The following is a 110,387-nucleotide window of genomic DNA, read 5'->3' on the forward strand; positions in this document are numbered from 1 at the left end:
GACATGAAGGTGATTGCGGGCGCCAACCAGTCTCGCTTGAGCTATGCGCCGGAGGTCAAGACCTTCGTGGAATCCGGCATCAGCGCCTATGTCGATCCGGTGTTCTATCTGGCGACCACAAAAGGCACCGATCCTGCCGCGGTCGAGGCCATCGCGGCCGCGATCGACGAAGCGGTTGCCTCTCCCGAAATGGCTGAAATCGTGCAGAACGCGGTCAAGGGCGCGCCGATCAATATGGGACCCGAGGGCACCCATAAGATGATGACCGACGGTCTGGCAAACGCAGCCGTGTTGTTCGCGAAATAAAACCGCAAACCGCCCTGCGCGTGTTCGCGCGCAGGGCGGTTTCAGAATTTGGGAGGGTTCCATGGGTTTGTCTGCCGACCGTGCTTCGGGCGCGTTCTTTCTTCTGCTTGGTCTTGTGCTCTATTTCCTGGTCATCCCCTCCTATGTGGAGCGGGTCGAAGGGGGAAATCTGTCACCGGATACGATGCCCAATCTGATTTCCATTGTGATCGCCGTTAGTGGCGCGTTCCTGATGCTGAAACCGACCGGGCACCGCACCCAAAGACCGCATGTCTTTGCGATTACAGGCGCCTATGTGGCTGTTCTGGCAGGTGGGATCTATGCGATGTCCGTGTTCGGTTTTGAATATGTCGCCCCGCCGCTGGCGTTTGCGATCATGTGGATGATCGGGGAACGCCGCCCGGCCTGGCTGGCGGCGGGCGTCATCGTCATGCCTGCGCTGATCTGGTTCCTGGTGACCTACGCGCTTGGCCGCGCCTTGCCCTGAGGGAGTAAAATCATGGTGGATTTTTCGACGATCCTGGCAGGCTTTGGCGATGCCTTTTCCCTTATCAATCTTCTGTTCGTCATCTGCGGCGTGATCCTGGGGCAATTCGTCGGCGCGGTGCCCGGCATCGGCCCGATCATGGCCATGGCGATTGCTATTCCCTTTACCTTTGCGCTGGATCCGCTGGTGGCGATTTCCTTTCTGGTCGGGGTCAACAAGGGCGGACTGGTTGGCGGCGCGGTGCCTGCGGTTCTGATGAATACCCCTGGCACCCCCGATGCCGCCGCAACCGCGATGGACGGCTACCCGCTTGCCAAGAAGGGTAAGCCCCTCAAGGCCACCAAGATGGCCCTGTTTTCCTCGGTGACGGGCGATACCTTCAGCGACATCGTATTGATTACCGTGTCGGCGCCGCTGGCGGTTCTGGCCCTGCGCATGGGCCCGATTGAGATCGCCGCGCTGATGATCTTTGCCTTTTCCGTTCTGGCCGGGCTGATCGGCAATTCCCTCACCAAGGGTATCATCGCTGCGGCGCTGGGATTGCTGGTGGCTTCGGTCGGGACCGATCCGGAGCATTACACACCTAGGCTCATCTTTGGCTATTGGGATCTGTTCGACGGGTTGCCCCTGCCATCAGTTGCGATTGGCATGCTCGCCATTTCGGAAATCCTGCGCCGCATGTCCGATGCCCATGGCAGCGTCCGTTCCGCCATCATCATGGAGGATACCGGCAACCCGGACGACCGTCGGGTGACCTGGGCGGAATACTGGTCCTGTCGCTATACCATGCTGCGCGGTGCCACCATCGGAACCATTTTCGGCGCCTTACCGGGGATCGGTTCGACCGCTGCCGCCTTCATGTCCTATGCCTTCACCAAGGCCCGCTCAAAAGATCCGCAAAGCTTTGGCAAGGGCAACCTGCATGGCATCGCCGCAGCCGAATCCGCCAATTCTGCGGTTGTCGGCTCTAACCTGATCCCGCTGTTGACGCTGGGCATTCCGGGCAGTGTTAGCGCGGCGCTGATCATCAGTGCCTTCATGATCCACGGCATGCAGCCCGGCCCCTTGCTGTTCGAAAATCAGGGGCGGCTTGTCTACGGGCTGTTCGGGGCCATGATCATGGCGAATTTCATCAACCTGTGGATCGGGCAGGTCGGGCTGCGGCTTTGGGTCAAAGTGGTGTCGGCGCCGGAGTCCATCATCTTTTCCTCGGCGGTTCTGTTGTGTTTTGTCGGGGTGTCGATGGCAACCAACGGATTGTTCGGCGTTGCGATCATGCTGATCTTCGCGGTGATCGGGTACCTGATGTCCAGTTTCGGCTATCCGCTGGTGATCTTCATCATCGCGTTCTTTCTGGGACCAAGATTCGAGAAATCCATCGCACAATCGCTTGCGCTGACGAACGGGGATTTCACCCAGGTTCTGAAAAGCCCGGTTGCCGTCGCTTTGCTGCTTTTGTCGGTGGTGTCTTTCGTGTGGTTCCTGACCCGCAGCCGGGAGGCCGAGCTGTGACTATCTGAGCTCGGCCGAAGGTCAGAGCAGCATGAACAGAGGGAATTGCCCAAGAGGGCGGTTCCCTTTTGCTCTTCGAGAGGGAGGCCTACGGCGGTTTGAACGGATGAAGCCTGATCAGGGCAGCCGATAGGGTAAGGATTAAAGGGCTGGACCCGGGCGGCGCTGCGGCTGGATTTTACTAGCTCGAACCGCGCAACAGAACCGCAAGCCGCATGCCAGGCTATTATAGCAGTATGGGAGGAAGTGGCAGCCCGTAGGGGAATCGAACCCCTCTTTCCAGGTTGAAAACCTGGCGTCCTAACCGATAGACGAACGGGCCACTCTGTGCGTGAGGCGCTATGTACTCAGTCAGGTGAGTGGGCGCAAGAGTGATTTTTGCTCATTTGGGAAGAAATATTCGAGGCGGGTGTTCCGGGTGGTTTCATGGGCAGTTCGCGTCCCCCCAAAAGCGGCGTCAGAAGGCCTGCGCTGCAATTCGGTCAAAGGTTTTCTCCACATTGATATGTCGTGGGCCAGCCGCTTCTTGGCGTATCACTCCCTGATTTTCCACAACGCTTTATGGTTGTCTTGGTTCCGGCTGTGAAAACTGGCCTAAATATCGTTTGAAAGGGGGGCGGGCTAGGCGCTGAGCGTTTTCGGCGCATCGCGCGCGGCCTCTGGGCTTGTGAAGAGAGGCCGGAAGGGTAGGGCAAGCCGCAGTCAGGAGAAGCAAGTTTTCGGAAAATCAACATTCTGCTGCGCTGAACCTTCTGCGAAAAACGCAATTTCCGGGCGGGGTTACGTCTGGGTGTGGTGCTTTCCCTCGCGAAAACAGGGGCTGTCGGCAAAAAATCGCCTGTCGCCATCGGTCTTGAAAACGATTGGCGACTCACTATGAGATTTCATACTTTATGTTCGTTTTTGTAAAACAAATTCAATTATTTGCATTCATCCTTTGCGGTACGCGTCAGGCGGCGTGCAGCGGGCTTAATATGGGGCGGGGAGCCTCGTCCTCAGTCTTTTTTGCGTCTTTTGATCAAGATCAAAAGACTTTTGATCCGCGGTTTGTAAACATCAAGACATCCGCATGTGAAGGCGCGCGAACACATGATGCCGAGCCGGTCTTTTGCGGGCGGAAGATTTTGAAACTTTGAAGCGTATTGCCGGGGGACCCATCATGGCAGATCAAGTGCTCAACCAAACACCCACGTATACAGTGACACACACCTTCAGCACAAATGATGTGACTGGTACCTTCGGTGGGCTGACACAGGGCGATGTCCAAGACGGTGATCCTGCCGTTGTGGATTTTTCCGCCGAACCGGTGATTACCAAAGAGGGCGTCGCGCTGTATCCGGTAAACAGCGAATTTGGCTATAACGTCATTGATTTTGACCAAGCGATTGAAAAAGACTTTTTCGACGATCCGGAATACGAAGAAGGCTTCGTTGGCGATCTGTCCGGTGAGGGCGGAGAGCATCTGGGGCTGGTGGTTTCGAACGCCCCCACCGATGTTTTCCAGACCCCGGCAGTTCACGGCACCTGGCTGGCTGGCCTTGGTGGCAACACGGTCAAAGCCTCGACCGAACACTATGTGGTGATGCAGCAGGTGCTGTCGGATCAGCGTTTCCCCGGTGATCCGGATGCAGAATACCAGCTGGACGATAATCTGTGGATTGTTGGCGGCGAATACGACGGTCAATATGTGGCGGACGTGCTGCCTCAGGTCGGCGATGTAAACGGCGACGGTGTTCTGGATCTGAAGGATGTGCTGGAGCCCAATGAAGCCACCATTCAGGAAAACATCGCGGTCGGTAACGACTATTCGGTGACGCTGAAGGATGACGGCAAGCTGCTCTATCGTTGGGGCAATACCATCAAGAAGCCGAACGATGTGCGCATCGAGGCCGAGTTGCCTTTGCCGGACGAATGGTCGACCCCGGATGCCGACAATGATGATCTGATCCCGCTGTTCCAGATCACCCAGGCCGAGCTGGTCACCCGTCACACGATCACCAACAACCCGAATGACCAGATCCGCCCCGAGGATTTCGAGAACGAATCCGCCATTGGCCAGCTGCCCACCTATGAAATCCTTGAGGATGGCAAATGGGTTACCACCGATGACTACTATGGCGGTGATGGCACGCTTTATCCGGCGGGCACCGTTCTGAAAGACCCGGCGCTGGCTGCAGCGGCGCAAGGCTCGACCCTGGATCAGATCGGCGCCATGTCGGAAGATCTGGAAGAGGGCTATACCAACGCCTGGTACACCACCATGGATCGCGAGCCTTTTGAGGCGGTGCTGAATGAAGATGGCACCGAGTACATCGTCGGGCCGCGCTGGCGCCTGCAGCCGGATAAATACGGTCAGGATCTGCCCAGCGTCGTCATTCCGACCGACCCGAGCTTGGAGCCGCCGACCACCAACGATCAGGTGAAATACGAAGTCGGCGAAGACACCCAGACCGTGATCAACCTTCTGGACTGGGAATTCCCCGTATCGCCGCTGGCGATCAGTGCTGGCTGGCAGAACAACGCGGGTTCGGTGTCGATCAACGGTCTCAACATGACCAACAATTTCGACGTGGCCTTCTACGTCAAAGGCGATATCAAGCCTGCGACGCTGTATGACACCCAGCTGGTCATGAGCTATGAAGAAGTCACCATCAACGGCAAGGGTGTAGGTGTTTCCGGTTCCGCCGGGGACGACACTCTGGTCGGCCAGGGCGGCAACACCATGACCGGCGATGACGGCGATGACCTGTTCGTTCTGTCCTATGGTGTCACCAACGACTATTCGAAGATCGTCAGCAGCACTGTCACCGACTTCCAGCAGGGAGAGGATGTTCTGGGACTGATCGATCTCAGCATCACCGACGTCAACTTCAAGGATGTGGTATCGCAAAGCGTCGAAGGTGACGGTTTGCACGTCAGCCTCGGCGATTATGAGATCGCAACGCTGAGCGGCGTCACCTCCGAGCTGGAATTGGAAGATTTCCTGCTGATCAACCGCAGCAGCGATACAGCCGTGACCGGAACGAACGATGATGATTACATTGTTGGCGATGATTTCGATAACGTTCTGGTCGGTTTGGCTGGTGACGACACAATCTTGGGTCTTGGTGGTGATGATGAACTCATCGGCAACCGTGGCGCGGATTCGCTTGACGGCGGTGCAGGTGACGATCTGTTTGACAGTGGCACTGGTGCGGATGTTCTGATCGGTGGCACTGGCACGGATACGGCAACCTATGCGACTTCAATCAGAGGTGTGACCGTCAATCTTGAGAACGGAACTGGTGTGGGCGGTAAGGCGGATGGTGACACCCTGACCGGAATCGAAAACGTTATCGGGTCCAATGCTGCAGATACGCTGATCGGTTCAGACGACGAGGGCAATACTCTGAACGGCCGCAGCGGAGACGACCTGCTTGAAGGCGGCGGCGGCTGGGACCTGCTGATCGGCGGTGACGGCGCAGATACGCTGGACGGCGGTAACGGCACTGACCGCGCTTACTATGTGGACTCTGCCGAAGCTGTAACTGTGGATCTCGAGGCGGGAACCGGTATCGGTGGTGAAGCGGAAGGTGATGTTCTGATGAACGTCGAAGCCGTGACCGGCTCGCTGTTCGATGACCGGCTGATCGGGGACGCGGAGGATAACAATCTGATTGGCCGACTGGGTTCGGATGTGCTGATCGGCAACGATGGTGCCGATGATCTGGTAGGTCGTCTGGGTGAGGATACTCTGCGGGGCGGTGCTGGAAGCGACACCCTCGACGGTGGCCGGGCGAACGATCGTCTTGGCGGTGGCGCAGGGGACGATTTGCTGAAAGGCGGCGGCGGAGACGACGTTCTGCACGGTGGTCTGGGTGCCGATACCATCTACGGTGAGGCCGGTGATGACACCTTCCTGTTCAACCGGGGCAGCGATGTGCTTGACGGTGGTTTGGGCGATGACCGGGCTGAGTTCGATGGGGTCGAAGCTGACTTTACCGTTGTGGACAACGGCTCTGGCTCCTGGGAAGTTACCGATAACGCCACTGGCCATGTCGATACGCTGACCAGCGTCGAGACCCTGGTCTTTGACGATACGCTGATCCTGGCGTGAGCCTGAACAGATAGAGATTGGAAGCGGCCGTGGACCTTTGGGTCTGCGGCCGCTTCTCTTTTCGGAGTGCCTGAATTGGCCACCGGGGCCGACATCCTCACGGCGCGGAGATCGTCAGGGGATGAAGGGGCTCTGGAGCGGCTTTGTGATAGGTGACTACGCACCCTCCAACACGAATGGTGTTGGACGCAGATCAGTGAATGCCACGACAAACCAGGCGGTAAATTTTGCTATTCAGGAAGGTAAAAGTGGCAGCCCGTAGGGGAATCGAACCCCTCTTTCCAGGTTGAAAACCTGGCGTCCTAACCGATAGACGAACGGGCCACTCTGTGTGTGAGCGGTGTTTAGATATTCCCGTCAGTTGCCGCAAGCGAAAAAACGGGGTTTCAGCGAAAATATTTCCCTGCCGGAACAAGCGCCCCTCAGGACGCTGGCGCGGCGTCCTCCAGGCGCAATTGCGGGCTTTGACGACCGCCCCAGGTGTTGATCTCCAGCCGTCCGGCAAAGTGGAATCGGGCGCCGCCATGATCCAGCAGCCGGGGGCCAAGGTCGGTGTCGAAGGCGCCGAAACAGATGGCGTCAATGCCGCTGCTCAGTCCGTCGCTCAGAGACAGTTTCAGATGCGATTCTCCGACCCGTTTGGCAAAGCGGACCTCAAGATCGGGAAAGGCATAGCGCGGGGCAGGGGCCCCGGCGCCAAAGGGACCGGCCTGTTCGATCTGCTCGATCAGGTTGATCGAAGCGGCGCCGGGCATCAGCATCCCGTCGAGCTTCACATCTGCAGGGCCAAGGTCCCCGGCGCCTTGTTTCGCCAGCAGATCGCCCAGCCGCGCCATGGCCTCTTCGAGTTTATCCCGCGCGACGGTCAGACCGGCGGCCATCTTGTGCCCACCGCCCTTGATCAATTGGCCCTCGTTGGCTAGCCGCTGGATCGCTGCGCCCAGATCTATGCCGCTGACCGAGCGACCCGATCCCTTGCCCTCGTCTCCGTCCAGACCGATGACCACCGCCGGACGGCCTGCGGCCTCTTTCAGGCGCGAGGCAACGATGCCGACCACGCCCGGGTGCCAGCCTTCGCCTGCGGCCCAGACCAGCGGTGCATCAAGCCCGCGCGCTTCGGCTTGCTCCAGCGCGGCGGCGCGCACGGCGTTCTCGATGTCGCGGCGTTCGGTATTGAGTTGGTCAAGGCGTTCGGCCAGCGCTGCGGCCTCATGCGGGTTGTCGCTGGCCAGAAGACGCGCGCCCAGATCCGCCTTGCCGATGCGCCCGCCGGCATTGACCCGCGGTCCCAGCAGAAAGCCAAGATGATAGGTGGAGGGCGCCGAATCCATGCGGCTGACATCGGCCAGAGCCACCAGACCCACGCGTTTGCGCGCCGCCATGACCTTGAGCCCCTGACGCACCAGCGCCCGGTTGGCGCCGATCAGCGGCGCCACATCCGCCACCGTGGCAAGGGCGACAAGATCCAGAAGAGCCATCAGGTCCGGTCCGGTGCCAAGACCCTTTTCCCGGGCCTGCCGTCGCACCTCGACCAACATCAGAAACACCACGCCTGCAGCGCAGAAATATCCCAGATCCCCGTCTTCATCCTGCCGGTTCGGGTTCACCACCGCCACGCAGTCGGGCAGGGTTTCTCCGCCCAGGTGGTGGTCCAGCACGATCACATCGGCGCCTTTGGCCGCTGCGATCGGTCCATGGGACAGCGTGCCGCAATCGACACAGACGATCAGATCGTGATCGCGCGCCAGCGCTGACATGGCGGCGTCGTTTGGGCCGTAACCCTCGTCGATACGGTCAGGGATATAGAGTGTTGCATCCTGCCCCATTGCCCGCAGCCAGACCAAGAGAAGCGCTGCAGAGCTGCCGCCGTCGACGTCGTAATCGGCAAAGATGGCGATGCGCTGGCGTTGCTCGACCGCCTCCAGGAACCGGGCGGCGGCTGTTTCCATGTCCTTCATGCGCCGGGGATCGGGCAGCAGGTCCTTCAGCGCGGGGGTCAGGAAGCCTGTTGCCTCATGGGCGGGAACGCCGCGCCGGGCGAGGACCTGACAGACGGCGGCGGGCAGGCCTGTTTGCTGAGCCATGGCCTCGGCTGCGCGTTCCAGATCGATGCCCGGCCCCAGCCAGCGCCGTCCGGTGAGTGACTGTTCAACCCCTAGAAAGCTCACGCATCTCTCCCATGCAGGAAGGCCGGGCCCTGCGGACCCGGCCCTTTGAAAGTTTAATCCGACCGAGCCGTCGCGCCGCTGCGCTCGGGCCTGACAGTTGGCTGGATCAGCCCTGTGCCTAAACCGGGGTGCGGTAGGACATGCGGCGGACCGAACCGGTTTTCGACCGCATCAGCAGGGTGGTGGTTTCCAGCCAGCCCGGCTCGCGCTTGATGCGCGGCAGCAGTGAACCACCGGTGACGCCGGTGGCGGCAAAGATCACGTCCTGGGTGACCATCTCGTCGCGGGTGTAGACGCGGTCCAGGTCGGTGATGCCAGCTTTGGCGGCGCGGCCCTTTTCGTCATCGTTGCGGAACAGCAGACGACCAAAGATCTGACCACCCATGCATTTCAGCGCCGCAGCGGCCAGAACACCCTCGGGGGCGCCGCCTTGGCCCATGTACATATCGATGCCGGTCACTTCGGATTCGGCGCAATGCATGACGCCGGCCACGTCACCATCGGTAATCAGGCGGATCGAAGCGCCGGTTTCACGCACTTCGGCGATCATCGCTTCGTGGCGGGGGCGTTCCAGAATGCAAACGGTGATGTCCGACGGCGCGCATCCCTTGGCCTTAGCCAGCGCCTCGACCCGTTCACGCGGGGACATATCCAGCGAAACGACGCCTTCGGGGTAGCCCGGGCCGATGGCCAGCTTGTCCATATAGGTGTCGGGCGCGTGCAGCATCGAGCCGCGCGGACCCATGGCGATCACAGTCAGCGCGTTGGGCATGTCCTTGGCGGTCAGGGTGGTGCCTTCAAGCGGGTCCAACGCGATGTCCACGCCAGGACCATTGCCGGTGCCGACCTCTTCGCCGATGAACAGCATCGGAGCCTCGTCCCGTTCCCCTTCGCCGATAACGACGACGCCTGCGATGTCCAAGAGGTTCAGCTGTTCACGCATGGCGTTCACGGCGGCCTGGTCGGCAGCTTTTTCGTCGCCGCGCCCGATCAGCGAGGCAGAGGCCAGTGCGGCCTGTTCGGCGACCCGGGCCAGGCCCAGAGACAGCATGCGGTCGTGAAAGGGGGCGTCAGAGCTGGTCGAGGTCATACTCAATAATCCTGTGTCAATCCGTATGGGTTGCTTGTCGATACCCCGCGCAGGGCGCTGCGGGCAAGGGATGATCGCGCGGATTGGACCAGTTCCGTGGCCATTCCGCGCGGTATTTCATGGTTCTGCCTTCTGGATGAGGGCAGGGCGTCGCCTCAGAGTTCTTCGATACGCAGGGCCACAGGCGCGCCATCGACGACGCCGGTGGCTGCCAGACCGGCAAGGGCATCGTCCAACATGGCGCTGGTGCATTTGTGGGTCACGATCAGAACCGGGGCGATTGTTTCGGAATGGCCGTACTGGCGCATCCGGTCGATAGATACGCCAGCATCGCCAAGCGCGGCGGCAACCTTGGCCAGGGCACCGGGTTTGTCCTGAAGCGCCATGCGCAGATAATAGGGCGCGGGCAGGCCGGACATGGCCGAGGGCGCCTCCTGCAGGGTGGCGGCGGGCTGACCAAAGGTAGCAATGCGCAGACCCCGCGCGATATCGCAGATATCACCGAGCACGGCGCTGGCGGTCGGACCCTCGCCGGCACCGGGGCCGCGCAGTACGATCTGATCGACGGCATCGCCTTCGATCACCACCATGTTGGTGCCACCTTCCAGCTGCCCCAGCGGCGAATTCGCGGGCACCAGGCAGGGGGCCATGCGCTGTTCCAGCCCGCGGGCCGAGGTCTGCGCGACGCCCAGAAGCTTGATCCTAAAGCCCATGTCGGCGGCGTGGCGGATGTCTTCGATGGCGATCCGCTGGATGCCTTCCAGTTGCACGTCGTCAAAGGCCGGTTTGGTGCCAAAGGCGATCGCGGCAAGCAGCGCCAGTTTATGCCCGGCGTCGATGCCGCCCACGTCCAGCGTCGGGTCGGCTTCGAGGTAACCCAGATCGTCGGCCTCTTTGAAGACCGTTTCATAGGGCAAGCCGGAATGCTCCATCCGGGTCAGGATGTAGTTGCAGGTGCCGTTCATCACGCCCATGACGCGGGTGATTTCGTTGCCGGCAAGGCCCTCGGTAAGGGATTTGATAACCGGGATACCGCCTGCGACGGCGGCTTCGAAACGGATCACGCGGCCTGCGGCCTCGGCCTGTTCGGCCAGAGCCTGACCGTGGATCGCCAACAGCGCCTTGTTTGCGGTGACAACGTCCTTGCCAGCGGCCAGCGCCGCCTCGGTCGCGTCCTTGGCTACGCCTTCGTGCCCGCCCATCAGTTCGACAAAAACGTCGACATCGTCGCGTTTCGCCAGCGCCACGGGATCGGTTTCCCAGGCATAGGAGGACAGCGAAACGCCACGGTCCTTGGCCGCGTCACGAGCCGATACGGCGGTGATCACAACCGGGCGGCCTGTGCGCGCCTCCAGCAGTTCGGCCTGGCGGCGGATAATTCTTACCACGCCGACGCCGACCGTGCCCAAACCTGCAATCCCAAGGCGAAGCGGCTCTGTCATAGCTGGAGATCCTTTGTCACATAATCTTTGCCCCGCCTTAGCGGGTTCGGCGCAGCGGTGCAACGGCGCCGGACCGAGTGGCGCCGGAAAGCGGTATCAGAAAATGGAAAGGGTGGCGCCAGGGGCGCAAATGGTTCAGTTCTGGGCTTTCCTGAGCTCTTCTGCCCGGGCCTGCAGGCGCGCGGTGCGGGCCGCCATCTCCTGCTCCAGATCGCTGCTTTGCTCTTCGGGGACCGGCAGAGGGGTAACCAACTGGTCAACGGGCAGGAGCGGCGGATAACTGGCTGAGCGCATATCCGGCGACAGTCTGTCCTCGATTTCCGGCACCCGGGTACAGGCCGCTACCGCGATGGCTGCAGACAGCAGGCCAAGAAGGGAGATATGGGTAAGGCGCAGAGGCATCATCGGTTCACGGAGAGTTGAAGCATCAGGCGGGTCCTTCTCGCTTACGCGCGCCTCCTTGATGCACAATTGCAGACAAGGGCACAAGCGGGGCTTTTATCTGAACAAATGTTCAGTTAGCTTTGAGCGCATGGCACGTACTCAAGGCTCACACTCCGATATTACCGGCCCGCGCATTCAGGCGGCGGCGCTGCGGCTGTTTGCGCAGCATGGCTACGCCGCCGTGTCGATGCGCCAGATCGCGGCGGAGGTCGGGGTGCAGGCCGGGGCGCTATATAACTATACGCCGGACAAGCAAAGCCTGCTGTTCAGCCTGATGCAACGCCACATGAGCGAGCTGATGGAGGCTTGGCAGGCGGATCCAGCGGTGGAGGACGCGCTGGGGGAGTTGGAACGTTTCGTGCGCTTTCACATTCGCTTCCATATGGAGCGGCCAGATGCTGTCTTCATCGCCTACATGGAGCTGCGCAACCTGTCAGATGAGAACTTCGCCGTCATCGAAACCATGCGCCGCAACTATGAGGACGCGCTGGAAGCGGTGCTGAAGCAAGGCGTGGAGGAGGGTGTGTTCCGGATCCCTGACACCAAAATCGCAACGTTGGCGGTGATCGCGATGCTGAATGGTGTCATGACCTGGTACCGGACGGGCGGGCGCCTTTCGTTGCAGGAGGTCGAGACGATCTACTGGGACATGGTGCGCAAGGCCGTCGCGGCCTGATCCGCCGGTTTGGCCTGCCCCCGGATGGATCGGAGGCAGGGTAGGGGCCGGGCTTAGTGCGCCGGTTTGATGAAGGTGCCGTTGTTCAGATCGCGGAAGGCCTGACGCAGCTCGGCCTGGGTATTCATCACGATCGGGCCATGCCAGGCCACCGGCTCTTCGATCGGCGCGCCGGAAATCAGCAGGAAGCGCAGACCTTCGGGACCGGCCTGAACGGTGATCTCTTCGCCGGTGCCAAAACGCACCAGCGTACGGTCGCCAGACATGTCGCGAATGTGCAGTTCTTCCCCTGCGACTTCTTTTTCCAGCAGAACACCCTGTGGGCGGGATGCATCCACAAAGGCGCCTTGACCTTCGAAGATATAGGCAAAGGCGCGGCGGTAGGTGTCGATCTTGAAGGTCTTCTTGACCCCGGCAGGCACAAAGATATCGAGATACTGCGGGTCTGCGGCGATGCCATCCACCGGGCCGGTCTTGCCCCAGAATTCGCCGACGATGACTTTGACGCGGGTGCCGTCATCGTCGATGATCTCGGGGATCTCCTTGCCTTCGACATCCTGGTAGCGCGGATCGGTCATCTTCTGGCTGGAGGGCAGGTTGCCCCACAATTGGAAGCCGTGCATCTGGCCGTTGATGTTTCCCTTGGGCATCTCCTGGTGCAGGATGCCGGATCCCGCGGTCATCCATTGCACGTCCCCGGCGCCCAGCGTGCCGGTGTTGCCCAGCGAGTCGCCGTGCTCCACGGTGCCGGAGAGCACATAGGTGATGGTCTCGATACCGCGGTGGGGGTGCCAGGGAAAGCCGCGCATATAGTCCTGCGGGTGCTCATTGCGGAAGTCATCGAACAGCAGGAACGGATCCAGTTCGCTGGGGTCATGAAATCCAAAGGCCCTGTGCAGCTTTACACCGGCGCCTTCCATGGTCGGCATGGCGTTGCGGGTCTCGACAATCGGTCTGATGGACATTTGGAGTCTCCTGGCCTTTTCGCTTTGATGTACAGATAGAGGGGTTTGGGCTGCCCGCAAATCACGATGGTGGGAGAGGCACTGTGCGCAAATGCGCAATACCGGCCCACTGAGGGTCGCATTGCATCGCAGGGCTGTTCGCCTGCGCCATTTCAGGCTATGCCGCGCTACAGCACAGTGCAGGAGACAGGCGCATGAATGACGAGGTGGTGGCAAAGATCGAGGCATCCGGCCCGCGGCGTGTCATGGGGGTAGGGATGCTGGCTTCGGTGGGGATTATCCTGATCTACGTGGCCTTTTCTACGCCGCCCTCGGCAGCCTGGCTGGTGTTTCTTCTGGTGGTTGGCTGCGCCGCCCTGTGGCTGTCGGTGCGCATGTGGCAGGCGACGGCCTATCGGATCGAGCTCACTGAAGAGGTGTTGCGCTGCACGGACGGGACCGAGATTGCACGGGTTGCGGATATCGAAACCATCGATCGCGGTTTCTTTGCCTTCAAGCCTTCGAACGGGTTTCTGATGCGCCGGAAAACCCCGGGTTCCCGCGCCTGGATGCCAGGCCTCTGGTGGCGCATGGGGCGCCGGATCGGGGTTGGTGGGGTGACGCCTGGCTCGCAAAGCAAGGCTATGTCGGAAATCCTGGCGGCCATGATCGCCCGGCGCGATATGGGGGGCTGACCTGGAGGGTTGAGCGCGCTGACACAGAGCGACGCGTTCTCTCCTGTTGTTATCTGACTAACCCGTTCCAGCCAGAGGTGGGTTCAGAGGGCCATTGAACCGTCGTTGTGGCTGTTGCCGTTTTCCTTGGTATCTACAAAGACGACCTGCGGCGCAAAACGCGGGCGGGTGAAGACGAAGTTGTTGATATCCATCGTCGGAATGCCGATGCGGAAGGCCGGTTCGACCGTGTTGGTGGTCTCCACCAGGATCACGCGTTCCTGATCAGGCATGGACGGCAGATCATCCTTAACCAGATGGATGGTGGCATCGGTCCATTCCTCGTAGCCACCACCGCGCACTTTGGACCAGTCCACATAATAGCTTTGGTCTGCTTCATCCCAGCGCACGACAGATACCCGCATTCCAAGCGAGCTGTCACCGCGGATCAGCAGCCCGGCCATGGCGTACATACTGTCCAGATAGGTGTCGTTGATGTAATTGGTCTCGCGCGAGATCAGGTCTGAGATCGTGTAGGCTGCCTTCAGGTTCATGCTTTCCTGCCGGAAGGCATCAAAGAAGGTGTAAAAGGCCGCAAAGGTTCCCAGAAGAAGCGGCGCATAAAGCGCGAATTCAACCGAGACCGAGCCTTCGCTGTCGCGACAGAAGGATTTCAGGCGGTGACGCAGGGCTTTGAACATGGCTTACCTCGGTTCCTGAACGAAGGCTGACGCGGCAAAAAGGCTGACACGGCCGTCCGCATCCTTGCCCAGATCTCCGCCCAACCCCCAATCGGAGAAAATCGGACGGAATTTCATGCAGGCGCGGATCAGCATCAGCTCGTTGGACTGCCCGTTTGTGAATGTGCGCACTGGCTGCACGTCTTCGATGCGGCTGACGCAGTCGGGTTCGGGGTTGATGCCGGTCCAGTTAAAGGGGTCCTGGCTGACCATCTCCAGACGCAGGGAGGTGGCACAATTCTCGATGAAGCCCGACAGGGCGCATACACGGTCGCGGATTGCGTCATGTTGCGCTGGCTCACCCGTTGAAAGGCGCAGCTCGCGTACCGTCTGATCCAGTGCCCGCTCCAGCTGCGACTGGCGGATATTGACCAGACCCAGCTCAACGGTGGACATCAGGATCATCAGGAAGGCCGGGATGATGATGGCGAATTCCAGCGTGGCGCTGCCGTCGTCCTGACGGCGGAAACGCGTAAGGGCGGTATGCATGTGGCGGATCATTGGGTCAGCCTCAGCTGGCGGATGGAGGTGGCGATCGAGGCAAAGGCCTCGGAGATTTCCAGTCCGTCCACATCAAAGAAATGTGCGGGCGAGCTGGCGCAGTCTTTCAGCACGCGGGTCCCGTTGCGGGGCGCTTCGAAGCCAACGGTGTAGATCATCACGCCCTTGTCCCGGGTGCGGTCGCAGATATTCTTGGTGTGCTGGTCTTTGGCTACGCGATTGTGGAAATACGTTCCGGCATTGTACCAGTCTGCCCAGGCGCTGGAACTGAACTCGTAGTTGTAGCGCGCGTTCCATGCGAGCGAGGCCCGTGCGAAAAGCTCATGGTACTTCAACTGCACGGCGGTGCCGGGCTCTGCCTCATCTCTGCAGTTGTAGGGATTGCCGTAGTAGTAATCGCATACAGTGTGAGTGCCATTGCCGTAGGGATGGTCGTACCATTCGTTCTTGTGCGGCCAGTAGTAATTTTTCGTGCCATTGGAGTGGTAGACGGAGTAGCGCCCAGTTTCAGCGTTGTACCAGACATCCGACATGGTGCTGCGGCGCGAAGGGTTGATCATGTATTGATTGGTGTTCTCGCCGTCGGACATCAGAATGATGATTTTCAGGGTGTCGCCGTTGTTGTACTCGGTCGGGCGGTTCAGAAACTGCGCTTCGATCTCGCCATCGTCAATCAGTGCGTTGACAACCGGCCGCGCGGTCGGGTCCAGCAGGGCGGAGCCCCATTTCATGCCGATGTCGATCGAGGTGTTGCCGCCTGCCTCGAGGCCGTCGATGTAGTTGTGTAGGGTTGTCGGATCGTTGGTGAACGGCAGGATGGCCGATCCGTCACGTGTCGGGCAGACCGGGCTGGCGATCATGTTCTCAGAATAGGTGAACGGGTCGAAATGCGCTGTGCGCTCCAGGCGCTCGGCCGGGTCCAGCGTTGTCTTGGCGTATTGATCGTAGACGAAGTTCACGCAGTGCGAATAGTTCCATTCGCTTGCCGGAAGGTCATCGAAGCCTGCGTTGTACTTGCTCAGAAGCGCTTCGCCCGCGTTGACTTGGGTGGCATAGGGAATGATCGAGATCGACAGGTTGTCGGTATTGGTGTTCTGGGTGATCTGATCGATGAAACTATGCGCGGCGGACTTGAGGTTGATCAGCCGCCGGTTCGAGTCCATCGAGCCGGAGATATCCAGCACCATGGAAATCTCTACGCTGCCGATGGTCTCTTCGGCGCGCGAATTGGCGTACATCGGCATGTCACCGCCACCAGAGAACTTCAGCAGGTGGGCATTGAAGGTCGTGTTGATTGTGCTTTCGACACTCTTGTAGCCGAGCCCCTGCGACACCTCAGGCGGTTGATAGTATTCTTCCATTCCGGCTTTGCTCAGGTAATCCTGCACCACCACTTCGGGGGCCAGTGGCTGGTCCAGATCGGCAGCCGCCAGCACCGCGCGGTCCAGCGTGTACTGCAGAACCGTCCGGTCGCGCTCCATCCGCATCAGGTCGATACCGATGCCGCCAACGGCCAGCATGGCCAGAAAGAAGAAAATGGTCGGCGCGGCCATGGCACCGCTGTCATCCCGTGCAAAGGCGCGCATCCGGGCCATCTGCCGGGTCAGGACGTCCTTACTGATATCTTTTGCGGCTCTGCGACGCACACTCATATTACACATCCCCTATGCCCGTTCTGTTTCGGACGACGGTCTTCGGATTTTGGTGGCTGGCGTTTATGATTGCTTGGGGAAGATGGCGGAAATGGGGCACGACAGGGGTAAAACCTTAACAATTGTTACCATCCGCTTAATCAATGCTAGGTGAGGGGCGGCAGATTGTTTCGGTTTGGGAAAAAGTGCCGGTTAGACCAAAGAGCGAATCGCTGACCAAAAGTTGCGAAGGTGATTCTTTTGGATGGGAATGGTCAAAAAGGTCGCATGCCTTAAACATCCGTGCATAGAGTTGCCTTAAGTTTCATCACGAGTCGCGCAATAAAGCACGGAGAAGCGAGCATGAGCAGCCAGAACGAACCCAGTTTCCGCGAGAGCGTCGATTTGATGTTCAACCGGGCGGTCTCCATCATGGACCTGCCGCCGGGGCTTGAGGAAAAGATCCGGGTTTGCAACGCGACCTACACGGTGCGGTTTGGCGTGCGCCTGCGCGGCAAAATCCATACCTTCACCGGCTATCGCTCGGTGCATTCCGAACATATGGAGCCGGTCAAGGGCGGTATCCGCTATGCCATGGGCGTCAATCAGGACGAGGTCGAGGCGCTGGCGGCGCTGATGACCTATAAATGCGCCCTGGTCGAAGCGCCCTTTGGCGGTTCCAAGGGCGGTCTGTGCATCGACCCGCGCGAATACGAAGAGCACGAGCTGGAGCTGATCACCCGCCGTTTTGCCTATGAGTTGGCGAAACGCGATCTGATCCACCCCAGCCAGAACGTTCCGGCGCCCGACATGGGCACCGGTGAACGCGAAATGGCCTGGATTGCCGACCAATACGCGCGCATGAACACCACCGATATCAACTCTCGTGCCTGCGTCACCGGCAAGCCCCTCAATGCTGGCGGGATCGCTGGCCGGGTCGAAGCAACGGGGCGCGGCGTGCAATACGCCCTGCGGGAGTTCTTCCGCCACCCCGAGGATATTGCCAAGGCGGGCCTGTCGGGCACCCTCGATGGCAAGCGCGTCATTGTGCAGGGCCTTGGCAACGTGGGCTATCACGCCGCCAAGTTTCTGAGCGAGGAAGATGGTGCTCTCATTACCGGGATCATCGAACGCGACGGTGCCCTGCACCGCGAAGAGGGGCTGGACGTGGAGGCCGTGCGCAACTGGATCGTCAAACATGGCGGCATCTCCGGGTATCCCGACGCCACCCATACCGCCGATGGTGCCGCGCTTTTGGAGCAGGACTGCGACATCCTGATCCCGGCGGCGCTGGAAGGTGTCATCAATATGTCCAACGCCGCCCGCATCAAGGCGCCGCTGATCATTGAGGCCGCGAATGGCCCGGTCACCGCCGGTGCGGATGAGGTGCTGCGCGACAAGGGTACGGTGATCATTCCGGACATGTACGCCAACGCGGGCGGCGTGACGGTCTCATACTTTGAATGGGTCAAGAACCTCAGCCACATCCGCTTTGGCCGTATGCAGCGCCGTCAGGAAGAGGCGCGTCACCAACTGGTGGTGGACCAGATGGAGAGCCTGAGCGAGGCGCTGGGCAAGACTTGGTCGCCAAGCCCGGATTTCAAACAGAGGTATCTGCGCGGTGCCGATGAGCTTGAGCTGGTGCGTTCCGGCCTCGATGATACCATGCGTATCGCCTACCAGTCGATGCGCGAGGTCTGGCATGACCGCGACGACGTGATGGATCTGCGCACTGCCGCCTATCTGGTCTCGATCGAAAAAGTCGCTGCTAGCTACCGCGCCAAGGGGCTGTAAGGGGCATTTCTCGCAAACAGCTGATCGCAATCTTGCGGCGGGCCCTGTGCCCGCCGTTTCTGTGTGTGAGAGGCTTGCTGATGAGGCTGCGGCAGTGTGGGAATTTGCACCTTGGTCCAGTTGCGTCACGATCTGTCGTATTGAGGACTAGACAGACCTGCCCAGAAAGGGTGCATTGCGGCCTGTGCGATGCGCGGTTCCGGAGCTTTCTGTCGAAAAAGGGGTAGGAGCCGCCCGGTAAAATCGCTAGCACTACGATAGAGCCTGCGGCGCCATACATGCGCAGCGAGGGCGGGACTGAAAGGTGGAGGTCACAGATGCGGTTTTCGGGTTGGCGGGTGCTGAAGGAAGGGCTGACCGGCAACAAGGGCTGGCGTCCGCATTGGCGCGATCCCGAGCCCAAGCGCGAATATGATGTGATCATCATCGGCGGCGGTGGCCACGGTCTGGCGACGGCTTACTATCTGGCCGCTGAGCACGGTATTACCAACGTCGCGGTGCTGGAGCGTGGTTATATCGGCGGTGGCAACGTAGGGCGCAACACCACCATCGTGCGCGCCAACTACTACCTTCCGGGCAACTCCGAATTCTACTCTCACTCCCTGCGCCTGTGGGAAAGCCTGGAGCAGGAGCTGAACTATAACGCGATGATGTCGCAGCGCGGGATCATCAACCTGTTTCACAACGACGGCCAGCGCGATGCCATCGTTCGGCGGGGCAACTCCATCGTCAATCAGGGGGACGATGCGGAACTTCTGGACCGCGAAGGCGTGCGCCGCATGGCGCCATTCCTCAACTTCGAAAACAACCGCTTTCCGATCATGGGCGGTTTGCTGCAGCGCCGGGCCGGCACTGCGCGCCACGATGCGGTGGCCTGGGGCTTTGCCCGTGGCGCCGACATGCGCGGGGTCGATCTGATCCAGAACTGCGAAGTCACCGGCATCGACGTTGAAAACGGACGCGTCACGGGGGTGCAGACCGCGCGCGGGCCGATCCGGGCCAAGAAGGTCGCGATGGCTGCTGCCGGGCGCTCCGGTCAGGTGGCGGCAATGGCGGGGCTGACCCTGCCGATCGAAAGCCACGTCTTGCAGGCCTTCGTTTCCGAAGGGGTGAAGCCGATCATCGACAACGTCATCACCTTTGCCGAGGGGCACCTTTATATCAGCCAGTCCGACAAGGGCGGGCTGGTCTTTGGCAGCTACCTTGATTTCTACAGCTCTTATGCGGCGCGGGGGAACCTGCCGATGGTGGAGCACACCATGGAAACCTGCATGGCCATGGTGCCTGCGGTGGGCAAGGCACGGCTCTTGCGCAGCTGGGGCGGCATCATGGATATGACGCCGGACGGATCGCCCATCATCGACCATTCGCCCATAGACGGGCTCTATCTCAATTGCGGCTGGTGCTACGGCGGCTTCAAGGCTACGCCGGGCTCCGGCAATGTCTACGCGCATCTTATTGCCACCGACCGCCCGCATGGCGCGGCAACCCGGTTCAAACTGGATCGTTTCCGCACCGGCGTCGGACTCATGGATGAGGAGGGGACCGGTGCTCAGCATAACCTGCATTGACCCCGCGACGCGCCGAACGGCGGCAAGAGAGATGAACGGAACACGGATCAGAACCACGGGAGTGCGGCAGTCATGAGGATCACCTGCCCGAATTGCGGAGAGCGGGACCGCCGCGAATTCTACTATCGCGGTGCGGCGCTGGAGCAGCCCGCAGCGGATGCGGATCTGGACGTCTGGCACCAGCACGTGAACCTGCGGGAAAACCCGGCAGGCCCGCTGGAAGAGCTTTGGTATCACGAAATGGGCTGCGGTGCCTGGCTGAAGGTGCTGCGCAATACCGCAAGCCATGAGATCCTTGAGGTGACACTGGCCTCGGACGCGGGTCTGGGAGGTGCGGCATGAGCATGAGATTGCCCGGCAAGGGGCTGGTTGAAGGCGCAAAGCCGGTCACCTTCTCTTTCAACGGTCGCCACATGATGGGGCTCGAAGGCGACACGCTGGCCTCGGCCTTGCTGGCCAATGGGGTGCATCTGGTGGGCCGGTCGTTCAAATACCACCGCCCGCGTGGCATCCTCACGGCTGGCAGCGAGGAGCCGAACGCGCTGGTCACGGTGGGCAGCGGCGAATTCGCCGATCCCAATGTGCGGGCCACCACGCAGGAGCTGTTCGAAGGGCTGAGCGCCAGCAGTCAGAATTGCTGGCCTTCGGTCGAGACCGACCTGATGGCGGTCAATGATCTGGCGGCGCCGTTCCTGGGCGCGGGGTTCTACTACAAGACTTTCATGTGGCCGGCAGCCTTCTGGGAAAAGCTGTATGAGCCGATGATCCGCCGCGCGGCGGGGCTTGGTGCACTCAGCGGCGCGGCCGATCCGGATTGCTACGAAAAGGCCTATGCCTTCTGCGATCTTCTGGTGATCGGATCGGGGCCTGCGGGTCTGATGGCGGCGTTGGTGGCGGGGCGCGCGGGCGCCGATGTAATTCTGGCCGAAGAGGACAGCCGCATGGGCGGGCGTCTTCTGGCAGAACAGGAAGACATCGACGGTAAGCCTGCCCACCTCTGGGCAAAGGACGCTTTGAAAGAGCTGTCGGAGATGGACAATGTGCGCCTTATGCCGCGCACGGCCGTGACCGGCGCCTATGATCAGGGCACCTATGGCGCGCTGGAGCGTGTCGCCCACCACATGCCGCGCCGTCATTCGCTGAAGGAATGCCATCTGCCGCGCGAATGTTTCTGGCGTATCGCCGCCAAACACGCGGTACTGGCGGCCGGCGCGATCGAGCGTCCGGTTGCCTTCCGCAACAACGACCGCCCAGGCATCATGACCGCCAGCGCGGTGCGGGCCTATCTCAACCGCTGGGGCGTTGCCCCGGGGGAGCGGGTTACCATATTTGCCAATAACGACGATGCGCACCGCACCGCCCGTGATCTGGCGCAGGCAGGCGTGCATGTCGCGGCGCTGATCGACAGCCGCCACGATGCGCCGGGCAGTGATCTCTTCCCGGTAATGAAGGGCGCGCAGGTCTGCGACGCAGGCGGGAGCAAGCGGCTGGAAAATATCACCGTGCGTTCTGTCGCTGGTGAGGAAAAGATCCAGACAGATTGCCTCGCCATGTCGGGCGGCTGGAACCCGTCGGTGCATCTGACCTGCCATCTGAATGCCCGCCCGGTCTGGCGCCGCGATATCGCCGCCTTTGTGCCGCGCGAGGGCAGCGTGCCGGGTCTGGTGACAGCGGGGGCCTGCAATGGCGAGTTCTCCACTGCCGGTGCCCTGCGCGAAGGCGCTGCAGCGGCAAGTGCTGCGCTTGAGGCGCTGGGCCTCAAGGTGGTCTCTGCGGATCTGCCGCAGGCCGAGGATGATCCCTATCGTATCACCCCCTTGTGGGCGGTGCCGGGCAAGGGGCGCGCCTGGCTCGATTTCCAGAACGATGTTACCGTCAAGGATGTGAAACAGGCCGCCGGGGAGAACTTCCGCTCGGTCGAGCATATGAAGCGCTACACCACCCAAGGTATGGCGACGGATCAGGGCAAGAACTCGAACGTGGCGGCGCTGGCGGTACTGGCTGATGCTACTGGGCGCAGCATCCCGGAAACCGGCACAACCACCTTCCGTCCGCCTTTCGTGCCGGTCAGCATCGGTGCCATGGGCGCGGGGGCCGAGGGGCAGGGCTTCAAGCCGCAGCGCCACCTGACCTCGCATCAGGCAAGCGATGAACGTGGCGCGCAGCAGCTGGAAGTCGGCCTGTGGTACCGCGCAGCCTATTTCCCGAAACACGGGGAGACCAACTGGCGTCAGTCCTGCGACCGCGAAGTCACATATGTGCGCAATCATGTGGGCATCTGCGAAGTGTCGACCCTGGGCAAGATCGACATTCAGGGCCCCGACGCGGGCAAGCTGCTGGATTACGTCTATACCAACATGTTCTCGACCCTGAAGGTCGGGCGCACGCGCTATGGTCTGATGCTGCGCGAAGATGGTTTTGTTATGGACGATGGTACCACCGCGCGTCTGGGTGACGAGCATTTCGTGATGACCACCACCACCTCTGGTGCCGGTCAGGTGATGGCGCATCTGGAATATGTGATGCAGGTCCTGCGCCCCGACTGGGATGTGCGCATTGCCTCGGTCACTGAGCAATGGGCGCAGTTTGCTGTTGCCGGTCCCAAGGCAAGGGCGCTGCTGAACGGTCTTCTCGACAGTGAGATTGACAGCGAAAGCTGGCCCTTCATGGCCTGTGGCGAGGTCTCGGTGATGGGTGTCGCGGGGCGGCTGTTCCGCATCTCCTTCAGCGGCGAGGAAGCCTATGAACTGGCGGTTCCGGCCCGCTATGGCGATGCCCTGTTCCGCGAGCTGGTCTCGCGCGCCGAGGCTGCAGGCGGTGGCGCCTACGGCATGGAGGCGCTGAATGTCCTCAGGATCGAAAAGGGCTTTATCACCCATGCCGAGATCAATGGCACCGTGACGGCCTTTGACCTTGGTCTGCAGGGCATGATGTCCAAGAAGAAGGACTTCTTTGGCAAGCCCATGTCCCAGCGCGAAGGGCTGATGGCAGAGGATCGCATGCAGATGGTTGGCCTCAAACCCGTCGGCGCGGTCAAGCAGTTGACCGCTGGGGCGCATCTGTTCAATCCCGAGGACCCGGTCGAGCGGGTGCACGATCAGGGTTATGTCACCTCGGCCGGGTTCTCGCCCACGCTGGGGCATTCCATTGCACTGGCCTTCCTGACGAAGGGAGCGAAGCGGATCGGCGATACCGTGCGTCTGGTCGATCACATGCGTGGCATCGACACCCTGTGCGAAGTGGTTGAACCGCAATTCTATGACCCGGAAGGAGAGCGTGCCCGTGGCTGAACTGACTGCAAAAAGCCCCTGTGACGGTCTGCTGCCGGTCACCGTTGGCGCCCTGAAGCTGAGCGAAGAGGATCTGGGCCATCTGACCACCATCGCGGTGTTCAACGGTAAGGATCAGGCATTGGAGGCGGCGCTTGAGGCCGCCCATGGCATGAAACTGCCAGCGCCGGGACGCAGCACCGGCAAGGCGGGCAGCCGAGCCATCTGGTTCGGTCGGAACATGGCGCTGCTGGCCGGGCCTCAGCCAGATGCGACGCTGGCCGACCATGCCGCGCTGACGGATCAAAGCGATGCCTGGGCCGTGGTGCGGCTTGAAGGGGCTGGGGCTGAAGATGTCCTGGCTCGGCTGTGTCCTATCGATCTGCGCGTGCAGAGCTTCAAGCGCGGCCACACTGCGCGTACCGAATTGCGTCACATGATGGCCTCGGTCACCCGCATTGGCGCGGACAGTTTCCAGATCATGGTGTTCCGCTCTCTGGCGCGCACTCTGGTGCACGATCTGAAAACAGCCATGGAAGCCGTCGCCGCGCGGGGGTAGTCTTCCGGGATCACCAACTGATTCCCGGAGCGTATCTATGATCCGCATTCTTCCCGTCGCGACCCCTGTCGCAGCCATTCTGGCTGCCTTGCTCGCCGCACCGTCCTATGCCGCTGAAAGCAAAGAGGAAAGCTGCAGGTATCAAGGGCAGGTAATGGCCGCCGTGCAGCAGGCGCGGATGGACCGGGTGCGGCAGGAAAAGGTGGAACAGACGATTCTGGCGGACAATCCCGACTGGCCGGAACAGTATTCCAAGGCGATCCCGCAACTGACCGCGCATGTCTACTCAATGAAACGCCGCGATCTGCGCAAGGTGGACCTTGGCGCCACCTTCGAAGAGCAGTGCCTGGAAAACTGGGATCAGATCCAGGCGATGAAAAAACAGCTGCAATCGAACTGACATGTCCCTGCCGCCCGGTTTTCTGGATGAATTGCGTACCCGGACCAGCCTGACCGCTGTGGTCGGGCGCAAGGTCATGTGGGATCAGCGCAAATCCAACATGGGCAAGGGCGACATGTGGGCGCCATGTCCGTTTCATCACGAAAAATCCGCCAGTTTCCACGTCGATGACCGCAAAGGCTTTTATTATTGCTTTGGCTGTCAGGCCAAAGGTGATGCGCTGAAATTCGTGCAGGAAACCGAAAACGTCGGTTTCATGGAGGCGGTTGAGATCCTCGCGGGGGAGGCGGGCATGGAGATGCCCCGGCGCGATCCGCAGGCGCAGCAGAAACAGGACCGCCGCAGCCAGCTGGCCGAAGTGATGGAGCAGGCGGTGCAGTTCTTCCGCCTGCAGCTGAACACCCAAGGTGGCACCGCCGCGCGCGCCTATCTGGCGGGGCGCGGATTGACCGGGGAGGCGTTGGAGCGCTGGCAGATCGGCTTTGCTCCGGATGGCTGGCAGGGGCTTTGGGATCACCTGCGCGGCAAAAGCGTGCCCGAGGATCTGATCATGGCGGCCGGTTTGGCCAAGCCCTCAAGCAAGGGCGGCAAACCCTATGACACTTTCCGCAACCGGATCATGTTCCCGATCCGCGATGCGCGGGGACGGGCGATTGCATTTGGCGGGCGGGCGATGGACCCGAACGACAACGCCAAATACCTGAACTCTCCCGAGACCGAGCTCTTTGACAAGGGTCGCAGCCTGTACAATCACGGTCCGGCCCGCGCCGCCGCTGGGCGGGACACGCCACTGATCGTGGCCGAAGGCTATATGGATGTGATCGCTTTGTCAGAAGGCGGCTTTGCTTCCTGCGTGGCGCCGCTGGGCACGGCGATTACCGAAAATCAGCTGCAGATGCTGTGGCGGATGTCGGATGAGCCGGTGATCGCCCTTGATGGCGACAAGGCAGGCATCCGCGCGGCCATGCGGCTGATCGATCTGGCCCTGCCGCGTCTCGAGGCTGGGAAATCCCTGCGTTTTGCGATCATGCCAGAGGGCAAGGATCCCGACGACATGATCCGCAGCGAAGGCCCCGCCGCGGTGCAGGCGGTGCTGGATCAGGCGATGCCGATGGTGAAACTGCTGTGGCAGCGCGAAACCGAAGGGCGTGTGTTCGACAGCCCCGAACGCAAGGCGGCGCTGGACAAGGCGCTGCGCGAAAAGATCCGCCTGATCCGAGATCCCTCCATCCGCCAGCACTATGGCGAGGATATCAAGGAGCTGCGCTGGCAGCTGTTCCGCGGCAACCGTCCGCAGCGCAGCGAAGGGTTTTCCCCGACGGGCAGCAGCCCCAAGAGCGGGCGAGGCTTTCGCGACGGAGCGCGACCGCCCTGGCGCGGACCGGGAGCGGTTCTGACCCCACTGGCCAGCACCCGCAGCTCGCTGCTGGCCGGATCGGATGAGGCAGGCCTGGCCCGAGCGCGCGAAGCTGTCATTCTGGCCACCGTGATCACCACCCCCGCGGTGGTCCATGAGTTCGAAACCAATCTGGAGCGGATGCTGTGCACCGATCCGGATCTGGCGGCGCTGCGCGACATGGTCCTGCGCTATGGCATCGACGCACCGGAGCGGCTGAAAGAAGAAATCGAATACAGCCTAGGCCCGCACGCTCTTGAAAATCTCTTTGCCCTTCGCCATGTGGCAATTATCCCCTGCCTGCGCAAACCCGGCGATGCTGAGGCTGCCCGGCTGACACTGGCCGAAGAGTTCCCGAAACTCGAAGCTCTGCGCGGGCTGGACGCGGAACTGGCCGAGGCGGAGGAGGACCTGAGCGGTCTTGCGGACGAGGCTTTGACTTGGCGGTTGAAGCAGGCCGCCGAGGCGCGGAACAGGGCCGTGCGAAGTGAAAATGAAGACAGGGCACAATATGACGTTGGCGAGAACGGCGCCCGTCTGGATCGCGAGGAACGCGATGCATTTGGCGCCCTTCTGGACCGAATCGGCTTTTCCGAGAAATGACACACCTTTCGACAAAAGGGTGTTTTCCTAAGGAAGAGCGAAAGAAAATTGGGTAAACGGGGTGACGAATCAGAAGTTCGCGCTAATGATTCGCGATACCCGAATCGCCCCAGCCTCTTAGAGGAGCATTGAATGGCCGCCAAAGACACCGACGACCGCAAACCTGACGATCAGGAAGCCGAAATCTCTCTGGACATGAGCCAGGCCCAGGTCAAGAAGATGATCGCGGAGGCCCGCGAGAAGGGGTACATCACCTACGATCAGCTCAATCAGGTCCTGCCGCCGGATCAGGTCAGCTCGGAACAGATCGAGGACGTGATGTCGATGCTCTCCGAAATGGGCATCAATATCATCGAGGACGAAGAGGCCGAAGAGGAAGAGCAGAACAAAGGCTCGACCGAACTGGTGACGACCGAATCCAACCGCGAAGTCGCGGTGGCCGGGGCGGCTGCGGAAAAACTGGACCGCACCGATGATCCGGTCCGCATGTATCTGCGTGAAATGGGCTCTGTCGAACTGCTGAGCCGCGAAGGCGAGATCGCCATCGCCAAGCGGATCGAAGCCGGCCGGAATACGATGATCCTGGGCCTCTGCGAAAGCCCGCTGACCTTCCAGGCGATCACCATCTGGCACGACGAACTCCTGTCCGAAGACATTCTGCTGCGCGACGTCATCGATCTTGAGGCCACCTTTGGCAACCAGATGGACGAAGAGGGCGAAGTTGCCGAACCGGTGGTGAACACCGGTGCGGTGTCCGATGCCGCCAAACCCGCCAAGGAAGACAAGGGGCCCGAACTCGACGCGGACGGCAATCCGATTGCCAGCGATGACGACGATGACGAGGACGAACAGGCCAATATGTCCCTGGCCGCGATGGAGGCTGCGCTCAAGGATCGCGTGCTGACCACGCTGGAGCAGATCTCCTCGGATTACGCTCAGCTGAGCGAAATGCAGGACAGCCGGATTTCGGCCACTCTGAATGAGGACGGATCGTTCAGCGCGCAGGACGAAAAGACCTACCAACAGCTGCGGTCCGAGATCGTGGAACTGGTGAATGGTCTGCACCTGCACAACAACCGTATCGAAGCCCTGATCGACCAGCTTTACGGCATCAACCGCCGCGTGATGCAGATCGATAGCGCCATGGTGAAGCTAGCTGACCAGGCCCGTATCAACCGTCGCGAATTCGTTGAGGAATACCGTGGCCGCGAGCTGGATCCGAACTGGCTGGCGGATATGTCCGCGAAACCGGGGCGGGGCTGGCAGATGTTCATCGAACGCTCCACCGACAAGGTGGAAGAACTGCGCGCTGACATGGCGCAGGTCGGCCAGTATGTCGGTCTCGATATCAGCGAGTTCCGCCGCATTGTGCAGCAGGTGCAGAAGGGTGAAAAAGAGGCGCGTCAGGCCAAGAAGGAAATGGTCGAGGCGAACCTGCGTCTCGTTATCTCCATCGCGAAGAAGTACACCAACCGCGGCCTGCAGTTCCTCGACCTCATCCAGGAAGGCAACATCGGCCTGATGAAGGCGGTGGACAAGTTCGAATACCGCCGCGGCTACAAGTTCTCGACCTACGCCACATGGTGGATCCGTCAGGCGATCACCCGCAGTATCGCGGATCAGGCGCGCACCATCCGTATTCCGGTCCACATGATCGAGACGATCAACAAGCTGGTCCGCACAGGCCGTCAGATGCTGCACGAAATCGGCCGCGAGCCGACGCCGGAAGAACTGGCTGAAAAGCTGCAGATGCCGCTTGAGAAGGTCCGCAAGGTGATGAAGATCGCCAAGGAGCCGATCAGCCTCGAAACCCCGATCGGGGACGAGGAAGACAGCCAGCTGGGCGATTTCATCGAGGACAAGAACGCGGTGCTGCCCCTGGACAGCGCCATTCAGGAAAACCTCAAGGAAACCACCACCCGGGTTCTGGCCTCGCTCACCCCGCGCGAGGAACGGGTTCTGCGGATGCGTTTTGGCATTGGCATGAACACCGACCACACGCTCGAAGAGGTCGGTCAACAGTTCAGCGTGACCCGCGAACGGATCCGTCAGATCGAAGCGAAAGCGCTGCGGAAGCTCAAACATCCCAGCCGCAGCCGCAAGCTGCGCAGCTTCCTCGACCAGTGATCAAAAAGGCGCCCCTCACGGCGCCTTTTTCTTTCTTCCGAAAGGCGTTGAATGCCCTTCCCGTGCAGGCATCTCGCGGGAAGGGCGACGGGCCTGCGCACCTCGTTAACCATCTCTTTACCCTGATCCTTGCCCTTGGCGGGGGAGCTGCGTAAACTTTTGGTTAAGGAACTTTGCATTTCGGGGGAAATGATGTCTGCAAACCGGGGAACCACCGCCGCTCTGAGTGAACTTGAGGAAAAGCTTCTGCATCTCAAGAACCTGACCGAGGCCAACCAGTTCATGCTGGAGGTTCTGAAGGATCAGGGCGAACGCTTGCAGGAAATCGACGGCGATACCGCGCGCAGCATGCTGCGGGAGCAGGCACGAAGCCGGTTCAGCCCGACCAAGGGAAAGACACCGAAACCCGAAGTTCTGGCCATTCTGGAACAGACACTCGGCACACAGCAAAGCGCGCAGATCATTCCCTTTCCCAAACGCAACTGATCCCGGCCCGTCTGGGGAGCTGGATGTGCAGGCGGCCGCGTACTTGCTGCGGAATTCGAGCTAAAGCTGCTCTTTGCTGATCTTCTCTAAGTGAGGGCGCCGCCCCTTGGTTCTGCCTACGGGGATCCCTATGTTTGAGAAAACAACGGATTTCCTGCCATGAAGAATTTTCTATCCAGCCTCGGGTGCGCCCTTTTTCTCCTGTCTCCCTCCGTCGGGCAGGCCTTCACGCTTGCCAATGGGGTGCAGGTGAATGCCGTGAGTGACACGGTGTTCGAAGTCGTTCCGCGCAGTTCTGGCACTGTTGAGGAATTCTGGTGCGGGGCCTCCGAATATGCTCGTCGTGTGCTTGGCGCGGATTGGCGCGACCCGATTTATGTCCTGCGTGGGCGCGGTGAAAGCGTCACCACAGGTAAGAGGTCTGCCGTGCAATTCACCCTTTCGGCTGATCAGGTCGCCGGGCTGGGTACGGATCGCGGTTGGTTCACCTTTGGCATCCGTCCCGGCGACTCCATGTCGGTCCAGCAGGCCAGAACCTATTGCAGCCAGCGTCCGATCCGTCCCTGATACGCAGGCCGGTGGGCGCGCCACGTTCGAAGCGACAGATACACGAGAGCGTGATAGCCCCGGGGCTGGCGCGAAGCGGGGCTGGCCCTAGGATCATACCGTGTGAGGAATAGAGCTTGACGGTATTGGAGGGTGTCGCAATGGCGCGAAGATTTTCATTTGCAGTGGTCGTCTTTTCGGCCTCGGCGGCTCTTGGCCTTGCCGGGGCGGCTGACGCCTTTACCAGCCGCAAGTCGGCGCGGGTCAACCCGGTATCGGAGCAGGTGTTCGAGGTCGTTCCGATCGCAGGCGGGACCGGATTGGACTATTGGTGTGGCGCTGGGGATTATGCCGTGCGTGCGCTTGGCGCGCCGATGTCGGCAATGGTTTATGTGTCCCGCGGCATGGGACCCAGCGATACGACCAACCGCCGCTCTGCGGTGCAGTTCACGCTCGATGCGAATATGCTGGCGGGAGCGGAGCCTATCACTAATCCGCCGATCAACCGCCTGAACGTCGGCGATGCGATGCAGGTGCGCGCAGCCCTGTCATTCTGTCACCAATTGCCGACGGGTTTCTGACCCGCTGACGGGCGCTGGCGAACCGGCTGAGGTCGCCGAACAGCGGGCCTGTGCTATACTTCTGGTGACGCAACAGGGGAGTAGACCGATGAAACCGATGTTCTGGCCTGCCTTGGCCTTTGCGACAGCCCTTGCGGTGCAGCCTGTTACCGCGCAATCCGTCTCGGTGCAGGCCTGGTGGTCTTGGAACCGCCACGAAGTGCTGCCTGTCGAAGAGGGTGTCTGGGAAGTGGTGAGCCGGGTCGGCACCTCGGCGCAGGATTACTGGTGTGGGATCGGGGATTTTGCCATATCGCAGCTGCGTACCAGCGCCACCCAGCGGATCTATGTCTGGGAGGGCGTCGGCCCTTCGGTCAACCGCCCCGGCAGAAAGTCGGTGAAATTCGCGCTGACCCCGCCGCCGGGAGCGAGTACGGAAAAAGGGTATTCCCTGTCGGTGAAAAAGCCGGGCTACAACCTGAACGCCGCCACCGCCCGCAACTATTGCTATGACCGGTTCGACGATCCTTTCTTCCGGCGCCCCTGATCACTTCATAGGGGCACTTGTGAAGCAGCGCGTCCTGCGGCAATGCTGTCCTCATGCAAACCGAATTCCAGATCGAAACGGCCGGGCAGGGCCTTTACGAATTCACCCGCGATATTCAGTCCTGGGTTGGGTCCTGCGGTGTGCGGCAGGGGTTGCTGACGTTGTTCGTGCGGCACACTTCCTGCTCCCTGCTGATACAGGAAAACGCCGACCCCGAGGTGCAGACGGATCTTCGGGCCTATTTTGCCCGACTGGTGCCGCCCAGCACGGACCCGTCGATGTCTTATCTGCGCCATACCTACGAAGGCCCCGATGATATGCCCGCCCATATCAAGGCAGCAATGATGCCGGTCAGCCTGTCGATCCCGGTCACGGATGGCGCGGCTGTTCTGGGCACCTGGCAGGGGGTCTACCTGTTTGAACACCGCGACGCGCCGCACCGGCGCAAGGTTGCGGCGCATCTTGCGTGAACTGCTTGATCTAGCGGTGTGATTTCGCCTCTACCCAAACTGTTGAGGCTGTCCTATAGTTGTGGATAACTGCGCCGGGTCAGGCGCAATCTACAGGCATTGATCATGAAGGGGACTGGCTGATGCGCTGCCCGTTTTGCGGAAATATCGATACTCAGGTCAAGGATTCGCGCCCGGCAGAGGATCACGTGTCGATCCGTCGCCGCCGCTTCTGCCCGGCCTGTGGCGGGCGTTTCACCACCTACGAACGGGTGCAGCTGCGCGATCTGGTGGTGGTCAAGACCAACGGCAAACGCGAAGACTTCGACCGGGACAAGCTGGAGCGCTCAATCCGCATTTCGATGCAGAAGCGCCCGATCGACCCCGAGCGTATCGATCAGATGATCTCGGGCATTGTCCGCCGCCTTGAAAGCATGGGCGAGACGGATATTCAGTCCAAGAAGATCGGCGAGATCGTCATGGAGGCTTTGGCGCGGATCGACACCGTCGCCTATGTGCGCTTTGCCAGCGTCTACAAGAATTTTCAGGCCGCCGATGATTTCGAGGACTTCGTCCACGAATTGCGCCCGCACCCCCCGGAAGAGTGATCACCCCGATGCGCCGTTATGACATTGCCGTGGATGAACGGTTCATGGCGCTGGCCCTGTCCCTGGGGCGGCGTGGGCATGGCAATTGCTGGCCCAACCCGGCGGTGGGCTGCGTCATCGTCAAGGATGGTCGCATCGTCGGGCGGGGCTGGACCCAACCGGGCGGCCGCCCGCACGCGGAGCCGCAGGCGCTTGCACAGGCAGGCGCAGCGGCGCGTGGCGCCACCGTCTATGTGACTCTTGAACCCTGTTCGCATCATGGTGCGACACCGCCATGTGCGCAGGCGCTGATCGACGCTGGGGTGGCGCGTGTGGTCGCGGCCATCGGCGATAGTGATCCGCGGGTTTCTGGGCAGGGGTTTGAAATGCTGCGTTATGCCGGGGTGGAGGTTACCACCGGGGTTCTCGCAGAACAGGCCGCCCGCGATCACGCTGGTTTCTTCCTGAAGACCGAACAGGGGCGTCCCTTCGTTACACTGAAGCTGGCCAGCAGTTTTGACGGGCGGATTGCCACCGGATCGGGGCAGAGCAAATGGATCACGGGCCCCGAAGCACGCCGCGCAGTGCATGCGATGCGTGCCAGTCATGATGCGGTCATGGTCGGCGCCGGAACCGTGCGGGCGGATGATCCGTCGCTGACCGTGCGCGACTTAGGCATCGACAAACAGCCGGTGCGGGTGATTGCCTCCCGCCATCTGGATCTGCCGCTGATGAGCCAGCTGGCCCGCACTGCGCAAGAGGTTCCGGTCTGGCTTTGCCACGGTCAGGGCGCCGATATCGAGCGGCTGCGCGCTTGGGAGGGGCTGGGCGCTCGGTTGCTGCCCTGTGCCAGCCACGGGGTGCAACTCTCGGCAGTGGATATCCTGCAGCAGCTTGGTCAGGCGGGTCTGACCCGCGTGTTCTGCGAAGGCGGCAGCGCGCTGGCGGCCTCATTGCTGGCCTTTGATCTGGTGGATGAGCTGATCGGCTTTACCGCCGGGATCGGCATCGGCGCCGAGGGGCTGCCCTCGATTGGCGCGCTTGGCCTTGGACGGCTGGACGAGGCGCCCCGTTTTGAACTGGCTGAAGTGCGCCCGCTGGGCGGCGATATCCTGCACCGCTGGCGCCGGGCGCTGAGCTAAGGACGACAGCTCACCGCCACAGGTGGGCGTAGGTTGCAAACAGGCCCTGTAGTTTTGACAGGCTGCGGTTGCCAAGGCCGGGCGATGGTTGCTCGCCTTTGATCAGGCGATCAACCACGACCTCGACAGGGCAGGGCAGTCCTGTGACCGGGTCGTGATAGCGCGGATAGTCGATCAGTACCGCATGAGCCAACCCCGTGAGACTTGGCCGGGCCTTGCGCCAGGCCGGGGCGGAGATGATATCCCGGGTCAGCCCCCAGCCGGCATAGAAGGGGGATCCGACCACGGTCACCTTGACGCCCCTCAGCAGTGCCTCGAACCCCAAGAGCGAGGTCATGGTCCAGACCTCCTGCACGTGATCCAGAAGCGCCATCGGATCGGCATTATGCGCCACGACATCGGCCAGATCCTCGGGCACGATCTGCCCCTTGCGCAGACCTGCTTCGACATCGGGGTGGGGTTTGTAGATGATCACCGCCTTGGGATTGGCGGCGCGCACAGCGCGCAAGAGATCCAGATTGCTGCGTATCTTGCCCGCCCCCGCCAGGATCGAGGCATCGTCTTCGACTTGACCGGGCACGAGGATCCGGTGCCCCGCGGGCAAATCGGGGATGTCGCCGCCCAGATTGTACTTCGACAGGCTGTTCTGCGTCAGGCTCTTGATCAGTCGCTCGGCGCGGCGGGCCTCGGCATCGTTCAGGTCCTCACGCTGGGCGATCAGATCATCCAGATCCGAGGGCTGGCGCGGATCGTAATAGATCCCCTGCCGGTCCAGCACCAGCGACATCGGCGGCACCAGTTCGGCGCCCAGCCCCTGCGAGCGCAGAAATCCGTCCTCAAGATGAAAGGCCCCGGCGTGGGATTTGTCCGCTTTGGAGGCCCAGACCATCCAGTTGCGCCCGCTCTTGCGTGCTCTTTCCGGGTTTTCGGTAAACAGCATCTTCTTTTCGCTGCCGAAAAAGCCCTGCAACGGCCCGCGTTTCCACATGCGCATGCCGGAGGCTGCCCAACCGACGCGATCCTGACGCCAGGCGCGCACGCGGGCCTCCAGCGCGTCGATCACGGTTTCCAGCTCGCACAGCTGGTCGCGGAAGGGGTCGTACCAGGTGGGGTACAGGATCATTGCCGCGGAAAACAGTTGTGCGCGGGTCAGGCGGCGGTTGCGGCGCGGCGGCGGCATCTCGTCCTGCGTCAGGCCCCAACCGGCATAGAAGGGCTGGCCAAAGACGCGCGGTTTGTGGCCAGCCAGAATGGCCTCGAACCCCAGTTGCGAGGAGACGGTATAGACCGCGACCGCACCCTCCAGCAGCGGCCAGGGCGACACGGGACGCGTCAGCAGTTCTATCCGATCATTGGCATCTTCCGGGCCGAAATAGCCAGGCCGGTATCCGGCGCGGGTTTCCGGATGGGTCTTGATCAGAATACGGGCGCCGGGGTTTTCCTCTTGCGCGAAAACCAGCATTTCGCGGAACCGAGCTGCATCTGCTCCTGAGGCCGTGACCGAGGCATCGCCGCGCGCCTGATCCACCACCAGCACGTAACCGGGATCGGGAACCGGCGCTTCGGCAGCATAGGCGTTGTACTTGCTGAGATGCGCATCCATCAGCCGCCCGATGGCATCACGGGCGCGGCGCATCATGCTGCTGTCATCCAAGGGGTGCGTGGCCAGCAGCTGCTCCAGGTCAGATGGCGTGTTGGCGTCGAAATGCGCGCCCGAGCGGTCCAGCAGCAGCCCCAGAGGTGGCTCACCCGCGCGGCCTGGATAGACCGAGCGTAGAAAGGCGTCTTCGACCCGCAGCAGGGCAGAACCATATTTGTGAGCAATAGCCTTTCCACGATGGGCGGTGGGGGAATTGCCCCAGACCCCGACCAGATCCCCATCGCCGGGTAGCCCCAGCCGGATGTCATAACCGGCAAGGGACAGGATCCGACGCAATCGGGATTGGGTCAGGAAACCGCCGTTGTAAACAAAAAGCCGGGATCTGTCGTTCCCGGCTTTCGTTATGCCTGTCGGCGACCTTAGCATTGCGGCGTTACCCGCCAGCGATGGACGCGGCGCTCGACAGCGATCCAAGGGGCGTGACCAGCAGGGATATCGTCTTGGTCCACTGGGTATAGGGCGCCTCGGTGACATAGAGCGTGTCATCATCGCGGATCACGAAATCACGGGCAATGAACAGCCCGTTCGGCTGCGTCAGGTTCAGCACATAGACCATCCGCTGGGCACCGATCAGGTCGTCGCGGCCCAGCACCTGATTGGCGATCTCTGCCGGTTCGTTGCGTAGGATGAACACCCCGGTCGGGTCCGAGGCGGTGGAAATCAGACCGCCAACCTGGGCGATGGCTTCAAGCCCCGACAGGTCCTGGCTTTCAAAGGGAACGCGGGCCTGGGCGCTGGTGGCGCCAAGCGCGGTAAAGGAACGGGTGTCCTCTTCGACAAGGATCTTGTCACCGCCGCGCAGGGCGATGTCGAGTTCGGGATGATCATAGAGGTCCTGGAACCAGATCTTACCTTGCTGCTTCCCGCGGATCACGGTGACCTGGGCGATTTCGGGCTGGATCGTCACACCGCCAGCCTGGGCCAGCATGGTGGCCAATGTGCGGGTGGGACGCTCGATGGGATAAATCCCCTGTCCGCCCACGGCGCCGGTCAGGCTGACCGTGGCACCATCGCCGGCCAGACGGCGGACCTGCACCTGCGGATCCGGGGTCTGGTCTTCAAGCTTCTTGGTAATCTCTTCACGCAGTTGCTCCGGGGTGTTGCCCGAAGCCCTGAGACGACCGGCATAGGGCACGAAGATATAGCCGGCGCCATCGACCTGCACTTCTTCAAGCGCGGTCGCGTTCGAGGTTTCGGCGGCCAGAAGGCCATCATCGACGTTTTCCCAGATGGTCAGTCCCAAGACGTCGCCAGGCCGGATGATGTCAGAGGTCAGTCGGCCGGCTGAGGTAAAATCGGATGAAAAGCCAAGCGCGGGCACCACAGCGGTTGCCCGAGCCACCCGGTCATTCACGGAAACGATAAAGGCATCGCCCTCTTTCTGCACCGAACCGGCAAAGATCTGGCGTTTGTTCGGGCCAACCTTGGGCAAGCCACAGGACGCCGCAAGCGATACTGCGGCGAGAATCGCGATAGGGCGCGCCCAGCGAAATGGGACGTTTGTCACTGCTCGGTCTCCTCGACCTGTTATTGTTTTGCCTCAATTTTTTCAGACAGGATAGCGGAGCAGGGAACGGAAATCCAGTCTTGCGGTCTGTGCGGCTCAGTTCACGATACGCAACTGTTGCCGAGGAGCCGCTGTGCCACGCCTCAGCGCATCATAAGGATCGTCCGGTGCCAGCATCATGTCCACCACCTGACGCAGCAATTGCCGCCGTCCCTTGCGGGAGTAGTAACCGCCCGGCAGTTGCGAGGTCTCAAGCAGAAAGCGGCGGTAATCCTTATAGGCGCGGTTGTCCGGGCGGGCCGGGGTGGCAAAGAACTCCCCCAGGCTCTGGGGCGAGACGAACTCGGCCTTGTCATAGACCGCGCGGCCAAAAACCTTGAGCGGTATGCCGCGCCACAGGACCTGCTGACCGGCGGTCGAATTGACGGTAATGGCAGTGCGCGCCTCGTTCAGCAGCTGCGCCAGCTTGCCACCGCGAACGTAGTGAATGCGGTCCTTGATGCCGTGCTCCCGCGCCAGCCTGCGCACCACGCTGCGCAGCGGCACACGGCCATCCTCCAGCGGGTGCGCCTTGATCACCAGGTGGTGGTGGCGCGGCGCGCTTTCGGCGAAACCGGTGATCACCTCGGCCAGGAAATCGGCCATGCTTTCAAACGGGGAATGCATCTGGAACGAGCTGTCATGCTCCAGCTGCAAGAGCGCCAGATGGTAGGGAAAGCCACCGCTGCGGATGCGCCATGTGGCCAGCCGCCGGTCCAGCGCTTGGGCAGGCATCAGCAAGAGCCGTTGCAGGTAGAGTTGGAACTCGCGTGCCACCGGCAGTGATCGGTGTGGGCGGAAGTTCCGGTAACGCCGGTTCCGGAACATGACGAACCAGTGATAGAGCGCGCCGTAAAAGATATGCTGCCGCATATCCCCCCAGTGAGATGGGGGCAGCGGCGCCTCCATATCCGACAGGGCCAGTGCCTGCTGCATATCCGGAACTGACATGTCCATCAGCCGGGAATTGCCGTTGGAGCCACCCCGTTCATAGGTCACCCAATAGGGGCGCATGTAGCCTTCCTCAAAGACATGCACGCAGAGGCCCCGCTGTTTTGCGGCCTTGATCGCCTCGGCGTGGATCGGGCGGGTGTCACCGTACAGCACGATATCGGTGATCTGGTGCTGGTCGCAGATCCCCGCAAAGGTCGCGGGCCAGTCCTGCGGCGTGCCCTGATAGGGAATGTAGCTGGCCCTGTGGCGCCAGAAGGCGCTGTCCCCGGCGTTGAAGCCGACCCGCCATACCGAACAACCTGCCGCGCGCAGCATCGCGCCAAGGCGGTTGAAGAACGGCCCATGCGGCCCCTGCAGAAACAGGAAGCGACGATGCGGATCTGTGTCAGGCTCGGACATGCGATTTCTCGGGTTTCCGGGAATGTACCATCTCCCGGTTAACGAATGACTGGGGCGAAACTAAGGCTGAGGCGGCGGGCGTGCAAACGGGTTCGGTGTCAAGTCACTGCGTGTAAGGCCTGCGGGGACTTGTGAAGCCAGGGTGCAGGCGCTACCTCTTGGCCAACACGGAATGGAGGACGGGCCCTGACCCGTTCAGACGACTGGCAAGGAGCAGCCCCATGTTCACAGGTATCATCACCGACGTCGGCACCATCAAGGCGCTGGAACAAGAGGGCGATCTGCGCGCGCGCATCAGCACCAGCTATGATACGGCAGGGATCGACCTTGGCGCCTCCATCGCCTCGGATGGGGTATGCCTGACGGTAATCGAGCTGGGACCGGATTGGTACGATGTCCAGATCTCTGCCGAAACCGTCTCCAAGACCAACATTGGCGCCTGGACCGTGGGCAAACGCGTCAACCTTGAGCGCGCCCTGAAGGTCGGGGACGAACTGGGGGGACATATCGTATCGGGCCATGTCGATGGCGTGGCCGAGGTGGTCGATATCACGGATGAGGGCGACAGCACCCGGGTGACCCTGCGTGCGCCCAAGGACTTGGCGCGCTTCATCGCCCCCAAGGGCTCGGTGGCGCTCAACGGGACGTCGCTGACGGTCAACGATGTGGAAGGCAGTGATTTCGGTATCAATTTCATCCCCCACACCAAAGAGGTGACCACCTGGGGGGATGTGAAGCTGGGCGACAAGGTCAATCTGGAAATCGACACGCTGGCCCGCTACGTGGCGCGGCTGGCGGAGGTTGGGTGATGTCTGGTCTGGCATCCGGTGCGGCGCCCGCCGGGATCGGCCACAACAATGGCCCCAGCATGGAGCAGGGCCGGGCCTGGCGCGTACACGCCTGGCGCAGCGCCCAGAAAAAGCTGATGCCCAACACGATCCCGAAACTGGTTCTGCAGATGCGCATCAAACGCGCCGCGGAGCTGGGCATGGACTACAAGACCTACGCCCGCGTGCGGCAGACCTCGGGGCAGGACATCACGGGGCTGCTGTTCTCCTCCAACGCGCTGCGCATCATTGCCTATGGCGCCCATATGCCCGAGCAAGAGCGGCATGCGCTGGAGGCTGTGCAGAACGCCAGCAAACTGGCGTTAGTGCACCGGCCCAATACGCCCGAGGCGGTTCTGGCCGTCCACCCGGTTCTGAACGATGCAGGTGCGGCGCCGCGGTTCAGTGAAAGCTGGTCCGAGATGCGCGTGCGGGTTCAGGACCTGATGCGTCGCCAGGGATTGCCCGGCGCCTCGGTGGTGGTGATCGGGGATGCGCCGCTGGAAAGCGAATGGAGCACCGCCGGGCGCGCGGCTGCCTATCTCTCTGCCAGCGAGTATTTCGCGCATCAGTCCGCCTGAGCCGCCCATCCTGCGAACCGCAGGGAAGCTCCCGCCCCCCCTGAGCCAGCATCGAAGATGCAGGCCCGAGGCGTTGGGCCAGGCGCGCCGCTGCCGCGGCGCGCATCACCACATATCGCCGACGGTATAGCCCGCAGGAAAAGGATCGCTGGGATCCAGCGTGTAGCTGGACGATCCATAGATCCAGCCTTGCCCGGACAGGGTTGGTACGATGGCAGGGTAGGGGCCGACCCTAGTTTCTTCGACAATACGTCCGGTGAAGGTGGTGCCAAGCGGCCCGGCGTTGACGTAGTGCTGTCCCGGCGCAAGCAGGCCCCGGGCGTGCAGCACGGCCATCTTGGCGCAGGTGCCAGTGCCGCAGGGGGAGCGGTCCAGAATGCCGCTGGCATCCTGCGGGCGCGCCGGGTCAAAGGCACTGGTCGACAGCGTGATGGCGCCACGCCCATGGGTGTCTTTGGCAATGGGCGCCCCCCAGAGGTTGGTGATTGTTGGGCCGGTGATTGAGGGGTTCTCCGGGTGGATGACGGGCAGCTGCTCGGCCGTGGCGTGGCGGATGGCCTCGCTCACCCGGGTGATTTCCTTGCCATTGTCTGCCGCAAGATCCACGCCCAGATCGTCGGCGTTGGCCAGCACGAAGAACATGCCGCCCCAGGCCACATCGACGCTGACGGTGCCCAGGCCTGTGACCTCGACCTCGGCATCCAGATGCATGGCAAAGGCAGGCACGTTGCGAAAGCTGACGCGCGTGACCTTGCCGTTCTTGCAGTCGGCCCGCACCCGGATCAGCCCGGCGGGTGCTTCCAGCACCAGCTCGGTTACGGGTTCGACCATGGGCAGGATCCCGGCCTCCAACAGTACCGTCACCACGCAGATGGTGTTGGACCCGGACATGGGCGGATATTCGGTCTGCTCGAATATGATAAACCCCGCATCGGCCTCTGGGTGGCCGGGCGGTACGAGGACATTGCCGCATAGCCCCGGATTGCCGCGCGGCTCACGCAGCATCATCAGGCGGATCTCGTCGTGGTTTGCTGCCATGTCCTGCATTTTCTCGAACACGCTGTCGCCTTTCAGCAGGGGCATGCCGCCGGTGATGACGCGACCCGGCTCTCCTTCGGCGTGGGCCTCATAGGTTTGCAGGATACGAGAGGTGCGCATGGGCTTGGCTTTCGCTGATGTCTGATTTCGCAGATGTCTGATACGATGAGGCTAGCAGCCTTCTGCGCATCTGCAAACGTCGCGTCCCAAATTTCAAGAGAGCCATGTGGGCTGGCCTTTGCGGCGCGGCTGCGTTATCCCGCTGGCAACGCGGCAGCGCCATTCGAGGGCCTGCAACACGGATCATGAAAGGCCATGACATGAGCTTTGAAACACCGGGGCCGGTCGAAGCCCGCCTGCGCGATGCGATCAGCCCAATCGAAGAGATCATCGAAGAGGCCCGCCAAGGGCGCATGTTCATTCTCGTGGACCATGAGGACCGCGAAAATGAGGGCGATCTGGTGATCCCCGCGCAATTTGCGGATGCAGATGCGATCAACTTCATGGCAACCCACGGGCGCGGGCTTATTTGCCTGCCGATGACGGCGGACCGGATCGATACCCTGGGGCTGCCGATGATGGCGGTGAACAACTCCTCGCGGCATGAGACCGCCTTTACCGTCTCGATCGAGGCGCGCGAAGGTGTCTCTACCGGCATTTCCGCCGCTGACCGTGCCCTGACCGTGGCGACGGCGATCAACGAGCAGAACTCGATGGCGGAAATCGCAACGCCGGGCCATGTCTTCCCGCTGCGGGCGAAACGCGGCGGGGTGCTGGTGCGCGCGGGCCATACCGAGGCAGCGGTGGATATTTCCCGCCTTGCCGGGCTGCATCCTTCGGGCGTGATCTGCGAGATCATGAAGGAAGATGGCACCATGGCGCGTCTGCCGGATCTGGTGGAGTTTGCCGCCCAGCACGGGCAGAAGATCGGCACCATCAGCGATCTGATCGCCTACCGCGCGCGCAATGACAACCTGGTCACCGAGACCTCGCGCGAGACGGTCACGTCCGAGTTCGGCGGCGAGTGGGAGATGCGCCTTTTCACCGACCAGACCCATGGTGTGGAACATGTGGTGATGATCAAGGGTGATATCACCACGCCCGAGCCGGTTCTGGCGCGCACCCATGCGCTGCACGAGGCGACCGATATCCTGGGCCTTGGTCCCAAATCCGCCCGCCAATTGCCCCGCGCGATGGAGATCATCGCTGCCGAGGGGCGCGGGGTTGTGACCCTGTTCCGCCAGCCGCGCAATGCGCTTTATGCCTATGAGGATGACGGGTCGCGCACCGTGACCATCAAGCAGACGGGGATCGGCGCGCAGATTCTGTCGAACCTTGGCCTGAAAGATCTTATCCTGCTGACGGATTCGCCCTCGACCAAATATGTGGGCCTTGATGCCTATGGGCTGTCGATTGTCGGCACCCGTCCCATTCTGAAGGAAGCGTGATATGGCCGGACACGAAAGCCACTACATCCTGCCGCGTCCCAGCTTTGACAAACCGGTCAAGCTGCTCATCGTGGTTGCGCCTTATTACAAGGACATCGCCGACAATATGGTCGCAGGTGCCAAGGCCGAAATCGAGGCCGCAGGTGGCACCTGGGATCTGGTCGAAGTGCCCGGCGCGCTGGAGGTCCCTACGGCGATCTCCATTGCCGACCGGACCTCGAACTTTGACGGCTACGTGGCGCTAGGCTGCGTGATCCGCGGTGAGACCACCCATTACGATACGGTCTGCAACGACAGCAGCCGCGCGATCCAGCTGATGGGCCTGCAGGGTCTTTGCATCGGCAACGGCATCCTGACCGTAGAGAACCGCGCCCAGGCCGAGGTGCGCGCCGATCCCGCCGATCAGAATAAGGGCGGCGGCGCTGCGGCTGCGGCCTTGCATCTGATCGCACTGACGCGTAAGTGGAGCGCCCAGAGCAAGGGAGTCGGCTTTAAGGCCCCTTCCGAGGCCATCCAGCTGGCTGGCACAGACAACGGACCCACCACGGCATGACCAACCCAGACAGCGCCCCGAAGGGCAACGGCAAGACTCAGATGAAATCGGCGGCCCGGCTTTTTGCCGTGCAGGCGCTGTTCCAGATGGAGCACAGCAGCCAGACCTACGACAAGGTGATCGTCGAATTCGAGGATCACCGTTTCGGCGCTGTCTATGAAGGTGATGAATATGCCGAAGGAGACCCCAAGTTATTTCGCCAGCTGGTCGAAGGCGCCGTCAATCATCAGGCCAAGATCGACCAGATGACCGACCGCGCGCTGGTTGCGAAATGGCCGATTGCCCGGATCGACCCGACCCTGCGGGCGCTGTTCCGCGCTGCAGGCTCGGAACTGGTTGAGACGAAAACCCCGCCCAAGGTGGTGATCAACGAATTCGTCGACGTGGCGCGCGCGTTTTTCCCCGAAGGCAAAGAGCCGAAATTCGTCAACGCGGTTCTGGATCACATGGCCCGCGAAGCGCGCCCCGAGGCGTTCTGAACCTTCTTTTCAGGTGACCTTTGCAATCAGGCGCACCCCGGTGCGCCTGTTTTTGTTTTTACAGGGGGGGGATCGTTATTCGTTCCGATCGTGGAGGAGATGCAGGACAAATTCCGCCGATCGCATGTATTTTCCGCTTTATTCTCTGGACCGCCTGCCGCCGGGTGCTAACATTAAGAAGCAGCCTATGGAGGGAATCTCATGCCAAAGCTCATTCAACTCTATATCCGCAACGTTGCGCTGGGGTTCGGAATCGCTGCGGTCTTCGTCGGGCTGCTGCTCTGGTTCAACGTAATGAACCTTTGGGGGCTGGTCAGCACGTCTGATGTCGGGCTTTTGGCGATTGGCATTCTTTGGTTCATGAACGGGATTGTTTTTGCCGGGGTGCAATTCGCTTGGGCGGTGATGTCACTGGCCGGCGATGATGACGCAGGGCCGCGCCGGGGAACTCCGGTGGTGAACCATTTTGAACCGATCCGGGTAAAAGCCGCGGCGCCGCGCCCGCAGGATCGCCGGAAACAGCCGCGCGACTGACCTCTGGCCCAATTCACACCATTTTGAATATAGACTGAGGTGGGCAATCGTGAGGTTGTCCGCCTTGATGTTGTGAGGGGCCTGCCATTCAGGTGCGCGCAGCGCCGAAGCTGACCCAGATCAAGGCGATAACCAGCAAATTCTGAAACATGATGGCATGGGTCCGGCTCACCGACAGGACCCCGATTCATCTATTTGGAAAGGCCATCACATGTATCGTCTTGCTTTCATCCTGCATCTATTTATCGGCTCCACCCTTGCAGGTAGCGCCGTGGTAGCGGCCTTGGCCACGGGGCAGGACAGCCTTCAGCCCATCCTGATCGCGGCAGCGCTTGGCTTTATCGCGGCCTTTCCGGTGACGTGGCTGGTCGCGCGCAAGCTTTACAACCTGCGCTGACCTGCGCCCAGCCTTACAGTTTCTTCTGAATGTCGTCGGCCGCCTGCTCAAGGGCGGTTCCGGCTTTGTTGATGTCGCGGCCCGCACCTTTTGCGGTTTCGCAGGCAGCAAGGCTCAGCAGGCTCAGGGCAATCAGGACATGTTTGATCATGGTGTACTCCATCGTTCTTTGCGTGTTGTCTAGCATCGCCTGAGATGAGCAGCCAGAGGCGGAAAGTCGCTGCTCATCGAGCTGCGCGGTTCGACAGCTTTGTTGATGGAGGTCAATGTTCTCTATTAGGTGTTCGGGGATAAGCGCGTGGCAACATGTACCGAACACGACCTATCGGGAGGATTAGACGAATGGCATTTGAGATCCGTAAAGAGGCGCTTGAGGCGCGGCGCAAGGCCCTGACAGGGCATCTGGTCGAGGTGGAGCACACGCTGGACGCGCCCATGCCCAAGGATTGGGAGGATCGATCGTCCGAGCGGCAGGGCGACGAGGTGCTGGAAAGCCTTGGCAAGGCTGAACTGGATGAACTGCGCCAGATCGATGCGGCACTGGCGCGTATCGAAAGCGGTGACTACGGTTTCTGTCAGATCTGCGGTGATGCCATTTCGGGTGAACGGCTGGACCTGCTTCCTGCGACACCTTTTTGCAAGAAATGCGCCAAATAAGACTGGTGACCGGGGCATAGGCGCGCGTGGCGTCGGGCGGCGCTTTCCTTTGGCGCGCGCCGGGTCTAAAGCGATCATAGCTTTTCTGACACGGAGATACCCTTATGCCCTGCGCCCTCTGTTCCGCCGACGCGCCCCTGTCCTTTGTTGAGGTTCCGGGAGGGCCGGACGGCGCCGGGGTTGAGATCTGTGCCACCTGTGCAGAGCAGATCGCCGGAGATCTTGATCCCAACCACTGGCGCTGCCTGTCATCATCGATGTGGTCGGAAGAGCCTGCCGTGCAGGTGCTGGCGGCGCGTCTTCTGGCACGTCTTTCCGATCAGGACTGGGCCCGCGATCTGGCCGAGCAGCTGTGGCTGGACGATGAAACCCGCGCCTGGGCCGACAATGTTCCGGCGGCCAGCGCCCATGTGGACAGCAACGGCGCGCCTCTGGCGCAAGGTGATAACGTTGTCTTGATCAAGGACCTTCCGGTCAAAGGGGGCGGGTTCACCGCCAAACGCGGTACGGCGGTGCGCGGTATTTCCCTGGTTCAGGACAACCCCGAACACATCGAAGGGCGGGTCGAGGGTCAGCGGATCGTTATCCTCACGAAATTCGTGAAGAAGAAGTAGATGCCGCATGGCATCAGCTCTGCAATTTCCCAAAGCCACCGTTGCCGCGCCTTCCGCGATGTGGCACAAGCAATATCAACAGACTGAACAGACGAGTTTAGCACATGACTGACTTCGCCGAACGTCGCCGCATGATGGTCGACACCCAGGTCCGCCCCTCGGATGTGACGAAATACCCGATTATCGAAGCGATGCTCGCGGTACCTCGCGAAAGCTTTGTGCCTGATGCACAACGTGAAGCCGCCTATGCGGATCAGAACATCGATCTTGGCGACAGCCGCGTCCTGCTGGAGCCGCGCACCCTGGCCAAGGTTCTGGATGCACTGGATATCCAGAACGATGAGCTGGTGCTCGATGTGGCTTGCGGGCTGGGCTATTCCACGGCTGTGGCTGCCCGCGTTGCCCAGATGGTGATCGGCGTCGAACAGGACGAGGACATGGGCCGCGATGCTCAGGATCAACTGGCCGAGGCCGGAGCTGACAATGCCATCGTGCACGTTGGTGCGTTGGCCGAAGGCGCAGCGGAACATGGTCCCTATGATGTGATCATGATCCAGGGTGGTGTCGAAGATGTTCCTTCGGCGCTGCTCGAACAACTGCGCGATGGTGGCCGGATCGCCGCGGTCTTCATGACCGGCGCGCTCGGAGAGGTGAAGATCGGCCATAAGACAGGCGGCCAGGTTTCCTGGCGTTTTGCATTCAACGCGGGCGCCCCGGTACTGCCGGGCTTTGAAAAGGTTCGCGAATTCGCACTATAACCCGCCGGGGCAGAATATTCCCGCGTCCCGGGCAGGGGGCGCGGGGTGAGGCAAACCAACCGCGGCTGGCGGCGCGGCAAACGATAAGGCAACCGATGCGAAAGAAATTCTCGGTCCGTTTTTTGAAAACGTTTGTATATGTCGGCGCAGTTGCAGCGGCGCTGGCCGCGCCAAAATCCGCGGTGGCGGACAACCTGTCGGACGCCATGATAGGCGCCTACAAAACCAGCGGATTGCTGGAGCAAAACAGGGCGCTGCTGCGCGCCACGGATGAAAGCGTCGCTGTTGCGGTGGCGCGTTTGCGCCCGATCGTTGATTTTGCGATGACCGCAAGCCACCGCTACAGCCGGGGCATCTCCACCTTCGGGTTCCGCGACCACGATACCAATGGGCTTGATGTCGGTGTGTCGATGGAATGGCTGCTTTATGACGGCGGGGCCTCGCGGCTGGGTCAGCTGGCGGCGCAGGAAACGGTTCTGGCCACCCGTCAAAGCCTGCTGGATATCGAACAGCAAGTTCTGTTTTCCGCCGTTCAGGCCTATGTGAACGTGCTGTTGCAGCAGGACACCGTGCGCCTGCGGGGCAACAACCTGCGTCTTCTGCGCGAAGAACTGCGCGCCGCTCAGGACCGGTTCGAGGTCGGCGAAGTGACCCGCACCGATGTCGCCCTCGCCGAAAGCCGTGTGGCAGCCGCGCAGGCCAGCCTCACCGAAAGCCAGGGCGATCTGCTGGAAGCCAAGGCGACCTATATCGAGGTTGTCGGCAACCCGATCAACGTGGTTGCAGGCCAACCGCCGCTGCCGCAGCGGGTGGCCTCGCTGCAGGCGGCCGAAAGTGTCGCCATGCGCAACCACCCGAGCCTTCTGGCGCGTCAGCATTCGGTGAAGGCGGCGCAGCATACTGCGGCCAGCAGCGAAAAGAACCTTGGCCCCAGCGTGCGCCTGCGCGCCGATGCAGGCCATACCTATGATCTGAACGGCAACGGCGACTCGGACACCTCCGGCGTCAGCCTGACCCTGTCCCAGCGGCTTTATGCGGGCGGCGGTCTTGCCGCTGCGCGGCGGGCAGATATTGCCCGGCTCGATGCCGAAAAAGGCGCGCTGATCTCCACCCAAAGGTCCGTCACCCAATCGGTGGCCGCGGCCTATGTGTCGCTCGAAGCGGCGCGGGCCAGCCTTGTGTCTTCGGTCGAGCGGGTGCGGGCGGCGCAGGTCGCATTCGAAGGGATCCGCGAAGAGGCCACGCTGGGCGCGCGCACGACGCTGGATGTTCTGCAGGCCGAGCAGGAACTTCTGGGCGCGCAGACCGCGCGGGTGCAGGCGCGGGCCAATCAGGCGCTGGCGGCCTATCAGTTGTTGCAGGCGCAGGGCCTGCTCACAGCCGAGCATCTGGGGCTCGCCGTCGAGATCTATGATCCGACCCTGTATTATAATCTGGTCAAGGACGCTCCGGCCCATATCAGCAAGCGTAGCAAGGATCTGGACCGGGTTCTGAAGGCTCTGGGCCGCGACTGACGCGCGTTCTGGCGCCGGACACCACCGGGAACAACTGAAAATTTACCCTAATTGTTGTGTGGCCGCCGTTCGGCGGCTACAGTTGTGTCACTGGCTAAAGTGGTGCTGATTATTATGTCCGAACCTGTGACGCAGGCAGAAATCGAAGATGTCCTGTCCTCTATCCGTCGTCTCGTGAGTGAAGACGACAGAAAAGGGGCTGCCCGGGTCACCGGGGCTGAAGAATCTGCGTTGCCAGAGACGGAGCCAGCCGAACCACGGTCCGAGAAGGCGGCGACGCGACTTGTGCTGACGCCTGCGCTACGGGTGTCAGAGGCCAAGCCCGAGGCGGCCGACCCTATCGATACAGCATATGCGCGGGAGGTACCCCCTGAGGGTACCGACAGCAGCGCCAGTTCGATTCCCGCGGTGGAAGTCGATACAGACCCCGCCTCGGTGGCGACTGATGAGACCGCCGCAGAGGCGGCGGGGCAGGCCGTTGAACCGGCAGAAGAAACACCTGCAGAGGAAGCCCAGAGCACTTCCGATGAGGATGCCACTGATGCGGGGGAAGATGCGCCCTGGAAAGATCCCTGGGCGACCCTCTATCAAGCGGCGGGCGTAACCGGAGTTGAAAGCTTTCAGAATGCTTCTGATGAGGTAGAGGCGCAGTCTGAAGCCTCCCTGTCCGATGCAATGCTGGAAGAGACTGACCCAGCTGACCGGGTGTTCGCCGTTGTGCAGAAAATTACGGAGCTGGAAGCCAAGGTTGCGCGCTCCGAAGAGCAATGGGAGCCAGACGGCAGGTCCAGCGACCCCTATGCAGGTACCAATGTCGAAACGCTGCAGTGGCAGGATCATCACGACGAGGATCTGTCTTCTGAGGAGACCGCTGAACAGCATGAAGAAGTTGTGTCCTGGCCTGACAGCGCGACTGCAGAAGCTGCCAGTGAAGATGCCGACTTTGGGACCGAAGCTGATCTTGTAGACCCAGCGCGCGGCATTGCCGAAGAGGCCATCACAGCCGAGACGCTGGACGCGCTGACCGAAGAGGACAGCTATCTGGACGAAGACAGCCTGCGCGAGTTGGTGGCCGAGATCGTTCGCGAAGAATTGCAGGGTGCGCTTGGTGAGCGCATCACCCGCAACGTCCGTAAACTGGTGCGCCGGGAAATCCACCGGGCGCTGGCAGCACAAGACCTGCTCTGACCTCCTGCGCTACGGCATTAGGTGGCATTGGTTGCTTCCTGAGTTACGGTCATGTCCCGTGTGAGTGGCGCGCAAGCCGAACATCAGGGCAGAGCGCTCCCGCCCGGATCGGGCATTTTCAATTCCCCTATCCCGTTGGGCCGGGCGCCGCGCTGCGCACGGCGCGGTCGCGCTCTGGCACGGGGCGCTGCGCCTATGTGCGCCGACTGACGGGCTGCGACAGCTCGAGCAGTTGATTGAGGTCCATGTAGCGCTCCAGATGCGCCGCAAGATCATCCAGAGCCGCATCGACGCCATCCTCGTAGGAAGTCCGGCTTTCGTGCCCCAGATCGGCCAGAAAGGCAGCGCGGAAGGCATCGGCGCTGAACAGCCCATGCAAATATGAACCGCGCACACGTCCATCCGGTGACGCTGCGCCCTCGGCCCGGTCTTCGACGCTGAGCCAGGCGCGGTCTGTATCGGGGCCACTGGTGCGCCCCATGTGGATCTCGTAGCCGGAGACCGGCAGGTTACCGTCCCGCGTGGTGGCCTTGGTCAGGGTCACGCGCTTGTCGCCCACCATGGTCGTATGCACGTCCAGCAGGCCAAGCCCGGCCACCTTGCCGGGGCGGCCGTCGACCCCCTTCGGATCATCAATGGTCTGGCCGAGCATCTGATAGCCGCCACAAAGACCCAGAACATGACCACCGCGCCGGTGGTGTGCAAGGATGTCGATGTCCCAGCCTTGGGCGCGCAGAAAGGTGAGATCGCCAATCGTGGATTTGCTGCCGGGGATCAGCACCAGATCTGCATCGCCGGGCAGGGCACGCCCGGGGGGCACGATCTCTACCGTCACATCAGGTTCGGCGGCCAGCGGATCCAGATCATCGAAATTCGCCATCCGCTCCAGCTGTGGCACCACCACCTTGCAGGCCCCACCCGCGCGGGAGGCGATGTCCATCATATCCTCGGCTGGCAGTTTCCAGGCGTCCCAGAACCAGGGGACAACGCCCAGCGAAGGCCAGCCGGTGCGGGCCACGATATCGTCGCGCCCGCCGTCAAACAGGCTGAGATCGCCGCGGAACCGGTTCACGGCAAAGCCGACGATGCGTTCCAGATCCGCAGGCTCCAGCACCGCCTGGGTACCGACGATCTGCGCGATGACGCCGCCGCGGTGAATGTCACCCACCAGCACCACCGGCACCTCTGCCGCGCAGGCAAAGCCCATGTTGGCGATGTCGCGCGGGCGCAGGTTGGTTTCCGCCGGAGAACCGGCCCCTTCGATCAGCACCAGATCGGCGTCAGCTGCCAGGCGGTAATAGCTGTCGAGTACAGCCTCGAGCAGCCCCGATTTATCGCGCATGAAGGATCCGGCGCCCTGGGTTCCGCGCCGTTTTCCCTGAACGATAATCTGAGCGCCGGTATCGGTTTCGGGCTTCAGCAGCACCGGGTTCATATCCGTATGCGGCGCGCGCATGGCAGCGCGGGCCTGCAGGGCTTGCGCGCGGCCGATTTCGCCACCTTCGGGGGTGACAGCCGCGTTGTTCGACATGTTCTGCGGTTTGAACGGCGCCACCCGCAGGCCGCGCCGCGTATAGGCGCGCGCCAGCCCCGCAACCAGAAGCGATTTTCCGACATTGCTGCCGGTGCCTTGGATCATCAGTGCCCGTACCGTCATGCGCCTGCCTTGCTGCTCACTCTTGTTCGCGCAGACAGTTGCAATGCGGGCGGGCGCAGGTCAACGGCAATCGAAAGCATGGCCTGATCGGATGGTGGGGCAGGGGCCTGCGGAAGCTGTGCGGCGATATTGGGGGGCAGGAGGTGCACGGAAGTCACCGGCGACAAAAGCGAGGCTACAAAAGAAAAACGCGCCCCCCAGGACGCGCTTTTCTGTGTCTCAATGGCAGCTTAGATCAGGCAGCTTCGGCCTGTGCAGCATTGCGGCGCTCGCTTTCTTCACGCGATAGTGCGACCGAAGTCCGCACGCCACGACCGACGAATTCCATCAGCCCTTCGACCACGCGCTCGTTCGGGTCGATCCCGGCGCAGGAAAGGACTTCACGGCCATCGCGAGAGCGCGCCCACCGCGCGATCTGCTCGGGGCCGTTCCCGTATTTCTTGTCGTCAGCGATGGCGTCGTCCAATGCGGCCAGCACCACGGCGGCAAAAAGTTTGCGTGCGCGGTTGCCTTGCTCGTTATTGTAAGCGGTGCCGTCAACGAAATCTCGCATCCCGTTTCCTTTGTTGTTCTTGCTATTGCAATTTCGGCGTGGCGCTCCTTATGACGGAACTATGACGATTCGGATAGCCCGTAGATGCATAGCTTTCATGCGATTTGTGCATAGCTTGCCGGGGGTGCCCACGAGATATCGTTGTCTTGCCAGCCGAGTCCACGCCAGATATAGGGGCAGTTAAGAGTTCATCAACCACCCGAGAGGGATTTTTCCGATGCCCAAGATCAACGGTAACGAAATCCGCCCTGGCAATGTTCTGGAGCACAACGACGGTCTGTGGGCCGCTGTGAAGGTCGATCACGTCAAACCCGGCAAGGGCGGCGCCTTTGCTCAGGTCGAACTGCGCAACCTGCGTAACGGCTCCAAGCTGAACGAGCGGTTCCGCAGCGCCGACAAGGTCGAACGTGTGCGCCTTGAGCAGAAAGACCAGCAATTCCTGTATGAAAACGACGGCATGCTCGTGTTCATGGACACCGAGACTTATGAGCAGATCGAACTGCCCGCCGATCTGCTGGGTGATCGTCGCCCGTTCCTGCAGGATGGCATGACCATCGTTGTCGAGTTCTACGAGTCCGAAGCTCTGAACGCCACCGTGCCGCAGAAGGTCACCTGTAAGATCGTCGAAACCGAGCCGGTTGTAAAAGGCCAGACGGCTGCGAATTCCTTCAAGCCCGCGATCCTTGATAACGGTGTCAAAGTCATGGTGCCGCCCTTCGTCGGTCAGGACGAGATGATCGTGGTGAACACCGAAACCATGGAATACTCCGAGCGCGCCTGATCCGGCCTGCTGCATTGACGCTATAATGCCCCGCGCAGTCCTGCGCGGGGTTTTCTTTTGCATAACGTCTTTGCGTTCTTTGCGGTCAGTCGAGCGATAGGCTGAAGCCGCAGACATCCATCATCTTGCCATAGGCCGCCGTGAACCCGGCGAGAGAGGCGCGGAAGATGGTGCGTCCGCCCGCCTCGATCACCATGCTGCTGCCCTTTTTCATGGCCTTCAGGACCGGCCGGTTGTTGGGCAGGTTGATCGCGGCCTCGGCGTGCGCAAGACCTTCATTCGTGAGCGTGACGAAGGCGGCGCCGGAAAAGATGGTGCCGGTGTCGACGCGGAACTGGATGACCTGACCGTCCTGCATCTGCGTGGTGTAATGGCGCGGCGCGGTTTCGCTGATCACCGGGTATGGATAGAAATCCGGCGGACCGACATCGCCGTCCGACACCTCAAGGCGCAGCACCGGGTCGCCATCGCCGCCGGTTGAGGCCGCACAGGTGCGGCGCAGGTCTTCGCCAGTGTCGATCTGTTCGCTCCAAACGCGCCAGTCCTTGTATTCCCAGTAATCGGCTGCACCTGCCTGCAAGGGCAGGCTGGTCAGGGCCAGCAGAAAAATCGCGCGCATGTGATAAATTCCCTCAGTGATACCCTCGCCGCCATAACATGCCGACGTCTGAGTATCTAAACCCAACAGGTTAAATGAGGCTTGCGTGCTATAAGGCCGCCTATTCGGACCAGGAGAGCCGGGCCTCGCCCGCCTGCAAGTCTTTGTCCCTGGCCCGGTCATAGCGCAGATAGGCAATCGCCTTGCCGCCGCTTTGCGTGAACAGGGTGCCTGCGGCCTTGTCCCCGGCGGTGATATCGGTGCCCACGGGGGCCGTGCCTTCGATCTCCACGACCTGCAGCCCCTTACGCAGCTCGGTCTTGTGTTTCATCCGGGCGGTCACCTCTTGCCCGACATAGCAGCCCTTGCGGAAATCGACCCCGTTCAGCGCCTCGAACCCGGCCTCAAGGATATAGCTGTCCGGCGTCAGTTCGACGCCGCTTTCGGGTATGCAATGGGCGATGCGCAGCGCATCCCAGTCGCTGCCGTCATCGCCGCCCTCGGCGCCATAAAGGCGCCAGCCCATATCTGGGTGGCGCGGATCGGAAAAGGCGCCTTCGGGGGCGGGGCCGGTGCCTCGGCGCACCTCCAGATCTGTGACCTCGATCTGAACATCGGCACGCAGGCGGTACATCGACAGGCGTTTCATCAGCCCTTCGGCCAGATCCGCGTCGACATCCAGCAGAACGTCCGCGCCGTCAGGGGCCAGAAAGAAATCGGCCAAATATTTGCCCTGCGGCGTCAGCATCGCGGCATAGACCAGCACGTTCTGGTCCAGTTTTGCGACATCGTTGGTGACCAGCCCCTGTAGGAAGTCACGGGTGTCGGGGCCGGACAGGCGAAGAATTGTGCGGGCACTCATGTCTGTTCTCCAGTTGATGGGGGCGGATCAGCAGATCACCATGTTCTTGTTTCAGCAAGTGATATAGAAATCACAGCCGAGTTGAACAGGAAACTGCCCATGCCCGCTCCGATCAGTATCGTGATCCCGACACTCAATTCCGAGGCGGAACTGCCCGGCTGCCTTGAGGCGCTGATGGAGGGGTTGGCCTCAGGACTGATCCGGGAGTTGGTGATCTCGGATGGCGGATCGCAGGATCACACGGCCACCATTGCCGAAGAGGTCGGTGCCGAACTGCTGAGCGGCGCGCCGTCGCGGGGCGGACAGCTGCGCCGGGGCTGCGAAGCGGCACAAGGCGACTGGCTGCTGATGCTGCACGCCGATACCCGACTGTCCGCGGGCTGGAGCGATGCGGTGTCCCGCCATCTGGAGCAGGGCGAAGGCAGGCCGGGGTATTTCCGCCTGGCGTTCCGGGCCCGGGGGCTGCGCCCCGCGCTGGTGGCAGGCTGGGCGAACCTGCGGGCGCGTCTGTTTGGTCTGCCCTATGGTGATCAGGGGTTGCTTGTGCGCCGCAGCGATTATGAGGCAGTGGGCGGCTACCCCGATCAGCCGCTGATGGAGGATGTAGCCCTGTCGCTGCGTCTGAAGGGGCTTGTCGAGATCCCGGTTCAGGCGCAGACCTCGGCCGCGCGATACGAGCGCGACGGCTGGCTGCGGCGCGGCGCCCGCAATCTCTGGACGCTCGCGCGCTATGCCCTTGGCGTCAGCCCAGAGCGACTGGCGCGGGCCTACCGCAAATAACCCTCTGCTTCTTTACCGGAAGACCCGGCGCCAGACACGCCGGAACAGGCCGGATTGATCCGCAGACTGCTGCGCCGCCAGAGGCTGCGCCATATTGAGGTCTTCGCGTTCTACCAGCGTCTTGCCGTCCTGGAATTGCAGGCGATAGAGATCGGCGTAGATCCCACCGCGCTCCAGCAGCTCGGCATGGGTGCCCTGATCCATCACCTCGCCGCGCTCCATCACCACGATCTTGTCCGCGTTGCGGATGGTGGACAGGCGGTGGGCGATGACCAGCGTGGTGCGCCCGCCCGACAGCCGGTCCAGCGCCTGCTGCACGACCTTTTCCGATTGCGCGTCCAGCGCCGAGGTCGCCTCGTCCAGCAGCAGCACCGGTGTGTCGCGTAGCAGGGCGCGCGCGATCACCACCCGCTGCCGCTGTCCCCCCGACAAGGCAGAGCCGCGCGGGCCAACAAGAGTCTCAAGACCATTGGCCAGCTTGGGCAGGAAGTCGGACACATGGGCGGCGTCCAGAACTTCTTTCAGGCGCTCCTCGCTGACATCCGTGCGTCCCAGAAGGATGTTTTCCCGCAGGGTTTCATCAAACAGCAGCGCCTCTTGCGAGACCACCGAGAATAGGCCGCGCAGGTCCTCGAAGGCGAGATCGCCCACCGGGGTGCCGCCAATCGTGACCAGTCCGGATTGCGGATCGACCAGCCTTGTCAGCAGGTTGAAAATGGTGGATTTACCGGCGCCCGAGGCCCCGACAAGCGCCGTGGTCTTGCCCGGCTCGGCGATCAGAGACAGGTCCTTCAGGATCGTGGTGTCACCATAGTTCAGCGTGACGTGATCCAAACGCACCTCGGGCAGGCCCTTTGGCGCGGCCACGGGTTTCACCGGCGGCAGCAGCTTGATCGGCGCGTCCAGCAACTCCTTGATGCGCTCCATCGCGGCGGCGGCGCTTTGCCAGGTACCGCTGATCGAGGCGAGGCGGCGCATCGGGTCAAAGGCTAGACCGATGGCGGTGAAGAAGCTCATGAACTGGCCGACAGTCTTTTCGCCGGTGATGATTTCCTGGCCGCCATAAAGAACTACGCCCATGACTCCGAGGCCGGCCATGATGTCGATCATGCCGGTGATCGAGGCAGTGCCGAAAGAGGCGCGCACTTCGGAGCGCACGAATTGGTCCATATGGGTGCTGAACCGGCGCGCCTGATACTGCTCCAGGCTGTTCAGCTTGATCGGCACGATGCCGTGGAAAATCTCGTCCAGCCGCGTCGCTAGCGAAGCACCAAGATCGCGTGCGGTGGCGGCTTTCTTGCGGACATAGCGTTGCAGCGCCGAGATCGGCAGCAACAACAGGGGCAGGCCGATTAGCATGATCGCGGTCCAGCGCCAGTCGACGCTGATGGCAACGCCAAGGACGGCCACCATCTGTGCCATGTCGCGGCCCGCACCGGTGATCAGCGCTTGCCAGACCTGATTGATCGCCATGACGTCGCTTTGAACGCGCTGGATCAGGAAGCCCGGCGGGTGCACCTGGTGAAAGGCTGGATCCTGACGGATCAGCCGGTCCAGCATGTCCTTGCGCATATGCGCAGCCGAGGTCTGCGAGATCTTCGACAGGATGACCTTTTGGCAGACGCTGGCGACACCGCGCAGGGAAAAGATGATCAGAAAGGCCAGGCTGACCCAGAACAGGGCGTCGGAATTTCCGGCGACAAAGACCAGATCGAACATCGGCTGCATCATGTAGCTGAGCGCACCAACAGTGCCGCCTTCGATCAGCATAAAGACCACCGCAAGGCCCAGCAGGCCCATGTAATGGCGCAGATAACCGCGCCACAGCCAGATGATCAGCTCTTTCGAGGAGGTGTGTTTGCGGGTCATGCAGGACGGTTCCGGCTGGTGTATTTGCAGGATGTGCGGGTCATGCGGCGCTTTCTGTTTTTGACCCGGGCCATTTAAGCAGCTGAGGCTTTAGGCGCAAGCTTTGCGCCATGCCCGGTTGATGGGCAGTCCCGCTGCACTGCACCCATTGTGGAATTGACCTTCCTCTGCCGCATTGTACTGTACCGGAAATTTGAGCGCGAACCGGCCCCAGGCCCAGGGTTCCATTGCAGGGAAGATCAAAAATGAGCGGGACTTTAAACCTATCGGCAGGGCGATCCTATCTGGCGATCCCGGGACCTTCGGTGATTCCGGATCAGGTGCTGCAGGCGATGCACCGTCCGTCACCCAATATCTACGCGGGCGAGCTGGTGGATATGACCGCGACACTGATCCCGGATCTACGCCGGGTGGCGCGCACGAAGCATCACGCGGCGATCTACATTTGCAACGGTCATGGCGCCTGGGAGGCTGCCCTTTCGAATGTGCTGCAGCCGGGGGACAAGGTGCTGGTCCCGTCCTCGGGGCGGTTTGCTATCGGTTGGTCGGAAATGGCTGAGGGGCTGGGCATTGACGTGGAGGTCATCGACTTTGGCAACCATGCGCCCTGGGATCTGGCCCGTGTGGCCGAGCGGCTGAAGGCGGATACCAGCCATCAGATCAAGGCGGTGCTGGGGGTGCATGTCGATACCTCCAGTTCGATCCGTAACGACGTACCCGGCCTGCGCGCGGTTCTGGATGCGGAGCAGCACCCGGCGCTGTTGATGGCCGATTGCATCGCCTCGCTGGGCTGTGACCGGTTCGAGATGGACGACTGGGGCGTCGATGTCATGGTCACCGGCAGCCAGAAGGGGCTGATGGTCCCGGCGGGGCTGGCCTTCGTGTTCTTCAACGACAAGGCCGCTGCGGTGCGCGCCGCGATGCCGCGGGTCAGCCGCTACTGGGACTGGACCCCGCGCGCCAACCCGGAAGAGTTCTACCAGTATTTCGGCGGCACCGCTCCGACCCACCATCTTTATGGGCTGCGGGCCTCGCTCGACATGATCCACGCCGAAGGGATCGAAAACGTCTGGGCACGGCATGCGCAGCTGGCCCGTGCGATCTGGGCGGCGTGTGAGGCCTGGGGGCAGGACGGACCCATGGCAATGAACGTGACCGATCCCGCGCTGCGCTCTCATGCGGTGACGGCACTGCGTCTGGGCGGATCGCGCGCGACGCAGCTGCGCGAGTGGCTGGAGCAGACCCTGGGGCTGACATTGGGGATCGGCCTTGGCATGGCGCCACCGCGCAGCCCGGAATGGCACGGGTTCTTCCGGCTGGGCCATATGGGCCACCTGAACGGTCACATGGTCATGGGGCTTCTGGGCGGTATCGAGGCGGGCCTGCGCGCCCTTGATATTCCCCACGGCGCCGGGGCGCTGGATGCGGCGGCTGCAGTTCTGTCCGAAGCCGGGCAAAAGGCGTCCTGAGAGGGCGTGAGCCAAAACAGTTGATCAGGCGGGGTCTTGTCCCCGTCTGAGGTCAGGCTCGCGTTTCAGGTTCTCATCTCGAGGCGCGTGATCATGTGGTTGATCAGCGCGGCCAGTAGCAACACGGGCACCATGCCGTAGAGCAGCCAGAGGGTGAAAAAGATCCACGGCATGTTGATGACGGCAAAACGCAGGGTGGTTTCCAGCAGATCCGGTGCCTGCGCCGCCGCCTGACGCGGCTGTTTCCGTGCGGTCTTGTCCTGTTGCATGATGCAGTTCCCAAACGCGATGTGACGTGGTTCGGGCTCAAGACTGACATAATTCAGTGAATGCGGCGTAAAGCCCCCTGCGGCCGGTCGGTCGCAGGGTTTTGGTCGATACCCTTCACTCAGGCTTGTCGGGCGCGCTCCAGCGCGATGGGCAGCGCCTTGGCAAAGGCATCCAGATCCTGGGGACGGCCACAGCTGACACGGATGCAACGGTTTTGCGGCGCGGCGAAGGGCATGCGTACAAAAACGCCCTGATCCACCAGGCCGTCCAGTACCGCCTTGGCAAAGGCTCCGTCCTGTCCGCAATCAATAGCAACGAAATTGGTGGCCGAGGGCAGGGCAGTCAGCCCGTTCTCACTGGCGATCTCTCCAATGCGGGTCCGGGCCACTGCGATCTCATTCGTCACATGCGCAAGCCAGTCCTGATCCAGCAGCGCCGCCAATGCACCCGCTTGCGCCATCCGGTTCATGCCGAAATGGTTGCGCACCTTGTTGAAGGCCGAAATCAGATCCGCCTGCGCCATGGCATAGCCAACGCGGGCGCCCGCCATGCCATAGGCCTTGGAAAAGGTGCGCATGCGGATGACGCGGGTATCGTTGATGTCGACCGGCGCTGCGGTGCCTTCGGGCGCGCATTCCACATAGGCTTCGTCCAGCAACAGCAGGCAGCCATCGGGCAGGTGATCCAGTGCGGCAACGATATCGGCGCCGCTGTGCCAGCTGCCCATCGGGTTGTCGGGGTTGGCAAGGTAGACCAGCTTGGCATCGACCTCCGCAGCCTTGGCAAACAGGGCCTCGGGATCTTCGTGGTCGTCGCGATAGGGGACCGTGTGCAGCGTGCCGCCAAAGCCCGCGACGTGGTAATTAAATGTCGGATAGGCGCCCAGCGATGTCACCACGTGATCGCCGCTGGTCACCAGCATGCGTACCAGATAGCCGAGCAGCCCGTCGATGCCCTCGCCGACCAGAATATTCTCGGGTGCGACGCCGTGGAACCTCGCGAGTTCCATGCGCAGATCATAGCTTTGCGCGTCGCCGTATTTCCAAATCTCGCCCGCTTCGGCCTGCATCGCGGCAATCGCCTTGGGCGAGGGGCCAAAGATGTTCTCATTGGCGCCAAGGCGGGCGACAAAGGGCGCGCCGCGCTCACGCTCCTGCGTTTCGGGGCCAACAAAGGGCACGGTTGCAGGCAGGGACTGGGTAAGCGGGGTATAACGAGGTGTGGTCATGCGGGCAGATAACGTGAACCGGCCCGCCGCATCAAGTGGGCATGGCGGCAGCGAATGTCGCAGGTTCTGCGGGTGGCAAGCCTTGCAGAGGGCGCCCGGGCAGCGCAGACTGGCGCCAGTTTTGGGAGAATTTAACGATGCGCATTTTTCTGGGCGTGCTGGCGCTGGGGCTGGCCTACCTTCTGTTCTGGCCGGTACCGGTCGAACCTGTGTCCTATGACCCGCCCAAGGGGCCGGGATTTACCGGAGAGTTTGAGGAAAACACCGCCCTTGAGGGCGCGCAAAAGGTGGTCCTGCCCAATGGCGCCATCGGTCCCGAAGATCTGGCGGTGATGCCGGATGGGACGGTCTACACCACCGATCTGGACGGGAACCTTTATCGCATTGATGGCGACCAACCCGAACTGGTGGAGGCGCTGGGCGGGCGGCCGCTGGGGCTGAAGGCCGGGCCGGATGGCGCGCTTTATATCGCCGACAGTTTCCGTGGCATCATGCGCTGGAGTGGCCCCGGCACGCTGGAAACCCTGGTGAGCGAGATTGACGGTGCCCCGGTGATCTATGCCAACCAATTGGATGTGGCGCGCGATGGCACGATCTATTTCTCCAATTCCTCGGACCGGTTCGACCCGGAGACCATGGGCGGCACCAAACCCACCTCGGTGCTGACCGTCTGGGAACAGTCCGACACGGGCTACGTGGCCCGCCGCATCCCCGATGGCACGGTTGAGAAGATCGCCACCGGGTTTGTCTATACCAACGGTGTTGCCCTGTCGCCGGATGAGGATTTCCTGCTGATCAATGAAACAGGCCGCGCCCGGGTGCACCGGTTGTGGTTGACCGGTCCCAACGCCGGGCAGCAGGAACTGTTTCTCGGCAATCTGCCGGGCTATCCGGATAACCTTGAGGCGCAGGGTGATGGCACCTTCTGGCTGGCCTTTGCAAGCCCGCGCGTGCCGTCCGAAGTGCTGATGCCCTATCCCTTCCTGCGCAAGGTGCTGTGGCGGCTGGGACCGAAGGTGCGCCCGGCGCCGATCCATCGCGGCATGATCATGCAGTTCGATGCGGATGGTAACATTCTACGCACCCTTCAGGATCCTGCGGGCGGGCTGGGGATCACCACTGGCGGGCGCATTGTCGGCGACCAGCTTTACGTGATGACGCTAGACAGTGACAGTTTCGCGCGGCTGCCGGTGACGGATCTGCCGCCGATCCGGCCCTAGGGGGGGTCGGCTCGGTCCAATCTGCCCCGGCGTTAGTCTGGATCGCGGCGGCGTTGCGGTGCAGTCTGGCGCAAACCGAAAGCAGGAGGAGCCGCAGATGGCACGGGTATCCGTCGAGTACAAAGACCACATCGCCCATGTGACGCTGACGCGCGGGGACAAGATGAACGCGCTGGACGACGAGATGATCAAGGGGATCATCGCCGCTGGGCACGAGGTCGCCGCCTCCAAGGCGCGGGCCGTGGTGCTGGCGGGGGAGGGTAAGGCGTTTTGCGCCGGGCTTGACCTGATGAGCTTTGCCAAGATGGGGCAGATGGATCCCGAAGAGTGGCTGATGGCCCGCAGCTTTGACGATGCCAACGAGGTGCAGGAGGTCGCGATGGCCTGGCGCCGGGTACCGGTGCCGGTGATTGCGGCCGTGCAGGGCGTCTGCTTTGGCGGCGGTTTGCAACTGGCGCTGGGCGCGGATATCCGCATTGCTGCGCCGGATGCGCGGTTTTCGGTGATGGAGATGAAATGGGGCATCGTCCCCGACATGGGCGGCATGGCGCTGTTGCCCCGGCTGTTGCGCTCGGACGTGCTGCGACGCCTGACCTATACCGCCGAAGTGTTCGAGGCTCCGCAGGCGTTGGACTGGGGGCTAGTGACCGAAGTCTCCGACGATCCCCTTGCCTCTGCGCAGGCGCTGGCGGCAGAGATCGCAGGCAAGAACCCCGAAGGCATCCGCGCGGCCAAACGGCTGATCGGTGTGGCCGAAACCGCCGATCAGGCCACAGTGCTGATGGAGGAAAGCCGCGAGCAGGTGGCCCTGATTGGCACGCCCAACCAGATGGAGGCCATCGCAGCGCAGATGCAGAAACGCCCGCCGCAGTTCAAGGACTGATAGGCGCGCCCTGAGGCGGCAACGGCGCCTTGTGCAACAGCTTGGGCCAGATGGCATTGACCGCGGTGAGATCCTGAACCCCGAGCCCGGACAGGCAGGCGATGCTTGTCCGCTCAGGGTTCTTGCAAGTGCCTGCCTTAAGCGCCGCGCCGACCTCGGTCAGATCCGTCGCCGCCATCAGTCCGGATCGGATCGCAAGGTGCGGCGCGCCAAAAGCCAGGCCTGATGCGTGCGCATCGACAAAGACCTGTGCCTGCGACAGGGCCACGGGATCAATTTCGCATTTCGTTTCGTCGTCTGATCCGACCGAAGTGATATGTTGGCCGGGGCTGAGCCAATCGGCATGGATCAGCGGCTGTTTTGCCCCGGTGGCGGTCAGGATCACATCGGAGGACCGGGCGGCCTGTTCCAGATCATCGGCGACCTCAAACCGCACCCTGGCAAATTGTGCCTGCAACTTATCCACCAGCGCCTGCGCCTTTGCCCGCACCCGCCCCCAGACCTGAACCGAGGTCACGGGACGTACCAAAAGCAGCGCCTCAACCTGCAGCCGCGCCTGCGTGCCGGTGCCGATGACGACGGCGTGTTGCGCCCTGTCGGCGACCAGAAGATCGGTCACGACCGCGCCAGCGGCGGCGGTCCGGTAATCCGAGATCAGATGATCATCTTGCAGGATAGCAACTGGCCTGCAGGTCTGGCTGTCGAACACCACAATCATTCCGCTCGACGGCGGTGCGCCGATGTTGGCGAGATCCTGCGACCATCCCGCCATCTTCACGGTGAAAATGGGGCAGCCTGCAAGCGTCGCGGATTTCACATGAATGTCTGCGCCCGGTGATGGGTAGAGCACCTGCACAGGCGCTGTTGCCGTCCCTTCGGACAGCGCGCGAAAGGCCTGTTTCGCGGAGGGGATCAGATCCGCGACAGACATATGGGGACGAATATCCTCTGCGGTGTAGATCGGGATCATGGCGCGCTGATCTCTCCGGTTCCGACAAAGGCAACCTCGCCCGCAACGGTGACATGGTTGATGGCATCAGGGGTGCCATAGGGGGTCACGAGCAGGGCGCTGGGCCGTCCGATGTAGTGGCCTTGCGTCAGGGTAAAGGTGTGGTCCGCCTGCGCCAGTCCGTGTTTCAATGCATAGGCGCCGATGACACCAGCGGCACTGCCGGTGGCGACGTCCTCAAGCAGACCGTCGTTGTTCCAGTGGCGGCCTTCGAAGGTTTCCGTGTCGAAAAGATAGGCGAATTCGGCGCCAACGGTCCGCAGCCTGTCCTCAAGGTCGGGAACCATGATCCGGGCCTCACGTAGTCCGCCGGTCACAGGGACCACAAGGTACTTCAACCCGGTCGATATGATCTCAAGCGGCAGGGGCGACAGGTCACCAGTGGACAGGTTGAAGGCTTCGGCGAAGGCGGTGCGGCTGTTGTTCGGCGCGGTGCCTAGGAAATCGGGCTGTCCCTGATCCAGCGTTCCGAAATAGCGTCCGGCGCGGGACATGGTGGTCACGCGCACTGTTCGGCCGCCCTGCAGGGTGAAGGTCCAGGTTTTTTGCCCGGGCGCCCCGCATTGCATATGAAGGCTACAGGCCGCTCCGATGATCGGATGGCCAGCAAAAGGCAGTTCCTCGCTCAGGTCAAAGACCCGCGCTTCGATCCGGCCTTCGGTTTCCGTCAGGAAGATGGATTCGAAATGGCGCAGCTCTTGCGTCATGGTCAGCATCTGTGCGGCGCTGAGGCCCGCACTATCGGGAAAAACTGCAAGACTGTTGCCGGAGTAGGGGCGGGATGCGAAGACATCACAATGGACAAAGTTGTAAGAGCGGTTGCGCTGTGACATGACTGACCTGCATAGCGGAGAATCTATATAGATGATTGACTATACGTCTGCTGATTTGCTGTCAACGGCCGCCGCGTTGAAGGCGCTGGCCAATGAGAACCGGCTGCAAATTCTGCACTGGCTCAGCGATCCGGAGCGGCATTTTCCGCCACAGGAGGATGGTGATCTGGTAAGGGACGGGGTCTGTGTAGGGTTCATCACCGAGAAGATCGGGCTGCGACAGCCGACGGTGACGAACCATATGCGCGTCCTGCAAGAGGCCGGGCTGGTGACCAGCAAGAAGATCAAGAACTGGGTGTTTTACAAACTGGTCCGTAGCCGGGCCGATGCCATCCTGGCCGACGCCGCCCACCTGTGGGAAGAACCGGAATAGGCCACAAGCCACAAGGGCAGTGATCGCACTGCGGGATATTGAGACGGATCAAGGACGCCGGGAGGGAAACCGATCAGACAAGGCCTATGAAATCGCTATTTCTCATACTGCTTTACGTTGCAGTGGTCATATCGCCGCTTGTGGTCTCTGCGATCTTCGGGGGACCGCCGCGCTCTCTCGGGGCCGAACTGGGCACCGGGCTGGGGATGCTCGCCTATGCCATGATCCTGGCCGAATTCGTCTTGTCTGGCCGGTTCAGGCGCGTGTCGTCCGAGATCGGTATGGATGTGACCATGCGGTTTCATCAGGTCATGGCGCGGGTGGCGCTGGTGTTTGCGCTGCTGCATCCGTTTTTCTACGGCGGCAGCCTTGTCGGCGGGCAACGGCCCTGGGATCAGACGCGGGTTTTGACCGTGACGACCGATTTTTCCGCCCTGTCGACTGGGATTGTCGCCTTCCTGCTGCTACCCGCACTGGTGGCGTTGGCTGCCTTTCGCACGCAGCTGGACTACAAGTACGAGACCTGGCGCCTGATGCACGGGGTTGGCGCGGTGCTGATCGCCGGTGCCTTGCTGCATCATGCTCTGGCAGCGGGGCGCTACAGTGCTGACCCTGCGATGGTCTGGCTCTGGGGTGGGATGACCGCCGTGGCGGTGGGGTCGCTGGTCTGGGTCTATGTGATTGAGCCGCTGCGGGCGCGGCCCTGGCGGGTGGCCGAGATCAAACGCCTGACGCCCCGGCAATGGGGCCTGACCCTGAGGCCGGAAGGGCACGATGGGCTGCGCTACAAGGCCGGGCAGTTTGCCTGGCTGAACATTGGTCACTCGGCCTTCTCGCTTGATGAAAACCCGTTCTCGATCAGCTCCGCCCCGGCTGCGGGGGCAGAGGTGTCTTTCGTGATCAAGGAGCTTGGCGATTTCACCGGTTCTCTGGACCAGGTGAAGCCGGGTATGCGCGCCTATCTGGATGGTCCCTATGGCAGCATGTCCGTGGAGGGGCGGGCAGAGCCGGGGATTGCATTGATCGCGGGTGGCGTCGGGATCGCACCGATGCTGAGCATTCTGAACCAGCTGCGCCTGACCGGGGATTCGCGCCGGGTCCGGTTGATCTATGGCAACCGCCTAGAAGAGAAGATCGTGTTCCGGGAGGATCTGCAGCGCGAGGATACGATTCTGGTACTGTCAGAGCCACCTGTGGGCTGGCAGGGGGAGACTGGGATGATCGGCCCAGACCTGTTGGATGGGAGTTTCACGGATGATGAGTTTGCAGAGTGGCTGTTCATCCTTTGCGGGCCGCCGATCATGATGGATACGGTCGAGGATCACCTGATCGCACGTGGCGTCTCATCCGGCCGGATCCTGTCAGAAAGGTTCGACTATGGCTGAGTTCCTGCGAAACCGACCAATGCGGCGCCGGGTGGCTCTGGCGATCCGGGCGGTGGTCATTGTGACCCTGTTGGCGCTGCTGGTCTTTGTCCTGCGATAGGGTGGAATGCCCTTGTCAGTCCAGATCCGTCCAGGGCCAGGGTTTGACCTTGCTGGCGGCGGTCTGATAGCGCGCCGCCTTTGCGACCCAGATGCCAAGGTCCGTGCCGAACTCCGCCAGCCGTTCGTTTGGCTGCTTGTTGTTGAGCAACATCACCACGAACTGAATGACAGTCACCACGCCCAGCACCGTCTGCGCCAGTGAGATCAGGACGGCGATGATCAGCATGTAGATCAGCCGTGTCAGCAGGCCATCCTCGCCCTCGGGTTCAAATTGTTCGCCGTGCAGACGGCCATCAATCTTGTCGTCGTCACTCTGTGCCATCGTAAATCCCGCTGGGTGGTTCCTGCTGCAAATCATCATGCCCGTGGCTGTTGCCCGGAGCTGCAATACTAGAAACAGGATTTCACATCCGGGACAAAAGGAAAAGGCCGCGCCTGATATCAGACGCGGCCCGGATCTTTTGCTGTTAGCGCGCCTTACAGCGACGCGTCATAGATCTTGGAAATATTCGCGCCAAGGGCGGCATTATACTCCGCATCGCTCATCGACACATTCAGACCTTCGGTCAGCGCGCGGCTGAAGGAGGCGATCATCTTGGGGTTCTGGGACAGTTTCGCGCAGGCATCGTCGGTGCTGTAGCCGCCGGAGAGGGCAACAACGCGCACCACCTCGGGGTGGTCGGCCAGATCATCATAAAGACCGGCTTCATTCGGGATGGTCAGCTTCAGCGCAACCTTGGTGCCGCTCGGCAGGGCGTCGAGCGCGGCTTTCAGCTCGGTCTTCAGGATGGCTTCGGCTTCGGCCTTGGTCGCGGAGTGGATATCGACCTCGGGCTCGATGATCGGAACCAGTCCGGCGGCGGCGATCTGCTTGCCCACTTCGAACTGCTGGGCGACCACATTCTTGATGCCGGTCTCGTTGGCTTCCTTGATGACCGAGCGCATCTTGGTGCCGAAGATCCCCGCTGCCACGGCCCGCGCCAGAAGCGCGTCCAGATCAGGCATCGGTTTCATCATCTGGGCGCCGTCCTGTTCGTCGGCCAGACCCTTGTCCACCTTCAGAAAGGGCACTACGCCGCATTTTTCCCACAGGTAGGTGGGGACCTGAATGCCATCAATTGCATTGTCCATCGTCTTTTCGAACAGGATCGCGCCAAGGATCTTGTCGCTGTTGAAATCCGGCGCGGTGATGATCCGGGCGCGCATTTTCTGGATCTCGCCAAACATCTCATCATCGTTCGAATAGGCGTCTTCCATCACACCATAAAGCGCCAGCGCCTTGGGGGTGGAGCCGCCCGACTGATCCAATGCGGCGATGAAGCCCTTGCCCTTTGCAATACGGTCAAACTGTTCCTGCTTGGTGGACGTCTCTTGCGCCATGGGTCGGGATCTCCGCGAATATCTGTTGGACTATTTCCAACCGTCTATACCGTGCCCGTGAACAGAAACAACTGGCCTGTCATACGGTTGCGCTAACAGTGTGAGCGATTGCGCTAACGGAAGAAGGATTTACGCGCATCCCGCGCCATGCCCCAGCGCAGTTCCAGATCCGCGATACGGGCCATGGCTGCGCGGCGCTCCTCTGCATCGGTCAGTGTGGCATATTCCGCCCGGGCTGCGTCGAGTTCTTTCTTGAGCGTGAATTCTTCGGGAACCGCGCCTGCCTCGGCCATCACCCGCAATCCCGCCGCTAAACCGGGATCAACCAGTTCCTGTCCGGTGCGGTCGGGGAGGGGTTTGCCTTCGCCCTCAAGCCCAGAGAGCTGCCCCCGGGCATTGGCCGAGCGGATCTGATCTTCGATGAGTTTGCGAAAGGCCCGTATCATGAGTGGCAGAATGGGGTGGGCCGCAGCCAGTTGCAAGAACGGTATAGTGTCGCGGCGACAGTGCAGGGTGAAATGCAAAACGGCAGACGTTTAGGTCTGCCGTTTGCTGAATTTGGTTTGTCACTCTGGTTTTACACCAGACGCGAGGTTTCCTTGGCCGCGCGCACGAAGTCCTTGAACAGGGGATGCGGCGCAAAGGGTTTGGATTTCAGTTCCGGATGGAACTGCACGCCGATGAACCAGGGATGGTCGGACCATTCGACGATTTCCGGCAGGCGGCCATCCGGCGACATGCCGGAGAATTTCAGCCCGCAGGCTTCCAGCTGGTCCTTGTATTTGATGTCCACCTCATAGCGGTGGCGGTGACGTTCCTCGATGTGGGTGCTGCCATAGACTTCGGCCACTTTGGAGCCTTCGGCCAGCGTGGCATCATAGGCGCCCAGACGCATGGTGCCGCCCTTGTCGTCATCGGCCTTGCGGCTGACCTTGTGGTTGCCCTGTACCCATTCCTTGAGGTGGTAGACGACGGGTTCAAACCGTTTCTTGCCTGCCTCGTGGTCGAATTCCTCAGAACCGGCCTCGGTGATCCCGGCCACATTGCGGGCGGCCTCGATTACCGCCATCTGCATGCCGAGGCAGATCCCCAGATAGGGAACATTATGCTCGCGTGCGTATTGCGCTGCCTTGATCTTGCCTTCGGTGCCGCGTTCGCCAAACCCGCCGGGTACCAGAATCGCGTGGAACCCCTGCAGGTGCGGCGTGGCGTCCTCACGGTCGAACAGTTCGGCGTCGACCCACTCGATCTTGACCTTGACGCGGTTGGCCATGCCGCCGTGGGTCAGGGCCTCGGCGATGGACTTATAAGCGTCTTCCAGCTGGGTGTATTTGCCCACGATGGCGACCTTCACTTCGCCTTCGGGGTTGTAGATGCGGTCGGCCACATCGTCCCAGCGCATCAGGTTGGGTTTTGGAGCCGGGGCAATGCCAAAGGCATCCAGAACAGCCTGATCCATGCCTTCGCGGTGATAGGCCAGCGGCGCCTCGTAGATGGATTTCAGATCCTGCGCGGCGATGACGCTGTCAGGGCGCACGTTGCAGAACAAGGCGAGCTTCTCGCGCTCTTTCTTCGGAATCGGGCCTTCGGAGCGGCAGACCAGAATGTCAGGCGCCAGACCGATGGAGCGCAGTTCCTTCACCGAGTGCTGGGTCGGTTTGGTTTTCAGCTCGCCCGATGCCTTGATATAGGGCAGCAGGGTCAGATGCATGAAGATACACTGACCGCGCGGTTTGTCCTGGCTGAACTGACGGATTGCTTCGAAGAAGGGCAGGCCTTCGATGTCCCCCACGGTGCCGCCGATCTCACAAAGCATGAAATCGACCTCGTCCTCGCCGATCGAGATGAAGTCCTTGATCTCGTTGGTGACGTGCGGGATCACCTGAATAGTCTTGCCGAGGTAGTCGCCGCGGCGCTCCTTCTCCAGCACGTTGGTGTAGATGCGGCCCGATGAAATCGAGTCGGTCTTGCGCGCCGGTACGCCAGTGAACCGCTCGTAGTGACCAAGGTCGAGGTCGGTTTCTGCGCCATCGTCGGTGACGAAGACCTCGCCGTGTTCAAAGGGGCTCATCGTGCCGGGATCGACGTTCAGATACGGATCCAGCTTGCGCAGGCGAACGGAGTAGCCGCGTGCCTGCAACAATGCGCCAAGGGCTGCAGATGCCAGCCCTTTGCCAAGCGATGAAACAACGCCACCAGTGATAAAGATAAATCGCGCCATGAGTGTTCGGCTGCCCCCGTGAGAAGTCAGATTTCAGCTGCCCGACGGCCTGTAAAAACCGCAGCATCACGGGACTTTACGTATAAAGGATTCGCGCAATAAGCGCAAGGGAACCGCAAGATGCTGTTACGGTCCCCGTTTTATTATCTAGCTGTAGTAAGTTAGTCGGCGCTGGGTACCAGCGGTGCGTTGTCGCCTTCTGCCGGCGGCAGCAGGTCGCTGCCAAGGGGCGCCGCCGGTGCCGTCTCTGCGCCGTCGTCGCCAGCGGGTGCAACGATGCGGTCAGCAACCGAAGAACCTGCGGATTTCTGGGCCGCCAGAACGGTCAGGGTGATCGAGGTGACGATAAAGGCCGCTGCGAGGATCCAGGTCACTTTGCTCAGCGCCGTCGCTGCAGCGCGGCCGGTCATTGCGCCGCCACCGCCACCGCCGCCCATGCCAAGGCCTCCGCCTTCGGACCGTTGCAGCAGAACGACAGCAATCAGGCCCAGAGCCAGAAGAAGATGGATGATCAGTACAACGTTTTCCATGGGTCCCTGCGGCGGTTGGCTCAGTATCGGGCGGTAAATAGGGAAGAATGCAGACAGGGGCAAGGGCCGAGTTGGCCGGGCCGCATTCTGTCGCGCCCGAATGTGTCAAATGAAACAGAACCGGACGCGGGAAGCGCCCTGTTTTCGCGCCCTTCTGCGGAATTTCCGGTATTTGTGACTGGACAGAATTGGCGCCCGGGGGGCACTGTTTGACCATGCCACATGATCATTCAGACCACCCGCATGCTTTGCTGCCGCCCGATCCCGCCTTGCGGGTCAAGGCGCTTGAAACGATTCTGACCCGCAAGGGGCTGATCGACCCTGCTGCACTCGATGAGATCATCGACACCTATCAGACCAAGGTGGGCCCGCAGAATGGCGCCCGCGTGGTCGCCCGCGCCTGGAGTGATCCCGCCTTCAAGGCAGCGCTTCTGGCGGATGCGGACCCGGTGTTGTCCGAACTCGGCTATTATGGCCGTCAGGGAGAACACATGGTGGTGGTCGAAAACACACCCGAGCAACATAATATGGTCGTCTGCACCCTGTGCAGTTGCTATCCGTGGCCGCTTTTGGGAATCCCGCCGGGCTGGTATAAATCGGATGCCTACCGCGCCCGCGCCGTGCGGGCGCCGCGTGCGGTGCTCTCTGAATTTGGCGTGACCCTGCCTGAAGGCACCCGGGTGCGGGTCTGGGATTCCACCGCCGAGGTCCGTTATCTGGTCCTTCCAATGCGTCCCGAGGGCAGTGAAGGACTGGACGAAGATGCGCTTGCTGCGCTTGTGACCCGCGACAGCATGGTGGGCACCGGCCTGCCGAAAACGCCTGAGGCACCCTGATGACCCGACTGCATGATATGGGCGGACGCTTTGGCGACGGGCCGGTACGGCCGGAGGGGGCGAATGCGCCGGTGTTTGCGGCAGAGTGGCATGCCCGCGCGCTGGCGGTGACGCTGGCCTGTGGCGCCCTTGGGCAGTGGAACATCGATACCTCCCGCCATGCCCGCGAAAAACTGGCGCCGCTCGATTACACCCGGTTTTCCTACTATGAAATCTGGCTTGCTGCGCTCGCGGATCTTCTGGTCCAGAAGGGGGTCCTTAGCGAGGATGATCTGGCCGGGCAGGGAGGGGATGGCCCACACCCGCTGGCCGATCGAAAACTTTCTGCCGACGCCGTGGCCGCGATGCTGGCCAAGGGCGGTCCCGCTACCCGCACCGGCGGACCGGAGCCGGTTTTCAGCGAAGGCCAGAGCGTGCGCACGCGCCATCCCGGTGGCAGCAGGTTGGTCGATGGCGGCCACACACGGCTGCCTGCCTATGCCACCGGCGCGACGGGCCGCATTCTACGCCTGCAAGGAACCCACGTGCTGCCTGACAGCGCTGCGCACGGTCTGGGTGAGGCGCCGGAGCCACTTTATGCGGTCGTTTTCCCGGCGGGGGAATTGTGGAGCCATCCGGAGGACCCGGCGGATGAGGTGGTTCTGGACCTGTGGCAAAGCTATCTGGAGGCTGTATGACCATGAACATATGTCGTCCTGATGATGCCCCTGAACCGGCGTTTGAGCAGCCCTGGCACGCGCAGGCCTTTGCGCTGACGGTGCATCTCAATGAAAGTGGTCGTTTCACCTGGGCCGACTGGGTTTCGCGGTTCTCGGCCACCCTGGCCCGGCATGGCGTGTCGCGAGACCTCAACGGCGGCGATGACTACTTCACCGCCTGGCTTGAAACCCTGGAGGCGATTCTAGCAGAGGACGGCGTCGCCCCCGCCGAGGAGGTCGAAACCACCCGCGAAGGGTGGAAACAGGCCTATCTGGAAACTCCGCATGGGCATCCGGTGGTCCTGCAGGACGGATAACACGGGGTAACCTGCAAGAATCACGGCGCCGACCCGCTGCTGCGGCGAATTTGCGGTTTTACTGGGCCTGCGGCACCGCTATACCGGCCCGGGTTTGAACCAGACAGCTATAAAGGACCGGATATGGCCAATGTCGTCGTAGTCGGCGCCCAGTGGGGCGACGAGGGAAAAGGCAAGATCGTGGACTGGCTGAGCGAGCGCGCCGATGTGATCGCGCGCTTTCAGGGCGGCCATAACGCCGGCCATACGCTGGTCATCGACAGCAAGGTCTACAAGCTGCACGCGCTGCCCTCTGGTGTTGTGCGTGGCGGCAAGCTGTCGGTCATCGGCAACGGCGTGGTTCTTGATCCCTGGCACCTGATCAAGGAGATCGAAACCGTTCGGGAACAGGGCGTCGATATCACGCCCGAGACGCTGATGATCGCCGAAAACACGCCGCTGATCCTGCCGCTGCATGGTGAGTTGGATCGCGCCCGCGAAGAAGCCGCCAGCAAGGGCACCAAGATCGGTACCACCGGTCGTGGCATTGGCCCGGCATACGAAGACAAGGTTGGCCGCCGTGCCATCCGCGTTGCCGACCTGGCAGACGAAGCCACGCTGCAGGCCCGGGTGGACCGCGCGCTGCAGCATCACGATCCGCTGCGCAAGGGGCTTGGCGTCGACCCGATCGACCGCGATGCGTTGATCGCGCAGCTGAAAGAGATCGCTCCCAAGATCCTGCCCTATGCGGCGCCGGTCTGGAAGGTTCTCAACGAAAAACGCAAGGCCGGAAAGCGGATCCTCTTCGAAGGAGCCCAAGGCGCGCTGTTGGATATCGATTTCGGCACTTATCCCTTTGTGACCTCCTCCAATGTGATTGCAGGTCAAGCGGCCACGGGTGTCGGTATCGGGCCTGGGTCCATCGACTATGTTCTGGGCATCGTGAAAGCCTATACCACCCGCGTGGGGGAAGGCCCGTTCCCGACCGAACTGCTGGGCGCCGATGGCAAACCCGATGCGGATGGTGAACGCCTTGGCACCCGCGGGCATGAGTTCGGCACCACTACCGGCCGTCAGCGCCGCTGTGGCTGGTTCGATGCCTGTCTGGTGCGCCAGACCTGTGCCACCTCTGGCATCAACGGTATTTCGCTGACCAAGCTGGACGTTCTGGATGGGTTCGAGACGCTGAAGATCTGCACCGGCTACGATCTGGACGGAGAACGTCTGGATTACCTGCCGACCGCGGCAGACCAGCAGGCCCGCTGCACGCCGATCTACGAGGAAATGCCCGGCTGGTCCGAATCCACCGAAGGCGCGCGCAGCTGGAATGACCTGCCAGCCAATGCCATCAAGTACGTTAAACGCGTGGAAGAGCTGATCGAATGCCCGGTTGCGCTTCTCTCCACCAGCCCGGAGCGGGACGACACCATTCTGGTGACGGACCCGTTTGCTGACTGATGGCGGATAAACCCCGTCTCAGCTACAAGGCCCGCCGTCGCTGGGCGCTGGTGCTGCTGCTGATTGGCATGCCGCTTTATATCGTCATCGCGGTGACCATCCTCAACCTGCTGAACCGACCGCCGGTGGTGGTTGAACTGCTGGTCTACGCGGTGCTGGGCATCGCCTGGGCGCTGCCGTTCAAGTTCGTGTTCCGGGGTATCGGCCAGGCCGACCCGGATCAGCCGCCGGAAGAATAAATCCTGTCCGGTAAGGGCATATCCAAATGTAAAAAAAGGCGGGCTGTTCGGCCCGCCTTTTCGTTTGGATGGTTCGGGTGGAAACGCCTACCGAGGCAGATTAGCCAACGGCCCGTTTGGCCGGGCGGAAGCCGGTTTCCTCGGTTGCGGCAAAGCGGCCGTTTTCGGATCGCTCGATCTTGCCTTCCCGCAACAACTGCCCAAAGGAGCGCAACCCGTCTTCGCGATTGAATTCGGCAGCGCCTGCATCGCGCACCTTGTTCATCAACTGCGGGCGGGAGAAGTGATCGCGGCCTTCGACAAAGCTCATATAAGCTGCTGCAGCCTCCAGCAGATCCTGCAGTTCGACCGCGCCGCGCTCTGCGGCATAGGCAGCGAAATCTGCGGCAGTGGCATCCGAGGCAGAGCCTTCATCCTTCAGCACCGAAATCCGACGCGGGCGCACGGGGCGCGTGGCTTGCGGCGTGCCGCTGGCGCTGTCCTCGGCTGCGGGGGAGGGATCGATGCGCTGCTCCGCAACCAATTTCAAAGGCGCGGGACGGGACGCATTGTTGCGTTCGCGCGCGCTGCGGGCACCGGTCGGCACCGGCCGACGCGGTTTAACCACGCTGGCCAGATCCTGGCGGTAGGCGTCTTCACTGTTTTCGCTACCTGCGCTGCCACCGGCAGAGCGATCTGCCTCGGCTGCTGCCACTGCGGCGCGCAGATGGCCGTAGGTTTCGCGCGAAGAGGCGGTTTCCGGCGCGTCCAGCTTGGCATCTGCCGCATCCATCAGCCGCGATACATCGCTGTCGGGGAAATCTGCGGAAGGGGCTGCCGGGCGTTTCTTTGCAGCATCCTCGGCGGTAGCTGGCGCTTCGGCCTCTTCGGTGCTTTCTTCTGCCGTCGCGGTTTGCGCTTTTTGCTCTTCCTGCCGGTCTTCTTCGGTCTCTTGCGAGGCTGCGAGGAGTTCGGCCTCGACCTCTGCCAGCTCGCGCATCAGATCGGCTTCATCCTCGTCCGACAGGCTGCTGTCGACGCCAGGTGTTGCGGAGGCAGTGGCAGGCTCGGCCTCGGCGCTGGCGGAAAGGTTTGTCAGGGCCCCTGTGGCGACAACCTGTTCAAGGTCGGCCCGTTTGACTTTGATAACACGGGCGCGCATCGGAGGGCGCGGCTCCTCAGCCGTTTCCGGCTCGGCCTGTTCGGGTTCGGCGGCTGATTCAGCCTGTTCCGGTTCAGCTTCAACCGCTGCCTCTACAACGGGCTGATCCGCTACGCTGTCCTCGGTTTCGGCGTTGTCTTTGCCCAGTTGGGCCAGAACACGGGAGATCTCGTCATCCTCCGAAGCGTCTTCGTCGGCTTTGGCTTCCTCTGCGGCCGCGTCCTCGGCCAGGGCTTCGGAGATGTCGCTTGCGGCCTCTGACAGGATGCTTTCGGCGTGTTCGTCTTCGGAGAAATCCTCTTGTGGGGTCTGGGAGACCACGGCACGGATCCGGCGCAGTTTGGCGGCGATGCTTTCGGCGGCGGCGGCGTCACGCTTCGGCGCTTTCGGCTCTGCGATTTCCGCTTCGGCGCTTTCGTCTTCAGCTGCTTTCGCGGGCTTCGAATGTTCGTCTTCTACAGCTTCAGCGACTTCACTGTCATGGGCAGCGGCAGCGGCCGAGATAGCGGCGATCTTGTCCGCGTCAGGAGCCGGGGGCTGTGCCTGCTCTTCGTCGGCTAGGGTGGCGGCATCGCCGTCCGCCTCATCAGTATCTGTTGCTTTCGCGGGTTCTTCTGCAGCCTCGTCGACAGAAGCTTCGGGCGCCGGGGATTCTTCGATGCTCGGCTCGGCTGCGCTGTTTTCCGTCGGCTCTGACTGTTCGCTGGTCGGAGCGACAGTGTCTTCAACATCTGTTTTCTGTGTATCTCTAACCTGCGCTTCTTCAGTCGGTGCGTCTGAAACCGCAGCCTCTGCAGCGGGCGCGGGCTGTGGCGCTGTGGCGGCGCGCAGATGGATGCCTTCGGTGCTGGTGCGGGCCTCGACCTGACGTGCGATCTCCCGCTGCGCAATACGGGCGAGCATGTCTGCGTCGGGCTGTGGCGGTTCGGCACCGAAATATCGGTCGTCAGAGGCCAGGTCACGAAAATACTCTGCAATCGCCTTCATGGTGCCAAAGGAGTCCTCGAACCCTTCCAGCGTGCAGGAGAATGTCCCGTAAGAAACGGTCAAAACTTTGTTATTTTGTACCATAGGGCTGCGCGTCCTCACCAAAGTCGTTGACGTTTACAGTATGGATCAGGTCGTCAAATTCTGCGCGAATCCGTGCAATTGATCGTATCATTTTGTGTTTAGATTGTGGCCTGTTTCCAGATCTGCGAGAAATCCCGGCATGAATAAGCTGATTGTTGATGAGATGACGCCAGTAACCCTGGTTGGTGGCGGTCATCTGGGTCTGGAAGACCTGAATGAGGCGTTGCGCCATGCGCCTCTGCTCGTGGCTGCGGACGGCGGCGCGGGGGCTGCGCTGGAGCAGGGACACGTACCTGAGGCGGTTATCGGGGACTTCGATTCGCTGCCTGAGGCGGTACAAAACCGGTTGCCTGCGGAAAACCTGTTCCATCTTCCAGAGCAGGACACCACCGATTTTGACAAGGCGCTGCGGTCGATCCGAGCGCCGGTGGTGCTGGGGGCGGGGTTTCTTGGGGCGCGCGTCGATCACCAGTTGGCGGCCTTTCACACGCTGATCCAGCCCGGGCGCAGCCCCTGCATTCTGATCGGTGCGACTGAACTGGTATTTCACGTCACCCGGCGTATTGCCCTGCCGATGGCGGCGGGCGATGTGGTGTCGCTGTTCCCGATGCAGCCGGTAACCGGACGCTCCGGCGGGCTGGTCTGGCCGATCGAGGGGCTTCAGATGTGCCCGACCAGCCGGATCGGAACATCCAACCGCGCCGTGGGGCCGGTCTGGATCGAAGCGGATGGGCCGGGGTTGCTGGGCATCGTGCCGCGCCACTATCTGGCAGCACTTATGCAGGCGATTGCGTCACCGGTGCCTTGCTAGATTGCGCCGCTTGCCGTGCCACGGCCTGTTCGCGCAGGATGACGTAAAGACCCGCCGCAACGGTGATGGTGATCCCAAGGGCGGCCAGGCCATCCGGCAGTTCGATGAAGATCAGCCAGCCGAACAGGGTGGCCACCGGGATTTCCAGATATTGCATCGGCGCCAGGGTCGCGGCCGGGGCATAGCGGAGGCTCCAGGTCATCAGCAGATGCGCGCCGGTGCCCAGAACCCCGATGCCAAGCATCAGAAAGCTGGTCCACAGATCCGGAACCACGATCTGCAAACCCTCGATCCCCAGCGGATCGCCGATCAGCAGCAGCGGCGCCAGCATAACACAGGCCATCGTGCCGGATACGGCCTGTAGGCTGATCGGATCTGTCTCCTTGGCGATCTGCCGGGTGACCATCATGAACAGGGCAAAGATCACCGCCACCGCCAGCGGCCAGAGGGCGTGCAGGCCAACTTCGGCAAAGCTGGGCTGGATCACCAAGAGGGTGCCCGCAAAGCCGACAACGCAGGCCAGGATGCGGCGCAGGCCGACCTCTTCGAGCAGGATGAACTTGCCGATCAGCAACATGATAAAGGGCATGACAAAGGCAATCGCCACCGCATCCGCAAGCGGCAGGTATTTGAGGGCGGTAAACATCGCGCCGATCCCGCCGATATGCAGCAGGGTACGCAAAAAGGTCAGCCGCAGCACACGCCCGCGCATGCGCCACATGCGGGCGCCCCCCCAGACCAGCGGCACCAGCAGAATCACCTGTGCGGCAAAACGGACGAAAATCAGCTCTCCCAGTGGGATATGCTGGCCAAGCAGTTTGGCCACCGCATCGCCCAGCGGCGCGAGGATGCAAAAGCCAAGCATCAGAAGGATGCCGAGAAGGGGACGATCTTGGGTCATGAAACGCACGCTAGGCGGGCGTCCCGGGAAGGGCAAGACAGGTAATCCCGCCTGATCAACAATTTGGCACGTTTACGGCCAGCCCCCCAAGCGATGTTTCCTTGTATTTTTCATTCATGTCGGCGCCGGTCTGCCGCATGGTTTCGATCACCGCATCAAGCGGCACAAAGTGATGCCCGTCGCCGCGCAGGGCCAGCGACGCGGCAGAAACCGCCTTGATCGCGCCCAGACCGTTGCGTTCGATACAAGGCACCTGCACCAGACCTTTGACCGGATCGCAGGTCATGCCCAGATGGTGTTCCAGCGCGATCTCGGCGGCGTTTTCGACCTGTTCGGGGTTGCCACCCATCACGGCGCAAAGACCGGCAGCCGCCATCGCGGCAGCGGAGCCCACTTCGGCTTGGCAGCCCGCTTCGGCGCCCGAGATGGAGGCGTTGAATTTCACCAGCCCGCCGATTGCGGCGGCGGTCAGCAGGAAATCCTCGATATTGCGCTCGGATGCGCCAGGGACGTGATCGAGGTAATAGCGCATGACGGCCGGCAGTACCCCGGCTGCGCCATTGGTAGGGGCGGTCACCACCTGTCCGCCGGCGGCGTTCTCTTCGTTGACGGCAATCGCGTAGACGCTGATCCAGTCGTTGATCGTATGCGGCGCAGTCAGGTTCATGCCGCGCTCGGCTATCAGCGCCTCGTGGATCCCCTTGGCGCGGCGGCGGATGCTGAGACCACCGGGCAGAATGCCGTCGCGCTCCAGTCCGCGGTTGATGCAATCGTTCATCACCTGCCACAGCCGCGCGGTGCCCTCTTTCAGGCTGATTTCACTGCAGCGGGAGACCTCGTTTGCGCGTTTCATGGCGGCGATGCTTTTGCCGCTGCGCTTCGCCATTTCCAGCATCTCGGCGGCGGATTTGAACGGATAGGGCACTGGCGCGCCTTCGTCCGTCGCCTTGCCTGCCGCCAGTTCTTCCTCGGTCAGGACAAAGCCACCGCCGACAGAGTAGAACACCTGCTGCAGGATCACGTCGCCCTGCGCATCGGTGCCCATCAGGATCATTCCGTTGGCGTGGCCTTCAAGCGTGTGATCGTAGTCGAAGATTAGGTCGGTCTTCGGATCGTAGGCTAGCGTGCCCAGCCCCTCGGGGCTGACCTGACCAGTCTCGTGGATCTGCGCCAGCGCGGCTTCGGCCTTTTCGTCGTCGTAGGTGTCGGGGCGGAACCCGGCGAGGCCCAGGGTGGTGGCGCGGTCACTGGCGTGGCCAACGCCGGTAAAAGCAAGCGATCCATGCAGCGAGGCGCGCAGCCCGTGAAAATCAAAGGGCGAGGCACGCATCTGGTCAAGGAACCGCGCCGCTGCCACCATCGGGCCCATGGTGTGCGAGGACGAGGGGCCGATGCCCACTTTGAACATTTCAAAAACGGAGAGGAACATTCAGGTAGCCGATCCTTCTGGGGGATTTGCGTAAACAGGGGCGGTGAAGGGCGCAGGACCCAGACCTTCGGCGGTCTGGGCGGCAGCCGTGGCAGGACGCTGCTCAAGGCGGTGCAGCATGGCAGAAAGGCGCGGATAGTCGGCCAGATCGAACCAGCTGCGATCCCGGCTCATGGGATACAGCGCCATCCAGCGCATCAGGCAGGCGAGATAGAGGTCCAGTATCGACGGCTCCTCTGCCGCCAACCAGATACCGCCGTCGCTGGTTGCGCGCTCCAGCGTGGTCAGATGTGTTGTGAGGCGGTCGGTCAGATGACGGTGCAACGTATCCTGCTGCGCCAGATCATCGCCGATGTATTTCTGCGGGTAGAATAACATGCGCAGGTCAGCATGCAGGGTGTTGGACAGAAAGAACAACCACTTCAGCGTCCATCCCCGGTCCGGACTATCCGCCATCGGCAGCAACGCAGCGTGGCGGTCGGCCAGCCACAACAGGATCGCGCCGGTCTCAAATAGGGTGCCAGCAGGCGTTTCCAGTACCGGGATCAGCCCCTGCGGGTTGAGGCTGCGATAGGCCGGGCTGTCCAGCGCGCCGCCCCGGCGGTCGATCAAAACCGTCTCATAGGGTTGCTGCATCTCTTCCAGCGCCAGGCGGATCACCAGCGAGGCGTTGTCGGGGGCATAGTGAAGGCGGTAGCTGGGCGTCATGGGGCAACCTTAGAAATACTCGTCACAGGGGTAACGTCCGTTTCCGGCGTTTCCAATAGGAAACACGCCAAAGGCTCCGCAGCCGCCAAGGATACATGGCAAAAGCCGTGGAATTGTTTCTCGCCCTTCCGGGGGACATTCTTTATAAGGCCATCAAACCCTTATCACGGAGCCGTTACTATGGCCGGAGAACTGTCACCCATCGACAAGGCAAAATTCGTTGCCGCGAAACGGGCTGCCGATCTGGTTGAAGATGGCATGCGCGTGGGGCTGGGAACCGGATCCACCGCCGCCTGGCTGGTGCGCTGCCTTGGTGAGATGGTTCGCGAACAGGGGCTGAATTTCACGGCGGTGCCGACCTCGACCCGCACGGCGGAGCTGGCACGTGAAATGGGCATCCGGGTGATTTCGCTGGATGAGGCCAAGTGGCTCGACCTGACCATCGACGGCGCTGATGAATTTGACGCCGACCTCAACCTGATCAAGGGCGGCGGCGGTGCGCTGTTGCAGGAGAAGATCGTCGCGACCGCATCCGATCAAATGGTTGTTATCGCCGATGCCGGAAAAGAGGTGGAAACACTGGGGGCTTTCCCGCTTCCGGCAGAGGTGATTCCCTTCGGCTGGCAGACCACTCAGGCGTTGATCGAGGAAACCCTTGTTTCTATGGATGTTCTGGGGCGTACAGCGACGCTGCGGATGAATGGTGATGCGCCGTTTGTGACGGATGAAGGCAACTATATTCTGGACCTGCATCTGAAGCGGATCGGCAATTGCCGACAGCTTGCCATGGTGCTGAACCAGATTCCTGGTGTGGTTGAAAACGGGCTCTTTATCGATATTTGTGACACCGTCATCATCGGCTATGGCGATGGTGAGGTTGAAACACGCGATATCAATGAAGGAACCGTGGAGAAGGACAGGCTCGACTTTGTCGAGACCGACAACCTGTTCACGGATCTGGCGGACTGAAAAGGCTGAAATTCCATGAGTTTTGATTATGATCTCTTTGTCATTGGCGGTGGCTCCGGCGGCGTACGCGCGGCACGTGTGGCGGCTGGCGGTGGTGCCAAGGTCGCCCTGGCCGAGGAAGACCGCTATGGCGGGACCTGCGTGATCCGTGGCTGTGTGCCCAAGAAACTAATGGTTTTTGCCAGCGAATACTCTGGTATGGTCGAGGATGCACAGGCCTATGGCTGGGACATTCAGCCCGGCGCCTTCAACTGGGATGCCTTCAAGGGCAAGCTGGAAGCGGAGCTGGACCGGCTCGAAGGGATCTACCGCAATCTTCTGAAAAACAGCGGTGTCGAAAGCTTTGATGCGCGCGCAAAACTGGTCGACGCCCATACGGTGGAGCTGTCCGACGGGACCCGCAAAAGCGCCAAGCACATCCTGATCGCCACCGGTGGCCGCCCCATCGTGCCGGAATTCCCGGGCAGCGATCTGGCGATCACCTCAAACGATATCTTCCATCTCGACAAGCTGCCCGAGAGCATCCTGATTGTCGGCGGCGGCTATATCGCCTGCGAATTTGCCGGCATCATGAACGGGCTGGGCGTGAAAACCACGCAATACTACCGCGGTGCGCAGATCCTGCGCGGCTTCGACGATGAGGCGCGCGGTCTGGTCTCCGATGAAATGTGCCAGGCTGGGATCAACCTGCATCTGGGCACCAATGTGATCGAGATGGCCCGCGAGGGCGACAAGATCCGCGTCAAGGCCACCAATGGCGACGAGGCGCTGTTCGATCAGGTGATGTATGCCACCGGTCGTGCGCCCAATGCCGATGATCTGGGGCTCGAAGGTCTTGGCATCGAACGCGGCCGCAAGGGCGAGATTCTGGTCGATGAGTACAGCCAAACCGGGGTGCCGTCTGTCTATGCGATCGGCGATGTGACCGACCGGGTCAACCTGACGCCGGTGGCGATCCGCGAAGGCATGGCCTTTGTCGAAACCGTGTTCAACGGTAACCCGACCAGCCCGGATCACGAGCTGATCCCGACGGCAATCTTTACCCAGCCTGAAATGGGCACCGTGGGTCTGAGCGAGGAAGACGCAGCCAAGCAGGAGCCGATCGAGGTCTATGCGACATCGTTCAAGCCGATGCAGCAGGCCTTTGCCGGGCGCGCCCAGCGGGTGCTGATGAAACTGGTCGTCAGCCAGGCCACTCGCAAGGTGCTGGGATGCCATATCGTCGCACCCGGCGCAGGCGAGATGATCCAGCTGGCAGGCATTGCGGTCAAGATGGGCGCGACAAAAGAAGACTTTGACCGGACCGTGGCGGTACACCCGACCATGTCCGAAGAGCTTGTGACGATGAAGACTCCGGTCCGGACCGCTTGAATTATCGGTTTCGGACCACAGGTTAGGTCGCAGGAAAACATGTGCCGCAACCATGCGGCAGCAAAGGGATAGGAGACACATGGCGGGAAATAGCGGTGGTCCCTGGGGGGGCGGAGGCTCTTCCGGTGGCGGTGGAGGCAACCGGGGCGATAACAACGGCGGTGGCGGCGGCGGTGGCCGTCGCCCCGAGGATCCTCAGATTCCCGAAATCGACGAGCTGCTCAAGAAGGGCCAGGAGCAATTCCGGGTCCTGATGGGCGGCCGGGGTGGTGATGGCTCCGGCGGTGGTGGTCGCGGTGGTTCCGGCGGCGGTGCGCCGCTGTTCACCAAAGGCACCGTAGCCATTGGCGCGATTGCCGCTGCGGTTCTGTGGGGCATGGCCAGCTTCTATTCGGTCAAGACCGAAGAACGCTCTGTCGAACTGTTCCTTGGTGAATACTGGGATACCGGCCAGCCCGGTCTGAACTTTGCCCCCTGGCCGCTGGTCACCTACGAGGTGATCCCGGTTCTGGTCGAGCAGACCGAGAACATCGGCGCAGGTTCGCGCGGGGTTGATGCCGGGCTGATGCTGACGGGCGATGAGAATATCATCGACGTCGATTTCCAGGTCGTCTGGAACATCAACGAGCCGGACAAGTACCTGTTCAACCTGCGCGATCCGCGGGCCACGATTCAGGCTGTCGCCGAATCCGCTATGCGGGAAATCATTGCCCAGTCCGAACTGGCACCGATCCTCAACCGGGACCGGGGTGTGATTACCTCGCGGCTTGAGGAGCTGATCCAGTCGACGCTGGACAGCTACGACAGCGGCGTGAATATCGTCCGGGTCAACTTTGATGGTGCCGATCCGCCAGAGCCTGTGAAGGATGCCTTCCGCGAAGTGCAGTCCGCCGGTCAGGAACGTGACCGTCTGGAAAAACAAGCGGATGCATATGCCAACCGGAAACTGGCCTCCGCACGGGGTCAATCCGCACAGACGCTGGAAGAGGCCGAAGCCTATCGTGCTCAGGTGGTCAACCAGGCCAGCGGTGAAGCCAGCCGCTTCTCGGCGGTTCTTGCCGAATATGAAAAGGCGCCTGAGGTGACCCGCAAGCGTCTGTATCTGGAGACCATGGAAGAGGTGCTGGGCAACGTGGACAAAGTCATCATCGACTCGTCCGTCGGCGAAGGCGGCCAGGGCGTGGTGCCTTATCTGCCGCTTAACGAGTTGCGCCGGACGGAGGGCAAGTGATGAAAAAGACTACGTTTATCCTCCCCATTCTGGTGATCGCCGTTGTCGCGGCCCTGTCCGCTGTCTTCATCGTGGACGAACGCGAAAAGGCACTGGTGCTGCGCTTTGGCCGTGTGGTCGCGGTACAGGAACAGCCCGGTCTGGCCTTCAAGGTGCCGCTGATCGACGAAGTTGTCACCTATGATGACCGGATCCTCAGCCTTGAGGTTGGCCCGCTGGAAGTCACCCCCGAGGATGACCGCCGTCTGGTGGTCGATGCCTTTGCCCGCTACCGGATCACCGATCTGCGTCAATTCCGTGAAGCGGTGGGTGCCTCCGGCATTCCGGGCGCAGAAAACCGTCTGGACAAGATCATGCGCGCTCAGACGCGTGAGGTGCTGGGCTCCGTCAGCTCGAACGACATCCTGTCTTCGGACCGGGCTGCCCTGATGCTGCGCATCCGCAACGGTGCGATCAGCGAGGCCAGCGGTTTCGGGATTGAGGTGATCGACGTGCGTCTGAAGCGTACCGACCTGCCGCAGGCGAACCTCGATGCTACCTTTGCGCGGATGCGCGCCGAGCGTGAGCGAGAGGCCGCCGACGAGATCGCCCGCGGTGAGGAAGCCGCCCAGCGAGTGCGTGCGCAAGCGGACCGGACCGAGGTCGAATTGGTGTCCGAAGCTGAACGCGAAGCCGAAGTCATTCGCGGTGAAGCGGATGCGGAGCGCAACGCGATCTTCGCCGAAGCCTATGGCCGCGATCCGGAGTTCTTCGAGTTCTACCGTAGCCTCACCGCCTATGCGCGGTCGATGCAGGACGGCAATTCCTCGATGGTTCTGTCGCCGGACAGCGAGTTCTTCAACTACCTGAAATCCTCGACCGGTGGAGTTTCGACGCGATAACGCGCTGGTTTCACAGGGTTTCGAAGAGTTTCTAAAATAAAGGGGGCCGACATTTCGTCGGCCCCTTTTCATTTGCTCTGCGTGGCTTGCGTCGCGTTGGAGGGGCAGTCGGGCTGTCGTCCGCTGCCGGTGTCTCCCCAGTCTTGGTCTGGCGGGAAAAAGGCGGGAAAAGGCAGGGGGTGCAGGGAACACCCTGAGCTGCACCAAACCTGCAATTTTGTTCAAAACCTTGTGATGATCGCCACGCCGGGCATCCTGGTGGATTCTTGGTGCCCTTTAAGTGACGGATTAAATGGGGGAAAATGGCGTGCTCCGGTTCTCTACCGCTTTCACTTTGCCTCGAAGACGTGCAACATTCATTGCAGCGAGGGAGAGAGTCCCTACATTAATCCCATCCTGTACTTCTGCCGATCACGCGTGGAACCGCAGGCAGAGGTCAGGAGGAGAAACCGGAATGGCGATGACAAGGAGTAGTGCCGTGCAAGCACAGGCAATTTCTTATTCGGATGCGCAGGACAGGACAGGGGCGCCATGGCGGCTTCTGATGCTCGCCCTGATCAGCAGCATCATGGTACTGGCCCAGGTCCTGATGGCCCAGGCCCGCCCCGAAAGCCTGGCACCGCTGGCGGAAAAAGTCAGCCCTGCTGTAGTCAACATCACCACCACGACCGTGATCGAAGGCCGGTCTGGTCCACAGGGGATCGTCCCCGAAGGCTCTCCCTTCGAAGATTTTTTCCGCGAGTTTCAGGACCGCAACGGAAACAATGGCGGCAATGACCGTCCGCGCCGCTCATCGGCGCTGGGTTCCGGCTTCGTGATTTCCGAAGACGGCTATATCGTCACCAACAACCACGTGATCGAATCCGCCGACGAGATCGAGATCGAATTCTTCCCGGGCGACGGCCAGCCTGCGCAGCCGCTCCCGGCCAAGGTGGTCGGGACCGACCCCAACACCGATATCGCCCTGCTGAAGGTCGATGCGCCGATGCCGCTGAAATTCGTGACCTTTGGCGACAGCGACACCGCCCGTGTCGGCGACTGGGTGATTGCCATGGGCAACCCGCTGGGGCAGGGGTTCTCCCTGTCGGCCGGTATCGTCTCCGCTCGTAACCGGGAGCTTTCGGGTTCTTATGACGACTACATTCAGACGGACGCAGCCATCAACCGGGGCAACTCGGGCGGGCCGCTGTTCAACATGGATGGTTCGGTTGTCGGCGTGAACACCGCGATCCTGTCGCCCAATGGTGGTTCCATCGGGATCGGCTTCTCGATGGCGTCGAACGTGGTCAGCAAGGTGGTCAAACAGCTGAAGGAATTCGGTGAGACCCGCCGTGGCTGGCTGGGCGTGCGGATTCAGGACGTGACCAGTGACGTGGCCGAGGCGATGGGCATGGACAACGCCAAGGGCGCTCTGGTCACAGACGTGCCCGAAGGTCCGGCACAAGAGGCCGGCATGCTGGCGGGGGATGTCATCCTCAGCTTTGACGGCAACGATGTCGAAGACACCCGCAGCCTGGTGCGCACCGTAGGTAACACAGAAGTCGGCAAGACCGTGCGCGTGATCGTCTACCGCGAAGGCAAGACAGAGACGCTCAAGGTTACTCTGGGCCGCCGTGAAGATGCCGAGCGCAAGGCTGGGCCTGCCGGTGGTGACGATACTCCGCAGGAGCAGACCGAGAAGCAGCTTCTGGGTCTGTCGGTTGGCGTTCTGAACGACCAGCTACGTGGTGAGCTGAATGTCCCCGAAGGCACCAATGGTCTGGTGATCCTGTCGGTCGACGAAACCTCGGAAGCCTGGGAGAAGGGGCTGCGCGCAGGTGATGTGATCACCGAAGCCGGGCAGCAGAAACTCTCTGGCATCAGCGATCTGGAGGCCCGTATCGACGAGGCCAAGGAAGCGGGCCGCAAGTCGCTCCTGCTGCTGGTCCGCCGCAACGGTGAGCCGCGTTTCGTGGCGCTCAATCTGGCGGAATAATCCACGGACCTGTCGCCGGGCGCGGCGCAGGACTTCGTGCAAAAGGCCGGGCATTGTCCCGGCCTTTTCTATTTGGGGCCGGAGGCGGGTGGCGCCACGCTGGGCTCTGGGCTCTGGGCTCTGGGCTCTGGGCTCTGGGCGCGAATAGAAAAGAGCCATGTGCTGGCGGGCACATGGCTCTTGTAGGTACAGGCTGGCATTGGGATGGAACGGTAAATGCCTGCCCTTGAAATGACCTTCGCAGATCAGCGGTCCCGGCTCTGTGACCCAGTTCACACCAATGTCAGAAAATGTGTTTTTGGGTCGTTTGGCTCAGATCAGTTCCGGTTCCGCCAGCAGGCCGAGGGCCGTGCGATCGAGGATCTGCAGGGCGCCGCGGTTGATTTCGATGATGCCGCTGCGTTTCCAGTTCGACAGTGTTTTCGACACCGCCTCGCGGGTGGCGCCGACGAATTCGGCAAGCTCACTTTGCGACAGTCCCAGTCGCCCGTCGCCGCTGTCCGGGGTAAGGTACAGCAATTTGCGGGCCAGCCGGACCGGCATCGGCAGAAACACCTGTTCGTTCAGCTGTGCATTCATCCAGCGCATGCGCTGCCCCGCCAGTCGCAACAGGTCCCCGGCCAGTTCGGGATGTTGCTGGATCTGAGCCAGCACATCCCGGTTGCGCAGTCGCCGGATACGGCTGGGCTCGCTGGCGGTGACTGTCGCGGTGCGAGCGCCCGGATCAAATAGGGCAATCTCTCCGAACACCGCTCCGGGGCGCATCAGATCGAGCGTCAGCTTGCGCCCGGCGATGGACAGGATCGAGAACTCCAGGGCGCCTTCGATGATGGCATAAAGCGCATCGCCGGTATCGCCTTGTTCGAACAGAACTTCGCCTTGGGACAGCCGGATGTCACTGGCCTGGCTTTCCAGCATCTGCCGCAGCGGCGCCGAGGCCCCGGAAAGGAACCCTGTGTCCGGCAGGCGGTCATGTCGCATCGTGTCATCTCCGCAGAGGTTTGCCCGGGATGCCGTTGTCCGGCGCCGGTACGGTCTTTTGCGCCAGACACTATCAGAGGCGGGGCGGGCGGGGAACTGCTGTTGCGCTTACGATTTCGGGATCGCGATCAGGCCTAGACGGCGGGCGCTGTCCAGCGACAGGATGTGGCTCTCAAGGCCGTGTCGCTGCTGATAGCGCAGGATCGCCTGCCGCGTGGGCCGGTCCAGCTTGCCGGTAACGCTGCCCTTGTAGTGCCCCCGCACGGCCAAGGCGCGCTGTAGCGAGGCGATGAAGTCCGGCGTCATGTCGACGGGGCAGGTGATCTGCAGCCAGCTTTCGGTGCGCGGGCGCACGATGTCCTGCCGGGTTTCGGTGCGGAAGACAGCGGGCTGAACAATCCGGCCATCGGCGTCGCGCTGTTCCGGCTCGGCCAAAACCTGGACAGTTACCGTTTCGATGATGGCGGGGCTGACGTGGCGGTCCCAGCAACTGCCCGGCGCCGCGCCGGGCGGGGCAGCAGGTCGGGAGCGCGCATCGGCGCCGGTGCCGGGAGCACTGGCCGGTGTACAGGCGCTGAGCGCTGCGAATGTCAGAAGGATGACCAAGGACCGGAACAGGGGCTGCCGCAGCAACCCTGCCAGATGTCTTGTCTGGGGCGGCATCGACGGGCGTTTCAGCTGTCGTATCTGGAGCCTCGGCAAGGGGGCGCTGATCATATGCTCGGACCTCTGAGGGTCTGCAGGCAGACCGGCGGGTTTTGCCGCAGGTTAGTCCATTTTCTGCACTGGCGCAAAGGCCGGATCCTCGCTGCGTCCCTGACGGCTCAGCAGGATGTCCAGCATGCCCGAGATATCCTCGATCCCTTCGGCAATCACATGGGTGACACCGTCGCCGCGTTGCAGGCGGCCGGTGATCCGCAGAAGCCGCCCGGAAATGACGGCGCGGCGGTAGGCCTCGTATACCTTGCGCCAGACGATGACATTCACCACCCCGGTTTCATCCTCCAGCGTGATGAAGATCACCCCTTTGGCGGTGCCGGGGCGCTGGCGCAGGATCACCAGCCCGGCCACCGTGACGCGGGCCTGTTGCGGCACCCGCTCCAGCTCGGCAGCCCTGAGGCAGGCAGGCGGGCGAGGCCATCCGGGGGCGGTGCGGCTTTTCTGTGGTGGGGTGGGTGTCATCGTGACGCTTTGGTGGTTTGAAAGTTAAGAACAAAAATAGAACATATGCCGTCAAAGTCCACCCCTGGCCCGGGTCAGGGCAGATTGCACTGGTGCAGCGGCGGGGCCTTGGATAAACAGGCGGGAAGGACCGAGAAGGGGAAGAAACGACCATGGCAAAGATTACCTATGTCGAGCACAACGGCACCGAGCATGTTGTGGAAGTGGCCAACGGGCTGACCGTGATGGAAGGCGCGCGGGATAACAATATTCCGGGGATCGAAGCCGACTGCGGCGGCGCCTGTGCCTGCTCCACCTGCCACGTCTATGTCGATCCTGCCTGGGTCGAGAAGCTGCCCGCCAAGGATGACATGGAAGAGGACATGCTGGATTTCGCCTTTGAGCCCGATCCCGCGCGCTCCCGTCTGACCTGTCAGCTGAAGGTGACGGATGCTCTGGACGGTCTCGTTGTAAAGATGCCCGAAAAGCAGATCTGATGACTTTGCCGGGGGCAGGAGCGCGGCGTCTGCCGTCACGATCCTGGCCCCGCACCATCCGCCGCGCGGGGCAGGTGTTATGCATGTGGCTCCTGTGCGGGGGAGTTTTTGGCAGCGGTTCGGCCACTGCGCAAATGGGAAAAAATGACATCGGTCATTGGTACCCGAGCGGAAGCAAGATCCTGTCCGCCGAGTATACCGGCCCGACCACACGCTATGCCCATGGCGTTCTGGGGGACGCGGTGGAGTGGTCCGGCCTCTTCCTGACATTTGCAGGGCCGAATGGCACCACGATGCGTGTCGAGATCGAACTACCCAAGGATCACGTGTTCGAAGATCTGCAGCCCCGTCTGGTGGATCTGTCCCTGGATGGCCGTGCCGATGCCGTCATGGTCGTGGAAACGGATATGGCGCGGGGGGCGGCGCTGGCGCTTTATGGCGCTGGTGGGAAGATCGCGGAGACGCCACACATCGGGCAAAGCAACCGCTGGCTGGCCCCTATCGGCGCTGCAGATCTGGATGGCGATGGCCATGTGGAGCTTGCCTATATCGACCGACCGCATCTGGCCAAGACACTGCGCATCTGGCGCTATGACGGCAGGACGCTGACCGAGGTTGCAAGCCTGCCGGGGCTGACCAATCACCGGATCGGGCAGGATTTCATCACCTCCGGCATTCGCAGCTGTGAAAACGGCCCCGAGATTGTGACCGCCGATGCCAGCTGGTCCCGCATCATGGCCTCCCGCCTGACCGTCGCGGGGATCAAGACCCGCGACATTGGCCCCTTTTCCGGGACGCAGTCGGTTGAGGATGCCCTGACCTGCGAATAAGGCGGCATGCCCGCCGAGCTGCGGCGCCGGGCGCAAGGGCTAAAAGCATTCCGTGAATGCGCCTCAGCGGGAGGGAGGGCGACGATGCATCCTCAAAGCAGACCTCTCAGACAGGGCGACGAAATGTCAGCGAGGTTGGCCGGTCATAGCCGGGATGCGCTGTGGCGCCGACCTGCACAAATCCCAGCCGCGAAAAGGCCTGATGGTTTTCCACCAACTCCACGCGGGTTTGTAGCTCCACGGCGGGCAGGCCCAGTTCCCTTGCCCGCTGGGCGGCGTGATCCACTAGAATGCGCGCCAGACCGGCGCTGCGGCTGCTTTCCTCCACCGCCAGTTTTCCAAGATACAGACAGTCCGGTTTCGGGGTCAGGAACACGCAGGCCAAGGGCGGCGTGCCAAGGATCCAGATCTCGCCGCGTCGGCATTGTTCCTGCAGCGCCTCTACCGTCAGACGCCGCATCGAGGAGGGCGGATCGATGCGCCCCTCCATGAAGGCAAAGCTGCGCCGGATCAGGTCGAGAACCGCCGACAGACGTGGATCCGATGCGGCTAGGCGCTCCGGTGTCAGCCGTGAGGAAACGCCAGTCACGGGCTGTTGCCGCCCACCACGTGATCGCCGCCGATATCCCCGAGCGAGGAGAACAGGCTGGCGGTATTGTTGGCTCCAACCTTTTTCAGAAGCCGCGCCCGGTGCACCTCGACCGTGCGATAGCTGAGCGTCAGGATCCGGGCGATCTCCTTGCTGGTCTTGCCTTCACGCAGCAGGGAATAGACTTCGCGTTCGCGCCGGGTGAGGGGTTGATAGGGGCGCACGCCCGACAGGTCGGCAAAGCTCCAAACCGCGCGGCCCAGCGGCTCATCCGGGGTAAAGGTATGGCCCCGCACCCGCACCCAGAACAGATCCCCGGTCTTGCGTTTCATCACCCGCTCGTCCCAGTAGGGATTGCCCTGTCCAAGGCTCTTGTCACCGCGGTTGCGCAGGTTCTGGAACTCTTCGTCCGACGGATAGAGAAAGGAAAAAAGCTGGTCCAGCAGCTCTTCGCGGGCATAACCAAACATGTCGCAGAACCGTTGATTGCATTCCCGCAGCACGCGGTTTTCCGTCACCACGATGCCGACAGGGGAATATTCAAAGGCAAGTTGTGCCAGATCGCGGTCGGCATAGAGCCTGTCCAGCGTGGCGGGATCCGGGTGTTTGTCCATTGTGCATTGTGCCTCCCAGGCTTGACCCAAGTTAGTAACCTACCGCAAAGCCGCTGAAAACACTTATAGACAGCGCAAAAGCCGCAGGGCGGGCCGGGCAATGGGCGCGCTTTCAGGTCAGGATATAGTTCTGCGGTGTCATCGGCGCGGGTGGGGTTTGCTCCAGATGGTCGCAAAGAGAAATTTCGGCCGTCCGGCACACCGCATCCAGCGGCAGGCCGTTCACGGTTTCGCCGAACGGATGCGACAATTCCTCGGTCACCTCGGCAAGGCCGAAGAACACATAGGCCACGATGGCGACAAAGACGGGGGTCATCCAGCCGGTGCTTTCCAGCAGCGCAAAGGGGATCAGCAGGCAGTAGAGATAGGTGGTCCGGAACACTAGCAGCGAGTAGACATAGGGCAACGGCGTCGCGGCGATCCGTTCGCATCCGGCCTGGGCCAGGGTGATCGAGGACAGGCGCTCTGACAGCGCCTTGCGGGCAAACCCGTCAGGCGCGGATGTTGCGGCCAATGTCGTCATCCGGTTCATCACGGCGCAGGGCGGATGCGGCGCTTGCGAGAAATCCTCACCGGCCCATGCGTTTGCCTGGGTGAAATCCGATGATTTGCGCAGATTGATCCGGTGCAGGTGGATGAACCCCAGCGCCAGTCGCAACAGTTGCTGCCGATCTTCGCGCTGCGGCAGGAACAGCTCCGCATCGCGGCCAAGCGCCCTCAGATCGGCAAGCAGCTGCCCCCAGAGGCAGCGCCCCTCCCACCAGCGTTCATAGGCGGCGTTGTTGCGAAAACCGAGAAACAGCGACAGGGCCACGCCGAAGACCGCAAAGGGCGCGGCGTTGGTGTGGGGTAGTGGAAGAATATTTCCGTCCAGCCAGACCACCACAGCGGCCAGTGCGGAGACCGCAAGAATGCGCGGCAGTATGCGGGGCAGGACAGAGCCACGCACCGCAAACAACAACGCCACAATGCCAGGCTTTTCGCGCAGGATCATCGGCAGGGTCCTTCAACAAAAGTGGGAGTGGTCAACTGAGGGCTGCCCCGGACCAGGTCGGCAGCCCCCGGAAACTGTACCTGCTACGACAGGGCGCGCCAGCCGATGTCACGGCGGAAGAACCCGTCTTTCCAGTCGATCTGGTCGACCATCGCATAGGCCCGGTCGCGGGCTTCAGCCAGGCTGTCGCCGCGGGCGGTGACGTTCAGCACCCGGCCGCCATTGGCCAGAACCTTGCCGCCGTCTGCCTTGGTGCCAGCATGAAAGACCATGTTGCTGCTGTCCTCGGGCAGGGCATCCAGACCGCCGATCTCGGTGCCTTTTTCGTATGAGCCGGGATAGCCATTTGCCGCCATGACAACGGTGATGGCGTGGTCATCGCCCCAGTTCACCTGCGCGTCGCTCAGGCGGCCTTCGGCGGCGGCGTGCATCAGGTCCAGCGCCTGGGCGCCAAGCCGCATCATCAGAACCTGACATTCCGGATCGCCAAAGCGCACGTTGTATTCCACCAGACGCGGTTGGCCGTCCTTGATCATCAGACCTGCATAAAGAACCCCCTGATAAGGCGCGCCGCGCCGGGCCATTTCGGCCATGGTGGGTATGACGATCTCTTCCATGGCGCGGGCTTCGATCTCGGCCGATAGCACGGGGGCCGGGGAATAGGCGCCCATACCGCCGGTGTTGAGACCGGTATCGCCTTCGCCGACGCGTTTGTGATCCTGCGCGGTGCCGATGGACAGCACGTCCTCGCCATCCACCAGTACAAACAGCGAGGCTTCCTCGCCCTCCATGAACTCCTCGATCACCACCTCGGCGCCGGCGCCGCCGAAACTGCCACCGAACATGTCCTCGATGGCATCCAGCGCGGTCTGTTCGTCCATCGCAACGATGACGCCCTTGCCAGCGGCCAGACCGTCGGCCTTGACCACGATGGGGGCGCCTTGTTGCTTCACATAGGCCTTGGCGGCCTCGGCATCGGTGAAATGGCCATAGGCTGCGGTCGGCGCCTTGGCCGCGTCGCAGATCTCCTTGGTAAAGCTTTTGGAGGCTTCCAGTTCCGCCGCCGCCTGCGAGGGGCCAAAGACCAGAATGCCCGCTTCGCGCAGCCGGTCGGCAACACCAGCGGCCAGCGGCGCCTCGGGGCCGACGATGACGAAATCGATGGCGTTTTCCTCGGCAAAGGTCACCACCGCGCCGCCTTGCTCGATATCAAGGCTGGCACAATCGGCGATCTGGGCAATGCCCGCATTGCCGGGCGCCACGATCAGCTTGTCGCATTTGGGGTTCTGCATCACCGCCCAGGCCAGAGCATGTTCGCGCCCGCCGCTGCCAAGGATAAGGATATTCATCGCGTCTTCTCCGGTCTGTCCGCCCCGGAACCGGAGCGTATATCGCCATGCGGCAGCGGCCTGTCTGGAGCAGGAAATGACACCTGCGCCGGGGGCTTGCCATGCTTGTCGCGGGTTCTATGCTGCGCGGGCCTGTAAAACAAGAACTGCGTATGGTCGCAGGCCTGCCGCCATCTCAACTGCCCAGATAACAGTCCGAAAGATCCGCCGATGTCCGACCTGCTCGACGATCCCACCCCCGGTCAGAACGCGCCGGAATTCACCGTTTCCGAAATCTCGGGTGAGGTGAAACGCACCCTGGAAAGCACCTTTGGCCGGATCCGTGTACGCGGCGAGGTAGGGCGGGTGTTCAAGGCGCGTTCGGGGCATCTGTACTACGACATCAAGGACGACCGGAACGTGCTGGCCTGTACCACCTGGAAAGGTCAGGTCGCGGGTCTGTCGGTGGTGCCCGAAGAGGGACTGGAGGTGATCGTCACCGGCCGCCTCACGGCCTTCGGGGCGCAGTCCAAGTACAACATGAACGTCGAAGAGGTCGCGGTCGCCGGGCAGGGCGCGCTGATGGCGCTGCTGGAAAAACGCAAGAAACAGCTTGAGGCCGAGGGTTTGTTCGCGCCTGAGCGCAAGAAACCACTGCCTTATCTGCCGGGAATCATCGGGGTCGTGACCTCGCCTTCGGGGGCGGTGATCCGCGATATCCTGCACCGGCTGCGAGACCGGTTCCCGCGCAAGGTTCTGGTCTGGCCAGTTGCCGTTCAGGGCAGTAATTGCGCCCCGGAGGTGACCCGCGCCATCGAAGGTTTCAACCGCATGACACCGGGCGGCGCTCTGCCGCGCCCCGATCTGATCATCGTGGCGCGCGGTGGTGGTTCGATCGAGGATCTCTGGGGCTTCAACGAGGAAATCGTGGCCCGGGCAGTGGCGGCCTCGGATATTCCGCTGATCTCTGCCGTGGGGCACGAAACCGACACCACGCTGATTGATTTTGTATCGGACCGTAGGGCGCCGACGCCGACGGCGGCGGCCGAGCTGGCGGTGCCAGTACGGCTGGATCTTCTGGGCTGGAGCGAGAATCAGGGTGCCCGGCTGGCGCGTGCCGCGGGGCAGGCGGTGCAGCTGCGTCGCCAACGCCTGAATGACCTGTCGCGCGCCTTGCCCCGCCCGGAAACCTTGCTGGAAACGCCCCGGCAGCGGCTGGATCAGGCCAGCGATGGCTTGCCGCGTGCGCTGACCTCGGTGGTGCAGCGCCGCCGTGTGCAGCTGAGCGAGACGGCTGCAAGCCTGCGCCCCTCGACCCTGCGGCAGCTTGTGGCGGGGCGGACGGACCGTTTGCGCAACCTGTCATCGCGGCTGTCTTTGCGACCCATCCAGCAGGAAATCCAGCGGCGTCAGGATCGGATCACCCAGTTGGGACAGCGGCTGGACACTGTGCAGCGGCAACGGCTTGACCGGCAGCGGCAACAGCTTTCGGCGGCGGGGCGGCAGCTTGAGATCCTCAGCTACAAGGCAACGCTGGAGCGTGGCTATGCGGTGGTGCGGTCCGGTCAGACCGTCATCACCACCCGCGCCGCGGCCGAAAAAGCGGGGCCATTGGAAATCGAGTTCAAAGACGGACGGCTTGATCTGGGCGGTGCACCTGCGCCAGCCGCAAAGACAGGCGGCGGTGAGGCGTCGGCAGCAAAGCCAAAGGCCAGCAAGCCCAAGGCCAAACCCAAGAGCACCCCGGATGATGGGGAGCAGGGATCGCTGTTCTGATAGCAATTTGATCCTGCCGACCCGTACCTCACTATTCGGCGCGGAGTGAGCGCGCGTCAGACCCCGACGTCGGGGCCGAGGCAGATCATCTCTTCGCCGATATCCTCGGCCTCATAAAGCTCGGTGGCTTCGGGGTCATTCTGGAACCGCGCGCTGAGACCGTTGGGGGTAAGGGAGAACCGCCAGCACTGGGGATCATTGCGGTCCTCATAGAGGAAACAGATCTGATCGGCTTGCTGGTACCAGTGCCCTTCTTGACAGCGGCCATCGAGGAAGGACCAGATGACACGGCGGTTCGGCAGATAGCGTTCTACCCCGTAGGCGATGCCATCAAAGCCATAGAACAGCGTCTTGCCCCGGGTGTAGCTGTCGAACTCCTCAGCGCCCATCGGCTCAGCGGCTTTGCCCATCCCGGGGACAGCCAGCAAAGCGCACAGGGGAATCATCAACAAGGTCCGCATGGAATGAAGTGTGCCAGACAGGTGGGGCTCAGTCCAAGCCTTCGGACCGCTTGCCGCTCAGTTTGGCCAGTTCCCGCCCCATCTTGCGCCGCCAGAGGGAGGGGATCAGCGCAATCGCGCCCATCACGGGCAGGGAATGCGGCAGTGTCGGCATATCGGGCGTGAGCCGCAGTTCGGGGAACCGGCGGGCGGGCACGACGTGGTGGTCGGAATGGCGCGGCGCGTTCAGCATCATCGCCGAAGAATACCAATGCGGTGCGTTCCAGGAATGCTGCGGCCCGACGGGCACCGGGCGGCCCGTGTCACGGGTTTGGCGCAGCAGCCCGTAGTGCTGCACGTAATCGGCCAGAAAGATCTGCATCTGCGCATGGGCTGTGGCAAACAGGAAAAGAATGAGGGCGATGATCCCGCCCGCCAGATAGGCGGCCGCGCAGCACAGCAAGGCGATACCGATATAGGCCACATAAGGATGGCTGAGGGGCGACGGGGGGATCTGCTTGCGCTGCCGCGCAGCGTTTTCAGCAGCCAGCCCTGCGCGAAAAGAGCCAATCCAGGCCCGCGGCAGGAACCGGTAAAAGCCTTCGCCGCGTCGGGCCGTGTTGGGATCCTGTGGGGTCGCTACATGCACATGATGCACTTTCAGATGCGCCGAGGCATGGTGCCCGATCAGCATGGTAGCATAGACCAGAACACCGAGGCGGCGCAAAGCCCGGGTTGGGCGGTGGATCAGCTCATGCGCGTTGGGATGTGAGATCTGTCCCATGAACAACCCCTGCGCCAGAACCAGCGGTATCGCCCCGCCCCAGCCGATCCGGGGCAGGGCCGTGGCCACTGGCAGCAGCAGGGCAAAATGGGCAAGAGCCAACGCGACCTGAAGCGCCTCTGCGCCGCGCGCGCCGGTCTGGTTCTGCGCCCGTCGCCCGATCCGGTCCAGTACCAGCACCAGTGCGGACATGGATCCAAGGGCTGCCCAGCTCCAGATCCCGCCCCAGAGACTGGCAAGCCCGATCAGAACGGGCGGCGTCAGGCTGGCAATGGCGAACCAGAACATGGGGGCGGTCCTTGTGCAGGTGCAAAGGGATGAAGGGCGTGCTTTTCCCTTGGTTACCTTTGACCGAAGCCATCGCCTCGGGCAAGCATGCGGGGCAATGACGCGCGGCATCTGCCGTAGCAAGATGAGGCAGGGGAGAGAGGCCAGAATGGAAACCCTATTATTGAGTGCCGCGGCAGGCTGCGCGCTGGCCTATCTGTTTTTCACGGCACGCCCCGCAGGGCTGTTGCGCAGTATTCTCAAAACCTCCTCTGTTGCCTTGCTGGCTTTGCTGGCGCTGATTGCCGGGGCTCCGGTCCTGCTGGCGCTGGGGCTGCTGCTCTGCGCGCTGGGCGACTATTGCCTGTCCCGCGATGGGGAGGGGGCCTTCATGGCCGGGGTCGGGGCCTTTGCCGCCGGGCATCTGGCATATGTTGTGCTGTTCCTCAGCACGCCGGGAAGCGATCCCGGGCGGCTCTTGCAGATGTCAGGCCTCCTCATCTTGACCGCTCTGGTCCTTCTAGGCGGTATCATGGTGCGGGTACTTGCGCCGCGCGCAGGGGCGCTGAAGGGCGCGGTGCTGGCCTATATCCCGATCATCCTGTCGATGGGGGCGGCGGCTGCCACCCTGCCCGGGCAGGGCGCGTTGGTCTGGGCGCTGCCTGCGGCCCTTGCCTTTGTCGCATCGGACGTGGTGCTGGCCTTTGAAACCTTCGTCCTGCCTGAGGGGCACCGGCTGCGCCGGATTGCCCCCTATGCGGTCTGGCCGCTTTATTGGGGCGCCCAGCTTGGCTTTTGGTATGCATTTTCCTGACCTCTGTGCTGTCATCCGCTTTGCAACCGCGGGCAAACCGCATTAGGTGAGTTACAGACTTACTGCGGAGACCCCGATGGCGTTTTTCACAAAGCTCAAGGACCGGTTGTTCAAATCCTCTTCGAAACTGGAGGATGGGCTGGATGCAATTGTTGCGGAAGGGGCCGACGAGAAGGCCGAGGATAAGGCTGCTGTCGAGAATGCCGCTGCCCCTGAACCTGCGTCTGAGGCAGCGCCGCAAGTTTCGGAGCCTGTTGCGGAGGAGGTGCCTACGCCGCAGCCTGTCGCGACTGAACCGAAGCCCGCCGCCCCCAAACCTGTTGCTGAACCAATCCCCGAACCAGAGCCTGAAAAGCCGCAGAAATCGCCGGGGCTGCTGGGGCGGCTCATGGGGCGCGCCGGGGGCACTGCGCCGCGTCGGGTGCTGGACGACGAGATGCTGGAGCAGTTGGAAGAGCTGCTGATCGCTTCGGACATGGGGGTGGATACGGCCCTGCGGGTGACCGCGAATATGGCCGAAGGCCGTTTCGGAAAACGCCTGTCCACGCAGGAGATCAAGGAACTGCTCTCGGCCGAGATCGCCCGCGTGATGGAGCCGGTGGCCAAGCCACTGCCGATCTACGCCAAGCGGCCGCAGGTGGTGCTGGTTGTCGGCGTCAACGGATCCGGCAAGACCACCACCATCGGCAAGCTGGCCAGCCAGTTCAAGGCGGCGGGTAAGAACGTGGTGATCGCGGCCGGCGATACCTTCCGCGCCGCGGCGGTGGAACAGCTGCAGGTCTGGGGCGACCGCGCCGGGGTACCTGTGCTGACCGCGCCCGAAGGATCGGATCCGGCGAGTCTCGCCTTTGATGCTATGACCCGCGCCGAAGCGGACGGGGCGGATCTGTTGCTGATCGACACCGCCGGGCGGCTGCAGAACCGCGCCGACCTGATGGAGGAGCTGGCCAAGATCGTGCGGGTGATCCGCAAGAAGGACGAGACCGCGCCGCACAATACGCTTTTGGTGCTGGATGCGACCACTGGCCAGAACGCGCTGAACCAGGTCGACACCTTCCAGAAGCTGGCCGATGTTTCGGGGCTGGTGATGACCAAGCTGGACGGCACCGCCAAGGGCGGCGTGCTGGTGGCGCTGGCGGACAAGTTCGGCCTGCCGATCCATGCCATCGGTGTGGGTGAGCAGATCGATGACCTTGCGCCCTTTGATCCGGAAGAATTTGCCGCGGCCCTGACCGGGCTGGACCGATCTTGAGCCGCCGGTTCGTCGGCCGGATGAGGTCCATTGTCCCGGCGCCGTCGCGCCCTGAGGGCCACCGCGGATGAGCGACTGGCTGATCTCGCTGGAGGGCACCGAGGCGGGCCACCAGGCTGCATTAATGCTGGCCTTGATGGCGGCTTTCCTGCACGCGGTCTTTGGTGCACTTCAAAAAGGGCGACACGATCCCTGGCTGTCACGCGGGGCAATTGACGCCTCCTACGGGCTGATGGCAGCGCCGTTCGCGCTTTTCGTCGTGCCCTGGCCCGAGCCGCATATGTGGCCGATCTTTGCTGCCGTCTGGGTCATTCACGTCGCCTACAAGGTGCTGCAAGCGCTGGCCTACACCAAGGGCAGCTATACGGTGGTTTATCCGGTGGTTCGGGGCACCGGCCCGCTATTCACCGTCATCGGCGCCTATTACCTGTTCTCCGAGACCTTCACGGTGATGCAATGGATGGGCGTTGCGGTGCTGCTCATGGGGATTTTTGGTTTGGCGGCCTATAACTACCGCTATCTGGAAACCAACCGCGACACGCTGATGGTGGCGCTGGGGCTGGCCGTGGTGACGGGGCTGTTTGTGGCACTTTACACCACCTATGACGCTTATGGTATCCGCGCCACCGCGAACCCGTTCACCTTTCTGGCTTGGTTCTTCATGATCGACGGGATCGCCATGCCGCCGGTGGCCTACCTGCGCTGGCGCAAGATGGCAGAGCGCCCGGAACCGGGGCCGCTTTTGGTCCGGGGCGTCTTTGGCGGACTGGTGGCCTTTGCCTCCTTCGGGGCGGTGATGCTGGCAACCCGGCTCGACAAGGTGGGCGAAGCGGCGGTGCTGCGGGAAACCTCGACCGTCTTTGCCGCGCTGATCGGCTGGCTGGTGCTGAAAGAAACCGTGGGGCCGCGGCGTATCGCGCTGATGTCCCTAATCGCGCTGGGCGCGGTGATTGTGGAAGTGGGTGGCTGACGCGGGCCGCCGGAAGACAACCGAACAGGAGCGCCAATGGCTGGCAAGAAAATCAATCCGATCCTGAAGATGGTGCTGGAGTTCGGCCCCATTGTTCTGTTTTTCATCGGTTACCTGAAGCTGAAGGATGAGATCTTTCTGATTGGGGGCGAGGAATACAAGGGTTTCATCCTGGTGACGGCTGCCTTTGTGCCGCTGATGATGATGTCGACTGCCGCCCTGTGGAAACTGACCGGGCACCTGTCGAAGATGCAGCTGGCGACGCTGGTTCTGGTCGTACTGTTCGGCGGGCTGTCGGTTTGGTTCAACGACGAGCGGTTCTTCAAGATGAAGCCGACGATGATCTACCTGTTGTTCGGCGGGCTGCTGGCCGTCGGGCTGATGCGCGGCGAAAGCTGGCTGAAGGTGGTGATGGAAGAAGTCATGCCGATGGAAGAGGCGGGCTGGATGATCCTCACCCGGCGGATCTGCGGCTTTTTCCTGGGGCTGGCCGTGGCCAACGAGGTGATCTGGCGGTTCTTCACCACTGACACATGGGTCTATTTCAAGACCTTCGGTCTGCCGGTGGCGATGTTCCTGTTCTTCATGACCCAGGGGCCGCTGCTGCAGAAATACGGTCTTGAGGACGACGAAGAGGTCGAAGACCCCAAGGCGTGAATTTCCGGGGCGCAGGGCTCCCGCGCCTGTGTGGCGCATCAAGGATGCGCCACAAACAGCCTTGGGCCGGGCAGCGCGCAGGGCGCGCTGCGGTTGGCATCATGAAGGCGCTGTCAGTCCTTGCCGCCAAAGAGGATTTCCTGCGCCTTGCTGTCCGAGCGGTCGGCGCGCAGATCGGCGTGGAGGGCACGCCCTGCCACCAGGCCGGGGCGTTGCCACAGAAGGTCCAGCCAGCGGGCCAGATGCGGTTTGTCCTCCAGCGTCTGTTCCTGCCCTTCCCAGAGCGACGCCCAAGGCCAGATCGCCATATCGGCGATGGTGAACTCATCCCCCGCCACATATTCGTTTTCGGCCAGCTGCCGGTCCAGCACGCCATAGAGCCGGGCGACCTCGGACCTGTAGCGGTCCTTGGCATAGGGCAGGTCCTCGGGCGCGTATTTCAGGAAGTGATGCGCCTGACCAGCCATCGGGCCAACCCCACCCATCTGCCACATCAGCCATTGATCCACCATTAGGCGCGCCCGTTCATCGCTGCCGTAGAAGCGCCCGGTCTTGCGGGCAAGATACTGCAGGATGGCGCCGCTTTCGAACAGGGAGAGGGGGGCATCGCCTGGGCCAGCGGGATCGATAATCGCGGGCATGCGGTTGTTGGGGGCGATCTTGAGGAACTCCGGCGCGAATTGATCGCCTTTGCCGATATTGATCAGATGCACCCGATAGGGGAGGTCCATTTCCTCAAGCGCGATAGAGACTTTCCAGCCGTTCGGCGTTGGCCAGTAGTAAAGATCGATCGGTTCCTGCAATGCCCTGTTCCCTTATCCGGTGTCGCCAGTGATTGGCTGCGCCATGTGATCATAGATCGCCCTGGGGCAGCAAGACGACCAGCGGCGCGCGCACAACTCTGTGATCGCAGGCGGCAGCTGTTGGGAGCAGAGGGAGGGGAGGAACGAAAGGCGCGGCACCTAAGAGGACGCCGCAATCAGGACTTCCCCGGTCGGCTTGGGACGATCGGGGAAGCTGCGCGCGATGATGCGCTACTGCGCGCCTTGGCGCAGGCCCAGGATCCGGCGCGCGGTGGCGGCATCGGCAACGCTGCGGCCATTCTGTTCACAGAGCGCCACCACCCGTTTCACCAGCGCCGCGTTCGAGGGCGCGAGGCGATCCTTGTCGAGCCGGATATTGTCCTCGAGCCCGGTGCGGGCATGCCCGCCTGCCGCCACGGACCATTCATTGAGAACGGATTGGTTTGCCCCGATCCCGGCCGCGCACCATGGCGCGTCCGCACCGAACAGGCGCTTTACCGTTTCGACGTAGAAATCGAACACCGCCTTGTCTGCAGGCATGGCGTTTTTCACCCCCATGACAAACTGCACATAGGGCGTGTCCGCGATCTGCCCGGCCGCATGCATCTGGGCGGCCTTCAGGATATGTGACAGATCAAAGGCCTCAATCTCGGGCTTGATCTGATAACTGCGCATTTCAGAGGCGAGCCAATCGACCAGATCCGGCGGGTTCTCATAGACCCGGTTGGGAAAGTTGTTCGATCCCACCGACAAGGACGCCATGTCCGGTGCAAGCGGCAGCATGCCGCCGCGCGTCTTGCCCGCGCCGGACCGCCCGCCAGTGGAGAACTGGATGATCATCCCCGGGCAGTGTTTTTCGATACCTTCCTTCAGCGCTGCGAACTTGTCCGGATCGCTGGAGGGGGTTTCATCGTCGTTGCGCACATGGGCGTGCACGATGGCAGCGCCCGCCTCAAAAGCCTCATGGGTGCTTTCGATCTGTTCGCTGACGGTGATCGGCACGGCGGGATTGTTTTCCTTGCGTGGCAAGCTGCCGGTGATTGCCACGCAGATGATGCAGGGCGCCGTCATGATTTCGGCGCCAGCACGAAGTCGTGCACGACCTCGTAATAGGGGCGGTCGAAACCGGCTGCGCTGATCCGGGCGGGATCTTCGATCAGATCGAACTTGGCCAGCAGGCTTTCCTTCACGCCAAAGACCGCATCGGAGTGGATATAGGGATCATCCGGGTCAAAGATATGGGTGATCAGCGTATCAAATCCGTCTGCCTCGAGGATGTAGTGCAGATGCGCGGGTCGGTAGGGGTGGCGCCCCAGTTGCGTCAGCATCTGCCCCACCGGGCCATCATCGGGGATCGGGTAGTATTTCGGTTTCACCCCTTTGAAATGATAGGTGCCATCGGCCCCGGTGCGGAAGACGCCGCGCAGGTTGAAATCGGGCTGAAGGCCCTTTTGCTGCACGTCGTAGAAACCTTCGTCATTGGCTTGCCAGACGTCGATCTTGGCATTGGCGATGGGTTGGCCATCGGTGCCGGTGATACGGCCCTTGACCAGCATCGGCTCACCCTTCTGATCCAGGCAGATATCCGCGCCCATGGGCAGTTCGGGCGCGTCCTCGACGTGGAACGGGCCGAGGACGGTGGATTCCGAGGCGCCGGAGGGTTTGCGGTTGTTGATCGCATCGACCAGCATGGAGACGCCCAGACTGTCGGACAGCAGGATGAACTCCTGCCGCCAGTCGTTGCAGGCGTGGCCCACCTTGGTCAGAAACTGGATCGCCTCGAACCATTCCTCCTGCGTTGGCTCGATCTCCTTCACGGCGGCATGCAGATGCTTTGTCACCACCGCCATGACCTCGGCGAGGCGTTCATTCTTGGCGTTGGCATTGCGGCTGATGACAACCTCGGCCGAGTTTTCTTCGGTGAAATACCCTTGTTCCTGATCGCTCATTGTCGCCTCCTATCGGGCCAAAATGGTTTTGAAGACGCGGGTCAGCTCGGCTTCGGCATTGTCGGGAGCGCCATCGTGACGCCAGCAGACATGCTGGTCGGGGCGGGTGATGATGCAGCCGCTATCGCCGACCTCGCGGGCGCGGGCCCAGTCGCCGGTGTAATCCATGTATTCCTGACGTGGGCCGATGACATGGGCGTTGAGCGTGATGCCGAACTCCTTGGCGATCTTGCTGGCCGCTTCGACCCAGGCTTCGCCGCCAAGGCCGGTAAAGACTGTGAAGGCACCGCCGCCCGCCAGATCAAGGGTGGAGTGTTTCTGCCCCGCCGCGTCGAACAACCAGGCATGGGGAATGCGTGCCCCGGGCCATGTAGTGGGCTGGTAGTGCAGGTCGGCATCCAGTTTGAAATCCGGCTCGATCTGACCATCGGTCACGGTCGCATCTGACCGGTAACGTTGGTTCATCTCGACGCCATGGGCATCGAACTCGTACTTCTTGAAGGCGATGGCCTTGTTCAACGCCTCGCGCTGGGCCTCGGCCTCGGGGGTGGAGTCACAGCGGGCGTCCATATTGGCCTTGATCTTGGTAATGTCGGTACCGCCGGTCATGCCAAGGGCCTCGAAGATGGGACCGAATTCGCCGATGGACTGGTTGGCGCGGGTGACGATCTGCTTGGCCACCGGGGCGCGCTCTTCGGAATAGGTTTCCAACAGCCGCTCCCCGGCCTGACCTTTGACCACGGCGGCAAGTTTCCACGCCAGGTTGAAGGCATCCTGAATCGAGGTATTGGAGCCCAGACCGTTCGACGGCGGGTGGCGGTGGGCGGCGTCGCCCATGATGAAGACACGTCCGCGCGACATCTGGGTGGCGTAGGTGTCGTTCACCGTCCAGGTGTTGGCGCTGAGCAATTCGATCTCAAGCTCGGGATCGCCCACCAACTGCCGGGCCACATCCGTCGCCATGGCCTCATCCACGTTGGGGGCGGGTTCGTTGATGTCATAGCCCCAGACGATCAGCCATTCGTTCCACGGGCGCACACAGCGCACCAGCCCCATGCCGATGCCGCCGACATCCGCGCCGGGCTGCATCACCCAGTAAAGGACCGAAGGACGATGGGCTACGTATTTCGACAGGTCCGCCCGGAACACGATGTTCATCGAGCCGCCGACGCCCATCTGGCCTTCGAAGGGCAGGTTTTCATTCTCGGCCACCAGCGAATTGCCACCATCGGCGCCGATCAAATATTTCGAGCGGATCGTCAGCTCTTGCCCGGTCATCCGGTCATAGCAGGTGGTGGTGACACCTTCAGCGTCCTGCACGTGGCTTTTGTACTCGGTGCTCATCCGCGCCCGGGTGCCGCGTTTGCAGGCAGTCTTGAAGAGGATCGGCTCCATAAAGGTCTGCGGCAGATCGTTCATGAAGGTCGGCGAGGAGAGCATGTGCTCGGCCTTGGACAGGGGATGGGTGCCCCAGGATTTCATCCGGCCGATTTCCTCACCAGCAAGGCTTTCGCAAAAGACGTTCTCGCCCATGATGCTCTGGTCCATCGCGTTGAGGTAGACCTCGTCTTCGACCTCTTTGCCCAGATCGCGCAGGACCTCCATCGTGCGCTGGTTGGTGATATGGGCGCGCGGGGTATTGGCTAGCCAGTGATAGCGGTTGATCGCGACATTCTCGATGCCATAGCTCGACAACAGTGCCGCCGCGACCGACCCTGCAGGCCCGGTGCCGATGATCAGAACCTCTGTGGTGATGTCAGCCATGTTTATTCCTCCGATGGTGATAGTTTGCCGCCCCGCAGGGTTCGGCGAATTGGGAAAAGGTGCAGCCCTGTGCGCTCGGAGATCAGTCCCCAGAGCCCACGCGGGGCGATCAGCATGATGGCAATGGCCAGAAGGCCCAGCGTCAGCAGGTACCAGCTGCCGAAATCGGCCAGCAGGGATTGCAGCGCAAAGAAAATGAGTACGCCTAGGATCGGACCTTCGATGGTGCCGATGCCGCCGATCACCACGATGAACAGCACATAGGCGGTCCAGTCGGTGACGCTGAAGGCGGCGTCGGGCGAAATCCGGGCTTTTTGCAGGTAGATCAGCGCCCCGGTGAGGCCGGTGCCAAAGGCGGAGGTCAGGAACACCACCAGCTTCATGCGTCCGGCATCTACGCCAACGGATTTGGCCGCTTCGGTGTTGTCACGCACCGCAGCGAGGGCCAGTCCGTTCTTGCTGCGCAGCAGCCAGTAGATGCCGCCGATCGTCGCCAGCGCCAGCGCCAGCGCCAGCCAATAGGCGAGGATATCGCGCGCCGCAGCAGAGCGCACGTCCAGCACCTCTTCGATCATCTCGACCAGCCACATGTCGCGGGTGGCGCTGCGCGGCAGCGAGGTGCCGGTGCCGCCGCCAAGCGTCTTCCACTGGGCGACGCTAAGGCGGACAACCTCGGCGATCACCCATGTCCCAATGGCAAAGTAGGCGCCGTTCAGGCGGAAGGCGAAAAATGCGGTGGGCACGGCAATCACCAGCGCCGCGATGCCGCCCAGAAGGATGGCGGAAACCGGATCAAGTCCCCAAAGGATCACGCCGCCAAACAGCGCATAGGCGCCCATACCGACGAATGCCTGCTGACCGATGCTGACGAGACCGCCATAGCCCGCCAGAAGGTTCCAGAACTGCGCCAGCACCAGCATCGTCAGGATGAAAAACATGTCCTGAATGGTTCCGCGCCCGGCAAAGAAGGGCAGGGCCGCCAAGATCAGCGTGCCGCTAAGGCCAAGGATTGCCGCGATGCGCGAGACTGGGGTTCGGGTGGATACAGTATATGTCATGTCTGCCTCCTTTAGTCGTGTGCCCGGGGGAACAGCCCCCGCGGTTTGATCAGCAGCACCAGAAGGAAGGCGACATGCCCGGCCAGGATTTGCCATTCCGGGGTGATCGCGGCCCCGAGGGTCTGCGCCACACCGATAATGATGCCGCCCGCCAGCGTCCCCCAGAGAGAGCCAAGCCCGCCGATGATCACCGCCTCGAAGGCATAGATCAGCCGGGCCGGTCCGATGTTGGGGTCGAAGTTGGCGCGCAGGCCCAGATACAGGGCGGCGATGGTCACGATGATCAATGCGATCCCGGTCGCGGTCGCAAAGATGTTTGCGGGCTTGATCCCCATCAGGCTGGCCGTGGTCGGATCATCCGAGGTGGCGCGGAAGGCGCGCCCCAGTTCGGTGCGGTAGAACAACTGGTTCAGCCCGACGATGACCAGAACGGCAGAGGCAAAGGTCAGCAGCGGCATCACGCCAAGCGAGATCGGCCCCATCTGCACCGATGCCGTGGTCAGCGCGTTGGGCGGCAGGCGCTGGCTGTCGGCGGAGAAGACTTCCAAGAGCGCGTTTTGCAGCGCAATCGACAGGCCAAAGGTGATCAGCAGCGGCGGCAGGATGTCATCGCCCAGCGTCCGGTTCAGCAGGAACTTTTGCAAGGCCCAGCCAAGGACGAACATCACCGGCATGGCAATAAGCAGCGCGAGAAAGGGAGAAATCCCGAGCATCGTCACCAGCAACAGGATCAGGTAGGCGCCCATCACGATCAGATCGCCATGCGCGAGGTTTACCAGCCGCATGATGCCGAACACCAGGCTCAGCCCGGCTGCAAAAAGGGCATAAAGGCCACCCAGAAGGATGCCTTGGAGTATCGTGTCGATCCAGATCATGCGGCTGCTCCGAAATAGGCGTCGTGGATGGCCTCGCGGCTGAGGCTCTCGGGGGTGCCGGACAGGGTGATGCGACCTTCCATCATGCAGTAGACGCGGTCGGCGACGGCCATGGCCTGGGCGATGTCCTGTTCCACCACCACCAGCGAGGCGCCCGCCGCCTTGATCGCCGGGACGGCGGCGTAGATGTCCTTGATCACCACCGGGGCAAGGCCAAGGCTGATCTCATCACACAAGAGAACCCGCGGGTTGCTCATCAGGGCGCGGCCGATGGCGACCATCTGCTGTTGCCCGCCCGACAGGGCCGTGCCGGGGCTGTTGCGGCGCTCCCGCAGGATGGGGAACAGATCGTAGACGGTGTTTAGCGTCCAGTGGCCGCTTTTCTTGCGCCCGTAGGTCCCGATCAGGAGGTTCTCCTCGACCGAGAGAGAGGGGAACAGCTTGCGCCCCTCGGGCACCATGGCGACGCCCTGCGCCATGATTTCATCAGCGGGCTGCGCGCCAACGGGGCGGCCATCGTAGGTGACCGCCTCGGCCGCATTGCGCAGCACCCCGGCAATCGAGCGCATCAGTGTCGTCTTGCCCGCGCCATTGGCGCCGATGATGGCCACGGTTTCCGCCTCTTCAAGGGTGATATCCACCCCGAACAGGGCTTGAAAATCACCGTAGTGGGCGGTCAGGTTATGGGTTTCCAGCAATGACATCAGACTTCGATCCCCAGATAGATTTGCTGCACTTCGCGGCTGGCCATGATGGCGTCGGGGTCACCCAGACCGATGACCTTGCCGAAATCGAGCACCAGCAGGCGCTCCACCACCGAGGTGAGCGCGTGCAGGACATGCTCGATCCAGATGATCGTCACGCCCTGCGCGTGGATGTCCCGGATGGTACCGATCAGCGACTGGCACTCGGCCTCGGTCAGGCCGCCTGCGATTTCGTCCAGCAGCAACAGTTTGGGCTGGGTCGCCATGGCGCGGGCCAGTTCCAGACGCTTGCGCTCCAGCAGCGACAACTGTCCGGCCGGGGTGTTGGCACGCCGGATCATCTCCGTGCGTTCCAGGATATCGGCGCAATCGTCCCGCACGGCGGCCTCACCCAGGCGGCGGCCATGGGTGGCGGCGACCAGAAGGTTTTCGTAGACGGTCAGTTTTTCGAACGGCTGCGGGATCTGGAAGGAACGCCCGATTCCCGCCATGCAGCGGTCCATTGCCGAGGTGCGGGTGACGTCGCGCCCTTCGAAATTGATGGTGCCAGAATTGGCGGTCAGGTTGCCGGTGATCAGGTTGAACAGCGTCGATTTCCCGGCGCCATTGGGGCCGATGATACCCAGCGCCTGGCCCTGTGGCACCTCGAAGGTGACATCGTCGGTCACGGTCAGGGCGCCAAAGCTTTTTGAAACCGATTGGAGAGAGAGGATCGACATGAAAGGTCCTTTGCCAGTCCGCAGGACGGGGTGTGAAAAGGCCGGGGGAGGGCGCGGGTCCTACGTGCAGCAGGACCCGCAAGGGCAGGATGGGATCAGGAAATCTCTTCCATCTTGCCGCCGGTCGGGATCTCCGGGTGATCGGAGTTGTCCACCACCACGAGATCATAGCTGCCATCGTCCTGAAGCCGCCACTGACCGCCCGCAAGCGGGGTTTTGGCGACATTCGCGGCGGCGAACGGCGGCAGGCCCTTGCCGTCGAATGCGATGCATCCGACCATCGAATCCAGCTGCGTTGCGGCGATCGCGGCTGCAACTTCATCCGGGTCGCGGCTGTCTTCGACGCGACCCATGACACTGGCCGCCATTTCGAACAGCGCGTGCACGAAACCGATGGGCTGGGTCCACTGCTTGCCCGTCGCCTGGCTATAGCCTGCGGCCAGATCGGCAGCGGATTGCCCGGTCAGGGAGGAAGAGAACGGATGGTTCGGTGACCACCAGACCTCGGAGGACAGGTTGTGCCCCTGATCGCCCAGAGCCTCGACCGCCTGCGGGAATAGGATGGCCTTGCCGATGCTTGCGGCCTTGGGGGTGAAGCCCTGCTGTTTGGCCTGTGTCCAGAAGGTGGTGAAATCCGGCGGGATCGGCACGCCGGTGACGATTTCAGCATTTGCCGCCTTGAAGGCATTGATCTGGGCGCTGAAGTCATCGGTGAGGTTCTGGTAGCGGCCGGTGTCGGTCAGCTTATACCCTTGGGCGTCCAGCACTGGCGGGAAGCCCACGTTGGGATCGCCCCAGGCGTTGCCATCGCCATCGTTGGGGAAGATCGCGCCAACCGATTTATTGGTGTCGAGCTGGTTCCACATTGCCGTGAAGGTGGAAATCACGTCTTCCAGTCCCCAGAAGAAATGGAAGCTGAAATCAAACGGCCGCCAACTGCCGGGATCGCCCGGGTTGCCTTGCTGACCGATGAAATAGGGTTGCCACGGGGCCACGGTGGAGATCACCGGGATTTCCTCGGCCTCGCAGGTGGTGGCGACCGGATTGGTCGTCTCGGGGGTAGAGGCGACGAGCATCATGTCGATCTCGTCGTCGATGATCAGTTCCTTGGCGACCTCTGCAGCGCGGTTGGGGTTGGACTGGCTGTCCTTGACGATCACTTCGAAGTTGCTGCCTGCATCCGAGGCTAGAAAACCCTCGATGATGAACCGGTCGGCGTCCGAAAATGCGGCCAGCGGGCCGGATTGCGGGCTGACATAGCCCAGCCGGATCTTGGCATCCCGGGCCAGAGCTGGTGCCGCCAGCCCCCCGGCAGCAAGCGTGAGGCCGGTGGCGGCGGTGGATTTGAGCAGTTTACGGCGTGTAATCATGATGTCCTCCCTGACGTCATCAAAAGTGTTCGCGAAGCCCCGGTTCAGTGGGCGGGTGGTGTTCCCGCCCAGGCCGCCTGCAACAGCGCGCGGATATCGTCGCGCGTGACAGGCTGCGGATTGGGGTAGGGTTTGGTGGTGGCCAGTTCGGCGGCGCGGTCCAGGTCTTCCTCCTTCAGACCCAGATCGCGCAGTGCCAGCGGCGCCCCCAGTTTTTGTGCAAAATCATACAAGGCGCGCCCGGCATTCTCACCGCCCAGAAGATCGCAGATCGGCAGCAGTTCGGTCGCTGCCGCGCGGGCGTTATAGGCAATGGCATGGGGCAGAACGATTGCGTGGGTTTCGGCGTGGGGCAGGTCGAATGAGCCGCCCAGCGTGTGGCACAGCTTGTGATGCAGGGCCATGCCGACCTGGCCTAGCACCGTGCCACAGGCCCATGCGCCGCGCTGCGTCTCGGCGCGGGCTGCGAGATCCGTAGGCGCGGCCAGAACGCGGGGCAGACCGCCGACGAAGGCCTTCAGCCCGTCGATGGCCAAATGCACCGTCTTTTCGGTGCGGTCGCGCGCATAAAGCGCCTCGGCTGCATGCGCCATGGCGTTAAGCGCCGAGGTCACGGTCATGGCAACCGGCAGCGTTGCGACGCGCTCGGGATCATAGAGGATGACTTCGGGCAGCACCTCGGGGTGGCTCAGCGTCGTCTTGATGCCGTTCTCGGTCTGGCCGAGGATCGGCGTCGCTTCACTGCCGGCGTAGGTGGTCGGGATCACGATCTGCGGCAGGCCTGTGCGATAGGCGATTGCCTTGCCCAGCCCGATGGTCGAGCCGCCGCCGATTGAGATGATGCAGTCCGCTGCGACCTCTTTGGCGTGGGCCATGGCCGCTTCGGTGACGGTGACGGGGGTGTGCATCGCCGCCTGACAGAAAACGCCAGCGGCCAGTTCGCCCAGTGTTTCGGCCATTTCCAGCGCTGCGTCGGATTGCTGAGGGGTGGACAGAACCAGGGCGTTCTTCGCGCCCAGCCGCTGAGTCTCTGCGACAAGGATGTCCTTCACCCCAGCCTGGAATACAACGCGCACACCATCTGTTGCGGTTTCTGCCTCTTGTGTCATTTCAGACCTTTCTCCTCCGGTTGTGCCGGACGTTAAACCTCAGTGAATGGTCTGTTGATCGAGATTACGGCATTTAATATACCACGATGTTATGTACATCGATCCCAATCACCTGCGCATCCTGGCAGCGATCGTCGACTCGGGCGGGCTAAGTGAAGGCGCGGCCGCGCTAAACAAGTCCCAGCCCAGCCTGTCGCGCACGGTTGCGATGCTGGAGTCGCGGCTCGGTTCACGATTATTTGAAAAGGGTATCCGGCCGCTGCGGCCGACCGAGCTGTGTCTGTCGCTGGCCGAACAGGGCCGGGTGATCGGTCAGGCAAGTGAGGCGGCGCGCATCGCAGCCGAGCTTTATTCAGGGGGCAAGGCGGGCACCGCGCGGATCGCCGGGACGCCCATCTTCATGGATGGAGTGATCTCCTACATGATCGCGTCGTTCCAATCTGCTTTCCCGGATGTGGCGATTCAGCAAAGCTATGGCTATTTCGCGGAGCTGTCTGAACAGCTGAAGACGGGGAACATCGATCTGGCGATCTGCCCGATGCGCGGCGATGACATCCCGGAAGAGCTGTCGTTTGAACCGATCCTGCGTGGCCGCAACGTGATTGCCTGCGCGCCGTCGCACCCATTGGCGCGTAAATCCACGTTTCGATTGGAAGATATCGCCCAATACCCTTGGATCGCCCCCCCGGCGGGCAGCCCTCTTTATGCGGACCTGAAAAACGCGCTGGAGATCGTAGGCATCACCGATTTCCGCGTCAGTTTTACTGGCGGCTCGCTGGCGGCGATCCTGCGCATCATGTCCGGATCGGATGCGCTGACGGTGTTGCCTTATTCAGTGGTGTTCATGCAGCGACCGTCCAATATGGTCACAGCGCTGCCGGTGAAGCTTGAACACCCGGACCGGCAACTGGGTTTGCTCTGGCGCAACGACCGCCCGGTGCGCCCCGCGGTGTCCCGGTTTCAGAAGTTCCTCAAGGGTGAGTTTTCCGGTCTGGCCGACAGGATCGACGTTCGCGGCCGCGAAGCCGTCTGGAGACGATGATACCTGCCTGTGTGGGCGGCACGAGAGTGCGAGGCCTGCTCAATCTGATGAGGGGCGGTGCATTTGGACTTGCGCAGTTGCGGCGGCCTGCGTTAAGGCGCAAGCCTTACCGGTCGTCTGGGGTCGCCCCAATCGAATTGCTGGTGAGAGGGGCAGGGTCGCGGCAAAGACCCCATGAAAGAAATCGGTTAATTCTCCGGTTTCTGTCCCGCCGAATTTCTGAGGTTTGCCACCTTGGACGTGTGGGATTTGTTACCGGATTGCGGGCCACGTTAAACACACCGCTAAAGAGGTCAGGACGCAAAGGAACCCCTTTCGCTTGGCCGAATGGGGTTTTTTATTGCGCCGACGCGCAGGAGTGTGTGCCATGAACGACACGAAAGAAAGCAACTGGAACAGCCGCACCAAACTGGTGCACGGCGGCACCCGCCGCAGCCAATGGGGCGAGGTGAGCGAAGCGATCTTCCTGACCCAGGGCTTTGTCTATGACAGCGCCGAACAGGCCGAGGCCCGGTTCATCGAAACCGGCCCGGATGAATTCATCTACGCCCGCTATGGCAATCCGACCGTGGCGATGTTCGAAGAGCGGATCGCAGCGCTTGAGGGCGCCGAGGATGCTTTTGCCACCGCTTCTGGCATGGCAGCGGTCAATGGCGCACTGACCTCGCTTCTTAAGGCGGGCGATCACGTTGTGTCGGCGCGGGCGCTGTTTGGCTCTTGCCTTTATATCCTTGAAAACATCCTGACCCGCTTCGGAGTCGAAGTGACATTCGTCGATGGCACCGATCTGGAGCAATGGCGCGATGCGGTACGACCGGACACCAAGGCGGTGTTTTTCGAATCCATGTCGAACCCGACGCTGGAAGTGATCGACGTGGCTGCGGTGGCCGAAATCGCCCATGCCGTCGGCGCCACTGTGGTGGTGGATAATGTGTTCTCGACGCCGGTCTTCTCTGACGCCATCGCGCAAGGCGCGGATGTGGTGGTCTACTCGGCCACCAAACATATCGACGGTCAGGGCCGGGTTCTGGGCGGTGTCATCCTTGGCACACGCGATTTCATCCGCGGCACGGTTGAGCCCTATATGAAGCACACCGGCGGTTCCCTTAGCCCGTTCAACGCCTGGAC

Annotated in this window: 111 protein-coding genes, 2 tRNA genes and 1 riboswitch (2 of these 114 cut by a window edge); of the genes, 61 read left to right on the forward strand and 52 right to left on the reverse strand. The window is 62.1% G+C overall.

What is annotated here, in order from left to right:
* The 3 genes from SM765_RS14590 to SM765_RS14600 all read left to right on the forward strand — a co-directional run.
* Positions 1-306 carry the 3' portion of a Bug family tripartite tricarboxylate transporter substrate binding protein gene (locus SM765_RS14590; protein WP_274838330.1) on the forward strand. The gene continues 642 nt to the left of window position 1, outside the view, so the window shows 306 of its 948 coding nt (coding positions 643-948); its start codon lies beyond the left edge, outside the window; its stop codon occupies positions 304-306.
* 61 nt (positions 307-367) lie between these two features.
* Entirely contained in the window at positions 368-793 is a 426-nt protein-coding gene (locus SM765_RS14595; protein ID WP_274828234.1) for a tripartite tricarboxylate transporter TctB family protein, read from the forward strand.
* Between the two features lie 12 nt (positions 794-805).
* On the forward strand, positions 806-2,305 hold the full coding sequence (locus SM765_RS14600; protein WP_368981556.1) for a tripartite tricarboxylate transporter permease: 1,500 nt from the start codon (positions 806-808) through the stop codon (positions 2,303-2,305).
* Between the two features lie 247 nt (positions 2,306-2,552).
* On the opposite strand, the gene SM765_RS14605 is transcribed toward SM765_RS14600, so the two are convergent.
* Positions 2,553-2,627 (reverse strand) — tRNA-Glu (locus SM765_RS14605).
* A 571-nt stretch (positions 2,628-3,198) separates the two neighbouring features.
* On the opposite strand from SM765_RS14605, the gene SM765_RS14610 reads away from it, so the two are divergent.
* Complete coding sequence (locus SM765_RS14610; protein WP_274836971.1) at positions 3,199-3,441, forward strand: hypothetical protein; 243 nt, start codon at positions 3,199-3,201, stop codon at positions 3,439-3,441.
* Between the two features lie 89 nt (positions 3,442-3,530).
* A complete protein-coding gene (locus SM765_RS14615; protein ID WP_274838328.1) occupies positions 3,531-6,401 on the forward strand; it encodes a calcium-binding protein in 2,871 nt (956 codons plus the stop codon).
* Positions 6,402-6,650: 249 nt separating this feature from the next.
* Here the strand turns inward: SM765_RS14615 and SM765_RS14620 are convergent.
* From SM765_RS14620 to SM765_RS14640, 5 genes are all read right to left on the reverse strand, one after another.
* Positions 6,651-6,725, reverse strand: a tRNA-Glu gene (locus SM765_RS14620).
* Between the two features lie 98 nt (positions 6,726-6,823).
* Complete coding sequence (gene recJ / locus SM765_RS14625; protein ID WP_274836033.1) at positions 6,824-8,569, reverse strand: single-stranded-DNA-specific exonuclease RecJ; 1,746 nt, start codon at positions 8,567-8,569, stop codon at positions 6,824-6,826.
* A gap of 118 nt (positions 8,570-8,687) precedes the next feature.
* Positions 8,688-9,659 carry a class II fructose-bisphosphatase gene (gene glpX / locus SM765_RS14630; RefSeq protein WP_274838327.1) on the reverse strand — a complete coding sequence of 324 codons (972 nt, stop codon included), beginning with the start codon at positions 9,657-9,659 and terminating at the stop codon, positions 8,688-8,690.
* 155 nt (positions 9,660-9,814) lie between these two features.
* Positions 9,815-11,101, reverse strand: a complete 1,287-nt coding sequence (locus tag SM765_RS14635; RefSeq protein ID WP_274838326.1) for a homoserine dehydrogenase — start codon at positions 11,099-11,101, stop codon at positions 9,815-9,817.
* Between the two features lie 135 nt (positions 11,102-11,236).
* The gene (locus SM765_RS14640; protein WP_274832399.1) at positions 11,237-11,503 is read right to left on the reverse strand and encodes a hypothetical protein; all 267 of its coding nucleotides are present in this window, start codon (positions 11,501-11,503) and stop codon (positions 11,237-11,239) included.
* Positions 11,504-11,633: 130 nt separating this feature from the next.
* Between SM765_RS14640 and SM765_RS14645 the strand changes: the two genes are divergently transcribed.
* Positions 11,634-12,221 (forward strand): TetR/AcrR family transcriptional regulator, encoded by a 588-nt coding sequence (locus tag SM765_RS14645; protein ID WP_274828241.1) that lies wholly within the window; start codon positions 11,634-11,636, stop codon positions 12,219-12,221.
* A 53-nt stretch (positions 12,222-12,274) separates the two neighbouring features.
* On the opposite strand, the gene SM765_RS14650 is transcribed toward SM765_RS14645, so the two are convergent.
* Positions 12,275-13,186, reverse strand: coding sequence for a pirin family protein (locus SM765_RS14650; RefSeq protein ID WP_065270924.1), 912 nt, complete (start codon positions 13,184-13,186; stop codon positions 12,275-12,277).
* 194 nt (positions 13,187-13,380) lie between these two features.
* Between SM765_RS14650 and SM765_RS14655 the strand changes: the two genes are divergently transcribed.
* On the forward strand, positions 13,381-13,860 hold the full coding sequence (locus tag SM765_RS14655) for a hypothetical protein (RefSeq protein ID WP_274838325.1): 480 nt from the start codon (positions 13,381-13,383) through the stop codon (positions 13,858-13,860).
* 83 nt (positions 13,861-13,943) lie between these two features.
* On the opposite strand, the gene SM765_RS14660 is transcribed toward SM765_RS14655, so the two are convergent.
* From SM765_RS14660 to SM765_RS14670, 3 genes are read right to left on the reverse strand one after another with little or no spacing between them, the layout of a single operon-like run.
* Positions 13,944-14,540, reverse strand: coding sequence for a TadE/TadG family type IV pilus assembly protein (locus SM765_RS14660; RefSeq protein WP_274838324.1), 597 nt, complete (start codon positions 14,538-14,540; stop codon positions 13,944-13,946).
* 3 nt (positions 14,541-14,543) lie between these two features.
* Positions 14,544-15,068, reverse strand: coding sequence for a TadE/TadG family type IV pilus assembly protein (locus tag SM765_RS14665; protein WP_274838323.1), 525 nt, complete (start codon positions 15,066-15,068; stop codon positions 14,544-14,546).
* Between the two features lie 8 nt (positions 15,069-15,076).
* Positions 15,077-16,732, reverse strand: a complete 1,656-nt coding sequence (locus SM765_RS14670; protein WP_274838322.1) for a TadE/TadG family type IV pilus assembly protein — start codon at positions 16,730-16,732, stop codon at positions 15,077-15,079.
* A 342-nt stretch (positions 16,733-17,074) separates the two neighbouring features.
* On the opposite strand from SM765_RS14670, the gene SM765_RS14675 reads away from it, so the two are divergent.
* The 15 genes from SM765_RS14675 (at position 17,075) to ribD (ending at position 32,747) form a co-directional block, all read left to right on the forward strand.
* Positions 17,075-18,505, forward strand: a complete 1,431-nt coding sequence (locus tag SM765_RS14675; protein WP_065270919.1) for a Glu/Leu/Phe/Val family dehydrogenase — start codon at positions 17,075-17,077, stop codon at positions 18,503-18,505.
* Between the two features lie 317 nt (positions 18,506-18,822).
* A complete protein-coding gene (locus SM765_RS14680; RefSeq protein WP_274838321.1) occupies positions 18,823-20,076 on the forward strand; it encodes a sarcosine oxidase subunit beta family protein in 1,254 nt (417 codons plus the stop codon).
* 72 nt (positions 20,077-20,148) lie between these two features.
* A complete protein-coding gene (locus SM765_RS14685) occupies positions 20,149-20,418 on the forward strand; it encodes a sarcosine oxidase subunit delta (protein WP_065270917.1) in 270 nt (89 codons plus the stop codon).
* A 2-nt stretch (positions 20,419-20,420) separates the two neighbouring features.
* A complete protein-coding gene (locus tag SM765_RS14690; RefSeq protein ID WP_274838371.1) occupies positions 20,421-23,366 on the forward strand; it encodes a sarcosine oxidase subunit alpha family protein in 2,946 nt (981 codons plus the stop codon).
* Positions 23,359-23,904 carry a sarcosine oxidase subunit gamma gene (locus SM765_RS14695; RefSeq protein ID WP_274838320.1) on the forward strand — a complete coding sequence of 182 codons (546 nt, stop codon included), beginning with the start codon at positions 23,359-23,361 and terminating at the stop codon, positions 23,902-23,904. The genes SM765_RS14690 and SM765_RS14695 overlap by 8 nt, the downstream gene beginning before the upstream one ends.
* Before the next feature lie 37 nt (positions 23,905-23,941).
* Positions 23,942-24,304 carry a hypothetical protein gene (locus SM765_RS14700; RefSeq protein ID WP_065270915.1) on the forward strand — a complete coding sequence of 121 codons (363 nt, stop codon included), beginning with the start codon at positions 23,942-23,944 and terminating at the stop codon, positions 24,302-24,304.
* Position 24,305: 1 nt separating this feature from the next.
* Complete coding sequence (gene dnaG, locus SM765_RS14705; protein ID WP_274838319.1) at positions 24,306-26,303, forward strand: DNA primase; 1,998 nt, start codon at positions 24,306-24,308, stop codon at positions 26,301-26,303.
* 132 nt (positions 26,304-26,435) lie between these two features.
* Positions 26,436-28,430 (forward strand): RNA polymerase sigma factor RpoD, encoded by a 1,995-nt coding sequence (gene rpoD / locus SM765_RS14710; RefSeq protein WP_065270913.1) that lies wholly within the window; start codon positions 26,436-26,438, stop codon positions 28,428-28,430.
* A gap of 192 nt (positions 28,431-28,622) precedes the next feature.
* Complete coding sequence (locus tag SM765_RS14715) at positions 28,623-28,916, forward strand: hypothetical protein (RefSeq protein ID WP_065273528.1); 294 nt, start codon at positions 28,623-28,625, stop codon at positions 28,914-28,916.
* A gap of 159 nt (positions 28,917-29,075) precedes the next feature.
* Positions 29,076-29,483 (forward strand): hypothetical protein, encoded by a 408-nt coding sequence (locus SM765_RS14720; protein ID WP_274828251.1) that lies wholly within the window; start codon positions 29,076-29,078, stop codon positions 29,481-29,483.
* 140 nt (positions 29,484-29,623) lie between these two features.
* Complete coding sequence (locus tag SM765_RS14725) at positions 29,624-30,043, forward strand: hypothetical protein (RefSeq protein WP_274828252.1); 420 nt, start codon at positions 29,624-29,626, stop codon at positions 30,041-30,043.
* A gap of 88 nt (positions 30,044-30,131) precedes the next feature.
* Positions 30,132-30,569, forward strand: coding sequence for a hypothetical protein (locus tag SM765_RS14730; RefSeq protein ID WP_274828253.1), 438 nt, complete (start codon positions 30,132-30,134; stop codon positions 30,567-30,569).
* Positions 30,570-30,622: 53 nt separating this feature from the next.
* On the forward strand, positions 30,623-31,039 hold the full coding sequence (locus SM765_RS14735) for a secondary thiamine-phosphate synthase enzyme YjbQ (RefSeq protein ID WP_274836023.1): 417 nt from the start codon (positions 30,623-30,625) through the stop codon (positions 31,037-31,039).
* A gap of 122 nt (positions 31,040-31,161) precedes the next feature.
* Positions 31,162-31,626, forward strand: coding sequence for a transcriptional regulator NrdR (nrdR, locus tag SM765_RS14740; RefSeq protein ID WP_065270909.1), 465 nt, complete (start codon positions 31,162-31,164; stop codon positions 31,624-31,626).
* Positions 31,627-31,670: 44 nt separating this feature from the next.
* The gene (gene ribD, locus SM765_RS14745) at positions 31,671-32,747 is read left to right on the forward strand and encodes a bifunctional diaminohydroxyphosphoribosylaminopyrimidine deaminase/5-amino-6-(5-phosphoribosylamino)uracil reductase RibD (RefSeq protein WP_274832602.1); all 1,077 of its coding nucleotides are present in this window, start codon (positions 31,671-31,673) and stop codon (positions 32,745-32,747) included.
* 10 nt (positions 32,748-32,757) lie between these two features.
* Here ribD and SM765_RS14750 read toward each other — a convergent pair whose 3' ends face one another.
* The 3 genes from SM765_RS14750 to SM765_RS14760 all read right to left on the reverse strand — a co-directional run bounded on the left by SM765_RS14750 (position 32,758) and on the right by SM765_RS14760 (position 37,306).
* Positions 32,758-34,773 carry a capsule polysaccharide biogenesis protein gene (locus SM765_RS14750; protein WP_274836022.1) on the reverse strand — a complete coding sequence of 672 codons (2,016 nt, stop codon included), beginning with the start codon at positions 34,771-34,773 and terminating at the stop codon, positions 32,758-32,760.
* A 7-nt stretch (positions 34,774-34,780) separates the two neighbouring features.
* Positions 34,781-35,914: a polysaccharide biosynthesis/export family protein gene (locus SM765_RS14755; protein WP_274828256.1), complete on the reverse strand. Its 1,134-nt coding sequence runs from the start codon at positions 35,912-35,914 to the stop codon at positions 34,781-34,783.
* Between the two features lie 96 nt (positions 35,915-36,010).
* Positions 36,011-37,306: a capsule polysaccharide biogenesis protein gene (locus SM765_RS14760; RefSeq protein WP_274838318.1), complete on the reverse strand. Its 1,296-nt coding sequence runs from the start codon at positions 37,304-37,306 to the stop codon at positions 36,011-36,013.
* A gap of 221 nt (positions 37,307-37,527) precedes the next feature.
* Between SM765_RS14760 and SM765_RS14765 the strand changes: the two genes are divergently transcribed.
* Together SM765_RS14765 and SM765_RS14770 are read left to right on the forward strand one after the other, a co-directional pair.
* Positions 37,528-38,115: a riboflavin synthase gene (locus SM765_RS14765; protein WP_274838317.1), complete on the forward strand. Its 588-nt coding sequence runs from the start codon at positions 37,528-37,530 to the stop codon at positions 38,113-38,115.
* Positions 38,115-38,714, forward strand: a complete 600-nt coding sequence (locus SM765_RS14770) for a hypothetical protein (protein ID WP_274838316.1) — start codon at positions 38,115-38,117, stop codon at positions 38,712-38,714. The genes SM765_RS14765 and SM765_RS14770 overlap by 1 nt, the downstream gene beginning before the upstream one ends.
* Before the next feature lie 105 nt (positions 38,715-38,819).
* Here SM765_RS14770 and SM765_RS14775 read toward each other — a convergent pair whose 3' ends face one another.
* Positions 38,820-39,872 carry a proline racemase family protein gene (locus SM765_RS14775; protein ID WP_274838315.1) on the reverse strand — a complete coding sequence of 351 codons (1,053 nt, stop codon included), beginning with the start codon at positions 39,870-39,872 and terminating at the stop codon, positions 38,820-38,822.
* Between the two features lie 200 nt (positions 39,873-40,072).
* Here SM765_RS14775 and ribB point away from each other — a divergent pair, with 200 nt between their 5' ends.
* From ribB to SM765_RS14800, 5 genes are all read left to right on the forward strand, one after another.
* Positions 40,073-41,200 (forward strand): 3,4-dihydroxy-2-butanone-4-phosphate synthase, encoded by a 1,128-nt coding sequence (ribB, locus tag SM765_RS14780; RefSeq protein ID WP_274838370.1) that lies wholly within the window; start codon positions 40,073-40,075, stop codon positions 41,198-41,200.
* A gap of 1 nt (position 41,201) precedes the next feature.
* Entirely contained in the window at positions 41,202-41,753 is a 552-nt protein-coding gene (locus SM765_RS14785; protein WP_274832418.1) for a 6,7-dimethyl-8-ribityllumazine synthase, read from the forward strand.
* The gene (gene nusB / locus SM765_RS14790; RefSeq protein ID WP_065270900.1) at positions 41,750-42,232 is read left to right on the forward strand and encodes a transcription antitermination factor NusB; all 483 of its coding nucleotides are present in this window, start codon (positions 41,750-41,752) and stop codon (positions 42,230-42,232) included. Before SM765_RS14785 ends, nusB begins: the two co-directional genes overlap by 4 nt.
* 201 nt (positions 42,233-42,433) lie before the next feature.
* Entirely contained in the window at positions 42,434-42,766 is a 333-nt protein-coding gene (locus SM765_RS14795) for a hypothetical protein (protein ID WP_274836015.1), read from the forward strand.
* 211 nt (positions 42,767-42,977) lie between these two features.
* The gene (locus SM765_RS14800) at positions 42,978-43,163 is read left to right on the forward strand and encodes a CTP synthetase (protein ID WP_065270898.1); all 186 of its coding nucleotides are present in this window, start codon (positions 42,978-42,980) and stop codon (positions 43,161-43,163) included.
* A 13-nt stretch (positions 43,164-43,176) separates the two neighbouring features.
* Here SM765_RS14800 and SM765_RS14805 read toward each other — a convergent pair whose 3' ends face one another.
* Positions 43,177-43,314, reverse strand: coding sequence for an entericidin A/B family lipoprotein (locus SM765_RS14805; RefSeq protein ID WP_116560370.1), 138 nt, complete (start codon positions 43,312-43,314; stop codon positions 43,177-43,179).
* A 191-nt stretch (positions 43,315-43,505) separates the two neighbouring features.
* Between SM765_RS14805 and SM765_RS14810 the strand changes: the two genes are divergently transcribed.
* The 5 genes from SM765_RS14810 to SM765_RS14830 all read left to right on the forward strand — a co-directional run bounded on the left by SM765_RS14810 (position 43,506) and on the right by SM765_RS14830 (position 47,894).
* Positions 43,506-43,820, forward strand: coding sequence for a TraR/DksA family transcriptional regulator (locus SM765_RS14810; RefSeq protein WP_274838314.1), 315 nt, complete (start codon positions 43,506-43,508; stop codon positions 43,818-43,820).
* 104 nt (positions 43,821-43,924) lie between these two features.
* A complete protein-coding gene (locus SM765_RS14815) occupies positions 43,925-44,434 on the forward strand; it encodes a PhnA domain-containing protein (RefSeq protein ID WP_065270896.1) in 510 nt (169 codons plus the stop codon).
* A gap of 104 nt (positions 44,435-44,538) precedes the next feature.
* Positions 44,539-45,192, forward strand: a complete 654-nt coding sequence (locus tag SM765_RS14820) for a protein-L-isoaspartate O-methyltransferase family protein (RefSeq protein ID WP_274828264.1) — start codon at positions 44,539-44,541, stop codon at positions 45,190-45,192.
* 95 nt (positions 45,193-45,287) lie between these two features.
* Positions 45,288-46,706 (forward strand): TolC family outer membrane protein, encoded by a 1,419-nt coding sequence (locus SM765_RS14825; RefSeq protein WP_274838313.1) that lies wholly within the window; start codon positions 45,288-45,290, stop codon positions 46,704-46,706.
* Between the two features lie 114 nt (positions 46,707-46,820).
* Complete coding sequence (locus SM765_RS14830) at positions 46,821-47,894, forward strand: hypothetical protein (RefSeq protein WP_274836012.1); 1,074 nt, start codon at positions 46,821-46,823, stop codon at positions 47,892-47,894.
* 193 nt (positions 47,895-48,087) lie between these two features.
* Here the strand turns inward: SM765_RS14830 and SM765_RS14835 are convergent, their stop codons facing one another.
* Positions 48,088-49,551 (reverse strand): cobyric acid synthase, encoded by a 1,464-nt coding sequence (locus SM765_RS14835; protein ID WP_274836011.1) that lies wholly within the window; start codon positions 49,549-49,551, stop codon positions 48,088-48,090.
* 235 nt (positions 49,552-49,786) lie between these two features.
* Positions 49,787-50,104, reverse strand: a complete 318-nt coding sequence (locus SM765_RS14840; RefSeq protein WP_065270891.1) for a DUF6280 family protein — start codon at positions 50,102-50,104, stop codon at positions 49,787-49,789.
* A gap of 217 nt (positions 50,105-50,321) precedes the next feature.
* Between SM765_RS14840 and efp the strand changes: the two genes are divergently transcribed.
* Complete coding sequence (efp, locus tag SM765_RS14845) at positions 50,322-50,885, forward strand: elongation factor P (protein WP_065270890.1); 564 nt, start codon at positions 50,322-50,324, stop codon at positions 50,883-50,885.
* An 85-nt stretch (positions 50,886-50,970) separates the two neighbouring features.
* Here efp and SM765_RS14850 read toward each other — a convergent pair whose 3' ends face one another.
* Both SM765_RS14850 and ygfZ read right to left on the reverse strand, forming a co-directional pair.
* Positions 50,971-51,504, reverse strand: coding sequence for an invasion associated locus B family protein (locus SM765_RS14850; RefSeq protein ID WP_274836010.1), 534 nt, complete (start codon positions 51,502-51,504; stop codon positions 50,971-50,973).
* A gap of 100 nt (positions 51,505-51,604) precedes the next feature.
* Positions 51,605-52,345, reverse strand: a complete 741-nt coding sequence (gene ygfZ, locus SM765_RS14855; RefSeq protein WP_274836009.1) for a CAF17-like 4Fe-4S cluster assembly/insertion protein YgfZ — start codon at positions 52,343-52,345, stop codon at positions 51,605-51,607.
* 99 nt (positions 52,346-52,444) lie between these two features.
* Here ygfZ and SM765_RS14860 point away from each other — a divergent pair, with 99 nt between their 5' ends.
* Positions 52,445-53,125 carry a TIGR04283 family arsenosugar biosynthesis glycosyltransferase gene (locus tag SM765_RS14860; protein WP_274836008.1) on the forward strand — a complete coding sequence of 227 codons (681 nt, stop codon included), beginning with the start codon at positions 52,445-52,447 and terminating at the stop codon, positions 53,123-53,125.
* 12 nt (positions 53,126-53,137) lie between these two features.
* On the opposite strand, the gene SM765_RS14865 is transcribed toward SM765_RS14860, so the two are convergent.
* A complete protein-coding gene (locus SM765_RS14865) occupies positions 53,138-54,994 on the reverse strand; it encodes an ABC transporter ATP-binding protein (RefSeq protein ID WP_065270886.1) in 1,857 nt (618 codons plus the stop codon).
* Between the two features lie 245 nt (positions 54,995-55,239).
* Between SM765_RS14865 and SM765_RS14870 the strand changes: the two genes are divergently transcribed.
* On the forward strand, positions 55,240-56,463 hold the full coding sequence (locus SM765_RS14870; protein WP_274832428.1) for a pyridoxal-phosphate-dependent aminotransferase family protein: 1,224 nt from the start codon (positions 55,240-55,242) through the stop codon (positions 56,461-56,463).
* 65 nt (positions 56,464-56,528) lie between these two features.
* Here SM765_RS14870 and SM765_RS14875 read toward each other — a convergent pair whose 3' ends face one another.
* Together SM765_RS14875 and SM765_RS14880 are read right to left on the reverse strand one after the other, a co-directional pair.
* Positions 56,529-56,732 carry a histidinol phosphate aminotransferase gene (locus SM765_RS14875; protein ID WP_274828273.1) on the reverse strand — a complete coding sequence of 68 codons (204 nt, stop codon included), beginning with the start codon at positions 56,730-56,732 and terminating at the stop codon, positions 56,529-56,531.
* A 119-nt stretch (positions 56,733-56,851) separates the two neighbouring features.
* Entirely contained in the window at positions 56,852-57,961 is a 1,110-nt protein-coding gene (locus SM765_RS14880; RefSeq protein WP_274838311.1) for a pyridoxal phosphate-dependent aminotransferase, read from the reverse strand.
* A 137-nt stretch (positions 57,962-58,098) separates the two neighbouring features.
* On the opposite strand from SM765_RS14880, the gene SM765_RS14885 reads away from it, so the two are divergent.
* Positions 58,099-59,181, forward strand: coding sequence for an SMP-30/gluconolactonase/LRE family protein (locus SM765_RS14885; protein WP_274836005.1), 1,083 nt, complete (start codon positions 58,099-58,101; stop codon positions 59,179-59,181).
* A 97-nt stretch (positions 59,182-59,278) separates the two neighbouring features.
* Positions 59,279-60,064, forward strand: coding sequence for a crotonase/enoyl-CoA hydratase family protein (locus SM765_RS14890; protein ID WP_274836003.1), 786 nt, complete (start codon positions 59,279-59,281; stop codon positions 60,062-60,064).
* On the opposite strand, the gene SM765_RS14895 is transcribed toward SM765_RS14890, so the two are convergent.
* Positions 60,054-61,034, reverse strand: a complete 981-nt coding sequence (locus SM765_RS14895; RefSeq protein ID WP_274838310.1) for an ornithine cyclodeaminase family protein — start codon at positions 61,032-61,034, stop codon at positions 60,054-60,056. The two genes, SM765_RS14890 and SM765_RS14895, sit on opposite strands and share 11 nt — an antisense overlap.
* On the reverse strand, positions 61,031-61,906 hold the full coding sequence (locus SM765_RS14900; RefSeq protein ID WP_274838309.1) for a PhzF family phenazine biosynthesis protein: 876 nt from the start codon (positions 61,904-61,906) through the stop codon (positions 61,031-61,033). The genes SM765_RS14895 and SM765_RS14900 overlap by 4 nt, the downstream gene beginning before the upstream one ends.
* 31 nt (positions 61,907-61,937) lie before the next feature.
* On the opposite strand from SM765_RS14900, the gene SM765_RS14905 reads away from it, so the two are divergent.
* Together SM765_RS14905 and SM765_RS14910 are read left to right on the forward strand one after the other, a co-directional pair.
* Positions 61,938-62,279 (forward strand): ArsR/SmtB family transcription factor, encoded by a 342-nt coding sequence (locus tag SM765_RS14905; protein ID WP_274838308.1) that lies wholly within the window; start codon positions 61,938-61,940, stop codon positions 62,277-62,279.
* A gap of 86 nt (positions 62,280-62,365) precedes the next feature.
* Entirely contained in the window at positions 62,366-63,664 is a 1,299-nt protein-coding gene (locus tag SM765_RS14910; protein WP_274838307.1) for a ferredoxin reductase family protein, read from the forward strand.
* A 115-nt stretch (positions 63,665-63,779) separates the two neighbouring features.
* Here the strand turns inward: SM765_RS14910 and SM765_RS14915 are convergent, their stop codons facing one another.
* The 5 genes from SM765_RS14915 to secG form a co-directional block, all read right to left on the reverse strand.
* On the reverse strand, positions 63,780-64,088 hold the full coding sequence (locus SM765_RS14915) for a DUF4389 domain-containing protein (RefSeq protein WP_065270877.1): 309 nt from the start codon (positions 64,086-64,088) through the stop codon (positions 63,780-63,782).
* Positions 64,089-64,243: 155 nt separating this feature from the next.
* The gene (locus SM765_RS14920) at positions 64,244-65,146 is read right to left on the reverse strand and encodes a fructose bisphosphate aldolase (RefSeq protein WP_274838306.1); all 903 of its coding nucleotides are present in this window, start codon (positions 65,144-65,146) and stop codon (positions 64,244-64,246) included.
* A gap of 113 nt (positions 65,147-65,259) precedes the next feature.
* Positions 65,260-65,592 carry a DnaJ family domain-containing protein gene (locus SM765_RS14925; RefSeq protein WP_274828281.1) on the reverse strand — a complete coding sequence of 111 codons (333 nt, stop codon included), beginning with the start codon at positions 65,590-65,592 and terminating at the stop codon, positions 65,260-65,262.
* A 131-nt stretch (positions 65,593-65,723) separates the two neighbouring features.
* Positions 65,724-67,367: a CTP synthase gene (gene pyrG, locus SM765_RS14930; protein WP_065270874.1), complete on the reverse strand. Its 1,644-nt coding sequence runs from the start codon at positions 67,365-67,367 to the stop codon at positions 65,724-65,726.
* A 161-nt stretch (positions 67,368-67,528) separates the two neighbouring features.
* Positions 67,529-67,897: a preprotein translocase subunit SecG gene (gene secG / locus SM765_RS14935; RefSeq protein WP_065270873.1), complete on the reverse strand. Its 369-nt coding sequence runs from the start codon at positions 67,895-67,897 to the stop codon at positions 67,529-67,531.
* Positions 67,898-68,112: 215 nt separating this feature from the next.
* Between secG and nthA the strand changes: the two genes are divergently transcribed.
* The 5 genes from nthA (at position 68,113) to SM765_RS14960 (ending at position 71,424) form a co-directional block, all read left to right on the forward strand.
* Entirely contained in the window at positions 68,113-68,733 is a 621-nt protein-coding gene (nthA, locus tag SM765_RS14940) for a nitrile hydratase subunit alpha (protein WP_065270872.1), read from the forward strand.
* Positions 68,733-69,410 carry a nitrile hydratase subunit beta gene (gene nthB / locus SM765_RS14945; protein WP_274832437.1) on the forward strand — a complete coding sequence of 226 codons (678 nt, stop codon included), beginning with the start codon at positions 68,733-68,735 and terminating at the stop codon, positions 69,408-69,410. The genes nthA and nthB overlap by 1 nt, the downstream gene beginning before the upstream one ends.
* A gap of 2 nt (positions 69,411-69,412) precedes the next feature.
* Positions 69,413-69,748 (forward strand): nitrile hydratase accessory protein, encoded by a 336-nt coding sequence (locus SM765_RS14950; protein WP_065273524.1) that lies wholly within the window; start codon positions 69,413-69,415, stop codon positions 69,746-69,748.
* A gap of 123 nt (positions 69,749-69,871) precedes the next feature.
* The gene (locus SM765_RS14955; protein WP_274835994.1) at positions 69,872-71,185 is read left to right on the forward strand and encodes an adenylosuccinate synthase; all 1,314 of its coding nucleotides are present in this window, start codon (positions 69,872-69,874) and stop codon (positions 71,183-71,185) included.
* On the forward strand, positions 71,185-71,424 hold the full coding sequence (locus SM765_RS14960; protein ID WP_065270869.1) for a DUF2842 domain-containing protein: 240 nt from the start codon (positions 71,185-71,187) through the stop codon (positions 71,422-71,424). Before SM765_RS14955 ends, SM765_RS14960 begins: the two co-directional genes overlap by 1 nt.
* Positions 71,425-71,524: 100 nt before the next feature.
* On the opposite strand, the gene SM765_RS14965 is transcribed toward SM765_RS14960, so the two are convergent.
* Positions 71,525-73,636: a chemotaxis protein CheA gene (locus SM765_RS14965; protein ID WP_368981558.1), complete on the reverse strand. Its 2,112-nt coding sequence runs from the start codon at positions 73,634-73,636 to the stop codon at positions 71,525-71,527.
* 139 nt (positions 73,637-73,775) lie between these two features.
* Here SM765_RS14965 and SM765_RS14970 point away from each other — a divergent pair, with 139 nt between their 5' ends.
* Positions 73,776-74,447 (forward strand): thiamine diphosphokinase, encoded by a 672-nt coding sequence (locus SM765_RS14970; protein ID WP_274832439.1) that lies wholly within the window; start codon positions 73,776-73,778, stop codon positions 74,445-74,447.
* On the opposite strand, the gene SM765_RS14975 is transcribed toward SM765_RS14970, so the two are convergent.
* From SM765_RS14975 to SM765_RS14985, 3 genes are read right to left on the reverse strand one after another with little or no spacing between them, the layout of a single operon-like run.
* The gene (locus SM765_RS14975) at positions 74,413-75,348 is read right to left on the reverse strand and encodes a DMT family transporter (protein ID WP_274832440.1); all 936 of its coding nucleotides are present in this window, start codon (positions 75,346-75,348) and stop codon (positions 74,413-74,415) included. The two genes, SM765_RS14970 and SM765_RS14975, sit on opposite strands and share 35 nt — an antisense overlap.
* Positions 75,349-75,403: 55 nt before the next feature.
* A complete protein-coding gene (locus SM765_RS14980; protein WP_274838304.1) occupies positions 75,404-76,777 on the reverse strand; it encodes an L-serine ammonia-lyase in 1,374 nt (457 codons plus the stop codon).
* The gene (locus SM765_RS14985) at positions 76,778-77,485 is read right to left on the reverse strand and encodes a glutathione S-transferase family protein (RefSeq protein WP_274838303.1); all 708 of its coding nucleotides are present in this window, start codon (positions 77,483-77,485) and stop codon (positions 76,778-76,780) included.
* A 180-nt stretch (positions 77,486-77,665) separates the two neighbouring features.
* On the opposite strand from SM765_RS14985, the gene rpiA reads away from it, so the two are divergent.
* The 5 genes from rpiA to SM765_RS15010 all read left to right on the forward strand — a co-directional run bounded on the left by rpiA (position 77,666) and on the right by SM765_RS15010 (position 83,912).
* On the forward strand, positions 77,666-78,454 hold the full coding sequence (gene rpiA, locus SM765_RS14990; protein WP_274828289.1) for a ribose-5-phosphate isomerase RpiA: 789 nt from the start codon (positions 77,666-77,668) through the stop codon (positions 78,452-78,454).
* Between the two features lie 15 nt (positions 78,455-78,469).
* A complete protein-coding gene (gene gor / locus SM765_RS14995; protein ID WP_274828290.1) occupies positions 78,470-79,825 on the forward strand; it encodes a glutathione-disulfide reductase in 1,356 nt (451 codons plus the stop codon).
* A 79-nt stretch (positions 79,826-79,904) separates the two neighbouring features.
* A complete protein-coding gene (gene hflK, locus SM765_RS15000) occupies positions 79,905-81,056 on the forward strand; it encodes an FtsH protease activity modulator HflK (RefSeq protein WP_065270861.1) in 1,152 nt (383 codons plus the stop codon).
* The gene (hflC, locus tag SM765_RS15005; RefSeq protein WP_065270860.1) at positions 81,056-81,937 is read left to right on the forward strand and encodes a protease modulator HflC; all 882 of its coding nucleotides are present in this window, start codon (positions 81,056-81,058) and stop codon (positions 81,935-81,937) included. The genes hflK and hflC overlap by 1 nt, the downstream gene beginning before the upstream one ends.
* Positions 81,938-82,481: 544 nt before the next feature.
* The gene (locus SM765_RS15010) at positions 82,482-83,912 is read left to right on the forward strand and encodes a Do family serine endopeptidase (RefSeq protein WP_274838369.1); all 1,431 of its coding nucleotides are present in this window, start codon (positions 82,482-82,484) and stop codon (positions 83,910-83,912) included.
* A gap of 312 nt (positions 83,913-84,224) precedes the next feature.
* On the opposite strand, the gene SM765_RS15015 is transcribed toward SM765_RS15010, so the two are convergent.
* The 3 genes from SM765_RS15015 to SM765_RS15025 form a co-directional block, all read right to left on the reverse strand.
* The gene (locus SM765_RS15015; protein WP_065270858.1) at positions 84,225-84,893 is read right to left on the reverse strand and encodes a Crp/Fnr family transcriptional regulator; all 669 of its coding nucleotides are present in this window, start codon (positions 84,891-84,893) and stop codon (positions 84,225-84,227) included.
* Positions 84,894-85,001: 108 nt separating this feature from the next.
* Positions 85,002-85,610: a peptidoglycan-binding domain-containing protein gene (locus tag SM765_RS15020; protein ID WP_274839021.1), complete on the reverse strand. Its 609-nt coding sequence runs from the start codon at positions 85,608-85,610 to the stop codon at positions 85,002-85,004.
* 51 nt (positions 85,611-85,661) lie between these two features.
* The gene (locus SM765_RS15025) at positions 85,662-86,075 is read right to left on the reverse strand and encodes an OB-fold nucleic acid binding domain-containing protein (RefSeq protein WP_274838301.1); all 414 of its coding nucleotides are present in this window, start codon (positions 86,073-86,075) and stop codon (positions 85,662-85,664) included.
* 152 nt (positions 86,076-86,227) lie between these two features.
* On the opposite strand from SM765_RS15025, the gene SM765_RS15030 reads away from it, so the two are divergent.
* Complete coding sequence (locus SM765_RS15030) at positions 86,228-86,551, forward strand: 2Fe-2S iron-sulfur cluster-binding protein (protein WP_274835986.1); 324 nt, start codon at positions 86,228-86,230, stop codon at positions 86,549-86,551.
* Between the two features lie 134 nt (positions 86,552-86,685).
* Positions 86,686-87,381, forward strand: a complete 696-nt coding sequence (locus tag SM765_RS15035) for a VCBS repeat-containing protein (RefSeq protein WP_274838300.1) — start codon at positions 86,686-86,688, stop codon at positions 87,379-87,381.
* Between the two features lie 106 nt (positions 87,382-87,487).
* On the opposite strand, the gene SM765_RS15040 is transcribed toward SM765_RS15035, so the two are convergent.
* The 4 genes from SM765_RS15040 to purD all read right to left on the reverse strand — a co-directional run bounded on the left by SM765_RS15040 (position 87,488) and on the right by purD (position 90,927).
* On the reverse strand, positions 87,488-87,970 hold the full coding sequence (locus SM765_RS15040; RefSeq protein WP_370570859.1) for a GNAT family N-acetyltransferase: 483 nt from the start codon (positions 87,968-87,970) through the stop codon (positions 87,488-87,490).
* Positions 87,967-88,584, reverse strand: coding sequence for a LuxR C-terminal-related transcriptional regulator (locus SM765_RS15045; RefSeq protein ID WP_065270854.1), 618 nt, complete (start codon positions 88,582-88,584; stop codon positions 87,967-87,969). The genes SM765_RS15040 and SM765_RS15045 overlap by 4 nt, the downstream gene beginning before the upstream one ends.
* Before the next feature lie 112 nt (positions 88,585-88,696).
* Positions 88,697-89,578: a bestrophin family protein gene (locus tag SM765_RS15050; RefSeq protein WP_274838298.1), complete on the reverse strand. Its 882-nt coding sequence runs from the start codon at positions 89,576-89,578 to the stop codon at positions 88,697-88,699.
* 83 nt (positions 89,579-89,661) lie between these two features.
* The gene (gene purD, locus SM765_RS15055; RefSeq protein WP_274838297.1) at positions 89,662-90,927 is read right to left on the reverse strand and encodes a phosphoribosylamine--glycine ligase; all 1,266 of its coding nucleotides are present in this window, start codon (positions 90,925-90,927) and stop codon (positions 89,662-89,664) included.
* A 210-nt stretch (positions 90,928-91,137) separates the two neighbouring features.
* Here purD and xseA point away from each other — a divergent pair, with 210 nt between their 5' ends.
* A complete protein-coding gene (gene xseA, locus SM765_RS15060; RefSeq protein ID WP_274838296.1) occupies positions 91,138-92,682 on the forward strand; it encodes an exodeoxyribonuclease VII large subunit in 1,545 nt (514 codons plus the stop codon).
* Positions 92,683-92,738: 56 nt separating this feature from the next.
* Here xseA and SM765_RS15065 read toward each other — a convergent pair whose 3' ends face one another.
* Together SM765_RS15065 and SM765_RS15070 are read right to left on the reverse strand one after the other, a co-directional pair.
* On the reverse strand, positions 92,739-93,128 hold the full coding sequence (locus tag SM765_RS15065; protein ID WP_274838295.1) for a hypothetical protein: 390 nt from the start codon (positions 93,126-93,128) through the stop codon (positions 92,739-92,741).
* Between the two features lie 43 nt (positions 93,129-93,171).
* On the reverse strand, positions 93,172-94,194 hold the full coding sequence (locus SM765_RS15070) for an alkane 1-monooxygenase (RefSeq protein ID WP_274838294.1): 1,023 nt from the start codon (positions 94,192-94,194) through the stop codon (positions 93,172-93,174).
* A gap of 148 nt (positions 94,195-94,342) precedes the next feature.
* On the opposite strand from SM765_RS15070, the gene SM765_RS15075 reads away from it, so the two are divergent.
* The 4 genes from SM765_RS15075 to SM765_RS15090 all read left to right on the forward strand — a co-directional run bounded on the left by SM765_RS15075 (position 94,343) and on the right by SM765_RS15090 (position 97,866).
* Complete coding sequence (locus SM765_RS15075; protein ID WP_274835976.1) at positions 94,343-94,987, forward strand: lysoplasmalogenase; 645 nt, start codon at positions 94,343-94,345, stop codon at positions 94,985-94,987.
* A gap of 76 nt (positions 94,988-95,063) precedes the next feature.
* The gene (ftsY, locus tag SM765_RS15080) at positions 95,064-96,239 is read left to right on the forward strand and encodes a signal recognition particle-docking protein FtsY (protein ID WP_274835975.1); all 1,176 of its coding nucleotides are present in this window, start codon (positions 95,064-95,066) and stop codon (positions 96,237-96,239) included.
* A 67-nt stretch (positions 96,240-96,306) separates the two neighbouring features.
* Positions 96,307-97,209, forward strand: coding sequence for an EamA family transporter (locus SM765_RS15085; RefSeq protein ID WP_274838293.1), 903 nt, complete (start codon positions 96,307-96,309; stop codon positions 97,207-97,209).
* A gap of 36 nt (positions 97,210-97,245) precedes the next feature.
* Entirely contained in the window at positions 97,246-97,866 is a 621-nt protein-coding gene (locus tag SM765_RS15090) for an inner membrane-spanning protein YciB (protein ID WP_274828303.1), read from the forward strand.
* 113 nt (positions 97,867-97,979) lie between these two features.
* On the opposite strand, the gene SM765_RS15095 is transcribed toward SM765_RS15090, so the two are convergent.
* The 10 genes from SM765_RS15095 to SM765_RS15140 form a co-directional block, all read right to left on the reverse strand.
* Entirely contained in the window at positions 97,980-98,669 is a 690-nt protein-coding gene (locus SM765_RS15095) for a glutathione S-transferase N-terminal domain-containing protein (RefSeq protein WP_274838292.1), read from the reverse strand.
* 231 nt (positions 98,670-98,900) lie between these two features.
* Complete coding sequence (locus SM765_RS15100) at positions 98,901-99,740, reverse strand: 3-oxoadipate:acetyl-CoA acetyltransferase (protein ID WP_274838291.1); 840 nt, start codon at positions 99,738-99,740, stop codon at positions 98,901-98,903.
* Positions 99,737-100,618 carry an intradiol ring-cleavage dioxygenase gene (locus SM765_RS15105; RefSeq protein ID WP_274828306.1) on the reverse strand — a complete coding sequence of 294 codons (882 nt, stop codon included), beginning with the start codon at positions 100,616-100,618 and terminating at the stop codon, positions 99,737-99,739. Before SM765_RS15105 ends, SM765_RS15100 begins: the two co-directional genes overlap by 4 nt.
* Before the next feature lie 9 nt (positions 100,619-100,627).
* A complete protein-coding gene (locus SM765_RS15110) occupies positions 100,628-102,382 on the reverse strand; it encodes an FAD-dependent oxidoreductase (RefSeq protein WP_274835971.1) in 1,755 nt (584 codons plus the stop codon).
* Positions 102,383-102,384: 2 nt separating this feature from the next.
* Positions 102,385-103,440, reverse strand: coding sequence for a branched-chain amino acid ABC transporter permease (locus SM765_RS15115; protein WP_274838290.1), 1,056 nt, complete (start codon positions 103,438-103,440; stop codon positions 102,385-102,387).
* A gap of 11 nt (positions 103,441-103,451) precedes the next feature.
* A complete protein-coding gene (locus SM765_RS15120; RefSeq protein ID WP_274832458.1) occupies positions 103,452-104,315 on the reverse strand; it encodes a branched-chain amino acid ABC transporter permease in 864 nt (287 codons plus the stop codon).
* A complete protein-coding gene (locus tag SM765_RS15125) occupies positions 104,312-105,019 on the reverse strand; it encodes an ABC transporter ATP-binding protein (RefSeq protein ID WP_065270839.1) in 708 nt (235 codons plus the stop codon). Before SM765_RS15125 ends, SM765_RS15120 begins: the two co-directional genes overlap by 4 nt.
* Positions 105,019-105,738, reverse strand: a complete 720-nt coding sequence (locus tag SM765_RS15130; protein ID WP_065270838.1) for an ABC transporter ATP-binding protein — start codon at positions 105,736-105,738, stop codon at positions 105,019-105,021. Before SM765_RS15130 ends, SM765_RS15125 begins: the two co-directional genes overlap by 1 nt.
* Before the next feature lie 95 nt (positions 105,739-105,833).
* The gene (locus SM765_RS15135; RefSeq protein ID WP_274838289.1) at positions 105,834-107,108 is read right to left on the reverse strand and encodes an ABC transporter substrate-binding protein; all 1,275 of its coding nucleotides are present in this window, start codon (positions 107,106-107,108) and stop codon (positions 105,834-105,836) included.
* A 44-nt stretch (positions 107,109-107,152) separates the two neighbouring features.
* A complete protein-coding gene (locus tag SM765_RS15140) occupies positions 107,153-108,217 on the reverse strand; it encodes a maleylacetate reductase (protein WP_065270836.1) in 1,065 nt (354 codons plus the stop codon).
* 91 nt (positions 108,218-108,308) lie between these two features.
* On the opposite strand from SM765_RS15140, the gene SM765_RS15145 reads away from it, so the two are divergent.
* Positions 108,309-109,259 carry a LysR family transcriptional regulator gene (locus SM765_RS15145; protein ID WP_065270835.1) on the forward strand — a complete coding sequence of 317 codons (951 nt, stop codon included), beginning with the start codon at positions 108,309-108,311 and terminating at the stop codon, positions 109,257-109,259.
* Positions 109,260-109,491: 232 nt separating this feature from the next.
* Positions 109,492-109,568, forward strand: a riboswitch (SAM riboswitch).
* Between the two features lie 58 nt (positions 109,569-109,626).
* Positions 109,627-110,387 carry the 5' portion of an O-succinylhomoserine sulfhydrylase gene (gene metZ, locus SM765_RS15150; protein WP_274838288.1) on the forward strand. Its footprint extends 442 nt past the window's final position, so the window shows 761 of its 1,203 coding nt (coding positions 1-761); it begins with the start codon at positions 109,627-109,629; its stop codon lies beyond the right edge, outside the window.

It is taken from the genome of Pseudophaeobacter sp. 1A09344 (assembly GCF_041008745.1).
In the GTDB taxonomy this organism is placed as follows: Bacteria; Pseudomonadota; Alphaproteobacteria; order Rhodobacterales; family Rhodobacteraceae; genus Phycobacter; species Phycobacter gallaeciensis_A.

What these genes read in the sequence shown, in the direction of transcription:
- SM765_RS14610 (WP_274836971.1), top strand. Translation starts at nt 3,199, where the DNA reads ATGTTCGTTTTTGTAAAACAAATTCAATTATTTGCATTCATCCTTTGC.
- SM765_RS14665 (WP_274838323.1), bottom strand. Translation starts at nt 15,068, where the DNA reads ATGCATACCGCCCTTACGCGTTTCCGCCGTCAGGACGACGGCAGCGCC.
- SM765_RS14725 (WP_274828252.1), top strand. Translation starts at nt 29,624, where the DNA reads ATGGCGCGAAGATTTTCATTTGCAGTGGTCGTCTTTTCGGCCTCGGCG.
- SM765_RS14655 (WP_274838325.1), top strand. Translation starts at nt 13,381, where the DNA reads ATGAATGACGAGGTGGTGGCAAAGATCGAGGCATCCGGCCCGCGGCGT.
- SM765_RS14895 (WP_274838310.1), bottom strand. Translation starts at nt 61,034, where the DNA reads ATGATCCCGATCTACACCGCAGAGGATATTCGTCCCCATATGTCTGTC.
- SM765_RS14640 (WP_274832399.1), bottom strand. Translation starts at nt 11,503, where the DNA reads ATGCCTCTGCGCCTTACCCATATCTCCCTTCTTGGCCTGCTGTCTGCA.
- SM765_RS14825 (WP_274838313.1), top strand. Translation starts at nt 45,288, where the DNA reads ATGCGAAAGAAATTCTCGGTCCGTTTTTTGAAAACGTTTGTATATGTC.
- ribD (WP_274832602.1), top strand. Translation starts at nt 31,671, where the DNA reads ATGGCGCTGGCCCTGTCCCTGGGGCGGCGTGGGCATGGCAATTGCTGG.
- SM765_RS14830 (WP_274836012.1), top strand. Translation starts at nt 46,821, where the DNA reads ATGTCCGAACCTGTGACGCAGGCAGAAATCGAAGATGTCCTGTCCTCT.
- SM765_RS15100 (WP_274838291.1), bottom strand. Translation starts at nt 99,740, where the DNA reads ATGACGGCGCCCTGCATCATCTGCGTGGCAATCACCGGCAGCTTGCCA.
- SM765_RS14805 (WP_116560370.1), bottom strand. Translation starts at nt 43,314, where the DNA reads ATGATCAAACATGTCCTGATTGCCCTGAGCCTGCTGAGCCTTGCTGCC.
- SM765_RS14690 (WP_274838371.1), top strand. Translation starts at nt 20,421, where the DNA reads ATGAGATTGCCCGGCAAGGGGCTGGTTGAAGGCGCAAAGCCGGTCACC.
- SM765_RS15110 (WP_274835971.1), bottom strand. Translation starts at nt 102,382, where the DNA reads ATGGCTGACATCACCACAGAGGTTCTGATCATCGGCACCGGGCCTGCA.
- rpoD (WP_065270913.1), top strand. Translation starts at nt 26,436, where the DNA reads ATGGCCGCCAAAGACACCGACGACCGCAAACCTGACGATCAGGAAGCC.
- SM765_RS14965 (WP_368981558.1), bottom strand. Translation starts at nt 73,636, where the DNA reads ATGGTACAAAATAACAAAGTTTTGACCGTTTCTTACGGGACATTCTCC.
- SM765_RS15010 (WP_274838369.1), top strand. Translation starts at nt 82,482, where the DNA reads ATGCTCGCCCTGATCAGCAGCATCATGGTACTGGCCCAGGTCCTGATG.
- SM765_RS14970 (WP_274832439.1), top strand. Translation starts at nt 73,776, where the DNA reads ATGAATAAGCTGATTGTTGATGAGATGACGCCAGTAACCCTGGTTGGT.
- SM765_RS15085 (WP_274838293.1), top strand. Translation starts at nt 96,307, where the DNA reads ATGAGCGACTGGCTGATCTCGCTGGAGGGCACCGAGGCGGGCCACCAG.
- SM765_RS14635 (WP_274838326.1), bottom strand. Translation starts at nt 11,101, where the DNA reads ATGACAGAGCCGCTTCGCCTTGGGATTGCAGGTTTGGGCACGGTCGGC.
- nusB (WP_065270900.1), top strand. Translation starts at nt 41,750, where the DNA reads ATGACCAACCCAGACAGCGCCCCGAAGGGCAACGGCAAGACTCAGATG.
- SM765_RS14760 (WP_274838318.1), bottom strand. Translation starts at nt 37,306, where the DNA reads ATGTCCGAGCCTGACACAGATCCGCATCGTCGCTTCCTGTTTCTGCAG.
- nrdR (WP_065270909.1), top strand. Translation starts at nt 31,162, where the DNA reads ATGCGCTGCCCGTTTTGCGGAAATATCGATACTCAGGTCAAGGATTCG.
- secG (WP_065270873.1), bottom strand. Translation starts at nt 67,897, where the DNA reads ATGGAAAACGTTGTACTGATCATCCATCTTCTTCTGGCTCTGGGCCTG.
- SM765_RS14865 (WP_065270886.1), bottom strand. Translation starts at nt 54,994, where the DNA reads ATGACCCGCAAACACACCTCCTCGAAAGAGCTGATCATCTGGCTGTGG.
- SM765_RS14905 (WP_274838308.1), top strand. Translation starts at nt 61,938, where the DNA reads ATGATTGACTATACGTCTGCTGATTTGCTGTCAACGGCCGCCGCGTTG.
- SM765_RS14730 (WP_274828253.1), top strand. Translation starts at nt 30,132, where the DNA reads ATGAAACCGATGTTCTGGCCTGCCTTGGCCTTTGCGACAGCCCTTGCG.
- SM765_RS15090 (WP_274828303.1), top strand. Translation starts at nt 97,246, where the DNA reads ATGGCTGGCAAGAAAATCAATCCGATCCTGAAGATGGTGCTGGAGTTC.
- SM765_RS14850 (WP_274836010.1), bottom strand. Translation starts at nt 51,504, where the DNA reads ATGCGCGCGATTTTTCTGCTGGCCCTGACCAGCCTGCCCTTGCAGGCA.
- nthA (WP_065270872.1), top strand. Translation starts at nt 68,113, where the DNA reads ATGCCACATGATCATTCAGACCACCCGCATGCTTTGCTGCCGCCCGAT.
- glpX (WP_274838327.1), bottom strand. Translation starts at nt 9,659, where the DNA reads ATGACCTCGACCAGCTCTGACGCCCCCTTTCACGACCGCATGCTGTCT.
- nthB (WP_274832437.1), top strand. Translation starts at nt 68,733, where the DNA reads ATGACCCGACTGCATGATATGGGCGGACGCTTTGGCGACGGGCCGGTA.
- SM765_RS14860 (WP_274836008.1), top strand. Translation starts at nt 52,445, where the DNA reads ATGCCCGCTCCGATCAGTATCGTGATCCCGACACTCAATTCCGAGGCG.
- SM765_RS15035 (WP_274838300.1), top strand. Translation starts at nt 86,686, where the DNA reads ATGGGAAAAAATGACATCGGTCATTGGTACCCGAGCGGAAGCAAGATC.
- SM765_RS15140 (WP_065270836.1), bottom strand. Translation starts at nt 108,217, where the DNA reads ATGACACAAGAGGCAGAAACCGCAACAGATGGTGTGCGCGTTGTATTC.
- SM765_RS14975 (WP_274832440.1), bottom strand. Translation starts at nt 75,348, where the DNA reads ATGACCCAAGATCGTCCCCTTCTCGGCATCCTTCTGATGCTTGGCTTT.
- SM765_RS14595 (WP_274828234.1), top strand. Translation starts at nt 368, where the DNA reads ATGGGTTTGTCTGCCGACCGTGCTTCGGGCGCGTTCTTTCTTCTGCTT.
- SM765_RS14680 (WP_274838321.1), top strand. Translation starts at nt 18,823, where the DNA reads ATGCGGTTTTCGGGTTGGCGGGTGCTGAAGGAAGGGCTGACCGGCAAC.
- SM765_RS14775 (WP_274838315.1), bottom strand. Translation starts at nt 39,872, where the DNA reads ATGCGCACCTCTCGTATCCTGCAAACCTATGAGGCCCACGCCGAAGGA.
- SM765_RS15045 (WP_065270854.1), bottom strand. Translation starts at nt 88,584, where the DNA reads ATGGACAAACACCCGGATCCCGCCACGCTGGACAGGCTCTATGCCGAC.
- SM765_RS14650 (WP_065270924.1), bottom strand. Translation starts at nt 13,186, where the DNA reads ATGTCCATCAGACCGATTGTCGAGACCCGCAACGCCATGCCGACCATG.
- SM765_RS15125 (WP_065270839.1), bottom strand. Translation starts at nt 105,019, where the DNA reads ATGTCATTGCTGGAAACCCATAACCTGACCGCCCACTACGGTGATTTT.
- SM765_RS14920 (WP_274838306.1), bottom strand. Translation starts at nt 65,146, where the DNA reads ATGGCGCAAGAGACGTCCACCAAGCAGGAACAGTTTGACCGTATTGCA.
- SM765_RS14810 (WP_274838314.1), top strand. Translation starts at nt 43,506, where the DNA reads ATGGCATTTGAGATCCGTAAAGAGGCGCTTGAGGCGCGGCGCAAGGCC.
- SM765_RS14915 (WP_065270877.1), bottom strand. Translation starts at nt 64,088, where the DNA reads ATGGCACAGAGTGACGACGACAAGATTGATGGCCGTCTGCACGGCGAA.
- SM765_RS15145 (WP_065270835.1), top strand. Translation starts at nt 108,309, where the DNA reads ATGTACATCGATCCCAATCACCTGCGCATCCTGGCAGCGATCGTCGAC.
- SM765_RS15020 (WP_274839021.1), bottom strand. Translation starts at nt 85,610, where the DNA reads ATGATCAGCGCCCCCTTGCCGAGGCTCCAGATACGACAGCTGAAACGC.
- SM765_RS14910 (WP_274838307.1), top strand. Translation starts at nt 62,366, where the DNA reads ATGAAATCGCTATTTCTCATACTGCTTTACGTTGCAGTGGTCATATCG.
- SM765_RS15120 (WP_274832458.1), bottom strand. Translation starts at nt 104,315, where the DNA reads ATGATCTGGATCGACACGATACTCCAAGGCATCCTTCTGGGTGGCCTT.
- purD (WP_274838297.1), bottom strand. Translation starts at nt 90,927, where the DNA reads ATGAATATCCTTATCCTTGGCAGCGGCGGGCGCGAACATGCTCTGGCC.
- SM765_RS14885 (WP_274836005.1), top strand. Translation starts at nt 58,099, where the DNA reads ATGCGCATTTTTCTGGGCGTGCTGGCGCTGGGGCTGGCCTACCTTCTG.
- SM765_RS14815 (WP_065270896.1), top strand. Translation starts at nt 43,925, where the DNA reads ATGCCCTGCGCCCTCTGTTCCGCCGACGCGCCCCTGTCCTTTGTTGAG.
- SM765_RS14890 (WP_274836003.1), top strand. Translation starts at nt 59,279, where the DNA reads ATGGCACGGGTATCCGTCGAGTACAAAGACCACATCGCCCATGTGACG.
- SM765_RS15105 (WP_274828306.1), bottom strand. Translation starts at nt 100,618, where the DNA reads ATGAGCGATCAGGAACAAGGGTATTTCACCGAAGAAAACTCGGCCGAG.
- SM765_RS14955 (WP_274835994.1), top strand. Translation starts at nt 69,872, where the DNA reads ATGGCCAATGTCGTCGTAGTCGGCGCCCAGTGGGGCGACGAGGGAAAA.
- SM765_RS14900 (WP_274838309.1), bottom strand. Translation starts at nt 61,906, where the DNA reads ATGTCACAGCGCAACCGCTCTTACAACTTTGTCCATTGTGATGTCTTC.
- efp (WP_065270890.1), top strand. Translation starts at nt 50,322, where the DNA reads ATGCCCAAGATCAACGGTAACGAAATCCGCCCTGGCAATGTTCTGGAG.
- SM765_RS14685 (WP_065270917.1), top strand. Translation starts at nt 20,149, where the DNA reads ATGAGGATCACCTGCCCGAATTGCGGAGAGCGGGACCGCCGCGAATTC.
- dnaG (WP_274838319.1), top strand. Translation starts at nt 24,306, where the DNA reads ATGTCCCTGCCGCCCGGTTTTCTGGATGAATTGCGTACCCGGACCAGC.
- SM765_RS15075 (WP_274835976.1), top strand. Translation starts at nt 94,343, where the DNA reads ATGGAAACCCTATTATTGAGTGCCGCGGCAGGCTGCGCGCTGGCCTAT.
- SM765_RS14715 (WP_065273528.1), top strand. Translation starts at nt 28,623, where the DNA reads ATGTCTGCAAACCGGGGAACCACCGCCGCTCTGAGTGAACTTGAGGAA.
- SM765_RS14820 (WP_274828264.1), top strand. Translation starts at nt 44,539, where the DNA reads ATGACTGACTTCGCCGAACGTCGCCGCATGATGGTCGACACCCAGGTC.
- SM765_RS14880 (WP_274838311.1), bottom strand. Translation starts at nt 57,961, where the DNA reads ATGACCACACCTCGTTATACCCCGCTTACCCAGTCCCTGCCTGCAACC.
- SM765_RS15065 (WP_274838295.1), bottom strand. Translation starts at nt 93,128, where the DNA reads ATGATTCCCCTGTGCGCTTTGCTGGCTGTCCCCGGGATGGGCAAAGCC.
- SM765_RS14700 (WP_065270915.1), top strand. Translation starts at nt 23,942, where the DNA reads ATGATCCGCATTCTTCCCGTCGCGACCCCTGTCGCAGCCATTCTGGCT.
- SM765_RS14675 (WP_065270919.1), top strand. Translation starts at nt 17,075, where the DNA reads ATGAGCAGCCAGAACGAACCCAGTTTCCGCGAGAGCGTCGATTTGATG.
- SM765_RS14800 (WP_065270898.1), top strand. Translation starts at nt 42,978, where the DNA reads ATGTATCGTCTTGCTTTCATCCTGCATCTATTTATCGGCTCCACCCTT.
- SM765_RS14960 (WP_065270869.1), top strand. Translation starts at nt 71,185, where the DNA reads ATGGCGGATAAACCCCGTCTCAGCTACAAGGCCCGCCGTCGCTGGGCG.
- SM765_RS15030 (WP_274835986.1), top strand. Translation starts at nt 86,228, where the DNA reads ATGGCAAAGATTACCTATGTCGAGCACAACGGCACCGAGCATGTTGTG.
- SM765_RS14735 (WP_274836023.1), top strand. Translation starts at nt 30,623, where the DNA reads ATGCAAACCGAATTCCAGATCGAAACGGCCGGGCAGGGCCTTTACGAA.
- SM765_RS14765 (WP_274838317.1), top strand. Translation starts at nt 37,528, where the DNA reads ATGTTCACAGGTATCATCACCGACGTCGGCACCATCAAGGCGCTGGAA.
- SM765_RS15070 (WP_274838294.1), bottom strand. Translation starts at nt 94,194, where the DNA reads ATGTTCTGGTTCGCCATTGCCAGCCTGACGCCGCCCGTTCTGATCGGG.
- SM765_RS15135 (WP_274838289.1), bottom strand. Translation starts at nt 107,108, where the DNA reads ATGATTACACGCCGTAAACTGCTCAAATCCACCGCCGCCACCGGCCTC.
- SM765_RS15130 (WP_065270838.1), bottom strand. Translation starts at nt 105,738, where the DNA reads ATGTCGATCCTCTCTCTCCAATCGGTTTCAAAAAGCTTTGGCGCCCTG.
- pyrG (WP_065270874.1), bottom strand. Translation starts at nt 67,367, where the DNA reads ATGGCGCGATTTATCTTTATCACTGGTGGCGTTGTTTCATCGCTTGGC.
- SM765_RS15115 (WP_274838290.1), bottom strand. Translation starts at nt 103,440, where the DNA reads ATGACATATACTGTATCCACCCGAACCCCAGTCTCGCGCATCGCGGCA.
- SM765_RS14950 (WP_065273524.1), top strand. Translation starts at nt 69,413, where the DNA reads ATGAACATATGTCGTCCTGATGATGCCCCTGAACCGGCGTTTGAGCAG.
- SM765_RS14770 (WP_274838316.1), top strand. Translation starts at nt 38,115, where the DNA reads ATGTCTGGTCTGGCATCCGGTGCGGCGCCCGCCGGGATCGGCCACAAC.
- gor (WP_274828290.1), top strand. Translation starts at nt 78,470, where the DNA reads ATGAGTTTTGATTATGATCTCTTTGTCATTGGCGGTGGCTCCGGCGGC.
- ribB (WP_274838370.1), top strand. Translation starts at nt 40,073, where the DNA reads ATGAGCTTTGAAACACCGGGGCCGGTCGAAGCCCGCCTGCGCGATGCG.
- SM765_RS15015 (WP_065270858.1), bottom strand. Translation starts at nt 84,893, where the DNA reads ATGCGACATGACCGCCTGCCGGACACAGGGTTCCTTTCCGGGGCCTCG.
- SM765_RS14875 (WP_274828273.1), bottom strand. Translation starts at nt 56,732, where the DNA reads ATGCAACAGGACAAGACCGCACGGAAACAGCCGCGTCAGGCGGCGGCG.
- SM765_RS14795 (WP_274836015.1), top strand. Translation starts at nt 42,434, where the DNA reads ATGCCAAAGCTCATTCAACTCTATATCCGCAACGTTGCGCTGGGGTTC.
- ftsY (WP_274835975.1), top strand. Translation starts at nt 95,064, where the DNA reads ATGGCGTTTTTCACAAAGCTCAAGGACCGGTTGTTCAAATCCTCTTCG.
- rpiA (WP_274828289.1), top strand. Translation starts at nt 77,666, where the DNA reads ATGGCCGGAGAACTGTCACCCATCGACAAGGCAAAATTCGTTGCCGCG.
- SM765_RS14980 (WP_274838304.1), bottom strand. Translation starts at nt 76,777, where the DNA reads ATGTTCCTCTCCGTTTTTGAAATGTTCAAAGTGGGCATCGGCCCCTCG.
- SM765_RS14600 (WP_368981556.1), top strand. Translation starts at nt 806, where the DNA reads ATGGTGGATTTTTCGACGATCCTGGCAGGCTTTGGCGATGCCTTTTCC.
- hflC (WP_065270860.1), top strand. Translation starts at nt 81,056, where the DNA reads ATGAAAAAGACTACGTTTATCCTCCCCATTCTGGTGATCGCCGTTGTC.
- SM765_RS14670 (WP_274838322.1), bottom strand. Translation starts at nt 16,732, where the DNA reads ATGAGTGTGCGTCGCAGAGCCGCAAAAGATATCAGTAAGGACGTCCTG.
- xseA (WP_274838296.1), top strand. Translation starts at nt 91,138, where the DNA reads ATGTCCGACCTGCTCGACGATCCCACCCCCGGTCAGAACGCGCCGGAA.
- SM765_RS15025 (WP_274838301.1), bottom strand. Translation starts at nt 86,075, where the DNA reads ATGACACCCACCCCACCACAGAAAAGCCGCACCGCCCCCGGATGGCCT.
- SM765_RS14985 (WP_274838303.1), bottom strand. Translation starts at nt 77,485, where the DNA reads ATGACGCCCAGCTACCGCCTTCACTATGCCCCCGACAACGCCTCGCTG.
- SM765_RS14785 (WP_274832418.1), top strand. Translation starts at nt 41,202, where the DNA reads ATGGCCGGACACGAAAGCCACTACATCCTGCCGCGTCCCAGCTTTGAC.
- SM765_RS14750 (WP_274836022.1), bottom strand. Translation starts at nt 34,773, where the DNA reads ATGCTAAGGTCGCCGACAGGCATAACGAAAGCCGGGAACGACAGATCC.
- SM765_RS14870 (WP_274832428.1), top strand. Translation starts at nt 55,240, where the DNA reads ATGAGCGGGACTTTAAACCTATCGGCAGGGCGATCCTATCTGGCGATC.
- SM765_RS14840 (WP_065270891.1), bottom strand. Translation starts at nt 50,104, where the DNA reads ATGCGAGATTTCGTTGACGGCACCGCTTACAATAACGAGCAAGGCAAC.
- hflK (WP_065270861.1), top strand. Translation starts at nt 79,905, where the DNA reads ATGGCGGGAAATAGCGGTGGTCCCTGGGGGGGCGGAGGCTCTTCCGGT.
- SM765_RS14835 (WP_274836011.1), bottom strand. Translation starts at nt 49,551, where the DNA reads ATGACGGTACGGGCACTGATGATCCAAGGCACCGGCAGCAATGTCGGA.
- SM765_RS14925 (WP_274828281.1), bottom strand. Translation starts at nt 65,592, where the DNA reads ATGATACGGGCCTTTCGCAAACTCATCGAAGATCAGATCCGCTCGGCC.
- SM765_RS14720 (WP_274828251.1), top strand. Translation starts at nt 29,076, where the DNA reads ATGAAGAATTTTCTATCCAGCCTCGGGTGCGCCCTTTTTCTCCTGTCT.
- SM765_RS15050 (WP_274838298.1), bottom strand. Translation starts at nt 89,578, where the DNA reads ATGATCCTGCGCGAAAAGCCTGGCATTGTGGCGTTGTTGTTTGCGGTG.
- ygfZ (WP_274836009.1), bottom strand. Translation starts at nt 52,345, where the DNA reads ATGAGTGCCCGCACAATTCTTCGCCTGTCCGGCCCCGACACCCGTGAC.
- SM765_RS14645 (WP_274828241.1), top strand. Translation starts at nt 11,634, where the DNA reads ATGGCACGTACTCAAGGCTCACACTCCGATATTACCGGCCCGCGCATT.
- SM765_RS14660 (WP_274838324.1), bottom strand. Translation starts at nt 14,540, where the DNA reads ATGTTCAAAGCCCTGCGTCACCGCCTGAAATCCTTCTGTCGCGACAGC.